This window comes from Stutzerimonas stutzeri (assembly GCF_024448985.1).
GTDB classification, from domain to species: Bacteria; Pseudomonadota; Gammaproteobacteria; order Pseudomonadales; family Pseudomonadaceae; genus Stutzerimonas; species Stutzerimonas stutzeri_AP.
Window position 1 is genome coordinate 1 of the sequence record NZ_JAMOII010000010.1, and the last position, 115,343, is coordinate 115,343.

At 57.9% G+C, this 115,343-nt stretch carries 99 protein-coding genes and 4 pseudogenes (1 of these 103 running past the window's edge); 39 read left to right on the plus strand and 64 right to left on the minus strand.

Annotation, left to right across the window (positions count from 1 at the left end; all coding sequences use genetic code 11):
• The first annotated feature begins 149 nt into the window (after window positions 1-149).
• The gene (locus tag NA647_RS12445) at window positions 150-479 is read left to right on the plus strand and encodes a four-helix bundle copper-binding protein (RefSeq protein WP_100550038.1); all 330 of its coding nucleotides are present in this window, start codon (window positions 150-152) and stop codon (window positions 477-479) included.
• Between the two features lie 394 nt (window positions 480-873).
• On the opposite strand, the gene NA647_RS12450 is transcribed toward NA647_RS12445, so the two are convergent.
• The 17 genes from NA647_RS12450 to tnpA all read right to left on the minus strand — a co-directional run bounded on the left by NA647_RS12450 (window position 874) and on the right by tnpA (window position 18,917).
• Complete coding sequence (locus tag NA647_RS12450; protein WP_221103347.1) at window positions 874-1,449, minus strand: DUF6692 family protein; 576 nt, start codon at window positions 1,447-1,449, stop codon at window positions 874-876.
• On the minus strand, window positions 1,449-1,904 hold the full coding sequence (locus NA647_RS12455; RefSeq protein WP_100550036.1) for a DUF305 domain-containing protein: 456 nt from the start codon (window positions 1,902-1,904) through the stop codon (window positions 1,449-1,451). The genes NA647_RS12450 and NA647_RS12455 overlap by 1 nt, the downstream gene beginning before the upstream one ends.
• 14 nt (window positions 1,905-1,918) lie before the next feature.
• Window positions 1,919-2,407, minus strand: coding sequence for a c-type cytochrome (locus NA647_RS12460; RefSeq protein ID WP_226930360.1), 489 nt, complete (start codon window positions 2,405-2,407; stop codon window positions 1,919-1,921).
• A gap of 393 nt (window positions 2,408-2,800) precedes the next feature.
• Window positions 2,801-4,393, minus strand: a complete 1,593-nt coding sequence (locus NA647_RS12465; protein ID WP_256057980.1) for a hypothetical protein — start codon at window positions 4,391-4,393, stop codon at window positions 2,801-2,803.
• Window positions 4,394-4,597: 204 nt separating this feature from the next.
• Window positions 4,598-5,971 carry a heavy metal sensor histidine kinase gene (locus NA647_RS12470; protein WP_256057981.1) on the minus strand — a complete coding sequence of 458 codons (1,374 nt, stop codon included), beginning with the start codon at window positions 5,969-5,971 and terminating at the stop codon, window positions 4,598-4,600.
• Window positions 5,972-6,071: 100 nt separating this feature from the next.
• A complete protein-coding gene (locus tag NA647_RS12475; RefSeq protein ID WP_041015593.1) occupies window positions 6,072-6,302 on the minus strand; it encodes a hypothetical protein in 231 nt (76 codons plus the stop codon).
• 23 nt (window positions 6,303-6,325) lie between these two features.
• Window positions 6,326-6,583, minus strand: a complete 258-nt coding sequence (locus tag NA647_RS12480; protein ID WP_041015594.1) for a DUF2933 domain-containing protein — start codon at window positions 6,581-6,583, stop codon at window positions 6,326-6,328.
• A gap of 30 nt (window positions 6,584-6,613) precedes the next feature.
• Window positions 6,614-6,931 (minus strand): co-regulatory protein PtrA N-terminal domain-containing protein, encoded by a 318-nt coding sequence (locus NA647_RS12485; RefSeq protein WP_045423048.1) that lies wholly within the window; start codon window positions 6,929-6,931, stop codon window positions 6,614-6,616.
• 140 nt (window positions 6,932-7,071) lie between these two features.
• Window positions 7,072-7,482, minus strand: coding sequence for a copper-binding protein (locus NA647_RS12490; protein WP_100549735.1), 411 nt, complete (start codon window positions 7,480-7,482; stop codon window positions 7,072-7,074).
• Window positions 7,479-10,637, minus strand: a complete 3,159-nt coding sequence (locus NA647_RS12495) for an efflux RND transporter permease subunit (protein ID WP_100549736.1) — start codon at window positions 10,635-10,637, stop codon at window positions 7,479-7,481. Before NA647_RS12495 ends, NA647_RS12490 begins: the two co-directional genes overlap by 4 nt.
• Window positions 10,634-12,079, minus strand: a complete 1,446-nt coding sequence (locus tag NA647_RS12500) for an efflux RND transporter periplasmic adaptor subunit (protein ID WP_100549737.1) — start codon at window positions 12,077-12,079, stop codon at window positions 10,634-10,636. Before NA647_RS12500 ends, NA647_RS12495 begins: the two co-directional genes overlap by 4 nt.
• The gene (locus NA647_RS12505) at window positions 12,076-13,329 is read right to left on the minus strand and encodes a TolC family protein (RefSeq protein WP_100549738.1); all 1,254 of its coding nucleotides are present in this window, start codon (window positions 13,327-13,329) and stop codon (window positions 12,076-12,078) included. The genes NA647_RS12500 and NA647_RS12505 overlap by 4 nt, the downstream gene beginning before the upstream one ends.
• A 94-nt stretch (window positions 13,330-13,423) precedes the next feature.
• Window positions 13,424-13,801, minus strand: coding sequence for a hypothetical protein (locus NA647_RS12510; RefSeq protein ID WP_100549739.1), 378 nt, complete (start codon window positions 13,799-13,801; stop codon window positions 13,424-13,426).
• Window positions 13,802-13,883: 82 nt separating this feature from the next.
• Window positions 13,884-16,247 (minus strand): heavy metal translocating P-type ATPase, encoded by a 2,364-nt coding sequence (locus tag NA647_RS12515; protein ID WP_256057983.1) that lies wholly within the window; start codon window positions 16,245-16,247, stop codon window positions 13,884-13,886.
• 411 nt (window positions 16,248-16,658) lie between these two features.
• A complete protein-coding gene (gene tnpC, locus NA647_RS12520; RefSeq protein ID WP_256057984.1) occupies window positions 16,659-18,206 on the minus strand; it encodes an IS66 family transposase in 1,548 nt (515 codons plus the stop codon).
• 61 nt (window positions 18,207-18,267) lie between these two features.
• Window positions 18,268-18,603, minus strand: coding sequence for an IS66 family insertion sequence element accessory protein TnpB (gene tnpB / locus NA647_RS12525; RefSeq protein WP_010562499.1), 336 nt, complete (start codon window positions 18,601-18,603; stop codon window positions 18,268-18,270).
• On the minus strand, window positions 18,600-18,917 hold the full coding sequence (gene tnpA, locus NA647_RS19695) for an IS66-like element accessory protein TnpA (RefSeq protein ID WP_003284819.1): 318 nt from the start codon (window positions 18,915-18,917) through the stop codon (window positions 18,600-18,602). Before tnpA ends, tnpB begins: the two co-directional genes overlap by 4 nt.
• Window positions 18,918-19,087: 170 nt before the next feature.
• Here tnpA and NA647_RS12530 point away from each other — a divergent pair, with 170 nt between their 5' ends.
• Together NA647_RS12530 and NA647_RS12535 are read left to right on the plus strand one after the other, a co-directional pair.
• Window positions 19,088-19,585, plus strand: a complete 498-nt coding sequence (locus tag NA647_RS12530) for an HAD family hydrolase (protein WP_003298796.1) — start codon at window positions 19,088-19,090, stop codon at window positions 19,583-19,585.
• Window positions 19,586-19,619: 34 nt separating this feature from the next.
• Window positions 19,620-19,745 (plus strand): annotated as a pseudogene (locus tag NA647_RS12535) (arsenic resistance protein); the annotation flags it as partial.
• 193 nt (window positions 19,746-19,938) lie between these two features.
• Here NA647_RS12535 and NA647_RS12540 read toward each other — a convergent pair.
• Window positions 19,939-20,829: a cation transporter gene (locus NA647_RS12540; protein WP_021210268.1), complete on the minus strand. Its 891-nt coding sequence runs from the start codon at window positions 20,827-20,829 to the stop codon at window positions 19,939-19,941.
• A 92-nt stretch (window positions 20,830-20,921) separates the two neighbouring features.
• Between NA647_RS12540 and cadR the strand changes: the two genes are divergently transcribed.
• Entirely contained in the window at window positions 20,922-21,326 is a 405-nt protein-coding gene (gene cadR / locus NA647_RS12545; RefSeq protein ID WP_003292662.1) for a Cd(II)/Pb(II)-responsive transcriptional regulator, read from the plus strand.
• Window positions 21,327-21,448: 122 nt separating this feature from the next.
• Here cadR and NA647_RS12550 read toward each other — a convergent pair whose 3' ends face one another.
• The 3 genes from NA647_RS12550 to NA647_RS12560 form a co-directional block, all read right to left on the minus strand.
• Window positions 21,449-22,822, minus strand: a complete 1,374-nt coding sequence (locus NA647_RS12550; protein WP_003292663.1) for a heavy metal sensor histidine kinase — start codon at window positions 22,820-22,822, stop codon at window positions 21,449-21,451.
• Window positions 22,819-23,493: a heavy metal response regulator transcription factor gene (locus tag NA647_RS12555; RefSeq protein ID WP_008569962.1), complete on the minus strand. Its 675-nt coding sequence runs from the start codon at window positions 23,491-23,493 to the stop codon at window positions 22,819-22,821. Before NA647_RS12555 ends, NA647_RS12550 begins: the two co-directional genes overlap by 4 nt.
• Before the next feature lie 320 nt (window positions 23,494-23,813).
• Window positions 23,814-25,133, minus strand: a complete 1,320-nt coding sequence (locus NA647_RS12560) for an OprD family porin (protein WP_014822255.1) — start codon at window positions 25,131-25,133, stop codon at window positions 23,814-23,816.
• Window positions 25,134-25,972: 839 nt separating this feature from the next.
• Here NA647_RS12560 and NA647_RS12565 point away from each other — a divergent pair.
• From NA647_RS12565 to NA647_RS12580, 4 genes are all read left to right on the plus strand, one after another.
• Window positions 25,973-27,280: a TolC family protein gene (locus NA647_RS12565; RefSeq protein WP_008569960.1), complete on the plus strand. Its 1,308-nt coding sequence runs from the start codon at window positions 25,973-25,975 to the stop codon at window positions 27,278-27,280.
• 8 nt (window positions 27,281-27,288) lie between these two features.
• Window positions 27,289-28,635, plus strand: coding sequence for an efflux RND transporter periplasmic adaptor subunit (locus NA647_RS12570; RefSeq protein ID WP_015275575.1), 1,347 nt, complete (start codon window positions 27,289-27,291; stop codon window positions 28,633-28,635).
• A gap of 17 nt (window positions 28,636-28,652) precedes the next feature.
• Window positions 28,653-31,823 (plus strand): CusA/CzcA family heavy metal efflux RND transporter, encoded by a 3,171-nt coding sequence (locus NA647_RS12575; protein ID WP_015275576.1) that lies wholly within the window; start codon window positions 28,653-28,655, stop codon window positions 31,821-31,823.
• 233 nt (window positions 31,824-32,056) lie between these two features.
• Window positions 32,057-32,182: a hypothetical protein gene (locus NA647_RS12580; protein ID WP_023444716.1), complete on the plus strand. Its 126-nt coding sequence runs from the start codon at window positions 32,057-32,059 to the stop codon at window positions 32,180-32,182.
• A gap of 279 nt (window positions 32,183-32,461) precedes the next feature.
• On the opposite strand, the gene NA647_RS12585 is transcribed toward NA647_RS12580, so the two are convergent.
• Complete coding sequence (locus NA647_RS12585) at window positions 32,462-32,791, minus strand: hypothetical protein (RefSeq protein WP_023444715.1); 330 nt, start codon at window positions 32,789-32,791, stop codon at window positions 32,462-32,464.
• A gap of 377 nt (window positions 32,792-33,168) precedes the next feature.
• Here NA647_RS12585 and NA647_RS12590 point away from each other — a divergent pair, with 377 nt between their 5' ends.
• On the plus strand, window positions 33,169-34,089 hold the full coding sequence (locus tag NA647_RS12590) for a cation diffusion facilitator family transporter (RefSeq protein ID WP_008569956.1): 921 nt from the start codon (window positions 33,169-33,171) through the stop codon (window positions 34,087-34,089).
• A 214-nt stretch (window positions 34,090-34,303) separates the two neighbouring features.
• On the opposite strand, the gene NA647_RS12595 is transcribed toward NA647_RS12590, so the two are convergent.
• From NA647_RS12595 to NA647_RS12605, 3 genes are read right to left on the minus strand one after another with little or no spacing between them, the layout of a single operon-like run.
• Window positions 34,304-34,765 (minus strand): methyltransferase family protein, encoded by a 462-nt coding sequence (locus NA647_RS12595; RefSeq protein ID WP_017246351.1) that lies wholly within the window; start codon window positions 34,763-34,765, stop codon window positions 34,304-34,306.
• A gap of 4 nt (window positions 34,766-34,769) precedes the next feature.
• A complete protein-coding gene (locus tag NA647_RS12600) occupies window positions 34,770-35,450 on the minus strand; it encodes a DsbA family protein (protein ID WP_102853253.1) in 681 nt (226 codons plus the stop codon).
• Window positions 35,447-35,881 carry a disulfide bond formation protein B gene (locus tag NA647_RS12605; RefSeq protein ID WP_174824731.1) on the minus strand — a complete coding sequence of 145 codons (435 nt, stop codon included), beginning with the start codon at window positions 35,879-35,881 and terminating at the stop codon, window positions 35,447-35,449. Before NA647_RS12605 ends, NA647_RS12600 begins: the two co-directional genes overlap by 4 nt.
• 230 nt (window positions 35,882-36,111) lie before the next feature.
• Between NA647_RS12605 and NA647_RS12610 the strand changes: the two genes are divergently transcribed.
• Window positions 36,112-37,071 (plus strand): arsenic resistance protein, encoded by a 960-nt coding sequence (locus tag NA647_RS12610; protein WP_102845815.1) that lies wholly within the window; start codon window positions 36,112-36,114, stop codon window positions 37,069-37,071.
• Window positions 37,072-37,096: 25 nt separating this feature from the next.
• Here the strand turns inward: NA647_RS12610 and tnpC (NA647_RS12615) are convergent, their stop codons facing one another.
• Window positions 37,097-37,459 (minus strand): Tn3 family transposase post-transcriptional regulator TnpC, encoded by a 363-nt coding sequence (tnpC, locus tag NA647_RS12615; RefSeq protein ID WP_003298428.1) that lies wholly within the window; start codon window positions 37,457-37,459, stop codon window positions 37,097-37,099.
• Window positions 37,456-40,470, minus strand: coding sequence for a Tn3 family transposase (locus NA647_RS12620; RefSeq protein ID WP_256057985.1), 3,015 nt, complete (start codon window positions 40,468-40,470; stop codon window positions 37,456-37,458). Before NA647_RS12620 ends, tnpC (NA647_RS12615) begins: the two co-directional genes overlap by 4 nt.
• 1,263 nt (window positions 40,471-41,733) lie before the next feature.
• Between NA647_RS12620 and NA647_RS12625 the strand changes: the two genes are divergently transcribed.
• Together NA647_RS12625 and NA647_RS12630 are read left to right on the plus strand one after the other, a co-directional pair.
• On the plus strand, window positions 41,734-42,204 hold the full coding sequence (locus tag NA647_RS12625; RefSeq protein ID WP_042922181.1) for an antitoxin Xre/MbcA/ParS toxin-binding domain-containing protein: 471 nt from the start codon (window positions 41,734-41,736) through the stop codon (window positions 42,202-42,204).
• Window positions 42,201-42,389 (plus strand): annotated as a pseudogene (locus tag NA647_RS12630) (RES domain-containing protein); the annotation flags it as partial. The gene NA647_RS12625 and the pseudogene NA647_RS12630, both read left to right, overlap by 4 nt.
• 424 nt (window positions 42,390-42,813) lie before the next feature.
• Here NA647_RS12630 and NA647_RS12635 read toward each other — a convergent pair.
• The 3 genes from NA647_RS12635 to NA647_RS12645 form a co-directional block, all read right to left on the minus strand.
• Window positions 42,814-43,194 (minus strand): antitoxin Xre/MbcA/ParS toxin-binding domain-containing protein, encoded by a 381-nt coding sequence (locus NA647_RS12635; protein ID WP_256058049.1) that lies wholly within the window; start codon window positions 43,192-43,194, stop codon window positions 42,814-42,816.
• A gap of 305 nt (window positions 43,195-43,499) precedes the next feature.
• Window positions 43,500-44,453: an endonuclease gene (locus NA647_RS12640; protein WP_102853349.1), complete on the minus strand. Its 954-nt coding sequence runs from the start codon at window positions 44,451-44,453 to the stop codon at window positions 43,500-43,502.
• Window positions 44,454-44,555: 102 nt separating this feature from the next.
• On the minus strand, window positions 44,556-45,263 hold the full coding sequence (locus tag NA647_RS12645) for an SOS response-associated peptidase family protein (RefSeq protein WP_045423017.1): 708 nt from the start codon (window positions 45,261-45,263) through the stop codon (window positions 44,556-44,558).
• A gap of 89 nt (window positions 45,264-45,352) precedes the next feature.
• Here NA647_RS12645 and NA647_RS12650 point away from each other — a divergent pair, with 89 nt between their 5' ends.
• Both NA647_RS12650 and umuC (NA647_RS12655) read left to right on the plus strand, forming a co-directional pair.
• Entirely contained in the window at window positions 45,353-45,778 is a 426-nt protein-coding gene (locus tag NA647_RS12650; RefSeq protein WP_042939811.1) for a LexA family protein, read from the plus strand.
• A complete protein-coding gene (gene umuC, locus NA647_RS12655; RefSeq protein WP_256057986.1) occupies window positions 45,766-47,022 on the plus strand; it encodes a translesion error-prone DNA polymerase V subunit UmuC in 1,257 nt (418 codons plus the stop codon). The genes NA647_RS12650 and umuC (NA647_RS12655) overlap by 13 nt, the downstream gene beginning before the upstream one ends.
• A gap of 342 nt (window positions 47,023-47,364) precedes the next feature.
• On the opposite strand, the gene NA647_RS12660 is transcribed toward umuC (NA647_RS12655), so the two are convergent.
• The 9 genes from NA647_RS12660 to NA647_RS12695 all read right to left on the minus strand — a co-directional run bounded on the left by NA647_RS12660 (window position 47,365) and on the right by NA647_RS12695 (window position 56,638).
• Window positions 47,365-49,077, minus strand: a complete 1,713-nt coding sequence (locus tag NA647_RS12660; protein ID WP_256057987.1) for a UvrD-helicase domain-containing protein — start codon at window positions 49,075-49,077, stop codon at window positions 47,365-47,367.
• Complete coding sequence (locus tag NA647_RS19655; RefSeq protein WP_256057988.1) at window positions 49,074-50,945, minus strand: ATP-dependent nuclease; 1,872 nt, start codon at window positions 50,943-50,945, stop codon at window positions 49,074-49,076. The genes NA647_RS12660 and NA647_RS19655 overlap by 4 nt, the downstream gene beginning before the upstream one ends.
• A 463-nt stretch (window positions 50,946-51,408) precedes the next feature.
• Window positions 51,409-52,668, minus strand: coding sequence for a translesion error-prone DNA polymerase V subunit UmuC (gene umuC, locus NA647_RS12670; protein ID WP_256057989.1), 1,260 nt, complete (start codon window positions 52,666-52,668; stop codon window positions 51,409-51,411).
• A complete protein-coding gene (locus tag NA647_RS12675; protein WP_256057990.1) occupies window positions 52,668-52,925 on the minus strand; it encodes a LexA family protein in 258 nt (85 codons plus the stop codon). The genes umuC (NA647_RS12670) and NA647_RS12675 overlap by 1 nt, the downstream gene beginning before the upstream one ends.
• 331 nt (window positions 52,926-53,256) lie before the next feature.
• Window positions 53,257-53,859: a DUF6088 family protein gene (locus NA647_RS12680; protein WP_256057991.1), complete on the minus strand. Its 603-nt coding sequence runs from the start codon at window positions 53,857-53,859 to the stop codon at window positions 53,257-53,259.
• A gap of 14 nt (window positions 53,860-53,873) precedes the next feature.
• Window positions 53,874-54,137 (minus strand): BPSL0761 family protein, encoded by a 264-nt coding sequence (locus tag NA647_RS19660; protein ID WP_143498806.1) that lies wholly within the window; start codon window positions 54,135-54,137, stop codon window positions 53,874-53,876.
• Between the two features lie 120 nt (window positions 54,138-54,257).
• The gene (locus tag NA647_RS12685; RefSeq protein ID WP_256057992.1) at window positions 54,258-54,560 is read right to left on the minus strand and encodes a hypothetical protein; all 303 of its coding nucleotides are present in this window, start codon (window positions 54,558-54,560) and stop codon (window positions 54,258-54,260) included.
• 90 nt (window positions 54,561-54,650) lie between these two features.
• Window positions 54,651-56,051, minus strand: coding sequence for a DEAD/DEAH box helicase (locus NA647_RS12690; protein ID WP_256057993.1), 1,401 nt, complete (start codon window positions 56,049-56,051; stop codon window positions 54,651-54,653).
• Window positions 56,048-56,638, minus strand: a complete 591-nt coding sequence (locus NA647_RS12695) for a hypothetical protein (RefSeq protein ID WP_256058050.1) — start codon at window positions 56,636-56,638, stop codon at window positions 56,048-56,050. Before NA647_RS12695 ends, NA647_RS12690 begins: the two co-directional genes overlap by 4 nt.
• 101 nt (window positions 56,639-56,739) lie before the next feature.
• On the opposite strand from NA647_RS12695, the gene NA647_RS12700 reads away from it, so the two are divergent.
• Window positions 56,740-56,961, plus strand: coding sequence for a helix-turn-helix domain-containing protein (locus NA647_RS12700; RefSeq protein ID WP_011979093.1), 222 nt, complete (start codon window positions 56,740-56,742; stop codon window positions 56,959-56,961).
• Between the two features lie 184 nt (window positions 56,962-57,145).
• Here NA647_RS12700 and NA647_RS12705 read toward each other — a convergent pair whose 3' ends face one another.
• The 4 genes from NA647_RS12705 to NA647_RS12720 all read right to left on the minus strand — a co-directional run bounded on the left by NA647_RS12705 (window position 57,146) and on the right by NA647_RS12720 (window position 64,125).
• The gene (locus NA647_RS12705) at window positions 57,146-57,619 is read right to left on the minus strand and encodes a hypothetical protein (protein ID WP_256057994.1); all 474 of its coding nucleotides are present in this window, start codon (window positions 57,617-57,619) and stop codon (window positions 57,146-57,148) included.
• 26 nt (window positions 57,620-57,645) lie between these two features.
• Window positions 57,646-60,837 carry a type I restriction endonuclease subunit R gene (locus NA647_RS12710; RefSeq protein ID WP_256057996.1) on the minus strand — a complete coding sequence of 1,064 codons (3,192 nt, stop codon included), beginning with the start codon at window positions 60,835-60,837 and terminating at the stop codon, window positions 57,646-57,648.
• Window positions 60,837-61,943 (minus strand): restriction endonuclease subunit S, encoded by a 1,107-nt coding sequence (locus NA647_RS12715; RefSeq protein WP_423836471.1) that lies wholly within the window; start codon window positions 61,941-61,943, stop codon window positions 60,837-60,839. Before NA647_RS12715 ends, NA647_RS12710 begins: the two co-directional genes overlap by 1 nt.
• Before the next feature lie 199 nt (window positions 61,944-62,142).
• Entirely contained in the window at window positions 62,143-64,125 is a 1,983-nt protein-coding gene (locus tag NA647_RS12720) for a type I restriction-modification system subunit M (protein WP_256057997.1), read from the minus strand.
• Between the two features lie 824 nt (window positions 64,126-64,949).
• Between NA647_RS12720 and NA647_RS12725 the strand changes: the two are divergent.
• The 6 genes and pseudogenes from NA647_RS12725 to NA647_RS12750 all read left to right on the plus strand — a co-directional run.
• Window positions 64,950-67,754, plus strand: a pseudogene (locus NA647_RS12725) (EAL domain-containing protein); the annotation flags it as partial.
• Window positions 67,755-67,935: 181 nt separating this feature from the next.
• Window positions 67,936-69,189, plus strand: a complete 1,254-nt coding sequence (glyA, locus tag NA647_RS12730) for a serine hydroxymethyltransferase (protein WP_256057998.1) — start codon at window positions 67,936-67,938, stop codon at window positions 69,187-69,189.
• A 106-nt stretch (window positions 69,190-69,295) separates the two neighbouring features.
• On the plus strand, window positions 69,296-70,648 hold the full coding sequence (locus tag NA647_RS12735) for a cache domain-containing protein (RefSeq protein WP_256057999.1): 1,353 nt from the start codon (window positions 69,296-69,298) through the stop codon (window positions 70,646-70,648).
• Window positions 70,649-70,682: 34 nt separating this feature from the next.
• Entirely contained in the window at window positions 70,683-71,321 is a 639-nt protein-coding gene (locus NA647_RS12740; protein ID WP_256058000.1) for a response regulator, read from the plus strand.
• A gap of 85 nt (window positions 71,322-71,406) precedes the next feature.
• Window positions 71,407-71,867, plus strand: a pseudogene (locus NA647_RS12745) (methyltransferase family protein).
• A gap of 64 nt (window positions 71,868-71,931) precedes the next feature.
• Window positions 71,932-72,300, plus strand: a complete 369-nt coding sequence (locus NA647_RS12750; RefSeq protein WP_256058001.1) for a PilZ domain-containing protein — start codon at window positions 71,932-71,934, stop codon at window positions 72,298-72,300.
• A gap of 7 nt (window positions 72,301-72,307) precedes the next feature.
• Here the strand turns inward: NA647_RS12750 and radA are convergent, their stop codons facing one another.
• Window positions 72,308-73,669, minus strand: coding sequence for a DNA repair protein RadA (gene radA, locus NA647_RS12755; protein WP_256058002.1), 1,362 nt, complete (start codon window positions 73,667-73,669; stop codon window positions 72,308-72,310).
• 115 nt (window positions 73,670-73,784) lie between these two features.
• On the opposite strand from radA, the gene NA647_RS12760 reads away from it, so the two are divergent.
• On the plus strand, window positions 73,785-74,219 hold the full coding sequence (locus NA647_RS12760) for a CopD family protein (protein ID WP_256058003.1): 435 nt from the start codon (window positions 73,785-73,787) through the stop codon (window positions 74,217-74,219).
• Between the two features lie 315 nt (window positions 74,220-74,534).
• On the opposite strand, the gene NA647_RS12765 is transcribed toward NA647_RS12760, so the two are convergent.
• Window positions 74,535-74,792, minus strand: coding sequence for a YdcH family protein (locus NA647_RS12765; protein ID WP_256058004.1), 258 nt, complete (start codon window positions 74,790-74,792; stop codon window positions 74,535-74,537).
• Between the two features lie 213 nt (window positions 74,793-75,005).
• Between NA647_RS12765 and mscL the strand changes: the two genes are divergently transcribed.
• Window positions 75,006-75,416, plus strand: coding sequence for a large-conductance mechanosensitive channel protein MscL (mscL, locus tag NA647_RS12770; protein ID WP_197445928.1), 411 nt, complete (start codon window positions 75,006-75,008; stop codon window positions 75,414-75,416).
• 160 nt (window positions 75,417-75,576) lie between these two features.
• On the opposite strand, the gene NA647_RS12775 is transcribed toward mscL, so the two are convergent.
• Window positions 75,577-76,608, minus strand: a complete 1,032-nt coding sequence (locus NA647_RS12775) for a cytochrome-c peroxidase (protein ID WP_256058005.1) — start codon at window positions 76,606-76,608, stop codon at window positions 75,577-75,579.
• A gap of 315 nt (window positions 76,609-76,923) precedes the next feature.
• Between NA647_RS12775 and NA647_RS12780 the strand changes: the two genes are divergently transcribed.
• From NA647_RS12780 to NA647_RS12795, 4 genes are all read left to right on the plus strand, one after another.
• A complete protein-coding gene (locus NA647_RS12780; protein WP_256058006.1) occupies window positions 76,924-79,368 on the plus strand; it encodes a Lon protease family protein in 2,445 nt (814 codons plus the stop codon).
• 175 nt (window positions 79,369-79,543) lie between these two features.
• Window positions 79,544-79,879 (plus strand): hypothetical protein, encoded by a 336-nt coding sequence (locus NA647_RS12785; RefSeq protein ID WP_256058007.1) that lies wholly within the window; start codon window positions 79,544-79,546, stop codon window positions 79,877-79,879.
• A gap of 165 nt (window positions 79,880-80,044) precedes the next feature.
• Window positions 80,045-80,533: a TIGR00645 family protein gene (locus NA647_RS12790; protein WP_256058008.1), complete on the plus strand. Its 489-nt coding sequence runs from the start codon at window positions 80,045-80,047 to the stop codon at window positions 80,531-80,533.
• Window positions 80,534-80,645: 112 nt separating this feature from the next.
• On the plus strand, window positions 80,646-81,263 hold the full coding sequence (locus NA647_RS12795) for an FKBP-type peptidyl-prolyl cis-trans isomerase (protein ID WP_256058009.1): 618 nt from the start codon (window positions 80,646-80,648) through the stop codon (window positions 81,261-81,263).
• A 142-nt stretch (window positions 81,264-81,405) separates the two neighbouring features.
• Here the strand turns inward: NA647_RS12795 and NA647_RS12800 are convergent, their stop codons facing one another.
• Complete coding sequence (locus tag NA647_RS12800; RefSeq protein ID WP_131651881.1) at window positions 81,406-81,633, minus strand: hypothetical protein; 228 nt, start codon at window positions 81,631-81,633, stop codon at window positions 81,406-81,408.
• A gap of 159 nt (window positions 81,634-81,792) precedes the next feature.
• Window positions 81,793-82,761, minus strand: coding sequence for a polyprenyl synthetase family protein (locus NA647_RS12805; RefSeq protein ID WP_256058010.1), 969 nt, complete (start codon window positions 82,759-82,761; stop codon window positions 81,793-81,795).
• Between the two features lie 247 nt (window positions 82,762-83,008).
• Between NA647_RS12805 and rplU the strand changes: the two genes are divergently transcribed.
• From rplU to NA647_RS12830, 5 genes are all read left to right on the plus strand, one after another.
• Complete coding sequence (rplU, locus tag NA647_RS12810; RefSeq protein ID WP_019339712.1) at window positions 83,009-83,320, plus strand: 50S ribosomal protein L21; 312 nt, start codon at window positions 83,009-83,011, stop codon at window positions 83,318-83,320.
• A 35-nt stretch (window positions 83,321-83,355) separates the two neighbouring features.
• The gene (gene rpmA, locus NA647_RS12815; RefSeq protein WP_025240448.1) at window positions 83,356-83,613 is read left to right on the plus strand and encodes a 50S ribosomal protein L27; all 258 of its coding nucleotides are present in this window, start codon (window positions 83,356-83,358) and stop codon (window positions 83,611-83,613) included.
• 163 nt (window positions 83,614-83,776) lie between these two features.
• Entirely contained in the window at window positions 83,777-84,994 is a 1,218-nt protein-coding gene (cgtA, locus tag NA647_RS12820; RefSeq protein WP_256058011.1) for an Obg family GTPase CgtA, read from the plus strand.
• Window positions 84,995-85,100: 106 nt separating this feature from the next.
• Window positions 85,101-86,219, plus strand: a complete 1,119-nt coding sequence (gene proB / locus NA647_RS12825) for a glutamate 5-kinase (RefSeq protein ID WP_256058012.1) — start codon at window positions 85,101-85,103, stop codon at window positions 86,217-86,219.
• A gap of 8 nt (window positions 86,220-86,227) precedes the next feature.
• Window positions 86,228-86,689 carry a CreA family protein gene (locus tag NA647_RS12830; RefSeq protein ID WP_256058013.1) on the plus strand — a complete coding sequence of 154 codons (462 nt, stop codon included), beginning with the start codon at window positions 86,228-86,230 and terminating at the stop codon, window positions 86,687-86,689.
• A 319-nt stretch (window positions 86,690-87,008) separates the two neighbouring features.
• Here the strand turns inward: NA647_RS12830 and rpsT are convergent, their stop codons facing one another.
• Window positions 87,009-87,287: a 30S ribosomal protein S20 gene (gene rpsT, locus NA647_RS12835; RefSeq protein WP_014854146.1), complete on the minus strand. Its 279-nt coding sequence runs from the start codon at window positions 87,285-87,287 to the stop codon at window positions 87,009-87,011.
• Between the two features lie 215 nt (window positions 87,288-87,502).
• On the opposite strand from rpsT, the gene murJ reads away from it, so the two are divergent.
• From murJ to ispH, 6 genes are all read left to right on the plus strand, one after another.
• Window positions 87,503-89,050 carry a murein biosynthesis integral membrane protein MurJ gene (murJ, locus tag NA647_RS12840; RefSeq protein WP_256058014.1) on the plus strand — a complete coding sequence of 516 codons (1,548 nt, stop codon included), beginning with the start codon at window positions 87,503-87,505 and terminating at the stop codon, window positions 89,048-89,050.
• Between the two features lie 84 nt (window positions 89,051-89,134).
• A complete protein-coding gene (ribF, locus tag NA647_RS12845) occupies window positions 89,135-90,085 on the plus strand; it encodes a bifunctional riboflavin kinase/FAD synthetase (protein ID WP_256058015.1) in 951 nt (316 codons plus the stop codon).
• A gap of 1 nt (window position 90,086) precedes the next feature.
• Window positions 90,087-92,918, plus strand: coding sequence for an isoleucine--tRNA ligase (gene ileS, locus NA647_RS12850; RefSeq protein ID WP_256058016.1), 2,832 nt, complete (start codon window positions 90,087-90,089; stop codon window positions 92,916-92,918).
• Window positions 92,919-93,083: 165 nt separating this feature from the next.
• Window positions 93,084-93,587, plus strand: a complete 504-nt coding sequence (lspA, locus tag NA647_RS12855; RefSeq protein WP_256058017.1) for a signal peptidase II — start codon at window positions 93,084-93,086, stop codon at window positions 93,585-93,587.
• Window positions 93,580-94,017 (plus strand): FKBP-type peptidyl-prolyl cis-trans isomerase, encoded by a 438-nt coding sequence (gene fkpB, locus NA647_RS12860; protein WP_256058019.1) that lies wholly within the window; start codon window positions 93,580-93,582, stop codon window positions 94,015-94,017. The genes lspA and fkpB overlap by 8 nt, the downstream gene beginning before the upstream one ends.
• A gap of 152 nt (window positions 94,018-94,169) precedes the next feature.
• Complete coding sequence (ispH, locus tag NA647_RS12865; protein WP_256058021.1) at window positions 94,170-95,114, plus strand: 4-hydroxy-3-methylbut-2-enyl diphosphate reductase; 945 nt, start codon at window positions 94,170-94,172, stop codon at window positions 95,112-95,114.
• Between the two features lie 47 nt (window positions 95,115-95,161).
• Here the strand turns inward: ispH and NA647_RS12870 are convergent, their stop codons facing one another.
• From NA647_RS12870 to NA647_RS19705, 8 genes are all read right to left on the minus strand, one after another.
• The gene (locus tag NA647_RS12870) at window positions 95,162-95,614 is read right to left on the minus strand and encodes a type IV pilin protein (RefSeq protein ID WP_256058022.1); all 453 of its coding nucleotides are present in this window, start codon (window positions 95,612-95,614) and stop codon (window positions 95,162-95,164) included.
• Window positions 95,614-100,047: a PilC/PilY family type IV pilus protein gene (locus NA647_RS12875; RefSeq protein WP_256058023.1), complete on the minus strand. Its 4,434-nt coding sequence runs from the start codon at window positions 100,045-100,047 to the stop codon at window positions 95,614-95,616. Before NA647_RS12875 ends, NA647_RS12870 begins: the two co-directional genes overlap by 1 nt.
• Before the next feature lie 12 nt (window positions 100,048-100,059).
• A complete protein-coding gene (locus tag NA647_RS12880; protein WP_256058024.1) occupies window positions 100,060-100,386 on the minus strand; it encodes a hypothetical protein in 327 nt (108 codons plus the stop codon).
• A gap of 8 nt (window positions 100,387-100,394) precedes the next feature.
• Window positions 100,395-100,937 carry a pilus assembly PilX family protein gene (locus tag NA647_RS12885; RefSeq protein ID WP_256058025.1) on the minus strand — a complete coding sequence of 181 codons (543 nt, stop codon included), beginning with the start codon at window positions 100,935-100,937 and terminating at the stop codon, window positions 100,395-100,397.
• A gap of 1 nt (window position 100,938) precedes the next feature.
• The gene (locus NA647_RS12890) at window positions 100,939-101,766 is read right to left on the minus strand and encodes a PilW family protein (protein ID WP_256058026.1); all 828 of its coding nucleotides are present in this window, start codon (window positions 101,764-101,766) and stop codon (window positions 100,939-100,941) included.
• The gene (gene pilV / locus NA647_RS12895; RefSeq protein WP_256058027.1) at window positions 101,763-102,398 is read right to left on the minus strand and encodes a type IV pilus modification protein PilV; all 636 of its coding nucleotides are present in this window, start codon (window positions 102,396-102,398) and stop codon (window positions 101,763-101,765) included. Before pilV ends, NA647_RS12890 begins: the two co-directional genes overlap by 4 nt.
• 16 nt (window positions 102,399-102,414) lie before the next feature.
• Complete coding sequence (locus NA647_RS19700) at window positions 102,415-102,894, minus strand: GspH/FimT family pseudopilin (protein WP_423836474.1); 480 nt, start codon at window positions 102,892-102,894, stop codon at window positions 102,415-102,417.
• 138 nt (window positions 102,895-103,032) lie between these two features.
• On the minus strand, window positions 103,033-103,554 hold the full coding sequence (locus tag NA647_RS19705; protein WP_423836472.1) for a GspH/FimT family pseudopilin: 522 nt from the start codon (window positions 103,552-103,554) through the stop codon (window positions 103,033-103,035).
• A gap of 95 nt (window positions 103,555-103,649) precedes the next feature.
• Between NA647_RS19705 and thiO the strand changes: the two genes are divergently transcribed.
• Entirely contained in the window at window positions 103,650-104,741 is a 1,092-nt protein-coding gene (gene thiO, locus NA647_RS12905; protein WP_256058029.1) for a glycine oxidase ThiO, read from the plus strand.
• A 638-nt stretch (window positions 104,742-105,379) separates the two neighbouring features.
• Here thiO and NA647_RS12910 read toward each other — a convergent pair.
• The 7 genes in view from NA647_RS12910 to tssM are tightly spaced (at most 38 nt apart) and all read right to left on the minus strand, a layout consistent with a single transcriptional unit that may run on beyond the window.
• Window positions 105,380-105,781, minus strand: coding sequence for a lysozyme inhibitor LprI family protein (locus NA647_RS12910; protein ID WP_256058030.1), 402 nt, complete (start codon window positions 105,779-105,781; stop codon window positions 105,380-105,382).
• 10 nt (window positions 105,782-105,791) lie between these two features.
• Window positions 105,792-108,629 (minus strand): hypothetical protein, encoded by a 2,838-nt coding sequence (locus NA647_RS12915; RefSeq protein WP_256058031.1) that lies wholly within the window; start codon window positions 108,627-108,629, stop codon window positions 105,792-105,794.
• A gap of 38 nt (window positions 108,630-108,667) precedes the next feature.
• Complete coding sequence (locus NA647_RS12920; RefSeq protein WP_256058032.1) at window positions 108,668-109,147, minus strand: hypothetical protein; 480 nt, start codon at window positions 109,145-109,147, stop codon at window positions 108,668-108,670.
• An 8-nt stretch (window positions 109,148-109,155) separates the two neighbouring features.
• Complete coding sequence (tssI, locus tag NA647_RS12925) at window positions 109,156-111,234, minus strand: type VI secretion system tip protein TssI/VgrG (RefSeq protein ID WP_256058033.1); 2,079 nt, start codon at window positions 111,232-111,234, stop codon at window positions 109,156-109,158.
• A gap of 20 nt (window positions 111,235-111,254) precedes the next feature.
• The gene (locus NA647_RS12930) at window positions 111,255-112,241 is read right to left on the minus strand and encodes a serine/threonine-protein kinase (protein WP_256058034.1); all 987 of its coding nucleotides are present in this window, start codon (window positions 112,239-112,241) and stop codon (window positions 111,255-111,257) included.
• The gene (locus NA647_RS12935; RefSeq protein ID WP_256058035.1) at window positions 112,238-112,975 is read right to left on the minus strand and encodes a PP2C family protein-serine/threonine phosphatase; all 738 of its coding nucleotides are present in this window, start codon (window positions 112,973-112,975) and stop codon (window positions 112,238-112,240) included. Before NA647_RS12935 ends, NA647_RS12930 begins: the two co-directional genes overlap by 4 nt.
• A protein-coding gene (tssM, locus tag NA647_RS12940; RefSeq protein WP_256058036.1) for a type VI secretion system membrane subunit TssM crosses the window boundary here: on the minus strand, window positions 112,975-115,343 show its 3' portion. The gene runs 1,162 nt beyond the window's last position; the window shows 2,369 of its 3,531 coding nt (coding positions 1,163-3,531); the start codon falls outside the window, past its right edge — the gene reads right to left on this strand; the stop codon is at window positions 112,975-112,977. The genes NA647_RS12935 and tssM overlap by 1 nt, the downstream gene beginning before the upstream one ends.

Consider the following 115,343-nt stretch of genomic DNA (forward strand, 5'->3'; position numbering starts at 1 on the left):
TTGGACGAACCTTACAGCATTGTAATGAAGTTGGTCGAAACGGGTTAGATAGGAGCCTGTCGTATTTTTTGTGCCTGCTTAATACGCTTATGGGTGTATTCGGCTAGTAGGCACCGGCGACATACAACTTTCGAAACCTGGAGAACACAATGACAAACTCAATGTTCGCTTCCTGTATCCAAGCTTGTTCGAACTGTGCCCTAGTATGCGAAACGTGCGCCTCTGCTTGCCTGCGTGAGGATGACGTAAAAATGATGGCTCGCTGCATCGAGCTTGACCGCGATTGCGCGGACATTTGTAGGTTGGCCGCCACACTGATGAGTCGCGAAAGTGAGTACGCTAAAGAATTTTGTGCTCTTTGCGCCAAGATCTGCCGTGCATGCGGAGAGGAATGCGCAAAACATCAAGTGGATCACTGCCAAGAGTGTGCCAAAGCGTGTATGAAGTGCGCTGAAGAATGCGAGCGCATGGCTGCGTAACGCCTATCTACTCCTGCTCTGGCACAACCGAGATTGGTGTGCCAGAGCCGCTTGGGGAGAACAATAAGAAACTTCGCGCGCTTGATATCAGACGTACAAGGCTTATCAAAAAAGCGCATACGAAACTCGCAATAGCCAAGATCGAATCGATCTGTGTCCAGCAGCATTTCGTTTAGCAGATAGACTTGCTCACCCTCAAAGCGCAAGGCATTCCCCTTGAGGAGGATCGAGCCAGCTATGTCCTACAACCGCCGGTAGCGCAACGTCGCGTTTTTTTCAGCCTTGCTATGCCGCGATGGGTGGTCTTTGCTTCGGGTCTATGGGGATGAAACGGGCGTGGAGAGCCGGCTGCGCCTCCATGTGGAGCCCGTCGACCTGCGTGACGCGTTAGTACTTAACTCCGCGGCGGTTTCTCGCAGGCGTACCATCCGCGATAGCCAATCATCAGGCCCTGATCAAGCTCAAAATTCAGATCTGCGATAGATTTTTCGCCTGTAGGCTTTTGCACGGCCCCGTCTTTCCCCAACGCTACATTGACGTTGATGCTTTCGGCGGCGAGGGAGGCCCCGCCAAAGAGCGCAGAATAGCCTTGAGTTGGTTCGCTGGACAGCTGTACCAACTTGCCATGAATTTTTATAACCCCCTTGGCGCCCCCGCTTTCCCCATCATGCTTGATCGCGACTACGGGTGGGCTTTCCGCGGTATAAACGAAAGTGCAGTAAGGGCCTGAGCCGAGTACCTTGTCTACTTCCGCTTGATCAAGGGTTTGCGGGTCAATAGACGGAATGTCGGGACTTCCTATAGCGTCACGGGCGCTTACCACTTCAGGTAGGGGGGGCCGCATTGTTGGCTTATCCAGGCCTTCACCAGGAGCCGGGTCACCACAAGCAGTGAGTGCCAGAGCGAAGGTCGTCATGATGGTCTTGGGAAGAATGGCCCGGGCTATAGCGGGTGCTCGATACAGTTGCATCAGTTAGCCCTCTCTAGATCATGGATGAGAAACTTCATCTCAGCTATTTCTCGGCGCTGAGCCTCAATGATTTCGTCAGCCAGTTTGCGGACCCGAGGGTCTGAAATCTGAGCGCGCTCGCTTGTCATGATAGCTATGGAATGGTGGGGAACCATCGCCTTCATGTATTCCGTGTCGCCTACCGTTGCCTGGCTACGAACAAGCCACAGCGCAATAGCAAAGGCCGCTGCACTGCCTGCGAATATGGCAATATTAACCGATTTTCGTTTATACATATTAAGCATGAATGCGAGCATAACTACGGCCATCACCGCGCCCATCACTAACGCCATCCAAACGCGGGTCTCGCTCCATAGAACATGTTCAAATGCGTATGTATTTAAATACATAACGCCATACATGATGAGGGTCGAAGTTGCTATCATCGCTGCAAAGCGCCAGTAAGACATTTGCATGAACTAGTTCCTCTTTAATGGGGGGCTACGGCCGAATCGTTTTTTCCAAACTCAGCGTATTTTTGCGCAGTCATGCCTGGAAGCTGCATCACGAATGCTGTTATCGCCCAGATTTCGTCGTCGTTGTGGGTCGGGCCGAACGCGGGCATTGCGCTCATTCGAACGCCGTGCTTCACCAGCCAGAACACCTCATTGGCTTTCCATTCAGGAACTACGTCGGGAAGGTGTGGGGGCTGCGGCAGCATTCCCCGAGCCCACTCGCTTTTCTCAACACCGGGTGCCCCATGGCAATGCTGGCACATGGCTTGATAAGCACTGCCACCTTCAGAAACCGTTTTTGCACTGAATTGCGCGGGCGGTTTAATGGAAGATGCACCATCCGCAACCGACGATTTCATAGTCGTGTCCAAAGCCCAGCGCACTAATGGTTGATGGTCTTCCGTCGCTGCGACGTTATAGGCCCCCGTGTAAACAACGGTAATCCCGACAATAGCACCCAGCAACAGGGTTCCAGCGATCCCAGCGGCTACACCAGTAGCTATACATTTCTTGTTCGACCTCACTGTGTACCTCGCCCATTGGTTTGTTTGAGGAAGAGAAACCAGCCTGCGGTGTCACTTAAAAAGGACAAGTCGAGAGTTGTGAGGTTTCGATTTTTTTGGAAGCTTACAGAAATGTAATCATCACCCAGCTTAAGCGCCCATTAGGTAGCGCGGGTTTGATAAGTGGACTTGACGCGCTGACGCTATCGAAGAATGAACCAATAGGGCGTTAAATTAATTATAAGAAAGCAGACGAAACATGGGCATGGAGTCGAGTCTGACCGGCCTGAGCGGCATGAATCATTGGACGGTACAATTCTGATGGGCCTGCTCGCTGAGACGAGCGCCCTAGGCCTATCTCAGGGGCTTGCAAGACAGGCCATTATTCGCTTGAAACAACAATCTCTCGATTCGATCGTGCTCTTCCGGTGTCGGTAGTGCGGATGAGTCTATATTGCCTGCACTGTCTGACTTGCAGTTCGGCGAATCAGCTTCAGGGTGGTAACCACCAGCTTCGTCGAACGCTACCCAGCCGTACCATTCTCGGATGACTTTGGAAGGACGGCCATCTTCTATTGCCACATACCAGTCGGCCAATCGGAAACGTTTACCGGCAAGCGTTGAGGTAGCCTTTTCAGCTCGAACCAACGCCAGATATTGTGGGTGCGGCAGTTCATCTACGGCGCCGGTTTCGTCAAGCAAGAACGTGAACGAGGCGTGCGACCGCTGCTCTGTGGAACCGGTTCGCTCCTCTTCCTCACCTAAGGTAAACACAGGAGCAAAACCGCCCCCCTCTGTTCGGAAGTTGGTTGTCTGGCCTTGGTAGACCCTGGCAGCGTTCCACTGCACCTTGCCAGCATAAGCGTATGCGCGCAGGTCAAACTTCATTGGTCGTACCTGAGGGTCAGCGATAGTTCTACGCTCGCCAGGAGCCAAGAGGGACTGGGCCACGTAGTTTCCGCCAACGATTTCTTCCCACACACGCTTGGTGAGCTTGTCTCCTCGGTATGCCCCGCGACTACCAAAACCGCTAACAGGCTTGAAAAAGAGGCTGCGGCGTCTCTCCCAGAGTTGCTCCGCATTGCGATGCTCGACCGGGACAGTAAGCGGGACGTATTGGGCCAACACGGCTCGGACTTGCTGATCGACGCCAATCTCTTCCAAAAAAAGTGTGTTGGTTAGGTCAACCAGCCGGCGTTTGTCGGCGTAAAGGGCATAGGCCTGAGGGTGTGGCGTTACCGTCACGACATCAGCCAAATAAGCGCTGCGCAGCGCGCTGCAATTGTCGCGTTCCAGATAGAAATCGGTGAGTCGGTTGTAGACGAGATCCACAGGCTTTCCGTCGATCATGAGGCAATCGTTGTGAAAGGCTAGATCGGCTGGGTCTACGATTATGCAGTCGATTCCTGCTGACTCGAATAACCGCTGAAAAAGAAGAAACTCCGGGTACAGGTATTGGGCTTGTGGGCTTTCATCCAAAATCACCACGCGCTTGAGCGGTGCCTGCTCGCCGCTCGCAGACCATTCCTGGACGAACATATCCAGAATCGACTGCTCGAAGCCGTCGGCCCCTTCCTGACCTGGCGATAGTCCGACTACGCCGCTGCAACAACTGCGCTGAGCGCGGGCGAGCAATACGTTTAGCATTGCTCCGCCCGCATTTGTGTTTATTTCGATAAGCCCCAGCTTGTCCTCTTCCAGATGAAAATCGTAGCCAAAGAAGACGCCCCGCGCACCCCGAGGGTCGTGTCGCGCAATAGGAGGCGCAGAATCCAGAGCATGCTCTCGCCAACCCGGCAAGCTCACGGTCTGCTCGATGGCCTGAATAACCTCACTCACCTGGCTCAGCTGCAAGGATGAAACAAAGACCGGTCGTGCAGCAAATACATGGGGGCAACGTGACTTCAATAGCTCCGACAGCTCTGGATCCCCAAGCTGTTCAGTCAATGCGTCTGCGAGCGCAGCTTGATCTAGGCTTACGCAGAAGCACGCTTCGTTGAGCGCTGCGGCTGTCGTACCGCATTTTCTCGATGAGGACGCTTGCACGGGAACCTCCAGAACCAAACATACAGCTTCGAAAGTCTCGGCCTCTTTCGGTTCAGCCTGGCGTTTCTATGAGCGTAGGTCAGGGTCGTTGCTGGCACTCTGCCATTAACTAGACATAAGCTTTGGAAGCGTCATTGTGAAAGTCGTATGCCCCTCAGCTGATTCGCAAGCGATGCGCCCTTTGTGCGCTTCGACTATCGAACGAGTGATAGCCATGCCGAGGCCCGCATTCATGGTGGTTCCTTCGCGCCTTGCGGTGTCGACCCTATAGAATCGATCAAACACTCGGGCCTGAAGCTCGGCTGGAATCGTTGTGCCTCGGTTGGATATGGCTGTGCAAACCGAGCCACCGCTCTCGCTTATTTCAACGCTGATGGTGCTGCCTTCCTCTGCATATCGAACTGCGTTAGAGACTATGTTTGAGACGGCCCGTCTCAGCATCGATTTATCGCCATGTACCGATCCATCGCCTGAAAGCGCGATTTCTACCTTTTTGTCCTCGGCTGCAAGCTCGTAATATTCGATAACGCTCGCGGTAATCTCAGCCATGCTGGCATCTTCGGCATTGGGCGTAATCTTCCCGTTGTCCGCTTTGGCGAGAAACAGCATGTCATCGACCATCTTTGACATGCGCCTAAGTTCTTCGAGGGCGGAATACAAAATGTCTTTGTAGTCGGTATTCTCGCGGTCGCGCAAGAGCGCGACCTCCATTTGGGTAAGCATGCTGTTCAGCGGCGTTCTTAGCTCATGCGCGATATCCGCTGAGAAACCTGACAATCTGAGAAAAGAGTCGTCCAAGCGCGAAAGCATTTCGTTGAAGTTGTCTACGAGTTCATGCAGCTCGCCTGGCACCGACTCGGTTGGAATTCTGGTATCTAAGCAGTGGGCGGTTACCGTAGAAGAAGTCTTGGACAGTTCGTCTATTGGTTTTAAGCCTTTCCTGATCAGAACAACACCTAACGCGCCACTCAGAAGTGCACTAACGACAAGCGTATAAGCAAACCACTGCTGAATCATATCGAAGAAGTGGATTCGGTGCGTTACATCCAAAGCCAAATAGATAACAGTGTCCTGCCCTTCTACCCACCGATTTACTTTTCTGGTAATTCCGCTGTACTGGTGGCCACCGAAACTTACCGTCCAGCGTTCCTCTTGGATGTCTGTGACAAGAGGTAGCAAGCTCTCAGACAGATTGTGATGGGAGTAAACCGTCTTACCGTCTACTACAACCGCAGTCGCGAAGCCAAAGGAGTGCTCAATAACGGCATCGATCCTTGAAGCGGTCTCAGGCCCGAATTCTGAACTGCCGCGTAGCATACGCTCTACTGCAGCAGCCTTTTCATTCAGCACCTGTGCGTCTTTGCGTTCGAAATGGAGCTGGCAAAAATAATTGAAGCTGATTGCGGCGGCCAACAGCACAACCGTAACCACGAGCATGAAAGCTATCGCCATTCTGCTCGTCAGTGACACTTTTCCCATCAGTACGGTCCTGGTTAGGCCATCACGCACAAAAAAGCAGGTGGGCACCCAGAAAAGGTGCCCGACCTGCTTCGATCATAGTTGCTCGCACTCTCGTATCCTAGGCAGCGTCTGGGTTTTCCCCATTTTGCGAGTGGCCGGCTTTGGCCGCCTCCATCATTTCACGACACTCTTTCATCATTCCACGCATGTCGCCCATCATTTCCATATGCTTGTCGCCGCTCATCATGCCGGTTTCTGAATGGCTTTGGTCCGCTTTATCTGCCGCTGCGAAACTCAGTCCGCTCGCCAGGGTGATTGCAATTGCTGTTACTGTAATGGTGTTTCGCATGTTAAATCTCCAAGTTCAGTGGGTTATTCGCTCTTGCTTAACAAGGTGCTTTCGCCAACGTTGGGCTCCTTGGGCTTGTCGCACTTACCGCTAGACATATGCTTCATGCATACGACCATCATCAACAAGCAGGGCAAGAGAAAGAGCAGGCTTGGCAGCGTCGTTGCCAACGCCCCAGTGCTTTGGTTCAGGAGCATGTAGCCAACCACAGCTACGGTTAGACCGGTCACGATCGGATTGCGCTGCAGTACACTTTTCATTCTCGAAAACAGGCTGCTCATATCATTACCCTCGAATATTTAATTTGCAGGTTAGCCGTTGTTTACGCCTACCGGTGCGCTCAAAAATTCCACCGTATGAATCTCCCCGTCTGGGGTCTTTACCTTCATTTCATATGTCTGAACTTTTGCAGTAGTCCGATAGTTCTGAATCATTTCAGTCGTACCGGTCGCCCCTGCAGGTGCGATGCTCAGCACTTTGCCTTCTTTGACAAGCTCTTTAAGAGTGAGATTGGATCCTGCAGGATCATTTAGGCGATGCATTGTCCGATCGCTTCCGCCTTCGGCCATTGCAAGAGAAGACGCAACGGTCAGAATAAAAGGAACGATTACTTTGGTTATACGGTTCATGGTTTGCACCTCTTGGTTAGTTGATGCCTGTAGATTAAAGGCTTGCTACTTACAAGAAGCTGTTGCCAAGGTTACAAAGCTGTAATCGCTCATTTTTTTGTTGGTACGACCGCCGCGTCTGCGGCGGTCGCTTTCTGTGCTTACCGTTTTTCGATACGCGTAATGGTGGAATCCATGCCTTTCGAGGTGAACTCGAATTCGACCTGGTCTCCTTCTCTTAACTTTTGGAGCTGATCAGGCTTCGCTTTGAAACCCATCGTCATAGATGGCCAACCCAGCGCCTCGACCGGGCCGTGGGCAATAGTGACGGTTCCCTTTTCCGTATCTACCTTCTTGACCGTGCCGGTCGCAGTGGCCGTCTGTCCGGCTGGTTTCTGGCCCATCTGCATATCCATGTCTTTATGATCCATCGGCATGTTCATGCTTTTGTGATCCATCGGCATGTTCATGCTTTTGTGATCCATCGGCATACCCTGCATAGGCTCTTTGTCAGCAGCATAGGCGGCCGGTACCAGAAACAGTGTGGCGAGAGTGATGTGCTTGATATTCATGGATGTTCTCCAGTGGGTTTGGTTGCGTGCTGGGCCTGCAATTGTCGGCGGCGCATCAGCAGGTAGGCTGCCGGCAGAACGAACAGGGAGAGCAACGGCGCGGTGATCATCCCGCCCACCATGGGCGCGGCAATACGGCTCATGATTTCGCTGCCGGTCCCGCCGCCCCAAAGGATGGGCAGCAGGCCAGCGATGATCACGGCGACGGTCATGGCCTTGGGGCGCACTCGCTGGACAGCACCTTCACGAATGGCGTCGAGCAGGACGCCTTCGCCATGGGCTCCAGCGTTAACCCGATCCGTCCAGGCGTTCTTCAAATACAGCAGCATAATGACGCCGAACTCAGCAGAAACGCCTGCCAGTGCGATGAATCCGATTCCTGTCGCTACGGATAGGTTGTACCCGAGCAGATATAGGAACCAGACGCCCCCGGTCAGAGCGAATGGCAGCGTAGCCATGATGAGCAGCGCCTCGCCAAAGCGGGCAAACGTTAGGTAGAGCAATACAAAAATGATCAGCAAGGTAGCCGGAACGACGAGCTTCAGCTTCGCGTTAGCGCGCTCCATGAATTCGAATTGGCCGGAATAGCTGATGCTCATGCCGGATTCGAGCTGGACCCCTTTGCTGATCTTTTCCCTCAGATCGCCCACCACAGCCGCCATGTCGCGGCCACGAACATCGACGTAAACCCAGCCCGACAGCCTTGCGTTTTCGCTTTTAAGCATGGGCGGTCCGTCTGTCACCTGTACTTTGGCCACGGTCCCCAACGTGATCTGGCTGCCTTGCGGCGTGTAGATCGGTAGGTTGCGCAGATCGGATATCGAGTCGCGCCACTCGCGGCCATAGCGGAGGTTGATCGGATACCTGGCGAGCCCTTCCACGGTTTCACCAATGGTTTGACCACCGATGGCACCGGCCACGATCGATTGCACGTCCGCGATATTCAGGCCGTAGCGTGCGGCGGCGACACGATCGATATCCACATCGATATACCTGCCGCCGGTCAGTCTCTCAGCAAGCGCCGAACTGACCCCAGGCACCGTTTTGGCGATTTTTTCCACTGCCTGGGTGGCTTTGTCGATCTGTGCCAAGTCAGTGCCATACACTTTCACCCCGATCGGGCTCTTGATACCCGTCGCCAGCATATCGATACGGTTTCGAATCGGCGGGATCCACAGATTGGCTAATCCAGGTACCTGTACGGTGCGATCCAACTCCTCAACCAGCTTGTCAGGCGTCATCCCAGGGCGCCATTGATCCTTCGGCTTGAACTGAATGGTCGTCTCGAACATTTCCAGCGGGGCGGGATCTGTAGCGGTGTCGGCTCGACCAGCCTTACCGAACACGTGTGCAACTTCTGGAACCGTTTTTATGAGCCGGTCCGTCTGCTGCAGTAGCTCAGAAGCCTTCTGAGAGGAGAGGCCTGGAAGCGCAGTGGGCATATAAAGGAGGTCACCTTCATCCAGCGGGGGCAAGAACTCCCCACCAAGGCGAGAGGCCGGCCACAAGCCTGTCAGGAAGACCAGAACAGCCACCAGCAGAGTCATCTTGGGCCAGCGCAGTACCGCGTCCAGGGCCGGCTTGTAGATCCAGATGAGGCCACGGTTGAGTGGATTGCGGTGTTCATCCGGAATCCTGCCCCGTATCCAATACCCCATGAGCACCGGAACCAGTGTTACCGACAGACCCGCGGCCGCTGCCATTGCATAGGTTTTGGTGAACGCCAGTGGACCGAACAGCCGGCCTTCCTGCGCCTCCAGGGTGAACACTGGAATGAACGACAGCGTGATGATCAGCAGGCTGAAGAACAATGCCGGCCCCACTTCAACAGCCGCGTCAGTAATGACCTTCCAGTGCTCCTGGCCCTTCAAGGTGGAGTCAGGATGCCGCTTGTGCCAGGCCTCAATGTGCTTGTGGGCGTTTTCGATCATGACGATTGCTGCATCGACCATCGCTCCGATGGCGATCGCGATGCCACCCAACGACATGATGTTGGCGTTGATGCCTTGCCGCTGCATGATCACAAAAGCAATCAGGATGCCGATCGGCAACGACACGATGGCGACCAACGACGAGCGCAGATGCCACAGAAAAATCGCGCAAACCAACGCAACGACAATGAACTCCTCGATGAGCTTGTGCGTGAGGTTTTCAACGGCACTGTCGATCAGCTTGCTACGGTCGTACGTCGTGACGATTTCGACGCCTTCGGGAAGGCTCGCTTTGAGCTCATCGAGCTTGGTTTGAACGGCAGCGATGGTTTCCCGAGCGTTCTTGCCGCTACGCAGGATCACGACTCCACCGACTACCTCACCTTCGCCATCAAGCTCGGCAATACCCCGGCGCATTTCCGGGCCGAGCTGGATATGCGCAACGTCCCCTAGCGTCACAGGCACGCCGCCTTCGAGACGCAAAGGAATGGCTCGAAAGTCCTTGAGTGTCTTGAGATACCCGGTCGCACGGACCATGAACTCGGTTTCGGCGAGTTCCAGAACACTCCCGCCGGTTTCACGGTTGGCCTCATCGATCGCCTTTGCGATCTGCTGCTGCGTAACGCCTCTGCTGGCCATGCGTACGGGATCGAGTACCACCTGGTACTGCTTGACCATCCCGCCTATGGGCGCGACTTCCGCCACGTTGGGCAGTGTCTTGAGTTCATAGCGCAGGAACCAATCTTGCACAGAGCGCAGCTGCGAGAGGTCATGTTTGCCCGTTCGGTCTACCAAAGCATATTGGTAGATCCAACCGACACCCGTGGCGTCAGGTCCCAAGGCGGGTTTGGCGGCGGCGGGAAGCCGACTCTGCACCTGGCTCAGGTACTCCAGCACCCGCGAACGGGCCCAATAGAGGTCGGTGCCGTCCTCGAACAGGACGTACACGTAGCTATCCCCGAAGAAGGAGTAGCCGCGGACTGTCTTCGCGCCGGGGACAGACAGCATGGTCGTCGTCAGTGGGTAGGTGACCTGGTTTTCAACGATCTGAGGCGCCTGCCCCGGGTATGGCGTGCGGATGATGACCTGAACGTCGGAAAGGTCAGGCAACGCATCAACAGCGGTGTTCTTGACCGACCAGACACCCCAAGCCACCGCGAACACAGTAGCCAGTAGGATCAGAAAGCGGTTGGCCACTGACCAGCGGATTATGGCTGCGATCATTGTTGGCCCCCGAGCTTCTCGATGCGCTCGATGACCAGGCCTTCGTCGCTTTCACGCACGCCAACACGGACACGGTCGTCCACTTGCAAGCCTGACAGCAGAGATTGATCGGCAACCGGAAAGGACATGGTCATCCCAGGCATGTTCAGCGTCTTGAACGGCCCATGCGACAGGCCAACCAGGCCATCTTCCAGGCTGACGATCGTACCTTCAGCCTCGTGCAAAGCAGGTTTGACAGGCGGTGCCGTCTGCTCCAGACCCCGAGCGGTCAGCCCGCGTAGGCTCGCCTCTGAATCCAGGAGGAACTGACCGGACGCCACGACCTGCTGACCGGCTTCCAGCCCGTCGAGCACCTCTGTTTTGTCATCGAACTCTCGACCGATGCGGACCTCAACTGGGCGGTAACGGCCTTCATTCTCAGCCAGCATCACCAATGCGCGCCGGCCGGTGCGAATGACCGCCTCGGACGGGATGACCAAGGCATCTTCAACGTTGCGACTCAATGTCACCTCGGCCGTCATGCCGGGGCGAAGCCGCTGCTGCGGGTTGGGCAGTTCGACCCGGACACGCACAGTGCGGCTATCCAGGTTGGCTTGCGACAGTACCGCCTGGATCGTGCCTTCCAGCGTTTCACCCGCAAAAGCAGGGAGGCGGGCTGTCACCGACTGCCCCGGCGCTAAATTTGTGATCTGCGCTTCAGGCACCGCAACCTCTAGCCAAACCGAGTCCAGCCCATTGATGCGTGCGAGAGAGGCGCCGGCGGGGACGGTCATGCCCTCGCGGACATCGAGACTGTTCAACACGCCACCGATCGGGCTCGTTACGGTCCATACGGGGCGCGCCTTACCGGTGCGTTCCAGCTGAGCAATGACATCTGCCGGCATGCCGGCAAGGCGTAACCGCTGTCGGGCCGCCGCGAGCAGTTGGGGTTGGCCAATCCCTTTGAGCGCCAGGTACTCTTCCTGTGCAGCAGCCCATTCGGGAACCAAAAGATCGGCTAACGGCGCGCCTTTTTCAATGACGTCTTCCGGCGCTCGGTCGTAAACGCGCTCGACGAAGCCCCCGGAGCGCGCTTGCACGACAGCCACGTCTCGCTCGTCAAACATCAATGCGCCTGTCGCTTCGAGCGACTGGCTAATCGATTCGCGCGTTGCGGTCGCCAGGCGCATACCCAGGTTCTGCGTCACGCTCGGATCGATGCTCATCGACGCCCCGTCACCGCCTTCATCGGCATAGCGCGGAACCAGGTCCATATCCATAAAGGGGGATTTGCCTGGCTCATCGAATTTCTGTTGCGGATACATGGGGTCGTACCAATAAAGCACCTCCTTTTCGCCTTCCGCTTGCGCAAACACAGAGGTAGACAGACCGACAATGCCCACAGTAACGATAATCAGCGGAAGGCTTAGGACGACGGCCAGCCGCTTGAGTAGAAATGTCATGGTCGGGTATCTCCAAAGGCAAAATGCAGGCGGGCGTTGCTCAGCGATCGGTCGCGGGCTACGTCAATACGACGCAGGCGAGTCTCAACGAGCTGGCGGCGCGCATCGATCACTGCGGTCAGTTCGCCGGTCCCGGCGCGGTAGTCCGCCATGGCAAGGCGGACCTTTTCCTCGGCGAGTGGCAGTAGGGTTTCTTCAACACGTGCGAATGCGCGGTCAAGGCGCTGATATTCAGCCAGGTCGGCGGCCAGCTCCTGGTTATGCATACGCAACATCGCCTGACGCTGCGCCTCGATCTGTGTGAGGCGCGCTCGCTCAGCCGCGATCTTTGGATCCTGCCGAGAGCTGGTAAACAGCGGCAGGTCGAAACTGACGCTGAGGTTGACCATGTCGCCGTATTCTCTGCCGCGACGTAGATAATCGACTCCCCAACTCCAGTCCGGTGTTTTCTCAGCGATGGCCTGGCGAACTTTTGCCTCAGCTTCACGAGTCATCGGGTCGAAGGCGAGCAAAGCCGGATGGCGGTTCAGGTTGTGCTGATAGTGATCAACGTCGGTAAGCCATCGCGGCCAGTCGCCTGTAAGCGGCTGGTCTGCTGGCTCGCCTATCCAACGGCGGAGGTCGGCCCGCGCAACAACCTGGTTGCGCATCAGCTCATCCTCTTGATCAGCAAGCAATGCTGCCTCTTGCTTCGGAAGTACGCTGTCTGCGGTTTGCCCACCGCCGCCGGCAATGCGCGCCTGAACGGCCCGGGAAAACAGCTGATTCTCACTGTAGAGCTGTTTGAAAAGACTCAGTTTCTGCTCGACCGCGAAGCTAGCGATCCATGCCTCGGCAGTAGCCTGGCGCACGCTGAGACGTTCAATGGTTTGCTGAACGTCTGCGAGCGCAACACTAGCCTGCGCAGCCTCGACACGGGCGCGCCTTTTCGCTCGGTTTGGAACATCTTGCATGACCCCAACCATTTGCATGGTCATGGCCTCTTGGTCCAATTGCCAGCGTGAGTCACCTTCAATGGGTACGTTTTGCAGCCCAAGTCTAAGTTTGGGGTCAGGGAGCTCGCCGACAGGGATTGCAGCGTTGCGCGCGGCTTGGAGATTGGCGGCTTGCGCATCCAGCGAAGGCGCGTCTTGCTCGGCCAAGCTCAGGGCTTGTTCTAAGGTTAGAGCTGATGCGAGCTCGGAAAATGAGAGCGCGCCCATGATCAAGGCGGCCACGTAGGGAGGCGCCCAGCGGATACGGGGTTTCATTAAAAAAGAGTTCCTGATCTTCCATGCGAGCCAAAGGCGCGCGGTAGCCGGCCCGAATCTTCACATCCGGGCGGTTCCTAGAATTTGATCGGGATCAGACGCGGGGTGGATGCCAGACTACGTCCAGAAGACGAGAAGGGATTTGGTCGTTATAGGGCGTGGTCACGGGTCTAGCAGCAGGGACCAGCTGCGCCTTCGCAGCAACGATCTGAAGGAGGCTGAGGGTTTTGCATTCTTGCCCCGTCTTGCAGACGGTCGTCTTCCCTTGCTCATGCCCTTCACAGCACTCGGGCTCAGCGCCGCTGACGCCAGACATCAACGCGTGGCTGGCTGCCATGGCCTCCATGCCTTCCATATCAAGCATTACATGATGCGCTGACGACCCAACCGGCATGAGCAATTGCGCCATCCCGTTGATCGGAAGCGCAAGCACTAGCAGCAGGATAAGGAAGGAGCGCATGTAGGACTTCATATTTTTTCAGCTTACGGGGCAATTCATGAGCAATCAATGAGGCAATCGATCGCTTCGCAACCGAAGCCTAAGCCGGCACGGTTCAAACTACACTCGCTTGACGGAGCCGGAGAGCGTTAAACACAACCGATGCTGAGCTAAGGCTCATGGCCAGGGCAGCAATCATCGGAGACAGCAACAGTCCAAAGAACGGATAGAGCAGCCCTGCAGCAATCGGGATGCTCAGACCGTTATACATAAAGGCAAACAGAAGGTTCTGACGCATATTGCGAACTGTTGCCACCGAAAGCGTACGGGCGCGAAGTATTCCCATCAGGTCACCTTTAACCAGCGTAACTTGGGCACTGTTCATCGCCACGTCAGTACCCGTACCCATCGCAATGCCTACGTCAGCCCTAGCGAGAGCGGGCGCATCATTTATTCCGTCGCCTGCCATGGCGACTACTTTACCGAGGGCTTGTAGCTTAACCACCAGCGCCTCCTTGTCCTGCGGCTTCACTTCGCCATGCACTTCATCGATCGATAGCTCACGAGCCACCGCGCGGGCAGTGGTAAGCCCGTCGCCGGTGGCCATGATGACTTGCACGCCCTCCGCTTGGAGCCGAGCTACAGCTTCCTTGGAAGTCGGTTTAATTGGGTCCGATACGGCCAGCAAGCCGGCAAGTGCCCCATCAACAGCCAGGTACACAATACTGGTACCGCTTTCGCGCATTTTTTCTGCTTGGTCTTTCAACGGCTCGACGCTAACACCCGCGTCTTCCATAAGAGCGGTGTTGCCTAGCTGTAGCTGCTTGCCTTCCACCAGACCACGGACCCCGATCCCTGACCCTGACTCGAAGGTTTCAGGCTTTACCAACTGAATACCCTCGCTTCTCGCATGGTCCACGATGGCGTGGGCTAGGGGATGCTCGCTACCTTGATCCAAGCTGGCAGACAAACGGATGACTTCCTGAGCATCGAACGGCGTGACGCCTACCGCCCGATCGAAAACAGGTCGGCCCTCGGTCAACGTTCCAGTTTTATCGACAATCAGCGTGTCTACCTTACGGACATTCTCGATGGCGCCTGCGTCTCTGAAAAGCACTCCGCTTCCAGCCGCTTTGCCTGTGGCAACCATGATCGACATAGGCGTCGCCAGGCCAAGTGCGCAAGGGCAAGCGATAATCAGAACCGCAACTGCATTGATCAGGCCGAATACCCAGCCCTGCTCGGGTCCGAACAGGCCCCATGCAAAGAAGGTCAACAGCGCAATCCCGATGACCGTCAGCACGAAATAACCAGCAACCGTGTCCGCCATCCGCTGCATGGGTGCTTTTGAGCGTTGTGCATTCGCAACCATCTGGACGATTTGTGAAAGCATGGTCCCGGAGCCAACTTTAGTGGCTCGCATGACAAGCGAGCCACTCGTGTTCATCGTCGCGCCGATGAGCGCATCGCCTGTCCGCTTCGTCACCGGGACGGGCTCGCCCGTTAGCATGGATTCGTCGACGGCGCTCTCGCCCTCCAATACTTCTCCATCCACCGGTACCTTTTCACCAGGACGAACGCGCAGATGGTCACCCTCGTGAACATGTGTAAGCGGAATGTCCTCCTCGGAACCATCCTTGGCGATACGGCGAGCTGTTTTGGGCGATAGGCCAAGCAAGGACTTGATTGCCGAGGACGTCTGGGAGCGGGCCTTCAATTCGAGCAACTGCCCTAAAAGCGTCAGGGAAATGATGACCGCGGCGGCTTCGTAATAAACGCCTATCCGGCCGCCCACTGTGAATGATTCTGGAAATATGCTCGGTAAGACGGTTGCTACGATGCTGTAAATATACGCAGCCCCTGTGCCAAGCCCGATCAACGTCCACATGTTTGGGCTGCGATGCTTAACAGATGCGAAACCGCGCACGAAAAATGGCCAGCCTGCCCACAAGACAACCGGGGTCGTAAGGGCTAGTTCAACCCAGTTCTGGCTAGCGCCGTGAAACAGCGGAAGTGCATGTCCCGCCATGGCCAACAGGGTCACTGCTACGGTCAGGGGCAGAGACCACCAGAATCGCTTCGAGAAGTCCTTGAGTTCGGGATTCTCCTCCTCGTCGAGTTCAGGGATCAGAGGTTCCAATGACATCCCGCAGATAGGGCAATCACCTGGACCCATTTGGCGGATCTCAGGGTGCATCGGGCAGGTGTACTCGGTCGTTGCATCACCGGCGGACGCCTTCTGTGCGGGCGGCGTGGATGCCTGAGGCGATGACCCATGAGCCTGCTGTGCAGTGAGATATCTAGCAGGATCAGAACGAAACTTGGTCTGGCAACCCTGGCTGCAGAAGCGGTAAGTGCTTCCCTGATAGTGCTCTTGATGCTCGCTGTCCTCTTTCACCTTCATCCCGCAGACGGGGTCTGTGAGTCCTGCAGAGCCTTTCGTTTGGTCAGGCTGATGATGGCAATGCGAGGAGGTCATGCGGGCTCCTTATGGATTGGTTAGCAACGAACAGCCTACTGCGGGGACGTTTGTGGTTTTTCCGATGCTTACAGCGTCCGACAACCAATATATGCAAAGCGTCCTGACCAAAGGCTGAAGTAACCATTACATTTCTGTCAGGTTCTCCGGTATGTCAGGTCGTACGAATGCTGAAGCGAGCTGCTGAAAAAAGTAGCTCGCGCGAATACCGCTTGCTGGCCTAGCCTATGCCTCCCTTATCCGAAGCCCGGCCGCTTTCTTTTAATGAATACCGAACCGTGCAAAGCCTAAGCGCAGGTGCTCTGTTTTGATAGAAGCCGTAATTTTTGATGTCTATGGCACACTCCTGCAAATCAGTGAACGACGGCGGCCATTTCGCAGTAAGCGTCTGCCGAACTCACCTTGCGTAATTCAGGCGGGTGCCCATTGATGCGGCAGTAGTTGGCCAATCTCGCTGGCCCGCTGTGTCGGCAGCCGCATCAGCACATCCTTCAGGTAGGCGTACGGATCATGCCCATTCATCCGCGCCGACTGGATCAGGCTCATGATCGCCGCCGCCCGTTTGCCGCTGCGCAGCGACCCGGCAAACAGCCAGTTCGAGCGTCCAAGGGCCCATGGTCGAATCTGGTTCTCGACCTGATTGTTGTCGATGGGCACAGAGCCATCTTCGACATAGCGAGTCAGAGCCAGCCAGCGTTTGAGGCTGTAATCCAAGGCTTTCGCCGTGGCTGATCCGTTGGGCACTCGATCACGCTGGGCCAGCATCCATTCATGCAGCGCATCGAGGATCGGTGAAGACTTGTCCTGGCGTATTCGCCAGCGTTCTTCATCGCTCATGTGCCGTGCTTGCCGCTCGATTTCATACAGCCCGGCAATGGAGTGCAGCGCCTGTTCGGCTAACTGGCTTTTGTTCGCTGCGTGCAGATCGAAAAATTTGCGGCGGGCGTGGGCCATGCAGCCAATTTCGATGATGCCCTGCTCGAAGCTGGCCTTGTAGCCGGCGAAGTCGTCGCAGACCAGCTTGCCACTCCACTGACCCAGAAAATTGCGCGCATGCTCACCAGCCCGGCTGGGGCTGAAGTCATACACCACGGCCTTCAGGTCGGCGAAGGGTGTGGTGCAGTATGCCCAGACGTAAGCCCGGTGGGTTTTCTTCTCGCCAGGGGCCAGCATTTGCACGGGGGTTTCGTCGGCGTGGATCACGCCTTGCGCCAGTACCGCCTCGCGCAGGGCGTCGACCAATGGTTGGAGCTGTACGCCGATTTGTCCGACCCACTGCGCCAGCGTCGAGCGGGCGATGGCCAGGCCTGCACGGCCAAAGATCTTCTCTTGCCGGTACAGCGGCAGGTGGTCGGCAAATTTGGCCACCATCACGTGAGCCAGCAGGCCGGCAGTGGGGATGCCCTTGTCGATCACCTGGGCTGGTACCGGCGCCTGGATCAGTGTTTCGCACTGACGGCAGGCCCATTTGCCACGCACGTGCTGTTCGACGGTGAACACGCCCGGCGTGTAATCCAGCTTTTCGCTGATGTCTTCGCCGATGCGTTGCAGCTGGCAGCCGCAGGCGCATTGAGTGTTCGGCGGCTCGTGACGGATCACAGTACGCGGAAACTGGGCTGGCAGCGGTGCGCGCTTGGGCTGTTGGCGGGGTTCAGCCGGAGCCGCCGGAGGATTGAGGGTTTTCAGTTCCGCCTCGATAGCGGCAATGTCCGTGTCGAGCAAATCATCCAGCAGGCTGCCCTGGTCAGGGCTTAGTTGCTCGCTACGCTTGGCGAACTTGTGTCGCTTGAACCAGGCGATTTCATGGGTGAGCTGCTCGATGACGGTTTGATCGCGGTCGATCTTCTTGCCCATCGTTTCAACCGTCTTACCCAACGTGTCGACTTGCGACAGCAACTGCGCAGCGAGTGCGCGCAGTTGCTCAGGTGTCAGTTGGTCGAGATTGGGCGAGGAAGTCATGCCGCTGATTGTGCCAGAGCAGGCGATCAGCGCAGATAAAGCGATGGGCTAATGGCCGGCGCTACAACACTGTGATCGCACCGGCTGCACCAACCCGCTGCCAAGGTAAACCGAGCACCAAAGCCTGAAGCTGCTCGGTGTCGAGTTCAACTTCCGAGCCGCGGTGGATGCCTGGCCAGTGAAACTTGCCCTGGTTCAATCGCCGCGCGGCCAGCCAGATCCCTACACCGTCATGCACCAACACTTTCATGCGGTTGGCGCGGCGGTTGGCGAACAGATAAGCACAGTGCGGCTTCGCCGCACCGAATACCTCCACTACACGGGCCAATGCGGTCTCGGTGCCGGCGCGCATGTCCATCGGCTCAGTGGCAAGCCAGATGCTATCGATGCGGATCACGGGGCAAGCCCCCGGACAAAGCGGGCGCAGCCGTCAGGATCGGACACTGGCCATTTCACTGTGACTGACTGCTCGCCAAGCGATAGCTCAATAATCACCGATGCTGCAGTCGGCCGTTTGGGCGTAGCCCTCAATGGAACGAACGCCGGCAACACCGCGGGTAGCTGATCTCGGTAAAGCGGTAGCCATTTTCGAATGACGTTGGCGTTGATGCCATGGCGGATGGCAACGCTGGAGACGGTCGCACCCGGTTGTAGGCATTCCTGAACGACCTGGACCTTGAACGGTTTGGGGTAAGAGCTTCGTTGGCGCATGGAAATCCTAACGTTAAGGACGAACGCGTCCGCTTAAAAATACGCGGACACCATCGCCCTTAATGCTGGAGTTCGGAAGGTGACTTGGCTGGACGCTTACATTTCGCAAGCTCTTAAAACAGGTACGCAGCCAAGGTCGTCAACCTAGGGCCGATGATGCCAGGACATTGATGACACGAAACTTGGGGCTGGCCGGCGCCGCCGACCTGTTTGGTACACAACTAGGTAACGATGAGCTTGCTATTTTGGAGCTTGATCTCTACGCGGAACTGGCCAGCGTGCGTCCCTATGATGATGCCCTGCGGGCACTGGAAAGCCTTAAGAGAGCGGGGCTGAAAGTGGCGCTGTGCTCCAACTTGGCTACCCCCTATGCCATACCTGCCAAGTTGCTACTGCCTGAGTTTGACGCCTATGCCTGGAGCTTCGAGGTGGGCGCGATCAAACCGGAGCCAGCGATCTACGAACATCTGCTAAAGCGGTTGGGTTGCAAAGCGTCTTCCATTGCAATGATCGGCGATACATTGGAGGCCGATGTGTTCGGTCCCGAAAGGCTGGGAATGCATGGCTTCCACCTCCAGCGCGATGCCATCCGTGGTCCTGACCGATTAGCTAGCCTGATCGAATTTGCAGACCACATTTTGGGCACGGGGACTGTCACTAGAACGTAGCACTAGCGCACATCGAGGTCGCCTCCAGCTATCGGCCTTCAGTTCAAGCACTCACAACTCGCTTGTAGTGCTTTTCCTGACGATGGCGCTCCCAAAGTCCGTTCGCGCATTGGCCGCAGCGGTTGTGATCACTCAGGCATTCGTAGAGCTGATTGGTTAAGCGGGGCTACCACCAACAGCGTGAAGGAAAGCCGATCAGTGCGGCTTCGTCTCGCTGATGGACTTTGCAGCCCACGTTCTACAATACCCACCATCCGCTAACGGCTAAAGCTGCGTCGCCAGTTTTAGCTGACGCCGCTAGACCCGGATGGCTTAGAGGCATGACGACGCCTTTTTCTGTAACGGGAGCTTCTTTAGCTCTTGAGCGCCAGAATACGCCGAGCGCCGTTTAGAACGATGAATCCCACAACGGTACCGATAATCAGGTCTGGGTAGTTTGACCCAGTCCAAGCGACGAGCGCTCCGGCGACTATAACCCCCATGTTGATGACCACATCATTGGCGGAGAATATCCAGCTCGCTTTCATGTGAGCACCACCTTCCCGGTGTTTGGAAATCAGCAGCAAACAACCCGTGTTGGCGAGCAATGCCAGGAACGCGACGGCCATCATTATCAGCGACTCGGGCTCGCTGCCGAATATAAAGCGTCTGACCACCTCTACGAGCACGCCGAGGGCCAAAATCAGCTGGAGCACACCAGCAAGGTGTGCAGCACGCACCTGCAGATTGACGCTGCGCCCAACCGCATAAAGGGCCAGGCCGTACACTGCCGCGTCAGCGAACATGTCGAGCGAATCGGCAATCAGACCTGCGGACCTGGCGATCAGGCCAGCAGTCATCTCTACCACGAACATGAAGGCGTTGATGCCTAGCAGTAAACGTAGGGAGCGGGATTCCTGTGTAGAGTTCGCCGGATTTTCGGCGGCTTTGATCATCTCTGGGTCTGCCGCGACAGTTTTCTGAAGAGTGGCGCCTAGCCCTAACGTCGCCAGCTTTTTGGTTATGGGCTCAACGGCACTGTCATGCATGACATCTAACCGACGGTCCGACAGATCAAAAGTCAGCTTCCGAACTCCGTCCAAACCATTCAGCGCCAAGCGGATCATTCGCTCTTCTGATGGACAATCCATCTTGGGCACGGCGTAAACACTGACCCATTGCCCCGTCGTATCGGAAGGGTTTTGCACATCGGCATCAGCGGCTGGCGTCGCATCGCAGCCGCAGGGACCATCGGACTTGCTCATGATACGGCTCCACTTGAAATCGAAGATGGGATCATTAAAAGCCTTATAGCTACTATAAGGTCAATAACGCAGAGCCGATGAGGATTCACACGATGCGCATTGGTCAGTTAGCAAGGCTAATAGGGATTGATACACAGACGATCCGCTTCTATGAGCAGCAGGGCTTGTTGCCACCGCCTGATCGCCAGGCGAACGGCTATCGTGTCTACACCGAGAAGCATGGCGAGCGGCTAGCTTTCATCCGGCGCTGCCGAATCTTGAATCTGTCACTTCCAGAGATTCACGCACTCCAAAGCTACCAGGATGACCCTCGCCAGCCTTGTACGGCCGTCAATGCCTTACTCGATGATCACATTTCTCAAGTCAGATCCCAGATAACCGCTCTGCAATCACTCGAACGACAACTCGTTTCACTGCGGGCTAATTGCAACGATGGGCGGGAAGTTGAGGCTTGCGGCATTCTCGCCGGAATTAGCGAGGACGCATGCATTAAATGAACGGCGTTGGGGCTTGCGGGCCTGGTTACCCGGCCAACGCGCATGCCCTCGAAATGGTTGTTTGTCCCTGTGGTTTTTGCCCCTTCGTAGTGATGGCTGTCTCCGTGCGGTATCACTTTGAGTCAGGCCTGCCGAGGAAACGTGAGTTCAAACGTGGTCCGACCGTCTTTGCTGGCGACGGCCACGTGGCCTTTGTGGAGGTTCATCACTGAGCGGACAATCGCTAGCCCCAATCCTGCCCCGCGAGGTTGTATGCCGTTAACGCGGTAAAAGCGGTCGAACAGATGTGGGAGATGATCCGATTCGATAGTCGCGCCATGATTGGTGACAGCCAGCGAGACGATGTCTACGTCCTCCTCAAGGATCTTAAGTTCGACCGTACTGCCAGTATTTGAATGCCGCAGCGCGTTGGATAGCAGGTTGGAAATGGCCCGCTGGACCATAAGTCGATTTCCCAAAATCATGGCATCGCCCGTTACTGTCGTAGCGACTCCCGCTTCTTCGGCAAGGACTTCGAAGTATTCACATACGCGCCTCGCCTCGCTTCCTAAAGATAATTGTTCGAGCTTCAGTGCTGGGCTGGCGTGGCTGGCCTGGGCGAGAAACAGCATGTCTGACACGATTCGATCCATGCGTTCGAGTTCTTCAACCGACGACTCGATCACCTCCCGATAATGCTCCTTGCTTCGCTCACGCACCAAAGTCACCTGCGCCTTGCCTATCAGGTTGTTCAGCGGAGTTTTTAACTCATGAGCCACATCGTCCGAGAATTGTGACAGTTGCTGAACGCCGTCATCGAGTCGATGAAGCATTACGTTGAGGCTGTGCGCCAATGCCTGGAGCTCTTGCGGAAGCCGATCGGTGCGGATTCGAGGTGATAGATCCTGTGTAGATACCTTAGTCGCCAAGGCCCGGAACTTGCGAAGCGGCCGCAAGCCATTTTGGGCGATTAGCCATCCAGCCAATCCGATCAATATCAGTAGCATCGGCACGGTCACTAAGGCCGAGCGCAGGAATGCAGCCACCAGCCGTTGATCGGCACTGCGATCTTGCGAAAGTAAAAGCGTCATTGGAGCCAGTCCCGGGACTTGGATTTGCTTGCGCCCGGTTAGCATCTGCACGCCATCTTTCGTTGTCCAGCCAAGATAGTCGCCGTCCCTGCTCACGAGATCCAGCTGCTGCGGCGCATTGGCGAATCGGCCGATACTGAAAATGGGTGATTTCGCTGTATCGCCGATGACCGTAATCGAAAGGTTGTCATGGCCGAGTACGGTATCGCTCAATGCGTGTTGCCAGGAGCGGCCCATACGGGCTTTGGTGTCTTCGAGGAGTCCATGATCGATCTGAGAGAGCTTGGCCGTCACTTCCTCCTGGGCGCGCAGTTCCAGTTGGCGCACCAGTACCCAGTAGCTCAGTGCAATCAGCAGCGCGACCAAAGCGGCGCCGGTCAGTGTGATTTGAAGCGCGAGACGCGATGCGAGGCTGAGTGGCTTCAAGGCCGCGCCTCCAGCACGTAGCCCACACCCCGGATGGTGTGTATCAGGCGATCGCCGAAGGGTTCGTCCACTTTCATCCGCAGGCGACGAATCGCAACATCCACCACATTGGTATCGCAGTCGAAATTGATGTCCCACACCATGGCAGTTATTTCCGTACGCGTGAGGACTTCGCCAGTCCGGCGCATGAGCAGATGCAATAACGCAAATTCTTTGCTGGTGAGGTCGATACGCTGACCGCTCCGGTAAGCCCTATGCCGGGCCGGGTCCAGTTCGAGGTCGGCTACACGCAGGTTGCTCGGAAGTGTGACTGCCTCGCCTCGCCGCAACAGTGTCCGGATACGGGCAAGCAGCTCGGGGAACTGGAACGGCTTGACCAGATAGTCGTCGGCGCCCGATTCCAAGCCGCGGACTTTTTGCTCTAAGCGGCCATTGGCAGTCAGCATGATGACGCGTGTCTGCTTACGCCGCCTGATGAGTTCGAGAACCTCCCACCCATCCATGGTTGGCAGATTCACATCTAGCAGCACGATGTCATAGTCGTTCTGCAGTGCCAGGTGAAACCCATCGAGGCCATCACTTACGCAATCGACCAAGTAACCACATTCGATAAGACCCTGCTGCAAGTATTCCGCAGCTTTGATCTCGTCTTCGACAACCAGGATGCGCATGTTTTGAGGTAACTCGGCAAGGAGGTGCGCGGTAAGCGGAACCAAAAAAATCCATGTAGTAACTAGGTCAAGACGAAAGCGGCTTGGCTCTAGCGTGAAAGGCAGAGGCGAAAAGATCTGCCCAGGGAAGCGGGAAGCACTTTAACGCGGTAAAAGCCCTGTGAGGGCTATCTTGCGAATTTGTAATCTACCGGTCATTTGGTTGACCCGCAGCGCGAGCGGGTGCACCAAACGAAAAAAGGCGCCCTGATGGGCGCCTGAAACACATCTTCAAACCAAGGGAGCAAAACTAAAGAAGATGTGGTGTTGCTCATGGTGTTTCACAAGATCGAGAGAGGGTACTCGGCGATGAATCGGACCTCATCGAGGTCGGACTCGAAAGCAGTCGCCCGCGTGGTAGCCTGGCGCACCCGCAGAGACAAATCCTTGAGAGAGCCAGTCTGTACAACGTAGCGGGCTTCGACGTCGCGTTCCCAGCGGTTCTGTCCCGTCAGCGGCGCACCGTTATCGTCTTGGCGCATGTACACCTCGTTCGCGTTGCTGTAATCGGCGCCCCAACCGCGGGCGTAGCGGGTCATGAAAGTAAGCCCGGGTATGCCGTACTCCGCCATGTTCAGGTCGTAGCGCAGCATCCAGGACTGCTCTTTAGGTGAGTTGAAATCACTGTACTGAATGGAGTTGTTCAGGTAGATCGAGTCCGCCTGGCGCAAGTAGTCAAAGTCGTTGTTACCGTTGTTTCGCTGATACGACGCCGTGACGGTGTGCGCGCCGAAGGCGACACCCAGGCTGGAGCTCCAGATGTTGTTGTTGAACTCGCCCAGCAACTCACGGCCTTCGTCGGTTGCCTTGTAATAGTTGAAGCTGGCCAGCAGCGCGACGATATCGGAGAGCGGATAGGTGGCCGACGCACCGAAGTAATGCTGGTTCCAGGCATCTTTGAGGCGGCTGGTGTACAGGCTAAGACTGATATTTTCATTCACGCTGTAGTCACCGCCTGCGTAGCCGAGCCAAGGCGCGTCTACGCCCCCGCCGTAGAAGGTGACGAAGTCTTCGTTCATGTTACTGGTGTTGGGCTGGCTCATCGCGTGCAAGCGGCCTCCCTGAAGGGTGAGGTCGTCCAGCGAGTTGTTCACAACGGTGACACCCTTGAAAGACTCCGGCAGCAGCCGAGAGTCGCCGAAGTGCACGACAGGTGTAGTGGGAAATACATCGCCGGCCTTGATCTCGGTGTCCAGCAAGCGTGCTTTCACCGCGCCCCCCACCCGTGTGAAGTCATCCTCAGGATCGCCAGCGCTGTCGTGGGGAAGCAGGTCGATGCTGCCGCCCACACCGGAGCGCCCCGAACCGGAGTCGAGCTTGAGGCCGAGCATGGCGAAAGCGTCGAAGCCAATCCCTACCGAGCCTTGGGTATATCCGGACTCGAAGAAGGCCATCAATCCGTGGGCCCATTCCTCGGAGTAGCCATTGCCGGCGGCACTCTCACCGTCGCGAAAATCCCGATTGAAATAGAAGTTGCGATTTATCAGCGATAGCGTGCTGCCTTCGATGAAGCCCTCGGCTGTTTCCGATTGGGCAAAGACCGGGGCGCTGCCCAATGCCAGTGAAAGGGCTGTCAGCGAAAAAACGGCCTTTTTGCTCATGATGATGCTCCTTATGTACGGCAGGTCAGTGCTCGAATGACGCCTTTCGCCTTTTTGTTTTTAGCGCTTGGCCATGTTCTTCCCCTAGAGATGACGGCAGGATTAGCGGCAAATGACTATTTTGTAATCTGAGGAAGCCCAATCGCGCACTCCTTCGATTACAGATTTGTAATGTTGCGGTCACCAGGTCGTTATCCACACTTATTTAAAGTCACCACCCCATAGCCATCAGCTATCTCGCCGGCTTGGCAAGGCTGATAAAAACGCTTTCGTGTATTTGTCTACTAAATTCAGGGCGAATCACTATCGCAGTAGAGGCGCATGTGTTTCGCGTCTTGGCGGGGGTAGTTCTTATGATTGGATTCGACATCTAAACCAGGAAGTCATCGTTTTGCCTTGGATGAGAAAAATAGTTTTGCTGATGTTGCTAGCCTTGTTCCCATTGCAATCATCATGGGCAGTTGTTAGCACGAGCTGCAGTCATGAGGATGGTTCGGCAGCAAATCATCTTGGACATCACGAACATCCGCACGAGTCTCTGGGTACTGACGAGGAAGGATCGTCAAAAGCCGCAAAAAAAATCAGTCTGGATGGAGACTGTGTCTTTCATGGCGACCATATCAAGCCGCTTATAACGAAAGGGATCTGTCCTGGTTCGGTATTATCAATGAGCTTGAAACCGTTTCCTTCTGCTAGCTACGCATCGGCTGAAGCGGGGCGTCCTGAGAAACCTAATTGGCGCATCGGTGCAAAACCGGTGGGACGCCAAAGTAACCAGTAAGCGCCATTTATCTGTATCTGACGTCTCACCGAACCTTCCCTTTTTTTAGGAGATTTCGGTGCGAAAAGCTCTTTTCTCGCTGGGGTTGACGACGTTGTCGTGCAATCTCGCCTTTGCGCAACCCTTAGAGTTGCCGACCTTCACACAGACCTTACCTGTCGGTGTGTCAAATACATTCCCCGTTGAGTCTGTCGAATCCATAAGCTTTCTACGCGCCTTGGAACTCGCTAGCTCTGCAAGCCCTGAACTGGCTGTTGCAAGACGTGAGCTGGCTGCTTCTCGCGCATTAATTAGCCAAGCCGGAGCACGTCCGAATCCAATATTGTCCGCTAGCCAGGAGGGAATCCGGGGCGATGCCCCGGAGACCACGCTTGAACTGAGCCAAGAAATAGAGCTGGGTGGTAAACGTTCGGCTCGTATTGAGGCGGCGCAACGAGCCTTGGACGTAGCAGCTGCTGACCTACAGGACGCCCAAGCTCGACTGAGGGGGGCAGTGATGGGCGCGTACTACGATGTGCTTACTGCTCAAGAACGGCTGGACCTCGCTCAGGCTGCTTCAAAGCTTGCGAAGCAAGCAGTGAACGTGGCCAATCGACGTGTGAGGGCCGGCATGGTTTCTCCCGTAGAGGAAACCCGGGCGCGGGTTGCGGCTACTGGAGTGCAAGTAGAGCTTGCCCAGGCCACAGCTGAACTCGAAGCTGCGCGCACTCGGCTGGCGGCCAACTGGGGAAATCCACAGCCACGCTTTGAGCGAGTAAAAGAGCCGGCAGAGGCAGTGCCTCCTCTTCCCGAGCTAGCTGAGCTTTATAGCCGTTTGAACGATTCCGCCCAACTAACCCGCGCGCGTCGGGAGGCTGAAAGACGTCGGGCTGCGTTAAAGCTGGAAAGGACGAATCGCTTTTCTAACGTGACGGTTAGCGTAGGTGCCCAACGCTCAGATGAATATAACGGCACGCTGGGATTGGTGAGTATCTCGATGCCCCTGCCGTTGTTTGATCGAAACCAAGGCAACATCGGAGCAGCGCAGGAACGGGCCTACCAGGCGCAGGACGAGCTCAACGCCGTCCATATACGCCTGAAAAGCGAACTTTCCCAAGCGCACATGCGGCTGCGCACTGCTCGCCAGCAGTTTGAACTGTTGCGCAACGATATGCTCCCCAGTGCCCAAAGCGCTTATGAAGCTGCCAGCAAGGGGTTCGAACTTGGAAAATTCACGTTCCTTGACGTACTGGATGCTCAACGCACGCTTTTCCAAGCCCGATCTCAGTATCTGTCTGCGCTATCACAAGCTAACCAGGCGGCGGCAGAAATCTCGCGAATTGTCGGAGATGGGTCGGCCGTTATCACCTCGGCCACTCAGCCATAGGAATCCATATGAAAAGTAAATCGAATACATCTTCCTTGGCTGGTCACAAGAAGCAGATTTTTTGGATCGTCGTCATATTAAGCGTGGCACTTATGCTTGGCGGATTGCTTCTTCGCAGTAGTCCAGCTGTGCCCGATGCGGGCGACGCACATAGCGAGCATGGTGACGAATCGGAGCATGAGGATGAAGGGCATTCGGATGAGGATGCAGAAGCCGAAGGAGATCATGGCCATGATGAAGGAGGCGCCGATAGCGATCACGAGGTCGGTGCGGCAGAGAAAGATGAGCATGAAGATGAGCCCGAGGGAGCGGAGCATACTGAAACAGCAGAGGTAGAACTCTCAGAGACACAAATCCTAGCCGCCGGCATCTCACTGGCAACTGCTCAGCCCGCAAAGATAAAAAGCGCAATTGAGCTGCCTGGCGAAATTACATTCAACCAAGACCGCACAGCGCAAGTTGTGCCTCGTCTCTCAGGTGTCGTTGAAGCGGTCAAAGTCGATTTGGGCGAACAGGTGAAACAGGGGCAAGTACTTGCTGTGATCGCGAGTACAGACCTGTCGGAACGTAGAAGCGAGTTCTACGCGGCGCAAAAACGTCTTGCATTGGCTCAAAAAACCTATCGACGCGAAAAGGAGCTATGGGAAGAGCGTATTTCTGCGGAACAGGATTATTTACAGGCACAACAGGCTTTACGGGAAGCAGAGCTGACTGTTGCGAATGCAAACGCACAGCTACAAGCGCTTGGCAGTGATGCTGGCAAGCCAGACGCATTGAGCCGCTACGAACTCAGGGCGCCGTTCGATGGGATGATCGTTGAGAAGGACATCACGCTCGGTGAGTCAGTCAATACCGATGACCAGATATTCATCATTTCCGATCTCTCCACCGTGTGGGCAGATATCAGCGTTCCTGCCAATGCACTCAGCGCGGTACGAGTAGGCAGCAATGCCGTTATCGAGGCCACAGCATTCGAGTCCAGTGCCAATGGAACCGTTTCTTATGTCGGCTCACTTGTTGGTCAGCAAAGCCGCGCCGCTACCGCCCGGGTCACACTTCCCAACCCTGAAGGGGTTTGGCGCCCCGGCCTGTTCGTCAAAGTGCAGGTAGGCGCTGGCGAAGCATCCGTGCCAGTCGCAGTAAGTCCTGATGCGATCCACACATTGGAAGAAAAGCCGGTGGTGTTTGTACGGACCGACCATGGCTTTGCTGCTCAGCCAATCGTGAGTGGCCGCAGCGATAGTGACGCGGTCGAAATCAAGGAAGGCCTCCAGCCCGGAGCGCGCTATGCCTTGGATAACAGCTTCATCATCAAGTCCGAGCTTGGCAAAGCCAGCGCCTCGCATGCTCACTGATACGGAGTTATAGAATCGTGTTCGAACGTATCATTCGTTTTTCTATCGAGCATCGCTGGTTGGTTATGCTAGCCGTGCTTGGCATGGCAGCGTTAGGAGCTTACAGCTACCAAAAGCTGCCTATCGATGCTGTCCCGGATATCACCAACGTACAGGTGCAAATCAACACTGCGGCGCCAGGTTATTCCCCGCTGGAAGTGGAGCAGCGTATTACCTACCCGCTCGAGACGGTAATGGCTGGGCTGCCCAAGCTCGAGCAGACACGATCCTTGTCTCGATATGGACTTTCTCAGATCACAGTTATTTTTGAGGAAGGCACTGACATCTATTTTGCCCGCCAACTTGTGAACGAGCGCCTGGGAGGGGCCAAAGATCAGCTCCCAGATGGCGTCACTCCAACACTTGGCCCTATTTCCACTGGGCTTGGCGAAATCTATTTTTGGACGGTTGAAGCTGAGGAAGGTGCCACCAAATCGGACGGTACGCCGTATACCCCTGCTGACTTGCGTGAGATTCAAGATTGGATCATCAAACCGCAAGTCCGAAATGTACCTGGTGTTACTGAGATCAATACGATCGGAGGATATGCAAAGGAATATCAGATCGCCCCCAACCCAGACACTTTGCGGTCGTTTGGACTAACACTACAAGATTTGATCGAGGCGGTTGAGCAAAACAATAACAATCTAGGTGCCGGATATATTGAAAAGCGCGGCGAGCAGTATCTTGTTCGCGCTCCAGGACAAATGCAGTCTGTGGAGGACATCCGCGATACCCTTATTAGCAACGTTGACGGTACCCCAGTGCGTATCCGCGACGTTGCGACGGTCGAGGTTGGAAAGGAGCTCCGCACTGGCGCAGCCACCGAGAATGGCCGCGAAGTGGTACTAGGTACGGCCTTCATGCTTATCGGTGAAAATAGCCGAGTAGTTTCAAGGGCTGTCGACGACAAGATGAAAGAGATAAACCTTTCGCTTCCGGAAGGCGTAAAGGCAATTACTGTCTACGATCGAACTGTACTCGTAGACAAAGCTATATCCACCGTTAAGAAGAACCTCACTGAGGGTGCCATTCTTGTTGTGGTTATACTTTTTCTCTTCTTAGGCAATATCCGGGCGGCGATCCTAACCGCGCTTGTGATACCGCTTTCTATGCTCTTCACGTTCACCGGCATGGTAGCCAATCAGGTCAGCGCCAACCTGATGAGCCTAGGCGCATTGGATTTCGGCATCATTATCGATGGAGCCGTGGTGATTGTTGAGAACTGCGTGCGTCGACTTGCACACGCTCAGTCCCATCACGGACGGGCATTAACACTGTCCGAACGGCTTCATGAAGTATTCGCTGCGGCAAAGGAAGTGCGTCGGCCTCTATTGTATGGGCAGCTGATCATTATGATCGTGTATCTGCCGATATTCGCCCTTACAGGGGTAGAAGGTAAGATGTTCACGCCCATGGCGTTTACCGTAGTGACAGCGCTATTCGGGGCGATAATCCTTTCGGTGACGTTCGTCCCGGCGGCCGTTGCGCTCTTTATCGGTAAGCGGGTTACGGAAAAGGAAAACTTTCTAATCCGCAATGCTAAACGGGCCTACGCACCTGCGCTCGATGCGGTAATGGCCAACAAGCCAGCAGTGCTCACCTTTGCGGTAGTTGTAGTCATACTTTCTGGCCTCGTAGGGTCACGTATGGGCAGTGAATTCGTGCCTAGCCTCAACGAGGGAGACTTCGCTATCCAAGCCCTTCGTGTACCAGCTACCAGTCTTAGTCAGTCTGTAGAGATGCAGCAGCAGCTGGAGCGAAAGCTTATGGATGAGTTTCCGGAGATTGAACGCATATTTGCGCGAACTGGCACTGCGGAAGTGGCATCGGATGCTATGCCTCCAAATATCTCTGACGGGTACGTCATGCTGAAGCCACAAGAACAGTGGCCGGATCCAGGCAAGTCGCGTAATCAGCTCTTAAGCGAGGTGCAAGCATCCGCCGCTGAGTTGCCGGGCAATAACTACGAGTTTTCCCAGCCGATTCAGCTGCGTTTCAACGAGCTGATTTCCGGAGTTCGTGCCGCGGTAGCCGTGAAAATCTATGGTGATGACATGGACGTTCTTAACAGCACGGCGGCGGAAGTATCCGAGGTGCTAGGACAAGTACCAGGCGCTTCAGAGGTTACGGTCGAGCAGACGACTGGCCTTCCCATGCTCACGATTGATATCGATCGCGATCAGATCGCACGATACGGCCTGAGTCTAGATACCGTCCAGCAAGCGGTTGCAGTAGCTATCGGTGGCCGAGAGGCAGGCACCTTGTTTCAAGGAGATCGGCGTTTCGATATCGTGGTTCGTTTACCGGACGAGATACGCAGCGATCTCGCCGCAATTGAGCGGCTTCCAATTGCCCTTCCAAGGGAATTAAACAGCACCATAAGTTATATCCCCCTCGGCGAGGTGGCCACCCTGGATTTGGCCCCCGGTCCGAATCAGATCAGTAGAGAAGAAGGGAAACGGCGAATTGTCGTCAGTGCAAACGTCCGTGGTCGTGACATTGGATCATTCGTATCTGAGGCAGAACAGAAAATCCAGGCCCAGGTAGATATCCCGGCAGGTTATTGGATCGACTGGGGCGGTACCTTTGAGCAGCTTGAATCGGCAACGAAGCGGCTGCAGATTGTCGTCCCCGTGGCGCTGCTCCTGGTCTTCATTCTGCTTTTCATGATGTTCAACAATGTCAAAGACGGTTTGTTGGTCTTTACAGGGATTCCATTTGCGCTCACCGGAGGCATTGTTGCGCTGTGGCTCAGAGATATCCCATTGTCCATTTCAGCAGGTGTTGGCTTTATTGCTCTGTCAGGCGTCGCCGTTCTAAATGGCCTGGTAATGATCTCCTTCATCCGTAGCCTACGGGAGCAAGGTTTACCTCTGGACACTGCGATCCGCGAAGGTGCCCTTACCCGGCTACGACCGGTATTGATGACAGCCTTAGTGGCTTCACTCGGGTTCGTTCCAATGGCCTTGAATGTGGGTACCGGTGCAGAGGTACAACGTCCCCTTGCGACGGTGGTGATCGGGGGGATTCTCTCCTCAACGGTGCTAACGCTATTAGTTTTGCCGTTGCTCTACCAGATGGCTCATCGACGCGAAGACGAATTGGAGGAGCAAGAAATCGCGTTGGCCGCTGACAGAACAAGCTAGAGATTGGATGGCGGCACACAACGCCCCGTTCTTGCTAGCTAGCGAGAACGGGGCGCGTTAATTATCGGAGCGCAGTTTCATTAGCGGCGCAGCGGACAGCACAGCCTTTGTGGCGCAGTCTGATGCATCTAAGCGGTAAATAAAAAATTGCTCAGCGCTTAGTGCGTATGACTTTCGCTACATACGCGTCCTTGACCTGATGGCTTTCACCCACGGTGAGCTGACGAAGGATTATGCAAACAGCGACTGACCTGCCCCGGTCGGCAGCAAAGGGCGATAGCTACGACAAAGCCCTGGCTGGAACGATCAGCGGGCTGTGCAAGGCCGAGCTGACACCGTCAATCATGGGCGAACCGTGAGGCCTTTGAGATAGCGACCCAGACATGGGTGCGCTGTACGCCACAGCGTCTGTTCAGCTCACTCGGACATGATCCTTGCGAAGGCTAATAACAACAGATCAGGCAATGGCGGCCTGACTTAAACGAAACGGCTTATATAAATTCCGGGCGATTCGCTGGTAGCGATGTTGCGGGCAAGTTATGGAAACAAAAAAGCGCCCCGAAGGGCGCTTAGAGTGCAACTGCTTCCAAAGGAGATTGGAAGCTGCCGGAGGCGAATATCGTTCAGATATGAAGCGGTTAGTCAGCTTTGGTTTCTTTCTTGCTTTCCGTATTGTTCTGATCTTGGCGGGTATCCTTAATCTGTAATTCGTCTATTTTTCGTTTGGCGGATTCGGTTCCGTGAATTCGTTTTTGATCTGCTCGGAATTTTTCATTAAATTTAATTGAGCGGTCGTAACCATCTTCTGCATAAGACAATGCGGAGCCGCAGATTACCAAACCAACAACAATAGCTTTCAACAGATTCATAGGGCAGTCCTCGCTAAATTCAAAGGTGGCTTGCTGAGCTTTCTCGCTGAGCCCTGCAGGTTCGAATGAATTTTGCGTGATTGAAGTTAACAGCAGCATGAGCCAAGCATTACATTATTGAAATGTAATGCTTCCATTGCGCGGTGACATGAGCGCCTTGCTTCGTCATGTCAGCACCGAGGCGCACCAATCTGCAAGGGCCTATCCTACGAAAAGAATGATTGGAAGATTACAATTTTGTCATCTTCGGATTGACGCCGCATCATCTATCATTAGCGAGCAACGTCGTTTAACGTTTGAGAGGGATCGGCCAGTTATCGGCAAGTTTCAGACGATAATGCACGAACTCGCTTGAGAGTGGTCGCATTTCTGTCAGTGTGGTTTGGAAGGCCAGATGGTATTGGTGCTAGTATTATCTATTACTTTTTTGGGCTCCCTATCCTTGTCTTATGTTATTTAAGGACGGTTAAAAACCAATGGCTCACGAACATAACCATAACACCGAAGCCATAGGCGATAAGCGTTTAATCGCTGCCATTGGCGTTAATACTGTGCTAACTCTGGCACAAGTTGTTGGAGGAATACTTTCTGGCAGTTTATCGCTCATAGCTGACGCGCTACATAACTTGAGCGATGCCGCATCACTGGTTATTGCGCTCATCGCACGTAAAATCGGTCGCAAACCGCCAGATGCTTTTAAAACCTTCGGCTACCGACGCAGTGAAACCATAGCGGCTTTGATTAACTTGGTCACGCTGATTATCGTTGGTCTCTACCTCATCTACGAAGCTATAGGTCGGTTTTTTGCCCCACAGCCCATTGAAGGATGGACAGTGGTCGTGGTGGCGGGAATAGCCTTGATTGTAGATGTCGTCACGGCCTTGCTCACCTACACAATGTCTAAGAATAGCATGAATATAAAGGCGGCATTCTTGCACAATGTGTCGGATGCGCTGGCCTCCGTCGGTGTTATTATTGCCGGAACATTAATCCTTCTGTATGACTGGTATTGGACAGATACTGTACTGACGCTGATGATTGCTGGTTACGTGCTATGGCAGGGCTTTAGCATGCTACCTAAAACCATTCACTTGTTAATGGAGGGCGCACCAGAAGGAGTTTCCATCACTGATATAATCAATGTCATGGAGCAAGTGGACGACGTTGTGAGTGTTCACCACGTACATGTCTGGGAAATTGCCGAACATTCAACTGCATTGGAAGCTCACGTTGTCATCAAGAAGGCTAGCCTGCCCGAAATTGAACGAGTGAAGACTGATTTAAAACGTGTACTTCATGAGCGATTCAAAGTCAGCCACTCGACACTTGAAATGGAGCTAGACGGCAGTGTTTGTATCGACACCAGGCAGGCCGACAGTCATCGCAGCGAAGCATAAGCCTGCTTTGCGCTCACCGCTGTTGCTAGACAGTTATCTCGATATCAACGGAGTGAACTTGCGACATCACTCGTTGGCGCTATGTCTTCGACCAGAGACATGCTAGCGGCATGTGGCCAAAGCAGCTCGTCACGAGGAGATCAGGCTAGGTCGTGGCACCTTCGGCAGGCTGCCGCGACGAGCAAGCCCCGCCAGTCGCTACCGCCGCGGACGCTCAGAGCCAGCGGCGGACTCGTGCGCGGTAGCGAGCGAATGATTCGCCGAACAGCGCTTCCAGCGCCGACTCTTCGGGTTCGATTTGGAAACGATTCATGTAAAGCACGAAGGCAACCACGCCCAGCAGGGTAAAAGGCGAGGCCAGGGCCAGCGCGCAGGCCGTCAGGCTGATGGCGAAGCCCAAATACATGGGGTTGCGGCTGTACTGATAGATGCCAGCCTCCACCAACACCGAAGCCTGCTGCGGCTGCAATGGATTGACAGTAGTACGTGCGCGGCGAAACGACAGTACGCCGGCGAAACACACGCCGAGCCCCAGGAACAGTACCGGCAAAGCGAAGGTCAGCCGCGCGGTCCATGCCAGTTCGATGCTCGGTAATCTGGGCCCCGACAAACCCATCAGCAGAGCGATCAGGCCAGCTACGAGCAGCGGTGGCACGCGGTTCTCCAGCGCGCTCATAGTGTCATTCCCGTGCCTTGGCCACTTCGCTGCTCACTAATCGGCGCAGCGGCTCCGGGCCGAACTCGCTGAGCGCTCGACCATTGACAAAAAAGGTCGGGGTGCCACGAATCCCAACGGCCTTGACGTCCTGCATGTCCGTTTCAAGCACGGCGTTGACGCTAGGCGTATGCATGTCCTGGCGAGCCTGCTCCAAGTTCAAACCGACGCGCTCGGCAGCAGCCCATGCCTGCGTTACCTTGGGGTCGTCGTGCCAACCGGGCTGGGTCTCCAGCACAGCCTCCAGCACTTGTTCATGGAGATTTTGCTTGCGCGCCGCCTCAAGCATCCGCGCCACTTCTTCCGAACCTTGATGAAACAGTACATAGCGCAGCACCAGACGTACATCTTCCGGGTTCTCGGCGAGGATCTGCTTCACAAAGGGATGGAAGGCGCGGCATGCCTCGCATGAAGGATCGAAGAACTCGACAATGGTTACTGGCGCTTGCGCCGGGCCGAACACCGGCGAGTGGAAGCGAACCAGTTGGCCTCCGTTCTGTTTGGGTTGTGTCGCGGTCTCTTGGGCTGTCGAACTGGGAGCCTGGGCCTGTTGAGGCGACTGCGAGGGGGAATAGAAGAATGCGGCGGCGGCAAAAACGGCCAGGATCACGGCACTGATGATCAGGACCACGGAACGGCGATTCATGGAGTTGTTCTCCGACGGATGAGAATGAGCAGGATGGCGATCAGGATAAAGGCGAACAAGGCGAGTGCCGGCAGGGGCACCACGCCGAAGAGGGTCATTCCGGCGCCTGAGCAGGATGGACCGGTGGCCGTGCAGGGCTGGATCGGCTGTGGAATCAGCCCTGCATAGAGCAGCGTGTGAACAAATGCCAGAGCCGCACCGATAGCGGTCAGCGGTAGGGCGTAACGCCAGACTGTGAAATCCGAGCGGTAGCAGGCGATGGCCAGGATCACCGCCAGCGGAAACATAAAGGCGCGCTGGAACCAGCACAAAACACAGGGTGCCTGGCCCATCACCTCGCCAATGTACAGCGCGGATAGGGTCGATACCAGTGCGACCAGCCAGGTTAGCAGCAGCAGGTTCCAGGTCATGCCTGAACGTTGAGGATTCATTGCGGTTAGCTCCTGGCGGTGACGAACACTTGCGTCAGACCCGCCATCCGGTTATTTCGAAACACCATGCTTCCTCTTGTCGGCAAGACTTGTTGGAGCGTTGTAAACCTTCGCCCACCGGCACAAGCGAAAAGCAACCAGGCAGCCCGCTGCGCAACCAGCCTCAACGCTGGGTTAAATCCGATGCCAGTGCGAGAATGTCGCCCTTGCGCAGCAAGAGAAGATATCAGATGTCGCGGGACTGGCTGGAAGAACATCAGATAGCATTTTATTTCGCGGCGGTGGTGGCCGCTGCCATTGCAGGTTTGAGCTCTGCGCAATTCACCGGACTGACGGCCATGGCCATCACACCGGCGATTGCCGTGCTGATGTATGCCATGTTTCTGCAGATTCCTTTTCTGGAACTGCGAGCAGCTTTTGCCAACCGCCGCTTCGTCGGTGCCCTGTTACTGGCCAACTTCCTGTTAATGCCATTGATGGTGTGGCTAGTGACGTGGCCGCTCTCATCGAACAAGGCCTTGTTGGTCGGCGCGCTACTTGTCCTGCTGACGCCTTGTATCGATTACGTGGTGGTCTTCACCCACCTGGGCAAAGGGGACTCTCGTCTGGTGCTCGCGGCGACGCCATTGCTGCTGTTGCTTCAGCTTTTGCTGCTGCCCCTCTACTTGCAGCTAATCCTTGGTTCCGAAGCTGGCACAGTGATCAAGCTGTGGCCCTTCGCAGAAGCTTTCCTGTTACTGATCGTCCTACCCTTGGTAGCGGCTGTGCTCACCGAATTTGGCGGGCGCCGATCTCTGCTGGTTCGTGCATGGAGCGCAGGCTGGGCTTGGCTGCCAGTACCTGCAATGGCCCTGGTTCTAATCGTGGTGGTAGGTTCGCAGATCGCGGCCGTCGTGTACCAACTCGACATCCTGGCGCCGTTGCTTCCGGTATACGGAGCGTTTCTATTACTCGCTCCCGCCCTCGGCGTACTCAGCTCCCGGCTATTTGGTTTGGAGGTATCTGCCGCACGGGCAGTGGCATTTAGCTCAGGCACTCGCAACTCGCTTGTAGTGCTTCCCCTGGCCCTAGCGCTCCCGGAGTCCATTCGCGGGCTGGCTGCGGCGGCTGTGATCACTCAGACACTCGTAGAATTGATTGGTGAGTTGATCTACTTAAGGGCGATTCCAGCCATGATCAAAAACCGCTGAGCCTGGTCGAAATCGGCGAGAGCGCTCATGCCTCGTGCTGTGGAGCAAGATTGATCAGCGGCGCAATGATGAGCTGAGCAGTGCGAGCCCAGGAAACCAGCGCCTCAAGATCCGTCTGCAGAGATTCGGCTTCTGCCCAGATACAAGCACTCTCGGCAGGCACCGTAAGGGCGATGCCCTCAATTATCGTCAGAGCCATCGCATGCAATCTCAGCAGCTCGTCGCGAATGGCGGTGGTTCCGCCCAGTTGCAGCAAGCAGGCGTCCAATCGATCAACCAGCCGGAGCAGTTGAGAGGCGTCGAAGCCGTCGCGTAGGTTTTCCAACGCCACCGCATCGACTTCGCCGTACGGTGTAACGCGAAAGGCTGCGGGAGGAACATTGATCATGTCGTTTTCTCGGTATCTAGCTGGCGAGGTGTGATCACCCGCAGCGAGCCGGCAGCTTGTTGGAACACCGAGTCCTTAATCCAGGGCTCCGGTGGCCGGTTGAGCTTTAGGTTGAATTCGCCGAAGCGTTTGACGTTGCTGGTCAGGTAGGGGCTGAGGAAGGACACATCCTCGTCGGTGAACTGCCAACCCTCTCGGGCCAATTTCTGCAGGATGCGCATCATATCTACAGTGTTCTGCAGGATCACCGATGAGGCCACCATGTCGTTGTAGCGCAGACGTTTTTGCTGTTCGTCCGGATCGTTCTCGGCAATCACGTCGCCACCGAACGAAAGCCACTTCGAGAAACCATTGTAGGACTCGATTTTGTTGGTGTTGGCGGTAACTTCCTGGCGCAGCTCGCGGCTGCCGATCCAGTTGAGCAGGAAGATCGTGCGGATCACGCTGCCCAGTGCCTGGGCCGCATGGTAGAGCTTGTTGCGCCGACTATAGGAGCCGAGTTTTCGCAGCAGCATAGGCGAGGAGATTTTGCCGGCCTGGATGGACAGCGCGACCTGCATCAGATCTTGCCAGTGAGTTTCGATCAAGTGCCAGTCGGCAGTGTCGGTGAACAGGCGGTTGATATGCTTGTACGACGCGCCGCGATCCGGCCGGCACATCACCAGGTCACGCCAGTTGCGGATACGTGGCATCAAGTTGATGCCCAGCAGATGGGTGAAGGCAAAGACTGTCGCCGATTGCCCCTGAGTATCTGAATACACAGTGTCTGCCTCGACACTGAGATCAGCCTTAAGCAGCCCCTCAATTACGTAAATCGCCTCCCAGATGCCTGGTGGGATGAAGTGCTGGAACACAGCGATGTAGTTGTTGGCCACGTGCCGATAGGCCACGGCACCCATCTTGCGGTAGCGGAAATGATAGCCGGCCAGCAGGTTGTCATCATAGAAGTCGAACTGCGTGCCGTCCGCTGCCACCGCCTTGCCATCGCCCCAGAGCTTAGGCAGATCAAGCTGCAAATAGAGTTCCACCAGCTCGCGGTTAGCCTTGTCCAGCTTCTCCAGTGAAAGGTGGCGGCGATTCGTATAGGACAGCATGTGTGGCGTGACATTACCGGCCAGATGCCGCGCAGCCTGGTTGGGACCGAGATTGCAGCCCATGGCGAAGATGGTCATCAGATAGCGCTCGGCAGGCTCTTTGAGCTTCGGCTCGTTACCGGACATGGGACCGAAATGCCGCGTGAACTGAATCCAATGCTCTATGTTGGCCATGATGTCGAGCACGTGCCTGGCCGGCATGCGCTGCATAAGCGCCGTCTGTAGTGAGATGGCCGAAGGTGGAATGTCCCGCGCCGTTACTCGGCGCAACACCGGTTCTCCGGCTTCGTTAATCGATACGTCCCCTCGGCAAGATGGGAATTTGTCGTCCAGTTGTTGCGCGGTTTCCTCCAGCTGAGTCTTGAGGGAGGCAACAAACTCCTTGGCCGTGCCTGGCAGCCCGACCTTTTCGCAGTAGGCCGGTAGTCGCTGGAGACATTCCTCCCAGGGCAGCAACTGCTTGCGGTAGTCGGCGAAGGATTCCGACCCCTGTACACACATGTCACCCGATCGCAGCTCGCGGGCCAGGTAGGAGAATACACAAACTTCTAGATAGCGCCGGTTGGTCGGTGGCCCCTCACTGGCAGGACGGCGAACGACCTTGACCCAGCGCTCCGACGCAAACGACAAGTCGACGTGCTCGTCGATCCACTCGCGGTGTAGATTCTCGCTGTCCTGGATCAGTTGAAGAGCCTGAACCAGCGATCGATCCTGAGTCGTGGGCTCCAGTTGAAGAAGGTGGCTTAGACGGAACAATAACGAGCGATGGGACTTGAAGTGCTTCCAGATCAGCGGCAGGTAGTTATTACCGCCGGTAGCCTGTACTTCGGCGCAAGTCTCACGCAACCGATCCAGATTGCCACCGGGGGAGAGGTATTCCCGAATTAGACTGCCAGCCTCCTGGTCATCCGGTTCTTGAACCAGAATCTGCACCACGCCATCCAGGGTCGCCGCCAACTGCTCTAGCTTCTGGCGTTGCCGCGCCTGGATTTGCTCCAACTCCTCCTTGGCGCGTTTATGGATCGTCGAAATCCGTCGGATGAACATCTCGGCCAAGTGATCCCGGGTCCGCACGCGCATGCGGTAGATTAAGGCCAGCATCAGCGTGTAGCGCTTCGGCAGTAAGCAGTCCTTCAACTCGGCTACGTCCGACGCCGCGGCTTGGGCAGCGAAGTGACGGATCTTGGTGTCGACTATTCCTTCAAAAATGGCACCCAGATCCCCGAAGCTCTCTAGCCATGCCAGATGATCGATCAGTACCTCCAAGTGCTTGCGAGATGGTTTCTTGGGCGCCTGCTTCAGCGCATTGAAGTCGCTCTGGCGTCGGCCGAAGTCAGTATCGAGCAGATCCTTTAGCTTGTGGATCACCTCGACTGGCGTTCTGGTTACTACAAGGTTGAATATTGCCTCTTGGGATTCGGCATGAATTCGCTCAGCAAGATCATTCAGGGTCGAGTACGCAGGGAGCTCATAATCCTGGCGGATCAGCTCTTCAATTACGGAGTTGATGATGTCGGCGCGCTGGTCAAGCACAAACGACATTGCTTTGGCATGCCGCTCGGCGAGCTCCATGGCATCAGAGCCGTAGAATGCCGTCACACCGAGGCGAGCTCGGATCGCGTTCATGTGGCGATATTGCTGGAACCACTTGTATTCCGCGAGTTTCACCTTGCTACGCTGACCCAACTCTCCGCGAATGAAGTCCACTAGTTGATTAGGTACGTCGGTGATATCAGGAAAATATCGGAGCACCTGAAAGGTCTTGAGGAGAACGGCGAGATTGAGGTGAAAGGGGGCCTTGGACTTGCTTCGTATCCACTTAATCTCATCCTCTGAGAATGAAAAATCACGCTGCAGCTCAGCTTTTGAATACGCCTTTGGCAGAGTGGGATACGCCGTACGCTCTAATGAAGCCATAGGAACTCCTTTTCTGAGGAGTCAGAAAAGATAGTCCACGATCAGAGGCTGTGCGGTCTATTTGGTAAACTCTCTTGGCATCAACACGTTACGAGCGAAGTGAGTGAATTTTCCCTTTATCTCGGCATGACCCGGATTCCACCCGCCGATTTATCCGATGAAGCAGATAATCCGCGCCGACGCTGAGTGCGCCGGCAAGCCCTATTCCAAAGAGTCGAAGTGAACGGCAGCTAATGGCCGAGGCTGTGTAAAAACGTTTTCGAGCGCGACAGGTACTCAAAACCGGACTGGAAATCGCGCATCTGGGCGAAATCCACATCTGCTGAGGTGCCGAAAAATTTCAGATTTCACGTAGACGCGCGCACTTCAATTTTGACGAAGCGTTTTTACACACTCTGGGCCGTTAGCTGCCTCTTACCGGCGACAGCGGGGCGAAGACCGTGGCCAGGTGAAACAGCCGTTTCCCGTCGCGATTAGCGTTCAGAGTCAACAGATATTAGCTGCTGGTCTATCAGAAATTTGAGGGCTTCGATTGGATCAGATGGCGGCAGTGGATGGTGTTGACGTTCGTATTCCACGATCAGTTTCGCCAATAGTTCCAGCTCGCTGCCCTCTGAGCAGTCGGATTCTGCACCCCAAAGTTGCGTCAAGCGCGCTAAGGCGGTGGCTAGCTCCTCATCGGAGCGAATCGGCTTTTTGTTAATAGCGCTGTCTCCTTCATAGATCTGGTTGTAACGCTACCTGCGCTGGCTTTTGCAAGCCACTGCTATCATCGCGGCCCTCGATAATTCAGCGCGCCGTGCTCTCGTTCTATCGAAGGAGACGCAACGAATCGCTGCAGAATGATGTGGCTCGATAAATCCTGGGCTCAATAACTGAGTTCAGCATATTATCCGCCGAAGCGCTTGAGGCCATCGACAGCTATTGGCTGGTTACTGTATTTCGTGACAACAGCTGTAAGTCGATAACGACCCGCCCAACGGCGTCCGGCTCCCGTACAGCTCCCTCAGATTGGCAGGCCTGGACAAGGCGTGGCTATCTCGCCCGGCGCGCAGCCCTTATCGCAGTTTGGTGGCTGGCAGTTTCAGGACTGGCGCCGGGCAGCTCAACTGCGCAGTGCGAAATGAGCATCCCGAATGGGCGTCAGGTGATGCGCATAATTGATTCAGACGATGAACAGAGCGATGTGATATCAAGCACCTACTGCCTATGGTGCCGAACAGCGCTACATTCATGTCATTTTTCGCATCTGGAGGTGACGCTATGGATTCCGCGTTTGCTCGTACTCGCAGGGCAGCGGCCGCCCCCCGCAAGCCAACGGAATACCTTCTCCAAAAAAGTGCTGACCAGCTCAGTCCTGTCATCGTCTACAGGCTCACGGTCAAAGGCTTTGATCTGAAAGACGTTAAAGACATGCTTGCGATATCTGATCTGTATTCAACCAAGAAGATCATGAGTCGCATTGTTGGTAAGTCCATCAGGACAATTCAGCGCCAGGGCAGCAGGCAGCCAGCACACCTGAACTCTCAACAGAGCGCCGTTGCTTTCCAGTACGCGAAGGTGCTGGAGCACGCGATGAATGTGTTCGGCACCCAGAAGCTGGCTGAAGAATGGCTAGGGCGCCCTTGCAAGCACCTGGATGGCGACGTGCCGCTGGACGTTATCGACAATCCGTTCGGCTTTCAGGCGGTCGAGGATTATCTGGAACGTATCGAATACGGGGTCTATCAGTGAATTTAATTCACTGGTCTAGCTCTTGGTACGCATGGCGCCTCGACCGCGAGCTCTACCAGGACACCTGGGACTGTGGAATGGGTGCGTACAAGATGTGGGGCCGTTGGAATCCTCCGGGACGAAACGTCGTGTATGCCTCCGTGGACCCCTCAACCGACATTTTGGAGGCAGCCCAAGTTGGCGGAATGACGGGAGGCAAAAATGGGGCGTAATCGTGTCGAGCGCTCTGAGTCGTAGAAAGGCCTGGACGAGAGTCAGCGGCTGGTTAGAGCAAATCGTCGCTTTCCGCAAGCTGATGCGTGGCTTCTATCACGGCGCTTCATCGCAGCGGCAACTGTCGTACCATGCCATCGGAGCAAACGTGAGCACGCGAGGTTTCGATGAAAAAGCGGAAACGTACATCTGAGGCTGAAATGATAGCTCGATTCCGAGAAGAAGCGCGCTTGGTGTTGGCTAAACGCCATGGTGCTCAAGGGCGCTTGTTAGCTATTGCCGCTGCCGCGGGTCGAGATATGGAGCCGGTCGGCCGCTTGGCCGGTTCTACCCTTAAAATAAAGGATATCTAGGGCGGAAACTAGTTAGAGGTGCTCATGATTCGTAGTTGCGCCGCTACAAGTTCCGTATCGAAGCTAGGTAGCGGTGCACCTCCGCCAGTTCAGCAGTGCGCCCTGACAGCATGAACTGCAGAGCGCTTTGGCCGTTGAAGAGGGGTGTTTTATTGGGTTTTCTAACCCAATGGTAGCCGTAGTCGGCATGATTGCTGAAGATCACCCTCAAGGATCTGTGGATCCCCATCAGGTAGGAAATCCTCTCCATGAGATCGTGGCACAGGCATACCTCTGGCAGACACTTGTACTTGTGATACGCGGCGTCGCCTATTATTCCCAGCAGAACTTTCTGCTCAGCTTCAGAGCAGTCCCATTTTTCCATAAGGTTAAAGAAATACGTCAACGCGACCTTGCCTGCAAGTGGACTATTAGGGGCTGCCATTTGATCTTCATCATTTAAAGTCACGTTAATAGACCTCAGTTTACAGCCGCAAAACGCGGGCCTTGGCTACGGGAATCATCCTTTCCACTATAACCAGCGTGGCGCGCGCTACGGACAGACCTGCGGATCTCGCCGCACGGCCTCGATGGGGGCCAAGCTGCGTCTACTCAATTTCCATAGCGCCCCATGAATGCGGTCGGGACTGTGCGATGGCAACGTGCCGCATTCCCGCACGCACTGTTGTGGGCGCCCGCTGCCCGCAAGAGCCGAAATGAAAGCCGATCTGCGAAGCCTGTCAGAATAAGCTAGCGACAGTTCCCCGCCATCCTGTAGCCCGCGGCAATGGCTGAGGACTCATTGGCAAAATGCTCCTGATTCTTGGGGGCCACTTTGGTGTAACTCGGGCAGCCCTTCGGCAGGTGGTACACCCGGCTGTTCCTGTTTCCGATGATCACATCACTGGGCACGGCTTTAGCGGAAGGAGGGGGCGTGACGCTGGTGAGGACCTGGCTCACGATACCCTCGCGCGATGGCTTGTGCCCCTGCGTCCAAGCGCGTTCGCCGGTGATGAAGGGGTTGTGATGTCCCATGACTCTTGCCGTGCGGCTGCCCCACTCCCGCTCCCAGGTCGAAACCGGATGCTGGCGATCCCAAGCCATCAGCAGCAGCTGTTGTTGCCGCGACATCGATAAACCGTAGCGGTCATACATGTAGAATGTCGATCTGGCAACCAGACCCTTCACCTCATCACGCGGCTCGGCGGCGCGTCCCTTGAAGTCCACTCTGGTGCCGCATGCCCCGTACTGTGCAGGGGCGCCGGCCACACGCCCGTACTGGTAGTTACTGCGGTCGCCGTTCACCTCGCCCACGGATGGGTAAAGGTTAAAAAGGTCAGCCTCCATAGCCCGGAACACCGGGTCATCCGCCACGCAGTTTTTACGCCCGCCATCCTGCCAGCACTGCCGCTGATGGCCGAAGATCCAGGCCGGCACGATGTGCTCCCATTCGATCCGCTCCGCGCGTGTCTGCTGTGCGCGCGTTTCGTAGCCGCACGAGGCGGAGTCGATTCGCCCGCCTGACTTGCCCACCCATTCCCATGCGCAGCCGCAGTAAAGGTCGCCGAGCCCGGCAGATGCCTGGTCAAAAAACACCTTATCCTTGGCGACGGCTTTTGCAGCGGTGAAGGTCGATGGTGCACTGGCGAGCGCGACGGAGGTGATGAATAGGGTGGCGAGGCTCGCCACTATCACGTGCTTCATGGGATCTACCCAGGCAAAAGGAAGCGGCATTGTACGGTTTCCGCAGGCGGCGCCCACCGCCTCGAGACCTTTTGAAACGGCCTATGCACCACCTTGCTGTGCCTATAGCGAGGGGTCGTCGATTTGCTCGATTAGTTGCGCACCTTCGCTCTTCACATTCCCAACCGCTCGGTCCACCGGATACCATTCGAATGCCTCCACCGGCAGCGCCAGGTCCCGCACGAGTTCCTCGGCGCGCTCGAGCGATATGCCCGGCTCCATCCACTCCCGGGCCAGATCCGGTGGTAGCACGACCGGCCGGCGGTCATGGATGTCGACCATCCCTTGGTCGCTGTCCCCCGTTATGATCACGAACCCGTCGCCTTCCTGCTCCTCGGTCCTGTCCTCTCGCCTGAACTGCCCCAGCGCCGCGAACCACATCGGTTCGCCTGATTTCAATCGGATGTAATACGGCTGCTTCTTTTTTGGATCGACCGGGTCCTTCATCCACTCGTACCAGCCGTCAGCGCCGACCAGCGTGCGGCCGGTGCGCCAGACGTCCCGAAAGAATTTGCTGGTGGCAGCCGTCTCTACACGCGCATTGATCGCCGGCTGACGTTTGCCCTTCGCCCACCAGGGCTGGTAACCCCACGGGAGCTTGGCCATACGCAGGCCGGAAGCGGTCTCAAAGAAGACGAGCACCCGGGAGCGGGGCGGTACGTTGTAGCGGCCGATGGGCTCTGGGTCGATGCCGCTCTCGATGGGCTTGTCGTAGCGCAGCGCCTCGAGGTATTCGATCGCTGTCCGGTACTGGGTGAATCGTCCGCACATGAACCCTCCGATCATCGCCGTTGAATTGACCCGCGCGATGCGGCTCTGGTATCTGTATATATATACAGTTATCGCAGAGCAGTACGACAATGCGTGTCAATATTTTGGGGCGCCTCAGCCCCGCCAAAACTTTCTCTCAGTACGTGGACATCCGTGTGCCGGCGGGTTTCCCATCACCTGCTGCCGACTATGAGGAGGTCACCCTGTCGATCGACGATTTGGTCGACCTGCGGGCACCCAACGTCTATCTGGTACGGGTGAGCGGGCCAAGCATGATCGGCGCCGGGATCTATGACGGGGACGTGTTGGTGGTCAACCGCGCCCTGGAGGCGCGGTCGGGCAACGTCGTTGTCGCGTACGTGGATGGCGGGATGACGGTCAAGCGACTGCAAATCTCCGCCGCGGGAGTGTGGCTGCAGCCCGAGAACCCTGATTACAGGGCGGTGGCCGTGACCGAATCATTGCACGTGTGGGGCGTGGCCACGCATAACCTGCACAGCCTATGTTCGCGCTGATCGACTGCAACAGCTTTTACGCCAGCTGTGAGCGCGTCTACCGCCCCTGGCTCGAGGGCGTGCCGGTCGTAGTGCTGAGTAACAATGATGGCTGCGTGATCGCTCGCACCCGCGAGGCCAAGCGATTGGGCATCCCGATGGGCGCACCATACTTCCAGTGGCGAGACCAGATGCGGGAGTGGGGTGTGGTCTGCTTCTCCAGCAACTACGAGCTTTACGGTCAGATGAGCGCGCGCGTGATGGTCACGCTGGAGGGAATGTTTCCGAGGGTGGAGGTGTACAGCATCGACGAGGCGTTTGCCGACCTGACCGGCATGCGGGGTGATATGGTCCAGCTGGGGCGCGAGGCGAGGGCGCGGATCCTGCTGTGGACCGGCATCCCGGTTGGCGTTGGCATCGGGCCCACAAAGACGCTCGCAAAATTGGCCAATTGGGCGGCCAAGACTTGGCGTAAATCGGAAGGGGTGATTGACCTTCGCGACCCGTCTAGGCGCGATCGACTGCTGCAGATGACCGAGGTAAGCGAAGTGTGGGGCGTCGGTCGCCGGCTGACCGCGCGGCTTAAGCCGCTGGGCATTAAGACGGCCTGGGACCTAGCGCAGTACGACCCGGCGTCACTACGCCAGCAGTTCAGTGTGGTGTTGGAAAAAACGGCCCGCGAGTTGCGCGGGATCTCGTGTCTGCACCTTGCGGAGGTAGAGCCGCCACGGCAGATGATCTGTAGTAGCAAGATGTTTGGTGCTCGGGTGCGCGAACTGCCGCCGATCCGCGAGGCGGTTGCCGCCTACGTGTCTAAGGCGGCGGAAAAGTTGCGCGCCCAAGGTAGTCTCGCCGGCACCTTGCAGGTGGCAATCCGCACAGGTATGCACAACCCCAACCAGCCGCGCTACGCCAGCGCCATCAACTGCCCGCTGCCGTACCCCACCGACGACACCCGTGTGCTTGCCGCCGCGGCGGTTCGCGGCCTGGATGCGATTTACCGCCCCGGCTACGCCTACAGCAAAGCCGAGGTGCTGCTGATGGACCTGTGCCAACGCGGGGAGTTTACGGTCGACATGTTCGCTGCTACACCTCGCCCGGGTGCCGATCGGCTGATGGCCGTAGTCGACCGGATCAACGCCCAAGAGGGCCGGGGTACAGTGCGGCTCGGCCGTATCCCCGCAGCCCCTAAGTGGGCCATGCGGCGCGAGATGCTGTCGCAGCGGTACACAACGCGGTGGGATGAGTTAATGGTGGTGAGATGAGCTTTGCTTCGGGATTGCTGAGCGGCAGCTATCGGCCCAGAGTGTGTAAAAACGCTTCGTCAAAATTGAAGTGCGCGCGTCTACGTGAAATCTGAAATTTTTCGGCACCTCAGCAGATGTGGATTTCGCCCAGATGCGCGATTTCCAGTCCGGTTTTGAGTACCTGTCGCGCTCGAAAACGTTTTTACACAGCCTCGGCCAAAAGCGGACTTAACGTGAACCATTCTGTGCTAGCAATTATGAGACTGAGAAGCTCTTTACCTCTTCAGATAGGCGCGTCTACGACCGCTTTCAGCTGCGGCCGGATCAGCAGGGAGAGGTGTAAGCAGGGGACGTCTTGATTCACAGGAAAGGGCAGGTATCGCGCTTCGGAGTCAGAATGGTGGTTCGACGTATCGCCCGAGTCACTCCCACCCGTAGCACTAAAAGATCCTGAGCGCAGATTTTTGGATCCTGCGGGGCTTTGGCAATGCGCTGGAATAGGCCGTCGTAGATGATGACCTCGTCGAACTCCTTCCCTTTGGACTTATGTATCGTCATTAGGTGGATGCCGCGCCAGTCCTTTTGAGCTGCAGCGAAATGCTCCTGCATCAAGGCACTGCGGACTGCTTCCTCAGCCCCCTTGTACTCTCCCTGGGCACGCCACAGCGCACCCAGGTTAGCCCGCAGTACCGAGCCACGATGAAGAAGTCGAAGGTAGCGAGCATCTGTTGCTACTTGCTTCAAGGCTACCGCAGCGGACGATTGCAACAGGCCGCGCAGCTGCAACCAGTCCTCCGCAGGGTCGCCCGTTAATTGCAGTTGCTGCCGCAACTCTGCGATACGCTGAACTTCGCTGACAATCAGCTGGCGTTTGGCACCGCGGATCTTTCCCGAGGAGAGGAATCCGCTAAGAGCACCTGCCAGGTCCAGCTCGGACTGGGGGGTAGGCTTGCCTCCGCGGCGTCCACGAATGTGCGAGTGAAGTGCACCAAGCATGCGGCTCGCCACATCGCCAGCCGTCCCCCCCTCCAGTAACGTGGCGATAACGCCAGCGGCGAGAGCCGGCGGTTCAGCATCCATTGCAACGTCGTGATGTAGCTCTGGCAGACCATCAGCTGCAGAAGAAAGGTAATCAGAAAGCTCGAGCATCAGCCGCTTGGATGGCACCAGGATCGCGATCGATTTGTCCGGTATTGCCTTGAGGCGATCCAACGCCGAGAGCACTGCGGCCTTGGCATTGAAGTGCAGGCCCTTTCCATACATGAAGCCGTAACGCGTGATTTTTACCTGCTGATAGACCTTGCCCTTGTTTGCGCCAGTGAGCAGGTCATTCCCATAGGTCGTGATATCGGTACCGCTGCTGCGGTGGTTTTCACCTGCGAAATCAAAGTGGACGGCGCCGAAGATCTCCAGAAAGTCGCCAACCCGCCTAGGATCAGCGCCTCGAAACTCATAGATCCGCTGTTCAGGGTCGGCCAGAGCAATGAGGCGACTACGCTTTCCAAGCTGCTGGATCAGCGCCCATTCATCACAGTTTGTGTCCTGAAACTCGTCGAGGATGATAATGGGATAGGCGTCGGAGAAGATGGCGCTTAGCCGGTTACTACGGCTCAGCAGTTCGCTGACCAAACTTGCGAACAAGTCGAAATGCAGGCGGCCCTCGTGCTCGAATAGGCGTCGCTTCTCATTTTCGTGCTGGGCCTTATCGATATCTGCCAAATGCGCTGCTGCCTCGGGTGGTGGCAGAAGCTGCAAGCTCGGCCTGCCATTCAACAGATAGGCGTGGCTTCGGAGAATGCTCCAAGCAAAACCGTGGTACGTGCTGACCTCAAGTTGCTTCAGGTCCTCGCGAGAAATCAGCTCAGAAGCCTTTTCGATGATGCGCGCTACGGTAGGCCTGGCGAAGCTCAAGAAGAGGATCTTCTGGCCTGGCTTGAGTACGCCTGAGCGAATCTCATCACGAGCTTTGACCAGCGCGACGTGTGTTTTGCCTGCACCAGGACCACCTAGCGCCAAGGTGTGCCCAGCGCACGCCAGGAAGCCGCGCTTCTGATCGCTCCACACTTCCGTCATGCCAGAGGCTGGGGCGGGGACGGTTGGAACTTCCCATAGGCTGCTGCCAATGGCGGTGGCTTGGCTGCAGCCTCTGGGAGAGGGGGCACGCCGGCTAGCTGGGGAGGTAATGGAAGCGGCTGAGGTGGCTCAATGACGTTCTTGATGGCTGCCAGCGTGGTTCTCACGTATTCGGGCATGTCATTGGCAGTTGGACAGGAGGCGAGCAAGTCGCCGGCGTCGCCACCGCCTTTGGCCCAGCCAAAATAGTGCGACAGAGCTACCTGCAGATTGGCCAGCGGTGTTGCGGGTGTTGGTGTGTATGCCGCGAGATGCTGCGGCCAATCAGCGCCAACAACCACAACAGCAGCATAGCTGCGGAGTGCCACCTCAGACGCGCCATACAAGACAAGGTTTTCAAAGCCCTTAGTCGCAGACTCATAGGCATGATCGACCGAGGCAGTGATGGTTGCGAGCGCCTCCGGCGTTTGCTTGTCAAATACGGCGAACACGACCTTTCCGAGTGAGCGGAAGAATGCACCCAGTGGCGCGACATTGGTCTCGCCGCGGGCGTCGACGATCGCCACACCTAGGTTTTCGAGCGATTTGAATCGCGTGGGATCCAGCTCGGCGAGCCGTCGGGCAGCGGCAGGCAATGCGTCGAACTCCGTACGGCCCTCAAGTACAAGTACGTAGCGTGCCAGCAGGGCTTCGCAGAACCGTGCTTTGAATTCTGTGCGATAGGCTTTGGGCTTGACTGCTGGCGGATATGTTGCAGGAACCCCGGTCATAACACCGGCCGTGCGCTTGAGAACCACTACCTGGGCAGGCTCGAACTCCTCCAGCACGTAGGGTGAGTGGGAGGTGAAGATGGCCTGTGCCGACTTCTGGCGCAGCGAATTGATGATTCGCTTCTGGGTGTGCGGCGGAAGCGCGATCTCTGGCTCTTCCATCGCGAAGATCACGCTTTGCTTGAGTTCGGCGATGATCGAAAGCAGAGCCAATACCAGCGTGTTAATCGTGCCAGTGCCTTGGTGCTGATATGGGGCGGAATAGACTGAGCCGTCCGGCCTTTTCGCTCCAGTACCCATGAAGACAGTCAGGGTTCGACGGAGCATGTCGCGAGTGAGGTCCGAAACCCGCATGTGGGGTTGCTCTGCCCAGTCGGATGGTACGTAGTGCCGTACTGCATCTTGGACTGCAACAAGCAACTCGCCGATGTCCTCGGTCTCTCCAACTGGCAGTGCCCTCAGCTGGTCGAGCAAATCCTCCCACATAGTCAGTCGTGTTTCCTTCAGCCGAAGGATCACGTCCAACAAAGAGCCCCGTTCCAGGCTGAGTGCGCGAGCTCCGGTCCGCAGCGTGCGCAGATAAAGAAAACCGCATTTTCGTTTGTCGGGCGCAGAGAACCGGGGGTAGGAGCCATCCGGCATTTCGGGAGTGGCGTAATAGGTGTCCCCGGCGAAGTCGTCCTCATCTACGTCATACCAACCGTTGAAGAAGACGCGTATTGCCGCTCCGACATGGGGCGCGTCTGTTCCCTCCGGGGGCGCCCCTACGAGCAATGACTTGGTCTGTGTGTCCCACCACTCGATATGGTCCCGAAAATGCCGCAGTTGCTCATCAGAGAGTCCTGCGACAATAACTTCGACCTGGATCGGGACGACCTCGTTCTTGGCCGGGTCTACGTACGTACCGGCATAGAAATCGTGCTCATCGATTACAGGGCGACGACTCAGGCGCTCCGGGCCAAGTACCAAGTCCACCGCTTCCAGCAATGTGGACTTGCCGGCGTTGTTGTCACCGATAAAAGCAGTGTGTCCATTGATGTGGACCTCACCGAATGCGATGCCTCTGAAGTTCCGGACGCGAACACGCACAAGATGCACTTCGACCCTCCTTGTCTAGTGGAAACCAAGCTACTGATTCTAGTGCGTCATGGTAGGTGCTATTCGACTGTATCGCTACTTGAGGGCTCCTTCGGGCCGAGTCGCGTACCGCGCGCCCGCAGCCAAGGGCCGCTATTGGCCGAGGCTGTGTAAAAACGTTTTCGAGCGCGACAGGTACTCAAAACCGGACTGGAAATCGCGCATCTGGGCGAAATCCACATCTGCTGAGGTGCCGAAAAATTTCAGATTTCACGTAGACGCGCGCACTTCAATTTTGACGAAGCGTTTTTACACACTCTGGGCCGGTTGTTGCCTACCGCGACCGATAGCTGTGGTTCGACTTCAGTCTGTCGCGACCGGCAGCAGCTGACTTAATGGTAGTGGGTCTTTCACACCCTCCTTTATCTTTGGAACGCCTGGTAGGTCGCTGTCAGCAACGGCGCCTCCCTCACCTGTTCATGATCTAACGTACCCTTGGCAGCTCGTCCCAGCGGCAGGTGTACCCCGGAGAACGCAGCTCCTGCTTCATCGACCAGCCGCCCAGGGCCGGCACGCGCGCCAGGCGCACGGTGCCGCGGCCCATGTTGGTGTTGATCCTGTCCACGGTTGCCATCAGCGCCGCGCTGCGCGGCCGCGGCGCCGGGGCGAACAGGTCGGCCTGTACCTGCCCGGGGCTGGCCAGGTTCATCAGCATCACCCCGGCTTTCTGGTACCGGTAGCCGGGCCGGTAGATACCCTCCAGCCCGGCCAGCGCCGCCTGCACCAGGTCGCGCGAGTCGTTGCTCGGCGTGTGCAGCGCCACGCTGGCGGTGCGCGCGTAGCGCGGCTCGTCCGGGTTGAACACCCCGGTGCGGATATACACCTGCAGCAGCTGCCACACATCGCCTTGCGCGCGCAGCTTCTCCGCTGCGCGGCAGGCGTAGCTGGCCACCGCCTCGCGCAGCGGCGCCAGCTCCGTCACTCGGAGCGAGAAGCTGCGGCTGCAGGTGATCATCTGCTTCGGCTCCGGCCCCTCGTCCAGGGCGAAGCACGGCTCGCCACGCAGCTCACGAATGGTCTTCTCCAGCACCACCGAGAACTGCTTGCGCATCGTCCAGGCGTCCTGCTGCGCCAGATCCCAGGCGGTTTTAACACCCAGCGCGCCCAGGTGCGCCTGCAGCTTGCGCCCCACGCCCCACACCTCGCCCAGCGGCGCGTCCTTGAGCAACGCCGCCTGCTGCTCGGGCCGGGTGGCCACCACCCCCCCGCTCTGGCTACGCCGCTTGGCGGCCCAGTTGGCCAACTTGGCCAAGGTCTTCGTGGTGCTGATGCCCACCCCCACCGGCATGCCCGTCAGCCGTTGCACCTCCGCGCGAATGTGCCGGCCGTAACCGGCCAGCGGCCGGCCGAGGCCCGCCAGGTCGAGAAAGCTCTCGTCGATCGAATAAACCTCCAGACGCGGTGCCAGCCCGCGCAGCACCCGTACCACCCGTGCGGAAACGTCGCCGTACAGCGCATAGTTGCTGCTGAACGCCAGCACGCCATGCGCCTGCACCAGGTCGCGGATCTTGAAGAACGGCTCGCCCATGCCAATGCCCAGCGCCTTGGCCTCGTTGCTGCGGCTCACCACACAGCCGTCGTTGTTGCTCAGTACCACCATCGGCACCGTGCGCAGGTCGGGGCGGAACAGCCGCTCGCAACTCACGTAGAAGTTGTTGCAGTCCACCAGGGCATAGGTCGGCATCAGCACCCCGGCAGCTTGTGAATGCAGCGCGTCACCACGCCGAACACCTCCAGGTCCTCGCCGTCGCGCAGGCGAATGTCCGGGTAGGCCTTGTTCGCCGCGCGTAGCACCGGCGTGCCGTATTCATAGGCCAGCTGCTTGCAGGTGAACTCCCCGTTCACCACCGCCACCACCACCATGCCCGCGCGCGGCGTGATTGTCGTCAGGCCCCGCCACGGAACGGGCAGCAGGAACCGGTAATAAACGTCCGGATACACTTTTGTGTAGTGAGTTCAGTCAGAACAGAGTGCTGGTTTGAGAAAGCTACGAGCGGCGACAGTCGCCCCAAACCAGCCAAGCGTGACAGGCAACAAGCGGCCCAGGCTGTGTAAAAACTTCAGCTGAAATTCAACGTGCGCGTTACTAGGCGAAATCCCTGGAGCTTGGCCGGGCTGGAGTGCTCAGAATTCGTTAGGAGACGCCGATGTTGATCATCAAATGATCAGTGCTCGGTGCTCGGTGCTCGGTGCTCAAAATATCTGTCGCCAGCCGCTTATGATCATTGGTTCTTACAGCCCCTACCCTGCAGTTCGCAATGCAGCGATTTCGCTATTGCGCTTCCAATACCGTTCGCATCCATTTCGGCAGTTTGCAGGCCAGCAATTTGACTAAGTCTTCAGGTCGGAGCCCTTTCTTGATCGCCGCAATACATTCAGGAGTTGAGCCGCCTTTACCGAGATAAAACAATGCACTGATAGCGGCACCCACCTCAGTTCCGGCATGTTGCATGACCATCGGTGCCGCGTGTATCAGCCGAATTTCAGCTTTCCCTATGAATACTGAACGGCTGGCTCCGCTGGTGTAATAGATTGGAATGAGTGGCATCTGGGTGCTGAGCCCAAACCTTCTGACGGCATTGGCGCCGTGGATCTGCAGAGACAAGCGTTTCTGCTTGGTAATCAGGCTAATCAATTTCCAGGGATTGGGGCGAGCCCTGGCAACGTAGCGTCCGGGTTTCGGGCGCATATAGATCCCGCGATACACCCGTTCGAGCTCGCCTCGGTTGACCAGTCGAGCTATTGCTTTGGATACGGCGTTTTTCGTTCCAAACCCTGTGAAACGGCTAATGCTGAACGGCTGCCCTTTAGGTAGGCGCTTGACTCGTTGCGCAATCCGGGCGGATACCGACTGGGCTTGATCAGTGCTGAGCATCGTGGCGTTCACGCCTATAGCGTGAAGTCTAACGACGAACTGAAAAGCGGCTGATGGAACGCAATCACCCTTCGCCGATATTCATCATCTTGAGCGTCGTTTACCAGGCACTCTTCGAGGCGCCCCAGCGAGAAAACTTGAACGGCGGACGGGTAGTGTCTGAGCAGGCTTTTCGCATAGCTGCGAATGTCATCAGGTAGTTCGGTGTTACGAGAGAGGTCGCGGAGAAAAGCTTCGGTCTTGACGACACTCCGGGTTCTTTCATGCGGAAGGGTCAAAGCGGCTACCTCCTTATTCAGTTATTCCAATCTACGAGACCAGAACGGGCAAGCCGCGCGCTTACCCCTAATTTGTCCGCGATTCGACGTGGTGCGGCTGATGGATTTTCAACCCTACAATCAGTTCTTTCCCCAGTAGTTGTCTTTGCTGACCAGACCAAAATCTTCGGAAGCAAATGGCTGATCATCATCGAACATACCATTGACCATGCGCTCCCGACGCAACCCACTCAGCACCCTGAAAAAGCAGGGCTCACAGAGATGCACCCGGTAGTGCTCCCCATCATGCTGGGAGCCATATCCCCATTGGGCTTCAAGCTTGCCGTATTGGGGACCATAGCCGGGAATACGCGTGCCAGAGCGGCACACGTCGCAGATCACATCCTCAACGACATCGACCAATGCCTGCGACTTAATCTCCATGCACACCTCACGATTACGTTCCACACGACGCCGGCCGGTTATGGATTCATGAACACCAACATCATTGGATCAGCCTCGACTGGCTGAGCATCAAAAACAAGCCAGTAGCTGCTGCCGATAATGCTGGGAAAAGCTGACCTGGTAAGCGGGCTCAATTGCAAAGCCACCCAGCGAAATGATGTTCGTAGGCTGCGATCCAATACCCGGTTCTGCACCACCTAACCCCGCACCGTCGAAACCTTCGACATGACCCAAAGTGCCCATCGGCTCAGGCCTGGAGCCTGGAGTAAAACCAGGCATCTGCACATCGCTCAAAACTGCCAGGTCATCAGGCAAGTCATCCGAAATTCGCTCCGCAAAGCCCTGAAGCGTTGGCTCCGCCAACATGAATAGCCATGCCTGGTCGTCGGACTCACCTGTGCGCCGCAGCACTCGCCCCAGCACTTGCCGGTAATGCAGTTCGGTACGGATACGGCTGAGATAGCAGCACACTTGCAGGCGGGGAATGTCGGTGCCTTCGCTGATCATTCCGACGGCCACAATCCAGCGGCAGGCGCTGCTCCGGAATACATTGATTACCTGCTGCGCATCCGGGGTTTTGTTGGTCACGATGCGGCACTCTTCACCCATTGCTTCCAGAGCCAGTACAACTTGCTGGGCGTGTTCGATGTCGGTGGCCACCACCAAACCAGCGGCATCAGATTTGATCTGGCGTAGCTCGTTCAGCTTGCTGCAGCCAAGATCGAGGATTGGATTGACCACCTCGTCATGACGCAGAAGTTCCTCATAGGTGACAGGTGACTCCCCCAAAAGCTTGGCGATGCTGGGAAACAGCCTTACGGAGCTATCCGCGCCAAGCTCTTCCGTAAGTTTCACCTTCTGATTGTCGAGTAACACAATGCGAGGTGATCGGCACACGCCGTCGGCAATGGAATCTTTCAAGCCATAACGGTAATCACAGATCAAATGCCCCTCGGGCGAAGAGTAGCGAGCCAATGCGATGGCCTTGTCGTCCGAACGCCAGGGCGTGCCAGACAGGGCCAACGTGAAGGCAGCCCGATCCTGTATTCGATTCAGTATCTGCTGCCCCCAGGCATTGCTGAGCAGCGGATCGTGGCCGGCGCAATGGTGGATTTCATCGAAGACCACAAGCACCCGGTAATCATCAAGCAGCTGCCAGAATCCCTCATCACGGTATTCCATGGCCTGATAGGTATATGCCGCCCCAACGGCACCTATTTGCCCATCGAGACGTCTGCCCAGGACTTCCGCAAAGGTCGAACGAAAACCCTCCACGACCTGGCAGGACGGCGCAAAGCAAAGCACCAGATCAATTCTGTCCTGCTCAAGCAGTCGGCTGGCTAGCTCTGCGGCCATGCGCGTCTTACCAGCCCCCGGCGTTGCCTGGCAAAAGAAGTGCGGCGTGACGGTGAAGTGCTCCAACGCCCTGGTGATGCAGCTGTTCTGCCAGCTGCGTAGCAGTCTGCTCATTGTGGCGCAGCAAGCGTTTTGAGGGTCTTTTCGATGGCGCGTAGATGGCCCAGAAGGCGAGAGCTGCGATCCCTGGCCTCCAGATACTCGCCTTCAACCTTGCCCCGCAAATGTGGCATCTCATCCAGAAGCAGCTTGAATCGTTCCGCCTCGCCCATAGAGGACAGGAAGTCCAAGCGGATTTCCTTGTGGAGCGCTTCGAGCTGCTGATTCGTATTTGCTGGAGATTGAAGCGGTAGCGCCTCCACTTCGAACGCAGCCGGTGCCTGCTGGGGTTCCCCGGCAATCTTGAGGCTGCTCTCAAAGCCGTTGTCGATCAATTCCAGTTGCAGATGTGCCGGAATCGGCTGCAGATGGTAGACCTGCCCTCGAACACGACGATCCTCATCCAGCACAACCCAGCCCGCGCGCAGCAACCGGCGAATCTGCTCATACACATAGCGGCGCACATCGGCGATACGGAAATGTGTGCCGTTTAGGCGAGCGGCATAGGCATCGCGCAGTTCACGGGTCGTAAACGTTGTACGCCCTGGCTCCTGAAGCAGCTCATACAGACGCCTGTCGAAGATAAACGAGGCCGATTTCATTGAGGCACCAGAAGGGTTAGCGCAAAAATGCGGATTATAATCCGTGGCCTGTGCGTCCGCAAACGCACGATAGTGCCGCCTCAAGTTGAATTGAGACGGTCATGGATAAGTTGGCGAAAGCGTTAGGGGAACGCATCCGAATGCAGAGGAAGGCCTGCCGGATTTCCCAGGACGCATTGGCGCTGGCGTGCAGTCTCGACCGCAGCTACGTAGGTCGCATCGAGCGTGGCGAGGTCAACATCACCGTCGAGAAGCTCTACCGCATCGCAGGCGAGCTAGCCTGCGATCCTTCAAGCCTTCTGCCAAAGCCATCTGAAATCTGATCGAGCACCTAATGCTGTTAAACAGCAACGCTCTCGCTACGTTGCCCCAAACCGACAGCAGCCTTAAGCATCTTGAAAATCACCAACGCAAATGTCCGTTTCTTGGTCTCGTTATCCAGCGCTTCCCGTAAAAGCTTGTTATGGGCTGGTGGAGGCTAGGCTGTGGTCACATACAAGGCTAGAGTCATGTGCAGGCACCATCGTCTTCATCATACTCAGGATCATCCTCTCCCCATTTAAAGCGGTAGAGGGTAGGGCTTTCATAATCCGCAGCGGCCGAAAACACATCACTCGCCAGCATGCTCACAATGTCACCCGTATTAAGGGGCACGCTTGCACTACCGTCCGAATCCGCGTGGTGATCGTAGATATAATCCCACCCCGCGTCCGTGACCGCCCACAGCGCCAGTTGAGCATCTCTGTCCATGCCTTCCAGGCAGGCATGCAGCAAGCTTTCGATAACGTCTTCGTAGGCCGCCCAATCAGAAGATTCCTCTCCCTGGATCTGGGCGCAGATCTCCTCCCAGACGTTCGCTAGCCCAGAATCCCCTGACAGCTCTGCAGCCATACTTTCCAGCTTTTCGATCACTTCTTTGACGGTCGATGCAGCTAACCTGCTAGCCCACGCCCTAACGATGTGTTGCTCTATACGACTCATGCGCTCTCCATGCTCATAACCTGCGGTTAGTTAATGCTTGGTGAAAGCCCAGCCTGCTGGGTCAGCATCTTCAAAATCACCAACGCAAACGCCCGGCTCTTGGTTTCGTTATCCAGCACTTCCAGCGAAAGTTTCTCGTGGTCGGTCATGGCGTCCAGCACGGTGTCGAGTACGCGCTTGGGGAACAGGCCGTGCATCACTTGCTCCACCGAGTGGTTGTTCACCTGAGCCATCACATCTTCCTGGCGGCTGATGCGGTTGGCGATGCCAGTGAGGAATTGCAGCTGGTCTTCATCGCTCACTTCGGCACCGAAGATATCGTTCAGCGCCTCGATGATTTCCGATAGCCGTTTCTTCTCCGGGTCGTGGGGCTTGCCGCTGCCCAGTCCCGTGGCCGGTTCGAGGCCGTAGTCGCCTTGCTCCTCGCTCAGGCGCAGCTGATGCTCGGCGCGCTTGGTCAGGCGGTAGTGGGTCAGTTGCAGCTCACCCACATCCACGTCTTCCTGATCGAGGCGATCCACGCGCAGCAGCGGGTGCAGGTGCTTGGCGTACACGCACAGCTGCTCCAGCTCGCGATCCTCGTAGGGGATGATCTGCGAAAGGAACTCGTACAGGCGCACAAAGCTCTGCAGGTTTTTCTTGAACAGGTCGAGCTGATCGACTTGCTCACCGGCTTCCTTGAGGGCTGCTTCGGCCTTTTTCAGGCCGTCGCCGTCGCCGTTCTTCTCGGCGGTACGCTTGAAGTCCAGCGCGTGCTGGCGTGATTCCTGGGCCAGCTTGTAGCGCTTGGCAAAACGCTCCTTGGCCGGCGCGCAGTAGTAACTGAGCTTACTGGCGGCGGCCTTGGGGTCGAAGAAGGCCAGCGCAAACGCCGCCACCTCTTCCCAGTGGTAAATACCCTCGGCATCCAGCTTCTTCTGCAGGTCATAGATGAGCTGTGGGTCGGTCACGTCGGTCAGCTCGGCCTTGGTGTAGTACGGCAGGAAGGCGTCGAGAATGTCCTGAGCGTCGTTGAAGAAGTCGAGGATGAAGGTCGGCTTGCTGTCGCCAAAGGTACGGTTCAGGCGCGACAGGGTTTGCACGCAGTCCACGCCCTGCAGCTTCTTGTCCACGTACATGGCGCACAGCTTGGGCTGATCGAAGCCGGTCTGGTACTTGTTGGCGGCGATCATCACGTTGAAGTCCTGGGTGTCGAAGGCTTCCGCCAGGTCGCGCCCGTTCAGGCCGGGGTTGAGCAGGCTGCTGCTTTCCGTCACCTCTTCGGGAATCACTCCGTCCGGCAACACACTGCCGGAGAAGGCCACCAGCGGATGCACATCGGTGTAGCCCATCTGCTTCACATAAGCCTGCACCGCCAGCTGATAGCGCACCGCCTCCTGCCGGCTGCTGGTGACCACCATGGCCTTGGCCTGGCCGCCCAGCAGGTGGCGGATATTGGCGCGGAAGTGCTCGACGATCACCTCCACCTTCTGGCTGATGTTGTACGGATGCAGGCGCACCCAGCGCGCCAGTTTCATGCGCGCCTTCTTCGAGTCCACTTCCTCGTCGTCGCCGTCCGGGTGGGCGATCTTCCAGGCGGTGCTGTAGGTGGTGTAGTTCTGCAGCACATCGAGGATGAAGCCTTCCTCGATGGCCTGGCGCATGGAGTACAGGTGGAACGCCTCGGGTTTGTTGTCGGCGCTCGCCGGCAATGCCGGATTGGCCGGGCGACCGAACAGCTCCAGGGTCTTGGCCTTGGGCGTGGCAGTGAAGGCGTAGTAGCTGATGCGCTCGTTGGGCGCGCGGGCGGCCACGGCGGCGTCCAGCAGCTCTTCGGCGCTGATCTCTTCCGCGTCCCCTTCGTTTCCAACAACAGCATCGCTGCCGAGAATCTGCTTGAGCTTGCTGGCCGATGAGCCGGTCTGCGAGGAATGCGCCTCGTCGGCGATCACCGCATAGCGCCCGCTGGCAAGCCTCGGGTACTTGTCCAGCGCATCGAACAGCGCCGGGAAGGTCTGGATGGTGACGATGATGATGCGCGTCTGCTCGGCCAGCGCCTCGGCCAACTGCTCGGACTTGCTCTGGCTGCCGATATCGCGGGTGATGCACTTGACCACGCCCTGGGCGTGCTCGAACTGGTAGATGGTGTCCTGCAGTTGCTTATCCAGCACGGTGCGGTCGGTAATCACGATCACCGAATTGAACAGCCGCTGGCCCTCGGCATCGTAGAGCGAGGCCAGTTGATGCGCCGTCCAGGCAATCGAGTTGGACTTGCCTGAGCCGGCGCTGTGCTGGATCAGGTAACGCTTGCCCGGCCCTTCAGCGCGGGTGGTCTCGATCAGTGTGTTGACCACTTCCCACTGGTGATAGCGCGGGAAGATCAGGGTTTCTTTGGTGAGACGCTTGCCATCGGCATCTTCCTTCACGCTCTTTTGCAGGTGCAGGAAGCGGCCCAGCACCTTGAGCCAGGCATCCGGCTGGAACAGGCGCTGCCACAGGTAGCCGGTGGCGTACTGGCTATCGTCTGGCGCAGGCGGGTTGCCGGCGCCGCCGTCGAGGCTGCCGAGGTTGAACGGCAGGAAGAAGGTCTCCTTGCCGGCCAGCTGGGTGGTCATCGCCACCTCATCCTGACTCACGGCAAAGTGCACCAGCGCACCGCGTTTGAAGGTCAGCAGCGGCTCGGGCTTGCGCGTCAGCGGGTCTTTTACCGGGCGGTCGTAGCGGTACTGGCGCTTGGCGTTTTCCACGCTTTGCTTGAACTCGCTTTTCAGCTCCAGCGTGGCGACAGGGATGCCGTTGACGAACAAAACCAGATCCAGACGCGGGTTGTACTCCCCCTCGCGATAGTGCGGGGAATACGACACCTCCGGCACCACGCGCAGACGGTTGCACTGGTAGCGCTTGAGCGTATCCGGGTTCATGCCGTGGTCGGGCTTGAAGCTGCACGCCTCAATCTTCACCCCCGGCAGCTTGAAGCCATGACGCAGCACATCCAGGGTGCCGTCCTGCTCCAGTTCGCGAACAAGTTTCTGCACCAGCACGGCGTCCGGATTGTTCGGGTTGGCCTTGGCGAACTTGTCCCAACGCTCTGGCCAGGCGTCCTTGAAGTAACCGAGAAAGTCCTCGGTATACAGCGCCGTGTGCCGGTCATAGCCGCTGGCCGGGCCGGTGAGCCAGCCTTGGGCGGTCATGGCGCTGATGATGTCCTGCTGGAACTGGGCTTCCTTGCTGTCTGCCATTACACGGCCTCTGCTACTGCTGGTTCGGTGGCTGGAGTGCTGACCGGTGGCTGCCAGCCGCGTACGTCGATTTTGCCGGTGACGGCGGCGGAGATTAGGGCTGAGCGGCGTTCTTGGAGCAGCCGGACACCACAAGCTGCCTCAGTCAACAACGCACCCAGCTCTGCATCAATCTCCAGAATGAAAGCCTGGATAGCTGCACGCTCAGAACCCGTCGGTGGAACCGCAATTTTTATTGAGCCAAGAGCTTCCGCAGTTAACTTTGGCTGAGCAGATCCGGTCACGTAGTTCGTCAAATCCTGCTGCTCAATAACCTCCACCCAGTAAGTAAGACTGTCATCCTGAGGTCGAATTATATGAGCATGGTTGTTAACCCAGTATTTACCTTGTGCCACAAATGCAATCGGGGTTGATCTCATAAGCAAGTTCGCCCCATCCTCGGACACTAAGACCAAGTCCTCTTCGAAGATAAAATCATTTACATAATCAATAATCCCAGATGCACCATAGTAGGGATAATCCCCCTGCATTGCTCCCCGGTCTTCCGCCTTGATCGGAATACGTTGCCCATCAAGAAACTCAAAGAAAAACTTAATTGGGGCGACTGTCCAATGCGCCGGCACCTCGCCCAGCCACTCCACGCCAGAGTCTTTCATCGGCACCGTCGGGTTAAGGCCTTTGGTGACGGCGTGGGAGATCACGGCCTGGCGCTTTTCCTTGAGCAGTTCGATCAGGCGCTGCTGCTCTTCGATCAGCGCGTCGATGCGGGCGGTTTCGTGGTCGAGGAATTCACCAATCGTTCTCTGCTCGTTAAGCGAAGGAAAAGGAAGGGATAACTGAACAAAGTTGTTATATCTGAGAGCCTGTCCGTCACGGACAAGATTGCTCGTATTTTGAAGCGCAGATATGAAAGAGACGGATTTGAAAAGATGTTTAAAAAATCTATTGTCGATTCCTCTATTGGCATAGAGCGGCACATATGCAGAACTTACAGCGCCACTATAGGAGCAAAACTCCAGCCCGCCTTGGAAGCTCCGCATACTGATGAAAAAGTCATTAACTTCAGCTTTCTTTAAAATATCTCGACCCAAGATAACCTGCATCACCTTCTGGCCTTCAAGCTCTGAAAATAACCTCTGCGGAATGACGCCATACTTTTGCGAAGCTGTCAGCTGTTCGTCACTCTCAAGGGCCTTAATATTTCTCTCCGAGAAAATGTTTTTGCTCCGATAGACATGCCAGTGACTCGGATCTCACCAACCCATTCATGACCGGAATTCTTGTATTCCGGATAGCTAGAAAACGTCATGCCGACAGCCCCTCGATCATCTGCTTGATGCGATCGGTGCAGGCTTTCAGGTCGCGGTCGATCTCGGCCAGAGGGCGCGGCGGCTGGAACACATAGAAGTGGCGGTTAAAGGGAATCTCGAAACCGACCACGCCGACTTCGCCGTCCTGCGCATCCGTCTTGCTCTCGTCGATCCAGGCATCCGGCACATGGGGTTTTACTTCGCGCTCGAAGTAGTCGTATACCGACTCGCCCAGCGGCACGTTCTCGTTGTCGCGCAGGCCGGCGTCGGCTTCCGGCTGGCCCTTGACCATGCAGATATCGGCTTCCGGGTCACGCTCACTCAGGGCGTTGAGGATGGCCTTCAGCTCCGGCGTACTGGGGAATACGTCGTGGGCGTTGAGTGCCTTTTTCAGCAGCTTGCTGAATTGCTCGCGGTTGCGGTGCAGCACGCTGGCGTCCATGGCTTGCAGCGCCTCGACCAGACGCTGACGGGCCGGGGCTTCCAGCTTCTCGATGGCTTTTTCTTTCAGCACTTTTTCGATGCGCTCGGCGCTGGCCTGGAAGTTCAGGCGCAGCGGGCGTTCCACGGTGATGCGCCGGTAGCCGAAAGCTTCGACGGGGAAGATCTTGCTCTGCGGCGTTTCCTCGAAGCGGCCATACAGGCGCACCAGCGCGTCGATCTGCTCCTCGGTGAGGTACTGGCGCTTGCTGCCCAGCGATTTGCGCATCTTGGCAAAGTGCTGGCTGCCGTCAATCAACTGCACCTTGCCCTGGCGTACGGCGGCCTTGTGGTTGCTCAGCACCCACACATAGGTGGCGATGCCGGTGTTGTAGAACATGTCGGTGGGCAGGGCGATGATGGCTTCGACCAGATCGTTCTGCAGCAGGTAGCGGCGGATCTCCGACTCACCCGAACCGGCGCCACCAGTAAACAGCGGCGAGCCGTTGAGGATGATGCCGATGCGCGAGCCACCTTCACGCGGGTCACGCATCTTGCTGACCAGGTGCAGGAGGAACAGCAGCGAGCCATCGGACACACGCGGCAGGCCGGGGCCGAAGCGGCCGTTGAAGCCCTTCTCGGTGTGCTCGTCGGTAATCTGCTTCTGTACCTTCTTCCACTCCACGCCAAACGGCGGGTTGCTGAGCATAAAGTCGAAGTGGTGCTCGGGGCCGGCCAGTTGGTCGTTGGACAGGGTGTTGCCCAGCTTGATGTTGGTGACGTCCTGGCCCTTGATCAGCATGTCCGCCTTGCAGATGGCGTAGGACTCTGGGTTCAGCTCCTGGCCGTGCAGCGACACGGTGACTTGCTGGCTGATGGATTGGATGTACTCGTCTCCCTCGGAGAGGAAGCCGCCGGTGCCGGCAGTCGGGTCATAGATGGTGACGATGCTGTTGGGCTTGAGCTTGTCGTCCTGCCCGGTGATCACCAGCGAGGTGGTCAGGTGCACGATATCGCGCGGGGTGAAGTGCTCCCCGGCGGTTTCGTTGGAGCTTTCCGCGAACTTGCGGATCAGCTCTTCGAAGATGATGCCCATGCCGAAGTTGCTGATGCGCTCGGGGCTCAGGTCGGTGGCGGCGAAGCGCTGCACTACCTGATACAGCAGGTTGGCGGCGGCGAGTTGCTGCACGAAGTCTTCGAAGTGGAAGTGCTCGAAAATCTCGCGGGCATCCTTGCTGAAGGACTGTACATAGCTCATCAGATCGGCAGCGGTCTGGGTGTCGGACAGCGTGCCCAGGGTCAACTTGGAAGCATTGAAGAACTGCTGCCCGGCGGCGCGCAGCAACAGCCGCTCGCGCACCAGATCAGGCCGACCTTCCTGGGCGTAGGATTCACGAATCACCGCTTCCTTGGTCGGCTCCAGCACACATTCCATACGCCGCAGCAGGGTGAACGGCAGGATGATGCGGCCGTACTGAGATTGCTTGAAGTCACCGCGCAACAGATCGGCAATGGACCAAAGAAACGCGGCCGTCTGGGAATGGTTTTCCGTGTTCACGCTACTACTCCTTGGAATACGCGTAAAAACGCGAGTCTAACCTAGACGCCCGTCATCACCTCACCCGCACTGTTTGAGTTTTCTCGACAGCATCGCGGAAGCCCGACTTGTGGATGCCCTGAGAAGTAATGAGCCTTTTATATAAGAGGAACTTTATCTGCTGTTCTCACGAGAGGAAATCTGCTGGCGAAACCTGGCCGGAGCGATCACAGGAGCACTTCGAAAAAAGTTAGGTTTTGGAGCCTAAATTTGACCCAGAATCAGCGAAAGCTAACTAAAAGCTCTGCCATAACACAAGATCGAGAGGAAAAACCGTGCTGAATAGGCTGGAAAGCCAACGATCGCAAGGGATCGACTGAAGATCGCAAAACGTGACTAAAAGCTAATAGCGCAGATATGCATATTGAGCCATGGAAACGAATGCCCGTGACAAAGAAATAGAAGAAGGAAGACCCCGTCGCAGCGACGGGTCAGAACAGTTCGGCAAAGCTACCGGAATGCTCATGACAGGGCAAACCACCGGACATGCTGTCTGCGTGATGGCATTTTGCCGCTTAACGGGGCATCATTGCGTTCTTTCCGCGTTAGCTGTATGGCTTTTCTCGCCTTAACACATAGGTCCGATCCGCTTGGCCGATTCTGATCCCCTTCAGCCGCGCTCGTCCCGTCCCGAGTGGTTCACCAGGCTCAGCCAACTGGCGGGTCGGGTGTTTAGTCGCTGTATGTCGCCCCGACGTTCTGTTTCCCGTTGGCAAGCGTTGCGCTATTCGGACTCCATACTGGACGCCATCGAAGAACGTATCCTCATCAGCGACCTCACCGGTCGGCTGCAGTACCTCAACAGCCAGGCCGGGTCGATGTTCGGCCTGAACAATCGAGACGTGGGACGTTATCGATTGCAGGAGCTGCTGCCGACGCTCTGCCGCGACGCATTCGAGGCCGGCGATCCACGTGCCGATCTCGTCCTGGAGCCCGTGCGACGGCTGCAAGATGGGGAAACGCACATTTATTCCATGACCCGCCGAGCTCTGTGCCTGGGCGGCAATACGCAGCCTTCCGGTTTCGTCTGGGTGATGCGCGACATCACGCGTGAGCAGCAGGCGCAAACAGCGCTGGCGGAGCGGGAGCGTTTCTGGTCTGAGGTGCTGCGTGCGGTGCCCGACACGCTTTATGTGCAGGACTTGGCTGCGGGCAAGCTGCTGTTCAGTAATAACAACCTGGCCTCGCGCCTGGGTTACAGCGAAGAGGAGCGCGGCGAAGATGCCAATTTCTTCTGGCAGCGCATCAGTCACCCCGACGACCAGGAATACATCGCGCGGCTGCTCGCCCTGCGCGGCTCGATTACCGACGGTCAGAGCCAGGAATCTCTGCTGCGTTGGCGCCACCGTAACGGCAAGTGGCACTGGTTCAGCGTTTCCGAACAGGTGCTGGCGCGCAATGAGCAGGGGCGGGTGCAGCGGCTGATCGGCGTAGCCCGGGATGTCACCGCCAATATCGAGCACAGCCATTCCCTGCGTGTTAGTGAGCGTCGGTACCGCATGCTGGCCGACAGCCTGCGCGATCTGATCTTCACCACTGACAGCGCGGTACGCATCAATTACATCAGTCCGTCGGTGCAAACCATGCTGGGCTACAGCCCCGAATGGGTGGCCCGTCATGGTCTGGATCGGGTGGTGACCAAACCGCGTCAGGCCGCTGGGTTCTACGATTTGATGCGCCGAGTGCGCAAGGCTTCGGCTAATCCGGCGGCGATCGCCGAACTCGGAGAGAGCCTGCAAGGCGAAACGTTGTACTTCGATTGTGTCGCCGCCGACGGTCGAACGCTCGCGCTTGAGTTGCGAGTCATGTTGCTCTGGAACGAGAACAATCGTTTCGACGGCGCATTGTGCATCGCCCGTGACATAAGCGAGCAGCGCCAGGCGGAGAAGGCACTGCGCCGCGCCGCGACGGTATTCGACCATTCCACCGCCGCTATCGTGGTTACCGATCCGGCTGGCCAGATCGTCCAGGTCAACGCGGCGTTCCAGCGCATCACTGGTTATCGCACCGACGAAATACTGGGCAAGCTGCCGACGGCACTCAGCGCGGATCGACAGCAAGCCAACCAGATGACCTTCGTTCGCGACAAGATTCTTCAAGCCGGAACCTGGGAAGGCGAGTTCTGGCTCAAGCGCAAGACGGGCGAAACCTATCCGTGCTGGGTCGGCATTACCGCCGTGCGCGATGCTGAAAACGACTTGGTCAGCTACGTCTGCTTCTTTAGCGACATGAGCGAGCGCAAGGCCAGCGAGAAGCGCATCCATCGCCTGGCCTATTACGATGGCCTGACTCAATTACCCAACAGGACGTTATTTCAGGATCGCCTGCACAGCAGCCTGCAACTGGCCGCACGGCGGGGTGGCTGGGTGGCGCTGATGTTTCTCGATCTGGATCGGTTCAAGCCGATCAACGACTCGCTGGGCCACGCTGCGGGCGATCGGATGCTCAAGGACGTCGCCGCGCGTCTGGCTTCGTGCGTCGACGAGGACGATACCGTGGCGCGCATGGGTGGCGACGAGTTCACCTTTCTCCTGCGCCCCAGCGGCGATCGCGATGAGGCGTTGAGCCGTGCGATTCAGGTCGCCGAACGCATTCTGGCCAGCCTGACCGAGCCATTCGTGCTGTCGGGTCGGGAGTTCTTCGTCACCGCCAGCATCGGCATCGCCCTCAGCCCGCAGGATGGCAACGACCTCAGCCAGTTGATGAAGAACGCCGATACGGCGATGTACTACGCCAAGGAGCGCGGCAAGAACAATTTCCAGTTCTACCAGGCCGAAATGAATGCCCGCGCGCTGGAGCGTCTCGAACTGGAAAGCGATCTGCGCCATGCGCTCGAGCAGCGGCAGTTCGTGCTGCATTACCAGCCGCAATTCCTCGTCGATGGCCACACCCTGACCGGCGTCGAGGCGCTGTTGCGCTGGCAGCACCCACTGCGTGGCCTGGTATCGCCAGACGATTTCATCCCGGCGCTGGAAGAGCTTGGGCTGGTAGTCGAAGTCGGCGACTGGGTGCTCCGCGAAGCCTGCCGTCAGATCGTCGAATGGCAGGCGCAGGGGCTTGTCGTGCCGAAAGTCTCGGTGAACCTTTCCGCCAGGCAGTTCGCCGACGGCCGGCTCGGTCAGCGCATCGCTGCGATTCTGGCGTCCAGCGACATCCTGCCGGGCCGACTGGAGCTGGAGCTGACCGAAAGCATTCTGATGCAGGATGTAAATGGAGCGATGCGCATCCTTGATTCGCTCAAGCGTCTCGGACTCTCCATTGCGATCGACGATTTCGGTACCGGCTATTCCTCGCTGAATTATTTGAAGGCGTTCCCCATCGACGTGCTGAAGATCGACCGCAGCTTCGTCGACGGCGTGCCGGCGGGCGAGCAGGATACGCAGATCGCCCACGCGATCATCGCCATGGCACACAGCCTAAGGTTGTCTGTGATAGCCGAAGGCGTGGAAACACAAGCTCAGCTGGACTTCCTGCGCGAGCATGACTGCGACGAAGTGCAGGGCTTTTTCCTCGGCCGACCGATGCCGGCCAATGGGCTGTCGATCTATTTGGGTGAGGAGCGGACGATCGACACAACTGTCGCAGGCTAAGCGTGGTGCGCGGAACGCCGACCGTATTTTTTCGCAACGACCAGCTTTCCAGCCTCCAGCGCTTTTTTCCGTCTCAGCATTCATGTTGCCCATGACCACAGTTCATACCCGCGATCTGGTGGATGGGGTAGAATCCGCGCCTCTCTTTTATCCAACGCCAGCTGATTCTCAGGGGACCGCCATGTTCAGCCGTGATTTGACCCTCGCCAAATACGACGCCGATCTCTTCGCTGCCATGGAGCAGGAAGCCCAGCGTCAGGAAGACCACATCGAGCTGATCGCCTCGGAGAACTATACCAGCCCGGCGGTGATGGAAGCCCAGGGTTCGGTACTGACCAACAAGTACGCCGAAGGTTATCCGGGCAAGCGCTACTACGGTGGTTGCGAGTACGTCGACGTGGTCGAGCAACTGGCCATCGACCGCGCCAAGGAGCTGTTCGGCGCCGACTATGCCAACGTCCAGCCCCACGCTGGCTCCCAGGCCAACGCCGCGGTCTACCTGGCGCTGCTCAGCGCTGGTGACACCATCCTCGGCATGAGCCTGGCCCACGGCGGCCACCTGACCCACGGCGCTAGCGTTTCGTCCTCCGGCAAGCTGTACAACGCCGTGCAGTACGGCATCAACGACCAGGGCTTGATCGATTACGACGAAGTCGAGCGCCTGGCCGTCGAGCACAAGCCGAAGATGATCGTTGCCGGCTTCTCCGCCTATTCCCAAGTACTGGATTTCGCCCGCTTCCGCGAAATCGCCGACAAGGTTGGCGCCTACCTGTTCGTCGATATGGCTCACGTGGCTGGCCTGGTCGCCGCTGGCGTCTACCCGAACCCGGTGCCGTTCGCCGACGTGGTCACCACCACCACCCACAAGACCCTGCGCGGCCCACGCGGCGGCCTGATCCTCGCCAAGGCCAACGCTGAGATCGAGAAGAAGCTCAACTCCGCCGTATTCCCGGGTGCCCAAGGCGGCCCGCTGGAGCACGTGATCGCGGCCAAGGCGGTGTGCTTCAAGGAAGCGCTGCAGCCCGAGTTCAAGGTTTACCAGCAGCAAGTCGTGAAGAACGCTCAGGCCATGGCCGAAGTGTTCATCCAGCGCGGCTTCGATGTGGTTTCCGGCGGCACCCAGAACCACCTCTTCCTGCTCAGCCTGATCAAGCAGGACATCACCGGTAAGGACGCCGATGCGGCCCTGGGCAATGCCCACATCACCGTGAACAAGAACAGCGTGCCGAACGATCCGCGCTCGCCTTTCGTCACTTCAGGCCTGCGTATCGGTACTCCGGCGGTCACCACTCGTGGCTTCAAGGAAGCCGAGTGCCGCGATCTCGCCGGCTGGATCTGCGACATCCTCGACAACATGGGTGACGAGTCGGTGATCGAGGCGGTGCGCGGCAAGGTCGAAGCGATCTGCGCCAAGTTCCCGGTCTACGGTAAGTAATATTCAGCGCAGCATGGAGAAGCCCGGTTATTGCCGGGCTTTTTCGTTTTTACCAGATGACGATCTTGCAGCGTTCAGCAAGATTCGTGTTATCCGGAGACGCTCAATGCAGCTCAGACACAAGATCGCCGCACTCAGCATCCTGCCACTGCTGCTGGCCGTGGCGGTGGTCTGCGCGTTGGTGCTGTTCCAGAACCAGCGCCTCGGTGAGCAACAGGCGCAACTGATCGAAAGCAGTATCCTGGCGAGCAAGCAGGCCGAGTTGAAGAACTATGTCGAAATGGCCCTCAGCACCATCGCGCCGCTCTACGACGCTGGCCTCGACGATGAAGAAACCCAACGGAAGGTGCTCGCCGCGTTAGGACGCTTCAGTTTCGGCAGCGACGGTTACTTCTTCGTCTACGACCGTAACGGGCGCAACCTGATGCATCCGCGGCAGAGCGAGCTGGTCGGCAAGGACCTGTGGAATATGACCGACCCCAACGGCCTGCCGGTGATCCAGGCCTTGATGCACAGCGCCCAGACCGGCAAGGGTTTCCAGCGCTACATCTGGGAGAAGCCCTCGACCGGCCAGTTCGCGGCGAAACTGGCCTATGTGGTGATGCTCGAACGCTGGGGCTGGATGCTAGGGACCGGCATCTACCTCGAGGATGTGGATCAGGCGATTCTGCTAGTGCGTGAAGAGGTCGCCAGCGGCATCCACACCACCATGCTGGCGATTGCTGCCGTGGCGTTGGTGGCCGTATTGCTGGTGTTTGCCAGCGGGCTGACGCTGAACGTCAGTGAGCGACGGTTGGCCGACCGCAAGCAGCAGCTGCTGACTCAGCGCATCGTCAGCCTGCAGGAGGAAGAGCGCTCGCGCGTCTCCCGAGAGTTGCACGACGGCATCAGTCAGCTGCTGGTGTCGATCAAGTTCCAGTTCGAGCTGGCCAGCCATGAACTGGCCAGCGGCAACCAGAAGGCGCAGACGACGCTTGATATGGGTATCGAGCGACTGGCTGGCGCCATAGGCGAGGTGCGGCGAATCTCTCACGACCTGCATCCCTCACTGCTCGACACGCTGGGATTATCGGCGGCGATTGGCCAGCTCGTGGCAGAGTTCGAGCAGCGCAGTGGGCTGGAGATGCGATACAGCAACGCGCTTGGCGACGGAGATCCGGACGATTCGGTGGCCGTCGCGCTGTTCCGGGCCTTGCAGGAAGCGCTGACCAATATCGACCGGCACGCCGCGGCGCAGTCTGTTCATATCAGCCTGGACGGGGACGAAGCCTCTGTGCGCTTGCGCGTTCGAGACGACGGCATGGGCTTCGACCCGCGCCGGCTCGATAGCATCAAGGGCAGCGGTATCGGCCTGCGCAACATCCGTGAACGGGTGGAGCACTTCGGTGGACGTTTCAGTCTGCTATCGACCGCCGGCGGTACCGAGCTGGACGTGACCTTGCCGGCACGGGCCGGCTGACAAACATCGATCCAAATAATAAGAGGCTCGCTCAATGAACCCGAAAGCTCGCATAAAGGTGGTACTGATCGACGACCATGCCTTGGTTCGGGACGGCATCCGCGCGTTGCTGATGGCCGTGCCCGAACTGGATGTAGTCGGGGAGGCCGGCTGCGGTGCCGAGGCGATCGACCTGCTCGAACGTGTGTCAGCAGACGTGGTGCTGATGGACATCGGGCTGAAGGACGTCAACGGTCTCGAACTGACGCAATCGCTACGCGAGCGCTTTCCATGGATCCGCGTGCTGATTCTGAGCATGTACGACAACCAGGAATACGTAACCACCTCGGTTAAAGTCGGCGCCCACGGTTACGTGCTGAAGGATGCGCCATCGCGCGAAATCATCGTAGCGATCGAAGCGATTGCTGCCGGTAATACCTACTACAGCGCGGGAATTGCGGAGAAACTGGCCAGCCGCGGCGGCGAAGAGCGCGAACTGACGCCACGCGAGCGCGAGGTTTTGCTCATGCTCGCCCAGGGGCATAACAACAAGACCATGGCGCGTGCGCTGCAAATCAGCGTGCGGACGGTGGAAACCCATCGGCTGAGCATCCGCCGCAAGCTCGATATCGATCGGCCTGCGGACCTGATGAAGCATGCGATGGTGCATGGCTGGTTGCCGGGACAGCACTAACGGCAGTTGTCACGCTCAAACGCAGGCGGTGTGGTCTACCGCGGTGCTGCCACATCGAATGCAACCAACAGTCTCCGGAATCTGCATGTCTGACAAATCACTCGGAGTGAGACCTCCGCCTCCATTGGTCTACCTGATCTTCATCGGCTGTGCCTGGGGTTTGGCGAGCGGGGTGCCGCTCGACCTGCCGGGACATGAGCTGGCGTCCTGCGCCGGCTGGGCCTCGATTGTGCTGGGCGTCCTGCTGATGGTCTGGGCGGCATGGGAGATGTTTCGTCATCGCACCACCATCAATCCCTATGGCAAGCCGAGCAGCCTGTTGCAGAGCGGGCCGTTCAGCTTTTCGCGCAACCCGATCTACCTAGCCGATACGATGATCTATTGTGGCCTTGCGCTGCTGCTCGCCAGTCTCTGGCCCTGGCTGCTGCTACCCTTGCTGTTTCTCTGCATGCAGCGCACCGTGATCGTTCACGAAGAGCATTTGCTGACGAGGCTGTTTGGCGACGAATACGCGCCTACCGGCGGCGAGTGCGCCGTTGGCTCTGAGCGCCGCTTTGGTTGGGGCGGGCTCGTCTTGTCAGTTCACAGAAGTTTACCGGGAGCCGAAATCATGACCGAAAACACCCACGACCGTCGGCGCTTCCAGCGTATCGACTTCGACGCCGTAACGGAGCTCGTCCAGGGCCAGAACCGCTGGCCGGTCGAGCTGCACGACCTGTCATTGAAAGGATTGCTGGTCCATCGCCCGTCGAGCTGGGATGCCGACCCCGCGCAACCGTTCCACGCGCGGATTCGTCTATCTGACGATGCGGAAGTGCGCATGGAGGTCGAAATGGCGCATGCCGAAGGCGAACTGATCGGCCTGGTTTGTCGCCATATCGATGTCGAATCGATTAGCCATTTGCGACGTCTGGTCGAACTCAATTTGGGCGATGAAACGCTACTCGATCGTGAGTTGACGGCGCTGGGCGAGCCCTGATCACACGCTACTCGAACAGCGCATCCAGCGCCTGTTCCAGACGCGTCACGCCAATGATCTGCAAACCGGCGGGCGCCTCCTTCGGTGCGTTGCCCTTGGGCACGATGGCGCGCTTGAAGCCATGTTTGGCCGCTTCCTTCAGTCGTTCCTGGCCGCTGGGCACCGGCCGGATCTCACCGGACAGGCCCACCTCGCCGAATACCAGCAGATCGGTATCCAGCGGGCGGTTGCGCAGGCTGGAAATCACCGCGGCCATCAGCGCCAAATCCGACGCTGTTTCCAGCACTTTCACGCCACCCACCACGTTAATGAACACGTCCTGATCATAGGTGGGAATGCCGCCGTGGCGATGCAGCACCGCCAGCAGCATAGCCAGGCGGTTCTGGTCTAGGCCGAGGGTGACGCGTCGCGGATTGGCCATATGACTGGTGTCGACCAACGCCTGCACCTCCACCAGCATCGGCCGGGTGCCTTCCCAAGTGGCCATGACCACGCTGCCAGGCACCGCTTCCTGTGCACGGGTGAGGAAGATCGCCGAAGGGTTGGTGACTTCCTTTAGCCCCTTGTCGGTCATGCCGAACACGCCGAGTTCATTGACCGCGCCGAAGCGATTCTTTACAGCGCGCAGCAGCCGCAGACGGCCGTCGGATTCGCCCTCGAAATACAGCACGGTGTCGACCATGTGCTCCAGCACGCGCGGCCCGGCCAAGGCGCCTTCCTTGGTTACGTGGCCGACGAGGAAGATCGCCGTGCCGCTCTGCTTGGCAAAACGCACCAGCAACGCCGCGCTTTCGCGCACCTGGGCGACGCCGCCTGGGGCCGATTGCAGCTGCTCGGTGAAGATGGTCTGGATCGAGTCGATCACCATCACCTTGGGCTTTTCCAGCCGTGCGGTGGCGATGATGGATTCGATACAGGTCTCGGTCATCATCTTCAATTTGTCCTGCGGCAGGTCCAGCCGCCGTGCGCGCATGGCCACCTGTTGCTGGGATTCCTCGCCGGTGACGTACAGCGCCGGGAAACGCTGGGCGATGGCGCACAGCGTCTGCAGCAGAATGGTGGATTTGCCGATGCCGGGGTCGCCGCCGATCAGCACCACCGAACCATCCACCAGACCGCCGCCGAGCACACGGTCCAGTTCACCGGATGCGGTGGAAAAGCGCGGCACTTCCTCGACGCTGACTTCGGCCAGGGTTTTGATATTGGCCTGTTCACCCGCCCAGCCGGCACGCCCGGACGGCGGTGCGGCGCCGTCGATGATCGTTTCGACAAGGGTGTTCCAGGCGCCGCAATCACCGCACTGGCCGGCCCACTTGGGAAAGGTCGAGCCGCACTCGGTGCAGCCGTACATGCGCTTGGCCTTGGCCATGGGGAACTCCGCGTCGGGAAAATGGAGTCGCATGATAACGGCTGGCTTGATCGGCATCAGCCACAAAGGGCGCAAGATGCGCCAGACTGCATGAAACCGTCCCGGAGTGAGACCTATGCGCCATCTGCTGTTCCTTCACCTGCTCGGTGCTAGCGTCTGGGTCGGCGGCCATCTGGTGCTGTTGTTCAGCGTCTTGCCTAGTGCGTTGCGCGGTCGTGACGTGCAGCCGGTGCGTCATTTCGAGCAGCTTTACGAACGGGTCGGCATTCCTGCCTTGCTGCTGCAGATCATCACCGGGGTCTGGCTGGCCGGGCGCTGGTTGCCGCATTCGCAGTGGTTCGGCGACTCACCCGTCGCACACCTGGTTCAGGCCAAGCTGATCCTGTTGGGCTTTACCGCCTTGCTTGGTGTGCACGCGCGGCTGGCGCTGATACCGAAGCTGAACGCGCAACGCCTGCCGCAGTTGGGCGTGCATATTGTGTTGATCACCCTGACGGCGGTGGCGTTCGTCTGGGTGGGATCGGGATTCCGTTTCGGTGGGTTGTTCTAGCAGGCCGTCAAAACCCACCGCCAACGGCCTCGCCTAGCAGGCATGTGCGAGCACGCGGCTGGTCGTACGCTAGGGGCCGATCTTGTTCGGCCTTTGTGAACCGGCGGCCGGATGAGTCCGGCCCTGCAGGTCCAGGCCGTTGAGTGAGTTTGTCCGTCGGGTTACGCCTTCGGCTCACCCGACCTGCAACTGATACGTGGCTGGTCGTAGGGCCGAACTTGTTCGGCCTTTGTGAATCGGTGGCCGAATGAATTCGGCCCTACGGTTAGCAGGCCGTTGAACCCGTCGTGGCGGCGGGCTTGGTTCTTGGACGGCTTAGCCGCAGCAGCCGCCACAGCAACTGCCGGAGGCACGCTTGAGGTCTCGGGCGATATCGCCCTTCAAAGTCTCACGCTCCTGCTTGAGCGCCTCGAGCGACGCGTCGTCCAGGTTTGCGGCGCTGCTGATGCGCTTGTCCAGCGCTTCGTATTCCTCAGTCTTACGGGCGAAGACTGGGTTTTCCATGCGCAGTTTTTGCAGTTGTTCGCGCTTTTCTGGGAAATCCTTGATCAATGGGTGATGTTCGACGTGCATGGAGCTGCTCCGGGATGTACAGGGGAGCCGCTACCTTAGCGTTGCGGCCGATTAACCCGGTTGACGGCGATCAAGCGATCGATATCCTCGCGCTCCAGCCGTCGGAGTGCGGCCCGCTCTGGTATGCGATCCGAAGGGTGCCTATGCTCTACAACGGTTGTTACGCCGTATTACGGCATTCCGATGCAAGCCAATTACCGTAAGGATTTCGATATGAGTCTGATCAGCGAATTCAAGGCGTTTGCCGTCAGGGGCAATGTGATCGACATGGCCGTGGGCATTATCGTCGGTGCAGCCTTCACCAAAATCGTTTCGTCCTTCGTTGCGGACGTGGTCACTCCGCCGCTGGGACTGTTGATCGGCGGGGTGGACTTCTCGGACCTGGCCATCGTACTCAAGCAGGCTGTGGGTGATACGCCGGCAGTCACCCTGAGCTACGGACGCTTCGTCCAAACGGTATTCGACTTCGCCATTGTGGCGTTCGCCATCTTCCTGGCGGTCAAGGCCATCAATCACCTCAAACGCAAGGAAGCCGAAGCACCATCGGCCCCGCCAGCGCCCTCCAAGGAAGAGGTGTTGTTGACCGAAATTCGCGATGCATTGCGCGCGCAGAACCGGTCCTGAGATCGCTTCCCTAGTGCTCGAACAGCCGCTGCCCCCTGCGGGCCAGGTCGGTGGTGGAGAGGAGCCGTTCAAGGCGGCGAGCTGAGCGGTTCGCTCATTGGGGTGGCATAGGGATACTGGAAAAGAGCTCCCGGCGCGGGGCGCCGGGAAGCGGAGTGGCTTATTCCGGCTTCGGCGTGGTCGCGGTGCTAGCCGGTAGTAGCGGATAGGCCACCTGCGGTTGCTCACCGGTCAGGCTGTGCAGGAAGGCGGTAATGGCCTTGACCTCGTCATCCTTGAGCTGACGACCGAGCTGGCTGTCACCCATGATGGCGACGGCCTGCTCCAGGTCCCACACCTCTCCGCTGTGGAAGTAGGGTGGAGTCAGCGCGATGTTGCGCAGCGGCGCTGCGCGGAACACGTACTCGTCGGCGGCGGTGTTGGTCACGGCGAAGCGACCCTTGTCATCTTCCGGCAGGATGTCGGCGCCCGGCTTCTTGATCACGCCGAAGGGAAAGTAGCTCTGGCCGCCGACGTTGATGCCGTTGTGGCAGGCGATGCAGCCGGCATCCATGAACAGCGCCAGACCTTCCTTCTGCTGCGCATCCAGCGCCTTGTCGTCGCCCTTGAGGAAGCGGTCGAACGACGAGTTGGGCGTGGTCAAGCTAACTTCGAAGGCTTCCAGGGCATAGGCCATGTTGTCGAAGCTGACCGGGTCCTTGTCCTTGGGGAACGCCTTGGCGAACTCGGCAACGTATTCGGGAATGCTCTTTAGCGTCGCTTCCACACGTTCCGGCGTGCTGTTCATCTCGACGCTGGCCTGCACAGGGCCCTTGGCCTGTTCCTGCAGATCCTTGGCGCGGCCATCCCAGAACTGCGCGGCGTTGAATACAGCGTTGAGCACGGTCGGCGAGTTGCGCGGACCCTTCTGCCAGCCATGGCCAATGGAGGTGGTGACGTTGTCGCTGCCGCCGATGCTGAGGTTGTGGCAGCTGTTGCAACTGATCACGTGGCTGCTGGAAAGGCGCGGATCGAACCACAGCTTGTGCCCAAGTATGGCCTGGTCTTCGCTGACAGTCTGGCCACGGACTTCGGTGACCTTGTCCGGGATCGGCTGGAAAATGGCGTTGGCACGGTCGCGCAGTTCGTCGGCATGGGCGGTGCCGGCGATCAACAGAAAACCGCTGAGCAAAAGAGGAAGTGGGGCGCTCATCAGGGGGCTCCTTATAGATATTGGCAGGTTCTAGGAGGCCTGTTTCCGTCGAGCGAAGGCTTGATTCAAGTCAAGCGGGAGCGAACTTCCGATGCTCGCTATCAATTAGCTCGCTACTAATTGTTTCGACGCTAGTTGAATAGAAGCCTTCGTCACTCGGTCGGAAAAATGCCCGCTTAGTCTGCCGGGCTCTGAATTGCGCGCTTGTTGTTCGTCGTCTCGGGCGCACGCCTGCCAGCCTTGCAGCAGGACAGTGGCAACGCCAGAATGGCGGCATCAATCGTGGCCACGAGGCCGCTCCAGCAAGGATTTCCGATGCCCCAAACTGACGCTGCCGGCCTGCGCCTGGCGCCCGATGCGCTGACCCGCCCCTTCGAACCCAGCCAGTTCGACTTCAAGACTACCGACGAACTGGAACCTTTCCTGGGCGTGCTCGGCCAGGAGCGAGCCGTTGAGGCCCTGCAATTCGGCGTGGCGATGCCGCGTCCCGGTTACAACGTCTTCGTGATGGGCGAGCCGGGTACGGGGCGTTTCTCCTTCGTGCGGCGTTACCTCAAGGCTGAAGGCAAGCGTCTGGATACGCCGTCGGATTGGGTGTACGTGAATAACTTTGACGAGCCCCGTGAGCCGCGCGTAGTGGAACTGCCCCAGGGCGGCGCGGGGGAATTCATCGCCGACATCGGTCAACTGATCGACAACCTCATGGCGACCTTCCCGGCGGTGTTCGAACACCCGAGCTTCCAGCAGAAGAAGAGCGCCATCGACCGCGCCTTCAATCAGCGCTACGACAAGGCGCTGGATGTGATCGAGAAGCTCGCGCTGGAGAAGGAAATCGCGCTTTACCGCGACAGCAGCAATATCGCCTTCACGCCGATGAAAGACGGCAAGTCGATGGACGAAGCAGAGTTCGCGCAGCTGCCAGAGGCGGAGCGCGAGCGCTACCACGAAGATATTTCCGCGCTGGAAGTGCAGCTGAACGAGGGACTCGCCAGCCTGCCGCAGTGGAAGCGCGAATCGAGCAACCAGTTGCGTCAGCTCAACGATGAAACCATCAGCCAGGCATTGCAGCCGCTGCTGGCGCCGCTGTCGGAAAAATACGGTGAAAACGCGAGCATCGAAGCATATTTGCAGGCCGTGCAGGTCAACCTGCTGAAGACCGTGGTGGAGCAACTGGTCGACGAGAATCGCCCGGACGCCCAGACCCGCCAGCTGCTGGAAGAACAGTACAGCCCAAGCCTGGTGGTCGGGCACCCGCTGGACGGCGGCGCACCGGTGGTGTTCGAACCGCACCCGACCTACGACAATCTGTTCGGCCGCATCGAGTACAGCACCGATCAGGGCGCGCTTTACACCAGTTATCGGCAGCTGCGTCCGGGTGCGTTGCACCGCGCCAATGGCGGCTTCCTGATGCTCGAAGCGGAAAAGATGCTCGGCGAGCCTTTCGTATGGGAAGCGCTCAAGCGTGCGTTGCAGTCGCGCAAGCTGAAAATGGAATCGCCGCTGGCCGAGCTGGGGCGTCTGGCCACCGTCACCCTGACGCCGGAAGTCATCCCGCTCAACGTCAAGGTGGTGATCATCGGCTCTCGGCAGCTGTACTACACCCTGCAAGACCTGGATCCGGATTTCCAGGAGATGTTCCGCGTACTGGTGGACTTCGACGAGGAGATTCCGCTGGCCGAGGACAGCCTCGAACAGTTTGCCCAATTGATGAAGACGCGCACCTCGGAAGAGGGCATGGCGCCGCTGACCGCAGCGGCAGTGGCGCGTCTGGCGACCTACAGCGCGCGCCTGGCCGAGCATCAGGGGCGCTTGTCGGCGCGTATCGGCGATCTGTTCCAACTGGTCAGTGAAGCGGATTTCATTCGCCAGTTGGCCAAAGACGAGGTGACCGATGTCGGCCACATCGAGCGAGCGCTGAAAGCCAAGGCGACCCGGACCGGTCGTGTCTCGGCACGAATTCTCGAGGACATTCTCGCCGGGGTTATCCTCATCGACAGCGAAGGCGCGGCCATCGGCAAGTGCAACGGACTCACCGTTCTGGAAGTCGGCGACTCAGCGTTCGGCATGCCGGCGCGCATCTCCGCCACCGTCTATCCAGGTGGCTCGGGGATCGTCGATATCGAGCGCGAGGTCAACCTCGGCCAGCCGATTCACTCCAAGGGCGTGATGATCCTGACTGGCTTTCTCGGCAGCCGCTACGCACAGGAATTTCCGCTTGAGATATCCGCCAGCATCGCGCTGGAGCAGTCCTACGGTTACGTCGACGGCGACAGCGCCTCGCTCGGCGAATGTTGCGCGCTGATCTCAGCCATTTCGCGCACGCCGTTGAAGCAGTGCTTCGCCATTACCGGCTCGATCAACCAGTTCGGTGAAGTGCAGGCGGTTGGAGGGGTGAACGAGAAGATCGAAGGATTCTTCCGCCTCTGCGAAGCGCGCGGCCTTACCGGCGAGCAAGGCGCGATCATTCCTTTCGCCAATGTGACCACTTTGATGCTCGACGAGCGTGTGCTGGAAGCCGTACGTCAGGGGCGCTTCCACGTGTATGCGGTACGCCATGTGGATGAGGCGCTTTCGCTGCTGGTGGGCGAGCCGGTAGGTGCGGCGGACAAGGACGGAAACTTTCCCCGGGGAAGCGTTAACGGCCGGGTGGTGGAGCGCTTGCGCGATATCGCCGAGATCGAACCCGAGGACGACGGCAAGAGCGATGCGGCTTCTCCAGAGGAGGTGCTGGCACAAGCGAAGGGGGGCGAGCAGAACTGACCGGTTCTGCATTGAGCAAAAACCGGACGGAACGATACGGCCGGCGGCGGGTCTGCAGTGGACGAGAATTCCCACTCTCTGTCCACATGGTTATCCACAACTTCTGGGGATAAACAGGTTGGCCCGCCCATTCGTCCTGGATGACGGTGCGCAACCGAGCGCGAGGATCGCCGTCATGTCTCAAACACTCTGTCTGAACCGTCAATGCCTGGGCCTGGTTACCCGTATCGAATGCACTATTCGCCCACTAAACGGCGGCCAAGGCTTGTGGACCTTGCTTTGTGCGGCCGGTATCGACGCCGGACAACCCACCGCAATTAAGGCCCAGGGCCCATTTCACGGGCCTCGCGCGGCCGAGTCGGTGCTGCAGGCAATCGCCAGCAATCTTCACGGGCAGGGTTATTGCGAGTCCGACTCGCCATCGATCTGGCAGCTGCATATGCATGCAGAGCTGCGCAAGATCAACGCCAATCAGGCGCGTTATCTGAGCGGTTGGGAATCCAGAACCTGAGTCCTGGCGACGCTTGGCGCTAGGACCAGCAGAGCTGATTCTGCGAATCGAGCCGGCGCTCAAGATTCTTATCCACACAAAAACCTGCTGTCATAAAGGCGTTCTTGAAGGCGCTGTGGCGCTGCGTATACTCGCTGCCGATATCAGCTCCTCAAGTGAGAACAGATGGAACGCTTCATCGAGAACACCATGTATGCGGCCCGCTGGCTGCTTGCCCCTATCTATTTCGGCCTCGCGTTTGCCCTGCTGGCATTAGCGATCAAGTTCTTTCAGGAAATTTGGCACATCCTCCCGGCCGTGCTTTCGCTGAGCGAAGGCGATCTGATCCTTAAACTGCTTTCGCTGATCGACATGGCGCTGGTCGGTGGCCTGCTGGTCATGGTGATGCTCTCTGGCTACGAGAATTTCGTGTCGCAGCTAAACGTCGATGAGGGCAAGGAAAAGCTCGACTGGCTAGGAAAGATCGATTCCGGCTCGTTGAAAATGAAGGTCGCGGCATCGATCGTGGCGATCTCGTCCATTCATCTATTGCGCATGTTCATGGACGCTCAGCAGCTCGAGAGCGAGCAATTGATGTGGTACGTGATCATTCATTTGACGTTCGTCTTCTCCGCCTTCGCCATGGGTTATCTGGACAAGATCACCAAGCACTGAGGCAAACCTTCCAGCTACAAGCCGCACGTTTAGGCCACGAGGTGCGTGGGCGGGCAGGCCGGGCCGCAAGCTGTGCTAGGCTAGCCGCCCTTTTTTCCAGCGGAGCCCAGGCATGACCGACCTCAACCTAACCACCGACGAAACGCGCGTGAGCTATGGCATCGGCCGGCAGCTGGGCGATCAGCTGCGCGAGAATCCTCCGCCCGGCATCAGTCTGGATGCGGTCATCGCTGGGATCCGCGATGCCTTTGGCGGTGTGGCCAGCCAGGTCAGCCCGGAAGACCTCAACGCCAGCTTCGCCGTGATCCGCGAGCGCATGCAGGCCGAAGCCCAGAAGAAGGCAGAAGCCGCTGCCGGCGAGGGTAAGGCGTTCCTCGCCGAAAATGCCAAGCGCGAAGGCGTCACTACCCTGGCCTCTGGGCTGCAGTACGAAGTTCTGACAGCCGGCGAGGGCGCCAAACCAGGCCGCGAGGATCAGGTTCGTACCCATTACCACGGCACCTTGATCGACGGCACCGTCTTCGACAGCTCCTACCAGCGCGGCCAGCCTGCCGAATTTCCTGTGGGCGGTGTAATCGCCGGCTGGACCGAAGCGCTGCAATTGATGGGCGTCGGCAGCAAGTGGCGTCTCTATGTGCCGAGTGAACTTGCCTACGGCGCCCAGGGTGTCGGCAGCATTCCTCCGCACAGTGTGCTGGTGTTCGACGTCGAGCTGCTGGCCGTTCTGTAAGCCCTCAGAACCTGTTGCCCAAAACATCCGTAAGGGCCGAATTCATTCGGCCTGCAGGTGCAAAGGCCGAACAAGTTCGGCCCTACAGGCTCGGAGAGGTATGCCTTCCCCGTTTCGAGCGAGACGCCTGGCTTCTTCGGCCTCAGGGGCGCAACGCCCGGGCATAGGAAAACAGGAACAGGTTGCGCACCTGCTCCTTGAGCACGCAGGGTTCACTGGTGCTCAGCTCCTGCAGATCCAGGTCGCCCTGGTCACGAAGCTCGTTCAGGGCGTCTCCCTCCAACGAAATGCACACCGCACCGGTATCGCGATCGAGTATGCGCAGGTAGGGTTGTGGGCGGTCCAGCCATGCATCAATCAGATAAGTCATGTTCGGCTCCAGTTGATTTCCTTAATGAGAATAATTGCTATTTGCAAAGATGCAAGCGCAAAAACGCTCATCGGGATCGATGGCCGAGCGGAGTGTCGAGGAGGGGCGAGGCGGGCGGCAAGAAACTGAAGGGTGCCAGTTGCACCCTGTTTTGCTGGATCAGTGCGTGCGAGCGACGGCGAAGCGGCTGAGTTCTACGAGTGCATCGCGGTAAGCGTTGGCCGGAATCAATTCAAGGCAGGCGATTGCTCGATCGGCATAGTCGCGTGCCAGGCGTGCGGTGTATTCCAGCGCGCCGCAGGCCTGTACGGCGCTGCGGATGCTTTCGAGGTCTTCGATACCGCCTTTCTGGATGGCCTTGCGCACCAGTGCGGCCTGCTCATCGGTGCCTTCGCGCATGGTGTAGATCAGCGGCAGGGTCGGCTTGCCTTCAGCCAGGTCGTCACCGACGTTCTTGCCCAGGGTTTCGGCATCTCCCTGGTAATCGAGCAGGTCATCGACTAGCTGGAAGGCAATGCCAAGATAGTCGCCAAAGGTGCGCAGCGCTTCGCGTTGTTCCTCATTGGCCCCAGCCAGGGTGGCGGCGCTGTGGGTGGAGGCTTCGAACAGCATGGCCGTCTTGCCGCGAATGACCTCCATATAGATTTCTTCGGTGGTGCTGGCGTCGCGGACTTTGGACAGCTGCAGCACCTCACCTTCGGCAATCACGCGCGTGGCCTGGGAAATGATGCGCATGACTGGCATCGAGCCCAATTCGACCATCATTTCGAACGAACGTGCATAAAGGAAGTCGCCGACCAGTACGCTTGGGGCGTTGCCCCACAGCGCATTTGCGGTAGAGCGGCCGCGGCGCATGCCGGACATGTCCACGACATCGTCATGCAGCAGGGTTGAGGTATGCAGGAATTCGATGATGGCGGCCAGTAGACGCAGCTGCTCGCCTTTCAGGCCGAGCGCGTTGCCGCTGAGCAAGACCAGTAGCGGACGTAGGCGCTTGCCGCCAGCTGAAGTGATGTAATCCCCGATCTTTTCAACCAGTGGTACACGAGACGTCAGCTGGTTGCGGATAATGCCGTCGACTGCGGCAAAATCGTCAGCCACAACTTGGTAAAAGGCCTGGGGTTGCATCGGAAGCCGGTACTCCTCGGAGGTTGCGCGGCATGCTATGGGGCGGGTCTGGTACTGTCAAGGCGAGGCCAGGCGGCTATTGCGCCGGGTCTGGCGGATGCGTACAATCGCGGACCCTGAACATTCCCCCTGGGCATTTCCCTGCCTTACGCAATTGCAAGAGTGTCCCTCCGGACCTTGAGCAGCCATGCCAGCCACCAACTATTTCACTTAAGCGCTGGGTGAGCAGGATCAACGGAGATACAAGATGTACGCAGTTATCGTTACTGGCGGCAAGCAATATAAGGTCGCCGAAGGCGAATACCTCAAGATTGAAAAACTCGAAGTTGCCACTGGCGAAGCAGTCACCTTTGACCGCGTTCTGCTGGTTGGCAACGGCGATGATGTCAAAATCGGCGCTCCGGTGGTCGATGGTGCCAAGGTCACTGCTGAAGTGATTGCTCAGGGCCGTCACGACAAGGTCACCATCATCAAATTCCGCCGTCGTAAGCACCACATGAAGCGTCAGGGCCACCGTCAGTGGTTCACTGAGGTCAAAATCACCGGTATTCAGGGCTAATCGGGCCTGAATCCCCTTATAGGAGTATTGAACTCATGGCACACAAAAAAGCTGGCGGTTCTACCCGCAACGGTCGCGATTCAGAAGCCAAACGACTTGGCGTGAAGATGTACGGCGGCCAGGTCATCAAGGCCGGTAACATCATCGTGCGTCAGCGCGGCACCCAGTTCCACGCGGGTTACGGCGTTGGCATGGGCAAGGATCACACCCTGTTCGCGAAAGTCGAAGGCGTGATCAAGTTCGAAGTGAAGGGCGCTTTTGGCCGTCGCTACGTGAGCGTCGTCGCAGCCTAACTGCGGCGTTGCTGGAAAAGCCCTGTCATGCGACGGGGCTTTTTTGTTTCTGTATCCTCTATAGGGCTCTTGCAAAACACTGCTTTGCTCTAGTTTTCGCTGGGTTCTGCAAGACCCTTATATTCCTGTTTTCTAGCCCGTCCTTGCGGCGGGAGGCGTTCCCATGAAATTCGTCGATGAAGTATCGATTTTTGTAAAGGCCGGTGACGGTGGTAATGGCATGATGAGCTTCCGTCGCGAGAAGTTCATCGAGAAAGGCGGCCCCAACGGCGGCGATGGTGGTGACGGCGGCTCTATTTATCTGATGGCCGACGAAAACCTCAACACGCTGGTCGACTACCGCTACACCCGTCGCTTCAATGCGCCGAATGGCCAGAAAGGTGGCAGCACCGAATGTACTGGTGCCAAGGGTGAGGATTTGATTCTGCCGGTGCCGGTCGGCACGACCGTGATCGATGCGGCGACTCAGGATGTGATCGGCGACCTGACCAAGGCTGGTCAGCGCCTGCTGGTCGCGCAGGGTGGCTGGCATGGTCTGGGTAACACGCGCTTCAAATCCAGCACCAACCGGGCGCCTCGGCAGACCACGCCGGGCAAGCCGGGCGACGCGCGCGATTTGAAGCTTGAGTTGAAGGTTCTGGCTGATGTCGGCCTGTTGGGTTTGCCCAATGCTGGCAAGAGCACTTTCATTCGCTCCGTATCGGCGGCCAAGCCGAAAGTGGCTGATTACCCCTTCACGACGTTGATTCCGAATCTGGGAGTTGTCAGTGTCGGGCGCTACAAGAGCTTTGTTGTTGCTGATATTCCTGGTTTGATCGAAGGCGCTTCGGAAGGCGCGGGTCTGGGTATTCGTTTCCTCAAGCACCTGGCGCGTACCCGCTTGCTGCTGCATTTGGTGGACATGGCGCCGCTGGATGAGAGCGACCCGGCTGATGCCGCCGAAATCATCCTCAACGAGTTGGAAAAATTCAGTCCGGCGCTGTCTCAGCGCGACCGTTGGTTGGTGCTGAACAAGGCGGATCAGCTGCTCGACGAGGAGCGCGAGGCGCGCATGCGCCAGGTAGTGGATCGTCTCGAGTGGACTGGGCCGGTTTTCGTGATTTCCGCGTTGGAGCGGGAAGGCACGGAGGAGTTGAGTCAGGCGATTATGCGTTATCTGGATGAGCGAGCGCTGCGCATCAGTGAAGAGCCTGCTTATGCAGAGGCGCTTGCTGAATTGGATCAGCAGATCGAAGACGAGGCGCGTGCTCGTCTGCAGGAGCTCGACGATCAGCGGGCGTTGCGCCGTGCTGGCGTCAAGGCGGCAGATGAAGCGGATGACGACGACTTCGACGACGATGACGATGACGAAGGCGGCGCAGAAATCATTTACGTGCGTTAAGGCTTGCTCGGGTGGTTGCGGATCTATGTGCGGGTGCTCGGTGGGCTGGCTCGTCCGTTGCTCACCAGCATGGTTTTGGCCGGATATCGGATAGAAGGCGGGATCGATGCGGGACAAGGTGAGCGGCGCGCGGCGCTGGGTAGTGAAGATCGGCAGCGCTTTGCTGACGGCTGACGGTCGCGGTCTCGATCAGGCGGCCATGGCTGTCTGGGTCGATCAGATGGTGGAGCTGCGCCAGGCCGGAGTCGAACTGGTGCTGGTTTCTTCCGGTGCGGTCGCGGCCGGCATGAGTCGCCTTGGCTGGGCGGCACGGCCCAAGGCTGTTCATGAGCTGCAAGCGGCGGCTGCGGTGGGGCAGATGGGGCTTATTCGGGCTTGGGAAGCCAGTTTCGGTCGCTGCGAGCAGCAGACTGCCCAGGTGCTGGTGACCCATGACGACCTGTCTGACCGCAAGCGTTATCTCAATGCGCGCAGCACGCTACGTACGCTGATAGATCTTGGTGTGGTGCCGGTCATCAACGAGAACGATACCGTCGTCACCGATGAGATACGTTTCGGTGACAACGATACCCTTGGTGCGCTGGTGGCTAATCTGGTGGAGGCTGATCTGCTGGTCATTCTCACGGATCGCGACGGCATGTTCGATGCTGATCCGCGGACTAATCCCGACGCCAATCTGATCAGCCAGGCTCGCGCCGACGATCCGGCGCTGGACGCGGTAGCAGGTGCCACCGGTGGCGCGCTGGGTCGTGGCGGTATGCAGACCAAGCTGCGCGCGGCACGTTTGGCTGCGCGTTCGGGTGCTCATACGGTGATTGTCGGGGGGCGCATCGAGAGCGTGTTGACGAGGCTGAAGGCCGGAGAGCAGTTGGGTACCCTGCTGGCGCCGGAGTGCAGTCGTCATGCCGCACGCAAGCAATGGCTTGCGGGGCATTTGCAGACGCGAGGGTCGCTAATACTGGATGCTGGCGCGGTGCAGGCGCTCAAGCAGGGGAATCGCAGCTTGCTGCCGGTCGGCGTCAAGGCGGCGCAAGGCGGGTTTCGGCGGGGTGAGATGGTGGTCTGCGTGGGTCCGGAAGGGCAGGAGGTTGCTCGTGGTCTGGTCAACTACAACGCTGCTGAGGCTCAGCGGATCCTGGGGCATTCTTCCGACGAGATCGAGAAGCTGTTGGGTTATGTCGACGAGCCCGAGCTTATTCATCGCGACAACATGATTCTGGTATGAGGCGCTCGATGCGATTGGCAAAGGCTTTGATGGTGCTGCTGGCTTGTCCTGCAGTCGGCATGGCGCGCGAGGTAGGCGAAGTCGACACTGTGTTCAAATGGCTCGGGCCGAATCACAAGATCGTTGTGGAGGCGTTCGATGACCCTAAGGTCGAGGGCGTTACCTGCTATCTGTCGAGAGCGAAGACCGGTGGCATCAAGGGTGGGCTCGGCCTTGCTGAAGATCGCGCCGAGGCGTCGATTGCCTGTCGCCAGGTTGGGCCGATTCGCATGAGTGATGAGCTTGAAGATGGCGAGGTCGTGTTCAAGGAGCGGACCTCGCTGGTGTTCAAGACCATGCAGGTGGTGCGCTTCTTCGATGAGGCGCGTAACACGTTGGTCTATCTGGTTTACAGCGACCGGGTGATCGAAGGCAGCCCGCAGAATGCCGTAACGGCCATTCCTATACTCCCTTGGGTGCGCAATCCATAGCTGCGTAGACTCAAGCTTCGCGCCGAGGTCGGTACTTCATAACAATCTAATGATCGCGCCGCGTCTTTTGTAGGCGGCGTGCTGCGCGGCGAATGCAGGTGACAGCCAGCCATAAAGCCCAAAAGCTAGCGCCGGGTCGGTCCTTCCACAGAAAACAAAAGCCATACCGCGTGGCCTTGCAAGTGCGGCCCATGGCAAATGAAGGCCAGAGGCGCTGCCTGCAGTGCAAGGCGCTATACGAGCCTTCGCTGTGTGGCTTGCTCAAAAAGCAGGCACAAAAAAACCGGCGCTAGGCCGGTTTTTTTCAAGAACCTGCAGTTTAGGCTGCAGCAGCTTCGCCGAGGGCCTTGATGTGGCCGTTCAGGCGGCTCTTGTGACGAGCGGCTTTGTTCTTGTGGATGATGCCCTTGTCGGCCATGCGGTCGATTACAGGCACGGCTGCGGTGTAAGCAGTACGAGCTTTTTCCAGATCTTTTGCGTCAATGGCCTTGACCACATTCTTGATGTAGGTGCGGACCATGGAGCGCAGGCTGGCGTTGTGGCTGCGACGCTTCTCAGCCTGAATTGCGCGTTTTTTGGCGGAAGGGCTGTTGGCCACCGTCGAACTCCTCGAAAACGTGGGATTACAAAGCAAATAAGGCCGCGAATCATGCCGATGCGGCGCGGACTTGTCAAGCATGACTGAAGATTGATGACGCTGGCCGGACAGAAGGGCTGCCGCTAAACTCGCGGCCTCTTTATCTGTCGTAATTGCCCGTCGATTCCGGTGGCCAATGCTGGCCGGAACCTCTGTCGCAACCTCTGGGAAAACAAATGTCCGATACGTCCGGCAAAAGCGGATTACTGCGTTCTAGCGCGGTAGTCAGCGTGATGACGCTGCTGTCCAGGGTGCTGGGCATGGTACGCGATATGGTCGTGGCCAGCTACTTCGGGTCCGGTGCTGCGGCGGATGCATTTTTCATCGCCTTCAAGATTCCCAACTTTCTGCGGCGTCTGTTTGCCGAAGGCGCTTTCGCCCAAGCGTTCGTGCCCGTGCTGTCGGAATACCGAACCAAACGGACGCTGTTAGAAGTCAAGCTGCTGGTTGATCGTACGGCCGGCATGCTTGGCTTGATCCTGACTGGCATCACAGCCATCGGGGTGTTGGCCTCGCCTTATGTAGTGATGCTCTTTGCACCCGGATTTCATGATGAGCCGGCAAAAATGCAGTTGGCCGGCGAGTTACTGCGCATCACCTTTCCCTACTTGCTGTTGATTTCCCTGACGGCCTTCACGTCCGGCGTGCTCAACAGCTATGGACGCTTCGCTGTGCCGGGTTTCACCCCGGTGCTGCTCAACGTCTGCATGATCGCTTCGGCAGTGTTTCTTACGCCTTATTTCGATCAACCCATCATGGCGCTGGCCTGGGGCGTATTCATTGCTGGATTTGCTCAACTGGCCTTCCAGCTTCCTTATGTCGCTAAGTTGGGACTGTTGCCGCGGCCTCGGGTGAAGTTCGGTGACGAGGGCGTACGACGGATCATGCTGTTGATGGTCCCGGCGCTGTTCGGCGTGTCGGTCAGTCAGATCAATTTACTGCTCGACACGGTGCTTGCCTCGTTTCTGCAGACCGGCAGCGTGTCGTGGCTTTATTACGCGGATCGGCTTTCGGAGTTGCCGCTCGGCGCATTCGGCATTGCCATCGGCACGGTCATTCTTCCGAGTCTGTCGCGTCAGCACGCCGGCGAAGACCCCAAGGCCTTTTCCGACACACTCAACTGGGCCCTGCGAATGGTGTTGTTGGTGGGAATCCCGGCGGCGCTCGCGCTAGGTATTCTGGCCGAACCATTGATAGCCAGTCTGTTCTTCTATGGCGCGATGAGCGAGGAGGCTGTGGTGCAGTCGGCCCGTGCGCTCGAGGCTTACTCACTTGGGGTGCTGGCATTCATGCTGATCAAGGTGCTCGCGCCCGGCTTCTTCGCTCGCCAGGATTTGAAGACGCCGGTGCGGGTCGCGATCATCTGCATGGTCGCCAATATGGTGATGAACCTGATCCTGATCTGGCCGCTCAAGCATGTCGGGTTGGCGCTGGCGACCTCGCTGTCATCAATGCTCAACGCCGGACTGCTGTTTTGGGGCTTGTACAAAATCGGCGTGTTTCGAGTTGCGCCGGGCTGGAGCGTGTTTATTCTGCGATTGGCGGGCGGTTGTGCCGCCATGGTGGCGACGATCTGGTGGCTCAACGCGCCGTCGGTCGAATGGTTCGTCTGGGGGTGGCAACAGCGCGCGTTGCAGCTGGGGCTGCTGGTGGTGGCTGGGATCGGGGCGTTCGTTGCAGGGCTGCTAGTGCTCGGTTTGCGACCGCGTCATCTTCGTCACTGATTGGCCGGCCATGCTCACGGCAAGCCTGTCCGCGGCTGGCGCCTCATGCGTATAATCGACGACTTTTCAAGCAAGAAGTGCGGTATGCAGCTGGTTCGAGGTCTTCATAACCTGCGCCCCGGGCATCGGGGTTGCGTCGCCACCATCGGCAATTTCGACGGCGTTCACCGGGGGCATCAGGCCATTCTGGCCCGCCTGCGCGAGCGTGCTGCCGAGTTCGGCCTGCCCAGCTGCGTGGTGATTTTCGAACCCCAGCCGCGTGAGTACTTCTCGCCAGACAAGGCGCCCGCACGCTTGACCCGGCTGCGGGAAAAGCTGCAGTTGCTCGCTGAACAGGGCGTCGATCGGGTGTTATGCCTAGCGTTCAATCGTCGTTTGCGCGAGATGAGCGCCGCTGAGTTCGTCCACGCGACGTTGGTCGAAGGGCTTGGCGTTCAGCATCTCGAAGTCGGTGATGATTTCCGCTTCGGCTGTGATCGTGCCGGGGATTTCAATTTTCTATTGAAAGCGGGCGCTGCCGAAGGCTTCAGTGTCGAGGCGGCCACCACCATCGAGGCGGAGGGCGAACGTGTCAGCAGCACGCGGCTGCGCCAAGTGTTGGCCGATGGCGATCTGGCTCTGGCCGAGCGCCTGCTCGGTCGTCCGTTCAGTCTTGCCGGGCGGGTCATGCATGGGCAGGCACTAGGACGTCAGCTTGGCGCGCCGACGGCCAATATTCAGCTCAAGCGCAAGAGCACGCCGCTTAGCGGCGTGTTTGTGGTGAGCACGGAAGTCGACGGCATACAGCAGCCGGCGGTGGCTAACATTGGCATGCGTCCATCGGTCGAAAGTGACGGTAAGCCGCATCTCGAAGTGCATTTGCTCAATTACCAGGGCGACCTCTATGGTCGCCTGCTGCGCGTGACCTTTCACCGCAAGCTGCGTGACGAGCAGCGCTTTGCCTCGCTGGAGGCGCTCAAGACGGCGATCGAAGCCGATATCGCCGCGGCTCGCGAATACTGGCGAGCTTCACCCTTTACCACGAGTCAGGACTGAAATGACCGATTACAAAGCGACCCTCAATCTGCCGTCCACGGCATTTCCGATGAAGGCCGGTCTGCCACAGCGCGAGCCGGAGACCCTGCAGCGCTGGGACAGCATTGACCTCTACGGGAAGCTGCGGCAGATCGGCGAGGGTCGCCCGAAGTTCGTCCTGCATGACGGCCCGCCGTACGCCAACGGCAGCATTCACATCGGCCATGCGGTGAACAAGGTCATCAAAGATTTCATCGTCCGCTCCAAGACCCTAGCGGGTTTCGATGCCCCCTATGTGCCGGGCTGGGACTGTCATGGCCTGCCGATCGAGCACAAGGTCGAGATCACCTATGGCAAGAACCAGCCAGCCGACCTGACCCGAGAGCGCTGCCGCGCCTATGCCGCTGAGCAGATCGAGGGACAGAAGGCTGACTTCATCCGCCTTGGCGTGCTCGGTGAGTGGGACAATCCGTATCGCACCATGGATTTCGCCAACGAGGCCGGTGAAATCCGCGCGCTGGCGAAGATGGTCGAAGGTGGTTTCGTCTTCAAGGGTCTGAAGCCGGTGAATTGGTGTTTCGACTGCGGCTCGGCATTGGCCGAGGCAGAAGTCGAGTACCAAGATAAGAAGTCCGATGCTATCGATGTGGCTTTTCAGGTCGAGGACGCGGACAAGCTGGCAGCGGCTTTCGGCGTCGCGGCGTTGGCCAAACCGGCCAGTATCGTCATCTGGACCACCACGCCCTGGACCATTCCGGCCAACCAGGCGCTCAACGTGCATCCCGACTTCGTCTATGCCTTGGTCGATATCGGCGAGCGCCTGCTTGTGCTGGCCGAAGAACTTGTCGAATCCAGCCTGCAGCGTTATGGCCTGAGCGGTGAGATTGTTGCCCGTTGCGAAGGCAAGGCGCTGGAGCTCATCCGTTTCCGTCATCCTTTCTATGAGCGCTTCGCACCGGTCTATCTGGCAGACTACGTGGAAACCGGCGCCGGTACCGGCATCGTCCATTCGGCCCCCGCTTACGGTGAAGACGACTTCCGCTCCTGCAAGCACTACGGCATGGAGAACGACGACATCCTCAGTCCGGTGCAGAGCCATGGCGTCTACGTACCGGATCTGCCGTTCTTTGGCGGCCAGTTCATCTGGAAGGCCAACCCGGCGATCGTCGAGAAGCTGGCTGAAGTCGGTGCGCTGCTCAAGCATGAATCCATCCAGCACAGCTACATGCACTGCTGGCGCCACAAGACACCGCTGATTTACCGCGCCACTGCGCAATGGTTCGTCGGTATGGACAAGGTTGCTCACGACGGCAGTTCCTTGCGTCGCCGGGCGCTGGATGCCATTGAGCAGACCGAATTCGTCCCTGCCTGGGGCCAGGCGCGGCTGCACGGCATGATCGCTGGGCGCCCGGATTGGTGCATTTCCCGTCAACGTATCTGGGGCGTGCCGATCCCGTTCTTCCTGCATAAGGAAAGCGGCGAATTGCATCCGCGTACCGTCGAGTTGATGGAAGCTGTAGCGCAACGCGTGGAGCAGGGCGGAATCGAAGCTTGGTCGAAGCTGGATGCGGCCGAGCTGCTTGGCGAAGAAGCAGCGCAATACGAGAAGATCAGCGACACCCTGGACGTCTGGTTCGATTCCGGCACTACGCATTGGCACGTGATGCGCGGCTCGCACCCGATGGGGCATGACAACGGCCCACGAGCCGACCTGTATCTGGAAGGCTCCGATCAGCACCGTGGCTGGTTCCACTCGTCGCTGCTGACCGGTTCGGCCATCGACGGCCACGCGCCTTACAAGGGGCTGCTGACGCACGGCTTCGTGGTCGATGAAAACGGCCGCAAGATGTCCAAGTCGCTGGGCAACGTGGTTGCGCCGCAGGAAGTTACCGACAGCCTGGGCGCCGATATCCTGCGCCTGTGGGTCGCGTCCACCGATTATTCCGGTGAAATGGCGGTTTCCAAGGTCATTCTGCAGCGCAGCGCGGACTCCTATCGCCGCATTCGCAACACCGCGCGCTTCCTGCTTTCCAATCTCGACGGTTTCGACCCGGCGCAGCATCAGGTGCCGGTCGATCAGATGATCGCGCTTGACCGTTGGGCTGTCGATCGCGCCCTGTTGTTGCAGCGGGAAATCGAAGAAGCCTACGGCACCTACAAGTTCTGGAACGTCTACCAGAAAGTGCACAACTTCTGCGTACAGGAGCTGGGCGGTTTCTATCTCGACATCATCAAGGACCGTCAGTACACCACTGGCGCTGACAGCCTGCCGCGGCGCTCCTGCCAGACCGCGCTGTATCACATCGCCGAGGCACTGGTGCGCTGGATCGCGCCGATCCTATCGTTCACCGCCGATGAGATCTGGCAGTACCTGCCGGGCGAGCGTAACGAATCGGTGATGCTCAATACATGGTATGAAGGCTTAGCCGAACTGCCCGACGATGTCGAACTTGGCCGTGAGTTCTGGGACAAGGTCATGGCAGTCAAGGCTGCGGTGAACAAGGAACTGGAAACCCAGCGCGCGGCCAAGACCATCGGCGGCAACCTACAGGCCGAAGTAGTGCTCTACGCCGAAGACGCCCTGGTGGCGGATCTGGCCAAGCTGGGCAACGAGCTGCGCTTCGTGCTGATCACCTCGGCGGTGAAGATAGCGCCTCTAGCCAACGCACCTGCCGAAGCCGTCCAGAGCGAGCTGTCAGGTCTCAAGCTGCAGGTCAGCAAAACTGACTATGCCAAGTGCGGCCGCTGCTGGCACCACCTGCCCGACGTCGGCGGTCACGCGGCGCATCCAGAGATCTGCGGCCGCTGTGTTGAAAATATCGAAGGCGCTGGCGAGGTTCGCCACTATGCGTGATTGCGGCTCGATGCTCATGGTACGGGTAGGGTGGGCTTCAGCCCACCGTCGCTGTAGCTCGATTCTCGAAAAATCGCAGCGGGGCGGCGCCCATCCCATTCTGAGGCACTTGTCAGAGTTGCGCGTTGGCGGTGAAAGCCTTTTGGTGAACGTGAGGCTGATTGCATGAGTGCCCGTTTCGGTAAGCTCTCTTGGCTTTGGCTAAGTGTGCTAATCATCGCGCTGGATCAGGCGACCAAGCATTATTTCGAAGCCAACTTCAGCCTGTACCAGAAGGTCGATGTGATCCCCAATTACTTCGCCTGGACGCTGGCCTATAACACTGGTGCGGCATTCAGCTTTCTAGCCGATCATTCCGGCTGGCAGCGTTGGTTATTCGCGGCGATCGCCATCGGCGTCAGCGCCGTGCTGGTGGTCTGGATGAAGCGCTTGAAGCCGAACGAGACCTGGCTCGCGGTTGCCTTGGCGCTGGTGCTAGGGGGCGCGCTCGGTAACCTTTATGACCGTGTCGTACTGGGCCATGTCGTCGACTTCATCCTGGTGCATTGGCAGAACCGCTGGTATTTCCCGGCATTCAATATTGCCGACAGCGCCATCACCATCGGCGCAGTGATGCTGGCGCTGGACATGTTCCGTAGTAGTAAAACGGGAGAAGCGGTAAATGACTGAACAACGCATCGCGCAGGATATGCAGGTCACCCTGCATTTCGCGCTGAGTCTGGAAAATGGCGAGCAGGTCGATACGACTTTTGACAAGCAGCCGGCGACCTTCAAGGTCGGTGATGGAAGTTTGTTGCCGGGGTTCGAACAGCAGTTGTTCGGGCTCAAAGCCGGTGATAAACGCACCTTCCAGATCGCACCAGAGCAAGGCTTCGGTCAGCACAATCAACAAAATGTGCAGACCATGCCGCGCAGCCAGTTCGAAGGCATGGAGCTGTCCGAAGGCCTGCTAGTGATTTTCAACGATGCCGCCAAAACAGAGTTGCCAGGTATCGTCAAAGCCTTCGATGAGCGTCAGGTGACCGTGGATTTCAACCATCCGCTGGCTGGCAAGGCGTTGACGTTCGAGGTGGAGATATTCGAGGTCAAGCCGGTCTGAGTGGAGCTTCCGAAGTAGTCTGCTGTAGGGGCAGTTTGCTGGCGAACCAACGTTAGCCCATCAACACTACCGGTTTTGCTGATATCCGCTTCGCTTCATAGCTGCCATGCGTTACACCTAATAATCACCTGCTTCGCGTGCCGAGAATTCATATGCAAATCAAACTCGCCAATCCGCGTGGTTTCTGTGCCGGTGTCGACCGTGCCATCGAGATCGTCAACCGTGCCCTGGAAGTATTCGGGCCGCCGATCTATGTCCGCCATGAAGTGGTGCACAACAAGTTCGTGGTGGAGGACCTACGCGAGCGAGGCGCGATTTTCGTCGACGAGCTCGATCAGGTGCCAGATGATTTCATCGTCATCTTTAGCGCGCACGGCGTTTCCCAGGCGGTGAAAATGGAGGCTGACAAGCGCGGCCTGAAGGTTTTCGACGCGACCTGCCCGTTGGTGACCAAGGTTCACTTGGAAGTGACCAAATACAGTCGCGAGGGGCGAGAGTGCATCCTCATCGGCCACGAAGGCCATCCGGAAGTCGAAGGCACCATGGGTCAGTACGACACCGCGAATGGCGGCTCGATCTACCTGGTCGAGGACGAGGAAGACGTCGCCCAGCTACAGGTACGCAACCCCGAGTCATTGGCCTTCGTGACGCAGACCACGCTATCCATGGACGACACCAGCCGAGTAATCGACGCGTTGCGCACGCGCTTTCCCAGCATCGGTGGCCCCCGCAAGGACGACATCTGCTACGCCACCCAGAACCGCCAGGACGCGGTCAAGCAACTGGCCGGCGAGTGCGATGTGGTACTGGTGGTCGGCAGCCCCAACAGCTCCAATTCCAACCGCCTACGCGAACTGGCCGAGCGCATGGATACGCCGGCTTATTTGATCGATGGTGCCGAAGACCTCAAGCGCGAATGGTTCGCCGAAGACGCCCGCATCGGAATCACCGCCGGCGCCTCGGCACCTGAAGTGCTGGTGCGTGGTGTGATCGACCAGTTACGTGAGTGGGGCGCGAAAGGGATGGATGAGCTGGAAGGGCGGCCGGAGAATGTAACGTTTTCGATGCCGAAGGAGTTGAGGGTCAGGCAGGTTTAGAGAACAGGTTAATAGAGAAGGCCGGCGATTGCCGGCCTTCTCCGTTTTTACCAGCAGCTCTCGCGTGTCCCGGTGCCGGTTATGAGTTTTTCGCCCCGGCTGGTGAGGATGAGGTTGCCGCATTGGCCGTCGGCCACCTGCTGGTTGATGGCAGTGGCGACCAAGCGGACGCAGCGTGCCAGCGGTGTGCCGGCGGCGCATGCCTCGGCTGTGATGTTGTAGCGACCTTCGTCGCTGGGCATCGGCGCATTGGCTGCGACAGGGAGGTCCAGACCGCGGTTATTGGCGGCACTTGTTCCCAGGTTAGCGGTGTAAGTCTGGTTCTGTGAATAGAAACGCTCCTGCGCCTGCATCACCTGCGTCAGCTTCGCATGGCCATCGGAGCGACCTGCCTTGAGTTGATACTGCTGGTAGTTCGGGTAGACGATGGCGGCAAGAATGCCGATCACCGCCACTACAATCATCAGTTCGATCAGCGTAAATCCATTTTGCTGCCGCATCAGTTTTCTCTCCAGTAGGTTTTGCTGACTGGGCTTCTGTCCTTATCGCAGAAGCCGACGCCGCCGATGCACTCCGGCTCATCGTCATTGCCATCGCCCTTGGGTTGGTCGTTCAGCACCTCGGTGCCTACGATGACACGTGGTGGGCCGTCATCGCTGAATAGCGCAGTTGGAGCGGGCGGAATGCCAGAGCGGAGCAGGGCATAGCTGCGGATGGGCGCATCATTCACGGCCAGTATCGCGCTGGCGTCGCGAAGGTTCAGTGCATAGGAGCGCCCGCGCCCGACGTCGGGTCCGCAGGTGGTGATGGTTTCGCCGCGCGGGCTGAAGGTGGTGAAGAACAGCGCGCCACGGAAGATCAGCGGGGACGACAGCACCTTCTCACCCTTGGGCAGGCGCATATACCAGCCCTGACTTTCTGCCAGAAGCGTCTGATTAGGCATGTAGCTATTGCCAGGAACCAGCTGGCCATAGAGCTGGTTGATGTCCTTACGCAGTGCCGGTATGCCGTCCTCGTTATCCAGCGCGGCCAGCAGCGCCTGGTCAAGCAGGAACTGGTAGGCTTCGAATATCGTCAGGTCGTTGCCGTAGAGCACCTTGGCTGCTGCCAGTTGCTCGGCGTTCAGCAGGCCCGAGGAGGCTTCGTAGGGGATAGCAGCAATAGCGTTGGCTTGAGCCTGAGCCGTTGAAGCTTCGCCGGCTCGCAACTGGCGTTGCGCTTCCCAGTCTGTGACGGTTGCGACGTTACCTTTGAGGTTGTGGGCTTTGTTTGCCAGCTCGGTGTTCTTTGCTGCTTCGTAACGTGCGATCAACTCGGCTTCATCCAGCGCCGGGCCGGAAAGTGGAGGGATCAGGGCCTGCAATGATGCCAAGGCGTTGCTGATCGCCGTGATATCTCGCCCCGCAATGTTGCTCCTGAGCTGCGTCAGCGCGCCCAGCAAGGCTGGACTTCCCGAGCCGTTATCAGCATTGAGCCGGGCGCGCTCAGCAATGGCGTACTCATTGTCGTAATAATTTTGACTCAGCCCATCCAGCCCGTTTTGCAGGTTGGTGATTTTTTCGTCATCTGCCGAGTCAGCCTTGGCAGTCAGGAGCGCTTGTTCCTGATCCAGGATTGCCTGGTACAGCGAGTCCTGTGCCGTTTGAAGGTTGATCAGGCTGCTGTAGCTTTCAGCTAGGTCGCGGCTTTGGTTGGTAACTGTCGTGTAGTTGCTTTCTGCGTCGGCTTTGGCCGTTGCAGCAAGCGTGTAGGCAGTTTCAGCCTCCGTGAGGGCTTGCTGATTCTGAGGTGTTTCGTCTGCCAAGAATACTGCTTGGGCTGCATCACGAGTAGCTTGCGCGGTGTCGTATGCCTCATTCTTTTCTTGCCACTCGGCTTCGGCATCGGCGACCAGATCCTGCATCGCCTTCAGCGCATTCTGGCTTTCCAGCAGCCCCTTTTGCAGCTTGCTCTGCTCGCTGCTTTCGGCAGCATGGACGGTTAGGAAGGGATCCGCGGCCAGGATCGCATCGATATCCGCCTGCAGGGCATTGGCGAGGCTGTTGGCCTGTAGCATGGCGTTGTATTTTGCGGTGAAGCCCGATGAATCCTTGTAACCATTGAGGGCATCGCGTGTGGCGGTCACAGCCTGGTTCAGCGCGGCGATTGCGGCTTCCGCTTCGGCGATTTGTTCCTGAATCCCTTCGGCTTCAGCATCAGAGAGGTCCACGCTGGAAACGTCCAGCAGGTCATCTTCGGTGAGAGTGGTGTAGGAGACGTTACCCTGAGCATCTTTCGGCTTGCCGAACAAAGGTCCGTCCTGCAGGACATAGAAACGGTCGATGGTGTCTTCGTTGAGCGGATGGGCGCGGTAGCCGGAGCCGATGGCGATGGCAAAGTAGCTTTTGCCGCCACGCTCCCTGACCATAGCTACGTCTGGCATGCTGAAGAAGCGGCGGTTGTCAAGGGGCGTATCTCCACCTAACTCGGCGATGCGCCCGCCGGTTGCAAGTGCGCTGGCTGAGGTGTTGGCGTTATCAATGTCGAAACGGAATACCTGAGCGCGGGCATCAACGGCGTAAATGATGTCCGCCAGGCCGTCGCCATTGGCATCGATGATCACCGGATCGGCCGGCATGCTGTGAGTCAGCTCGGCTAGCTTCAGGTTAGCACCCGTTTCCGAGCTGTGCCCGGCTCGCCAGATCAACTGGCCGGTATCGGCATTGACGATATACAGCGCATTGCCCTGGGCATCGCCGGCAAGGGGTGTGTTGGGGCTGTCGTTATCCTGCTGCGGGTCATAGCCGCCAGTGAATACCAGTACCTTGGTTTGAGTGCCGTTGAGCTTGATGTTGGCCAGCTTGGGCGTGGACCAGGTTTGTCCCAGTTTTTCGAAGCCGGGTGTTGCGCCGCCCTTGATCACCCATTTGAGCTTTGGCTGGTCGATATTTGTCACATCGAGCGCGTAGTAGTTCTTGCCGCCCCGGCGCATGCCGGCGTAGAGGTAGCTTTTGCTGATGCTGCGGGTCTTGGCGTTGGCGTCCAAATTGCCGTACTCAACCCAGAGGTTGAACTGGCCATCCATACCGTAGCGCTTCTGCTCCGAGCCCTTGGGATCTTGGTAGTAGGCGTTCAGGTTGGGTAGCAGTTCCTTTGGAATGAAGGCGAACTTTTCCGCTCCATCTTTGGGGTCCACCGCATGGATAAAGCCCTCGTTGGTGCCGAAGAACATATAGAGCTGCTCAGGTGAGGCTGTGGTGCCGGCCCGCTGCAGGTCTTCATCGGTCTTGTAGGCCACCAGACGAGGCTCGTTGTGCAGCACGTCCGCCAGTTGCAGGCGGGCCTGGCTTGGGTTGTCAGGATTCTGGCCGCGGCCCCACTGGATGGCTTTGGTTCTGGCGTCATTGCTGCTGACGCCGAGTAGCACCTGAGTGAGGGCATTGTTATCGGTGCTCAACTGGCTCGACAGGGCGACGCCACTCGTACTGGCGCTGGGGCTGCGATCAACTGCTGTCCAAGTATAGATTTTTCGTGTGCCTGGGTTGCTGAGCGTGCCGGCGACCCCGCCTTTTTCTACGTCGCGGCCATCGGCGGCGGTTGACCAGTAGCTGGACGAGTTGTCCCTGAAGAAGCCTGTGGATTCGTCGATGGCAGGCTGACCGTTTTTGTCCACAATCTGGGTGATGTTGTTGCCATTGGCGTCCGTGGTGGTTTCCGCACGGTAGCGCTTGACGTTACCTACCCAGCGTGCGCCCTCAGCCGGACGAAACAGGGCATAATAAAGGTCGTTGCGATAGCCCAGGTTGTTATAGGCGCTCACCGCCACGCTGGGGGTGGCGAAGGTGGTGTTCTCGGCAAGAATCTCGACGAGGATCGATTTGAGAGCATCGACCAGACCGGAGGTGTTGTCTGTGGTGAAGTAGCGACCATTACCTGCATTAGCGGTATTTTGCAGCAGCGTCTGATTGGTAGCGAAACCGATGGTATAGGTATTTACAGTCTGCTTGCCGGGCTGGCTGCTGCTGACGTCTTGGTTGGCCAGATGCTCGGCGAGGTGGGGCATACACTCGCCGCTGTAGTTACTTGCGCTATTGCCAGGGGAACGGCAAGTGGCGGTAGTGTATTGAGTGTTTGCTGCTCCGGTAGCATTGATTAGCGCTCGAATATCATTGTTTGCAGCATTGTCCATGGTCGGCTCACCATCGGTGAGCAGAATAATGTTGCTTTTCTGGCAGGAATATTCGATGGGGCTTTTATAGCGATTTCCACTTTTACTGGCTGCAACGCTAGGCTTTTCGGTAATGGTATAAAACGGTGAAGTTGTACGCTCATAAGCGGCTTGTGTTTCATTGCCAAACTTTGGTTGCTGCCCTTTCATATACAGAGCAGCTTCGTAGTAAGCTTCGGAAAGTGGCGTGTTGGCACCGGCATATAGTTTGTTTATTTCGGCCTTAAAGTTTTCGCCATTGGTGCTGACCCGCGCTACAGGAATGGCAACCATGCCACCTTGCATATTGTATTGCCGATCCGCTATTCGATCACGATTAGCATCAAAGTGCATAAGGCCGACATTGACGTCATCGCTCAGTCTCAATTCATCTATAAGCGAGCCTGTAACGTCTTTCACTACTTGGAGGCGTGTTTTTCGATATTCGTAAGTGTCTTCATACCTAGAGCACCCAAACCAGCTTTGTTGTACGCAGGTGCGACCGGTGCGAACAGGTTCGCACCTGTTACGGATATTTCTTTCTGCTGCGGTGCATTCTGTCCCGGGGACGCCCGCATCCATGGATCCTGAGTTATCTATTACGAACATCAGATTGGGACGTATCTGTTGGTCTTCCGACAGTTTGCGGCTGACATAGATTTCAGTGTCGTCGGCCAGCGCTGTTTGCAGTGCAAGTCCGATATAGCAGAAGCTGCCCAGCAAGAGGCCGAATTGACGAAGGTTCATGTGCAAGTCCTTTTACTTAGCAACTATCTGGTCGATGGCATCGATTGGCTGGCTAGTGAGAAATACCGTGCCGACCAATTCCTGCCCGTCCTGCAACTCACGGGCCGACTTCTCTTTGCCTTGAAGATAAATTCGAGCATCTGGAGTGAAGGGCAGCAGGCGCAACGCACAGCCTCCGGGGCAGGGATAGAGCTGACCGTAGGGGTGGCCGCCCGTCATGCGAATGGTGACGGTGGTCATTTCCAGCGGTGAGTAACTGTTGGGATCTTCTGCGCCATGGCCGATAGCGGGGAAAGCGGCACTTGCCGTCAGGGCGAGGATTGCAAATAACTTGTTCATGGCGTCACCTAGCCTCTAACGTTTTCAAAAACAATGCCTTGTGATTGATCGGAGTAGGCGCCGTTGGGTAGTTCGGAACGAACCTGGATCTCGAACTTCGAGCACTCGATGATCTGCCCCGAAGCATTGTCCACGTCATAATCACAGAGTGTGGGGTTGTGGGTTTTGCGAATGACGGCGCTCCCCTGGTCCGGAAGTTCAGGGGCAACTACAGCTCTACCAGTGGTTGGGGGTAGGCCAAGCTGTGCGAGCTGAGCAAGCGTCAGTGTGATGGGGTAACTCCCGCTTCCATCGTTATAGCGCCCAGCATTCATGGCTTCTTGCAATTGCGCTCGACCGGCTGTTTCGGAGTTGAGAGCTGTCAGGTTTACTTGGATTGTGTTTTGAGCTGTTTGAAATACTTCATTGCGAGATTGTGAGTTGCCAGCCATACGCTCCTCGAGCGTGGAAAATTGCATGGCAGTGATACCAGCGATGGTGAGCACGACCAAGAATACCAAGGCGACAATCAGAGTGGCTCCGGCCTGACGAGAGCAAAGGGCTAGATTCATGTTATGGCTCCCCCGTATTGCGGAGTTTTATGGTGGTAGTAAAAACTTGGCGTGCCTTGCGGCGGTTGTCTTCGTCGGGATCGTTGTCGAAGTTTAAAGGTGGGGCGTCTAGCAGAACATATTGGCGGCCCGGTGGGGGAGGTGGATTAACCGGCTTAATAGAGTTGGCCAGCACAGCGATACGAATGGCCAGTACGTTATTCCAGTCATCCACGCGATCAGCCGATACGTACCGGGTGACGCTGCCGGTGGCGCCGATGCCGTATTGAATCTGAAGGGCGTCGATGCCTTCAACTAATACGTTATTGTCGCTTTCATTCTTGGGAGTGATTGTTGACGCACAACCTAAAGATGCGTTTCCTGTTCCTTCATAAACTATATAAAAGTGGCTAATGATTACGTCAGTATTGTCAATGGTGGTTCCATTACCACTCGTCTTGCCCAAGCAGTCTCGCCTGGCTCCATCCAACAGCCGGGGCTGGAAACTGAAAGCGACACTGTCCGAGGCGTCCGGATTGTCTTCTGTTCCCTGTCTGCTGCAAAGCGTTCCGGCGCAATCGTCATCATTTGGGGCTAGGACGGGCCTGGGGAGTGACTCAAGGGTATTGTTTGCCGCCTCGACATAGCCCGCATGTCGCGCGCTCTGTGAAATGAACTCCAGGGCAAAGCGCCCATTTTCTTGAAGCCGTGATGCCGCTTCGTTGCTGGCGTAGGTTTGTTTCGAAGCAAGAAAGACCTGAACGACGCCGGTCATCAGCAGCATGCTGATCACTAGGGCCACCAGCAGTTCAACGATGGAGAGGCCCGCCTGGGCCTTGCTGGAATTCATCGGACAATCCTCACGGTTGCGTTCTGCTCGGATGGGTTGGCAGCGGGGGTTGTAGATTCCTCGCCTTCGTCCTCCTCATCCTCTTCGCCGTCTTCATCGTCCTCTTCGGGTTCCTGGTAGAACGAAGGCTTGTTGCTAGCCGCCTTGCTGAACCAATTGATGCTCAGTTCGCCGTTGCCATTCAGGCCGAGGGCGTCACCCTCGGGGGCGATCAGAAAATCCCGGCTATTGAAACGGCTGTTGCCATTGGGGTTGAGGTTGGCGAGGGCGGCATAGCTGCATTGCGCTTCCCAGCGGTCGAACGCGGCCATTTGGGCGCTACTGCAGTTTGCGGCGTTCACCTTGGCGTTGGTCGCAGGGTTGTAGTAATCCGCGCAGACGGTGGCGGGCAGTTCGTCGCATTCGGGGGCCACACGGTAGTTGTCCAGTGTTCCGCCGGGGTTGGCACGCATGCGTTCGGCAAGGTCATTCATGAGCCAGGCGGCCTGCGAGCGCTGGCCGCTGTCGCTCGTGCTCTGCAATGCGTTGAGCTGCATGGCGGCCAGGCCCAGCAGGCCGACGGTGAAAATCAGCAGCGCGATCATGACCTCGATCAGTGAGGCACCGTGCTGCTTGCATGGTGATGGGCTCATATACATTCCTTGTCTGTCAGCAGGCGCCATCGCGCACTGCCTTTTCGCTTTCTGCACGACCGAGCGGGCTCAATCTGATGCAGCGTGCGCTTTCACTGGTGGCGTCGAGCATGGGGGAGGTGACTTTCAGCTCGGCATCAACGTTGCCTTCGCGTGTGCCGTCTCGTCTGAATACGAATCTTGGTGGGTTTGCAGTATTGAAGCTCGTTATGCGTGCGCCATTGGCCGCGCTGAAGACGCGTATCACGTCAGCGTGGTTGCAGTTGTTGCCAATACTGGCAGGGCCTACGCACCAGCCGTCACTCCAGCCATTGGCGGTACCAGTGCGTGGGATGACCCGGATATCCTCATTGCGCTTCACAGCCTCGCTTCTGGCAAAGGCCAGCGAGAGCATCATTTCATTCGCTTGCGAGCTGACGCGCTGCTTGATAGCAAAATCGCTAATGGCCGGCATCGCTATGCCGAGCACGACCGCGAGCACTGCCAAAGTTATCATCAACTCGATCAGGGTAAAGCCGGAGTTCTGCTTCAATTTGGAGCCCTTGATTATTCGTCACGCATCATTGCCAGCGATCCGCTGCGCTTCAAGCAAGGAAAGATGCCCGGCTCGTTTATCGGAACGAATGGTTGTTCACTATTGGCAGCGTGCCGAATTGTTGTTGAGCTGCACACGCCCCTGCCGGTTGATAACCATTGCACCAGCTTTGACGCTTTTATTCTGTGGACAGATGCTCATGGTGCCATTGCTCACAAACGTAACCCCTTGGGTGCTGAAATGTATTGAGTTCGCTGGCAGCATGCCTCGCCAGCGCAGGGTAATTTGGTCAGGGACGTACAGCGTCCCGACAATTTCCTCTCCCTGATCAAGGCGACGGTTACCATTGCCATCGATGAAGCTGCTCAAGCTTTGCGTCCATTGCTGATTGCAGGCGCCGAGTTCCGTAAGCGGACAGAGTGTGACCTTTGCCTGGCGTGTCATTGCGAGATAGCGGGCCAGATAGGTCATCTTTAGCAAGTCAGTCTGTACGCTGCGTACTTGGTGCTCCTGCTTGAACGTTGAGATAGCGGGTACGGCAATGCTTAGCAGGATCGCGATCACGGCCAAAGTGCAAAGCAATTCAAGCAGGCTTACGCCTTGCGCGCGGGTGGGCCTCATCCTGAGTCCTTTGTGGTTGTCCTTAACTGGGCCGATGTTAGCCGGTTAACGGGCTTTTGTTTTTTTGGCTAGGCTTATTTGAGGAGCGTGTCGCTTTGACTGAAACCATTACCGTGGGCGGCGGCGTTATAGGGCTGCTCTCATCGTATTTATTGGCTATGGAAGGACAATCCGTGACGGTACTGGAGTCCGGTGCTGTGGGTGCCGAAGCCTCCTGGGCCGGTGGCGGTATCGTTTCTCCGCTTTATCCATGGCGATACAGCCCTGCGATCACAGCTCTGGCTCATTGGTCGCAGGATTTTTATCCGCAGCTTGGCGAGAGTCTCTTCGAGCAAACCGGAATCGATCCGGAAGTGTACGAGACCGGGCTTTACTGGCTGGATCTGGATGACGAAGAGGAGGCGCTCAACTGGGCCGAGCGCCAGGGGCGCCCGTTGCATCGAGTATCGATGGATCAGGTTCGCGCTTCCGTTCCGTCCTTGGGAACGGGATTCTCACGCGCGGTATTCATGCCGAGCGTTGCCAACGTGCGCAACCCGCGTCTCTTGGACGCTTTGCGAGTGGCGCTTGCCAGATTGCCGAACGTGCAGGTGGTCGAGCATTGTCCGGTTACTCGTTTCATTCGTGATGGCGAGCGAATTCTAGGAGTCGAGACGGCGCACGGTGAAATGCGCGCTGATCGGGTTGTTGTCGCGACAGGGGCATGGAGTGGTGATTTGCTCGCCACGCTGGGGCTGGAGTTACCGGTCAAGCCGATGAAAGGACAGATGATCCTGTTCAAGTGCGCCGACGATTTTCTGCCGAGTATTGTCTTGGCCAAGCGGCGCTATGCTATCCCTCGTCGTGATGGACATATCCTGGTTGGCAGTACTCTTGAGGACGTCGGTTTTGACAAGACGCCCACCGGCGATGCCCTCGAAAGTCTTAGAGCGACGGCAATCGACCTACTTCCCGCCTTGGCTGATGCCGAAGTAATCAAACACTGGGCAGGGTTGCGTCCCGCCTCCCCTGAAGGCATTCCCTACATCGGGCCGGTGCCGGGACATGACGGGCTTTGGCTCAACTGCGGGCATTTCCGCAACGGTTTGGTGCTGGCGCCAGCTTCGTGCCAGTTGCTAACGGATCTGATGCTTGAGCGCACCCCTGCGATCAACCCAGAGCCGTATGCACCTGCCGGTCGGTTCTGATTTTGTAAATGGCGGTGCTAGTAGCGCTCTGGTGATAGCAATCCTGGCTCATATAAAAGCATCCTGATAAATAAGTCTGCTTTTATATAGTTTCATTGCGAATCAAGCTGGCACTGTTTTGTTTGATATCTAACGTAGAAGCGTTAATTCATCCCGTGGTTGTGTTTTTTTCTGTATAGAACTACTTTGTAGTAGAGTCTTGATGGTCTCGGAAGAAGTCTGCTAGCTCTACTTTGTACGCCCCGTACAAGATGTCGCGACAAATTCCATCATCTGTCCTGTTAAGGAGCCAGGCTTTTTCGTTATGATTGTGCTTCTAAGTGCTGGCCGCTTTGGCTGTAAGTTATTAGATGGGGCGCATTTTTCCCATTGCAAGAAACTAATTTTTGGATTGTCTTATCTGTGGTCACGCTTTTCTCGCATGGATAAGAATCGTGCATGCTTGTCGAGTAATATAGTGTCTCTTGCCAGCGAGCAGCGTCCCGGTATGTGCTGACAATCCGCCCTTTGCCAAAGTCTGGGTTGCTAATACGGCCGGTGCTAGAGCATTAATTTCTTGCCTGTCGGCGTCATGTGGCATCAGTGAGTATGTTTCGTTGACGTCTGATTTTCCATACGGTACGGCTACGTCGCGGTACTCATATATCAGGAGCGATGCGCTTCAAGTAACTTGCCCTATCGTCACTCATTCTAGAAGTGCAATTATCAATCGTTACCTGATACGCTTCTGCGGTTTCTTCTATTTCAAAAGCTTCAAGCTTGCAGTCGGCGTCTCGTAGTTTTATCCACTCTCGCTGCGCCCTTCTCAACAGAGAAATGTATTGATCCGCCAACGAGGGCGTTTTTTCGTATTGATGCCTGATTCGATCCAGGGTTGTTTTGTACGATACATTGAGGCGCTTATCCGATTGGTCTTTTTTATATTCTGCGCATTGTGCTATCTGCTGCGACGCGTCAATTCTCTCACATGGATTTACAGCAGTATCGCTAAATGCCGGAGAGGTAAGAAGTAGCAGCACAAATGGACTTATTTTTTTCATGTCGGACGCTCTAATCATTCCTGAGGTAGCTAGCCCTATTTCGACCTGGTTCGTATTGGCTGATAGCAGGCGTGTTTTCTATGTAGCGTATCAGTTCCTCCTTATCATTCCTCATCCCGGCTCTCATTGGATTTGGTCCCTTGGTGAAGCCTTGATATACAAAGTCTACCAGCACATCCCTGATCACCTGTTTAAGGGCGCTCCATTCTGTTCTATCAGGCTCGTTCGCGGTCCAATGATTGTAATTTTTAACAGCACGTTCTACGTAGTCTGGGTAGATCGTATTGAAGAGAATAACTTCCTGCTCGATGGTAATTCTGCCAATACCTGCTTTGTTGTCTCTTACAAATTGCTGCGCAGTTGAGCCTTTTTTTCCGTACGCCAGGGCAATCTTGGTTGCCTGATCGTGCTCGATTCCGGCATTTTTCATATGGTTATAAATTTCTGATTCGCTTCTGGACCCCATGTCATAGCCACGCCCCAACGTAACCCCTGAAAGGTCATTTCCTGGCCAGTGAATGACACGGCTGAAGAATGGTGAGGTGGGAATGTTATTTCCTTCAGCGTCGAATGTTATTTGCCCTTCTTTGATAATCGGGTCAGCCTTGGCCGCTGTACTGAATGCTCCGATAAGCGCTAGCGGTTGCAGGTGCCATGCTTTTCCATCCGCACCCATTCCATGCTTTCCGGCGACATCGCCCCACCAGCTCAGGGCCTTGATGCGGTTCTTCTCTTCGACCCAATCCTGATTGGGATCATCGGGACTGTGGCCCATCAGCTCGTCGAGCTCGTCCCAGCGCGACGCATCCCAGAACCACTCGCTTTCATGCCGCGTGACGAGCTGGGAGATGGATTGAGCATGCCAGGGCTTTTCCAGAGCCGCCTGGATCTCTTCCGAGGTCATCTTACCGTCGCGGTTGGTATCGATGATGTCGTAGAGACGGCTACGCACAGGGCCATTGTCGGACTGGTCGATCGCGCCCTGGTAGCTGGCCTTTTCATCGTCGGACAAGCGGCGAGCCGCGTTGAGGTAGTAGGCCAGTCCAGCGCTGGGGCTATCGGTATCCTCAAGAAAATAGAAGCCTTCCCATTCCCACGGGCTGTGACGGGTGGTGATGAGCTCCTGCTCTGCCAGCCAGCCGTTGATGGGTTGGCCATCCTTGTCGGCCAGCAGGCCATCGAGGCGCCACCAGTTGGTTCCGGGCGAGCAGCCGGTTGCCGTGTTGCTGGCGGGGATATTGATCTTGGCCTCGGTGGGTAACGCATCCAGCAGGCTCTGAGACAGGATCAGGTCAACGCCTATCTCGGCTCCGTTGTCGGTCAGTTTCGGCGGATTTCCGGCCTTGATGTCATCACAATGGGGGATCAGTTTGCTGGCGCCGGCGTGGACCTTGAGCAGGGTCTTTTCCTCCTCCGGCAAGTTCAGCGCCCAGGTACGGCTTTCGCTGATGAACGTCGGCACGTCTTCGCAGCTGAAGACCTCTAGGTGCAGCAAGTCCTGGGGCGAGCCGTCGCTCTGGTTCTGGTACTTCCCTACATGCCCGATCAGGTCGCCCGCCTTGATCGGCAGGGGCGGATCCAGCAGCACCACGGTGCCCATGGTCTTGGGTTGCGATTGAGCCGTCAGGAAGGACGAGGAAACATAGCCGGGAAGGCTCCCGTCGTCCCCGGGTGTCAACGCCGGTTCATTGTTGCCACTGATTACCTGCTCGAGCTTGAGGAACGCCCCTTCACCCGAGGCGCGGATCTGGGCGCCTTTGCTCAGTTTGCCCACGATCGAAGCATCGCTGTGAGCATCGGCGCGTACGTTGAGCTCGCTGCTGCGGGTGTTGACGGTATAGACACCGGATCCCCAGAACGCCGGGCGCTCCAGTTTTTCGTCCTGGCGGTAGTCTTTCCAGCACTTGAGGTGCATGTACAGGCTGTAGATCGTCAACGCGGGCGGCTTGGGTTTCGACTCGTCAGCGGTGGCAGGTGCCTTGGCCTGGAGCGTATGCCTGACCAGGACGAAACCGGTAGAAAACGGTGCCCGTATCTGAAACGGTGGTCTGCCTGCATAAGTGCTGACGGGGTATTCCTCATCAATCCGGTAAGCGACCACTTCGCCGTGGGTCATGCAGTTGATACGGCTCTGGTCGAAGGTTTCGGAGGTGCCCTTGTCCAGGTGAATGCCGCCATGCCACAGGCCGTTTCCACCGATGGGGTAGAACCCGGCCTTGGCCTTGCTCAGGGCGGTCAGGTGCTGAAGCGAGTGACCCGCAGACGGCGTGTACGGATAGCACCAGTCACCCTTGGCAGCGCTTTTACCGCTTTTGGCAACGTCTGGCTTTGCATCGTCCGGGTTCAGGGCGCCGCTCACCATGTCCGCTATGTATCGCTTGAAATCACCTTCCTCGAGTTCTGCGTGAACGTGGATGGCATAGCTCTGTACACCCGCCCGGTCCGTGCCGGCCTGGAGGCCGATGTGCTGGCCGTAGGTGATGGCGTCCCCGTCGTTGACCTTGAAGGTGGGGTGGAGGTGAAGGATCTGGCCGATCAGTTGGCCGTTGGTGGGGGCGTCATAAATCTTCAGTGTTCCGTAGGCGCGGCTGGTCTTGGCATAGCCTGCCAGCGGACTGGGGACCGGGATGGAGCGGTTGCTGCCGTCCACCAGCAGCACGAAATCCTTCTTGATGAGCCTGCGACCGCCGACATGGCGCACCTCCTCGAGCTCGCCACTGATGGTTTCGTAGTCCCGGTTGGGTTCACGGCCGGCTGAGGGGTGGTGCTTGGCCAGGTCCTCGTAGCGGTTTACGTCTTCGATGCGGCTGCCAACACTTTCAACGATTTTGAAGCGACGCCCTGTCATGACTTGTCCTGTGAAAAGGTTGTAATCGTATTCAACGCTCAGAGGCCGCAGGCCGCTCCGAAGGTCTTGTAGGTGTCCGTCTTGCCGGCTGATTCGAAGGTGAGGTCGACGTGGCGGTCATCCGACTCGTTGTACTCCGAATGATTGAACTGGCTGACCGTGGTGAGCGTGGCGCTCATCCCCTCGTAGGCGTAGGCCGTACGGGTCGCGTCGATGTCGGTCTGTTGCAGTTCATGGACGGTGCCGGCGATCTTGACGAAGAGCACTTCATCGAGTTCAACGGCGATCGGCTGGGCGTCATCCAAGGGCTGGTACTGCTCATCGGCCGGCACCAGTGCGCAGCGATAATTCTCGATGCCGCCGCCTTCCTGATATTGGGTGACGGCTTCCTGGTAGGTGATGGGCTCAAGTTCGGCGGCCGCGCAGCCAGTCAGATAGCCACAGGACAGGATGAATAAGAATGCCTGGCCGACGAGGTGACGGCCCATGGTTGCTTGCTTCTTTGTCATGACGTTCATGGTTCGACTCAGCCTGAAAAACTCATGGTTCTTTTGACTTTCTTTTTGGGGTTGATCAGACCAGCTAGCGCCTGCTCCAGCTGATTTCCCGCCTTGTCCTTGTCCGCTGTGCCCGGCAGCACCGGCAGCTTGACGCCGACTCCCGAACCCTTGCCCGGCGCTCCGCCTGCATTGATCTTGGTTATGGGGCCGCTGACTGTGATGCCGCCTGGATCGAGCTTGATGAAGCTGCCGCCGGCAGTGAGGGTCAGTTCGATGCCGGCTTCGATGACCATCTTCTGGCCAGCCTTGAGGTGAATTTCGCGGCCGGCCTTGGTCAGTTGGGCGGTGCCGAGTTCGATGTGCTGGGTTTGGCCCACGCTCAAGTGATCGTCCGGGCTGACTTCCACCTTGCGGTCGTCGGCGACGGTCAAGTGTTCTTCGGCTTTGAACTCGCTGTAGCTGTTGGCCTCGACGGTGTCGTGGCGTTCGTGCCCGACGCGGATCTTCTGATCGTGCTCGATGTTCTGGTCCCAGTTGCGCTGAGCATGCATGTAGATCTGCTCGGCGCCCTTGTGGTCCTCGATGCGCAGCTCGTTGTAACCGCCGCCGCCCGGTGAAGTCAGGGTCTTGAATACTGTGCGAGTCTTGTTCGCCGGCAGGTCATAGGGCACCTGGTGTTCTGCGTGGTAGAGGCAACCACTGACGAGAGGCTGATCGGGGTCGCCTTCGAGAAAGGTAATCAACACTTCCATGCCGACGCGCGGGATGGCGATGCCGCCGTAACGATCACCCGCCCAGCTGCTGGACACGCGCAGCCAGCAGCTGGTCTTGTCGTCGGCGGTACCGATGCGATCCCAGTGAAACTGGACCTTTACGCGACCGTGTTCGTCGCAGTGGATTTCTTCGCCGGTGGGGCCCGTGACGACGGCGGTCTGACTTCCGAGAACCCTTGGTTTGGGGTGATGCAATGCCGGGCGATAAGGGACGATCCAGGGAGTGGCGGTAAAGTGGTTGCGGTAGCCCTGGGTAAATGCGTTGTCTGCTTGATCCAGCCCCTCACCCCAACCCTCACCCCGGAGGGTGGAACTAGTGATCGACTCTTCCAGCACCTGTGGCTGCTTGCCTTCGTGGATCACCTCGGTGACCAGCCAGAGATCGTTCCATTCCTGGCGCGGGTGGTCGGAGATTTCCAGCAGATGACCGCTGACCAGCTTGTGCTGGTCGCTGTTGCCTTCGGCCAAGCGGTAATCGGCGCGGTGGCGCTCCAAGGCGCGCTGGGACAGATGCTTGCCGCGCGTGCGATCGGTGAAGCGGCCGGGATAGTCGTAGTCTTCCAGGTCCGGCTGCATCGCTTTCGGTTGTCCAGAGAGGCCTTTATGAGCGGCTTCCATCAACAGGCGCGGTTGTTCGAAATCATAGTCGCGCCGGCTGACGCGGTTGGTGCGGGTTTGTAGGCGTACGGAGAAGCCTTTGATCACTGGTTCGTCGGCGACCAGGCCGCTGTTCTGAAGATAGGCCGTGGGTTGGCCGAGTCTGGGAAAGCTGGTCTGGTCATCGCCGAACACCAGGAGGTGCCCGTCTGAGGTATGTTCGAAGTGGAAGTGAATGCCTTCTTCCTCGCACAGGCGCTGGATGAAGTGCAGGTCGGTTTCGTCGTACTGCGTGCAATAGTCGCGCTCGGGATAGACCGTCGGACCGAGCTGAAAGCGATAGGCGTTGGCCTGGATGCCGTGACCTTCGAGCACCTGGGCGACAATCTGCGGCACAGTCAGATGCTGGAAGATACGCTGATCGGTGCGGCGGGCCAGATAGGCGAGTTGCGGGACGATGGCCAGCCGGTAGCGGGTCAGGCGCTTGCCGGATTCGCCCTGGGCGACGCGGTGGATCAGTCCATGGATGCCGTTGCCCGATGGCGAGAGAGCGAGAAAAGCCGGCTTGTGAAGGAAGCTTTGCAAGTCCAGTTCAGGGTGCTCACTGACCAGCTCCAGGTCGAAGCGATAGGGTTGGCTGATGGCCTCGCGACCGGTGAACGCGAGCACTTTCAGATCGTGCTCGATGCCTTCGATGGTGATACTGAAATGGGTGTCATTAGCCGCGTTGAACATCGCGCTTCCTTGTCCTTGTGTCATCCATGGGTGCGCCCGAACCAGCGCTGCATCCGGCTGGGTGCGGGGCGGCGGAAGCTATCCAGTAGCTGGGTCACGCTACTCGTTCGCTCGTCTACATCGAAAGCGAGTGCCCTAAGCACCGAGCGCCAAACATGAGTAGGCAGCTTCGGCGGGCAGCGCAGCTCTTTTTCCAGCGCCATCGCTTTGGCCTGCTTGGCACTCAAGCGGCGGAACGGGTGTTTGCCGCTCGCTAACTCGAACAATAGGCAACCGAGCGCGTAGATATCGCTGACTTCAGATGGCTCGTCGCCGTCCAGCAGTTCAGGAGCTGCATAGCGCGTCGTCCACGCCTTGAAACGGTTGCGCGAGAGGCGCGGTAGATTATTGAGTACGCCCTCGAATGGCTGGCCGAGCCCGTAATCGAACAGGCGTAATCCGTCCTCTGCGAGTATCACATTGCTCGGTTTGAGGTCTCCGTGAATGACGCCGCGGCTATGTGAATACGCGAGCGCTTCGAGCAGCGGCAGGGCGATCTCGCGCAACTCATTCCAGGCAAGCCCTTCGGGATGCTCGCTGAGCAGCTGGTCGAGCGTCGGACCCTTGAGCAATTCGAGGGTGATGAAGGCACGCTGGCTGGCGGTGTCCACGTCGAAGCCGAACAGGCGCACGACGTGGCGATGACTCAGCCGGGCAGTCAGTGCGAATTCGGTATAAAGCAGCGCATGGGCGTCGGGGTATTCGGCGAAATCGTCGCTCAGGGTCTTCAGCGCGACGTGGGGCTCCGGATCGCCGAACTGTTCACGCAATAGATCCCGCGCTCGGTAGACCGCGCCCATGCCACCGACTCCAAGCAACCGTTCGATCCGGTAACGCCCGCCAAGCACCTGAGGCAGCTCTTTGGTTGTAACGGTTGCAGCCGTTGGTGCCTGCCCCGGCGCAGCAGTAGCGGCGAAAGCGAAATAAGTCAGATCCGAGGCCGGTTCGGCGCAAAAAGGTTCGTTCATCGACGCACCACCACGGCGCTGAGATTGTCCCGCGCCGGACCGTTCAAGGCCTGGTCGAACAGGCGCTGTAGCGCAAGTCCGGGCGACGGCGAGTTCAGCGCCGCGCTCAGGGCATCCGGCGACAGACTTTGGTAGAGCCCGTCGCTGCATAGAAGCAGAGTGTCGCCGGGGTGAACGTCGAACTCGAGGATATCCAGCTCCAGTTGCTCGCTGGCGCCAACGGCACGGGTGAGCGCGTGCGCTGCGGGGTGGCGCGCGGCCTCCTGCGGGCTGAGGTTCTGCTCGTCGATGAGTTGCCGCAGCAGCGAATGGTCGCGCGAAAGCTGATACAGACGGCTGCTGCGCCAGAGGTAGCAGCGGCTGTCCCCGGCCCAGACGCAAGCGGCGCGTTCGCCCTCCATCAGAAGGGCGACCACGGTACTGCCGATGACTGGGTCGGGACGTTCGGCGGTAACGGTCAGCTCCTGTCCTAGGCGGCGATTGAGTTCGTGCAGACAGCGGCGCAGGCTGACCAAACGCTCGGCCAGACTGCCTTCGGGCAGCTCGGCCAGCTGCTCGACGATCAGGCGGCTGGCCAGGGCGCCGTTCTGGTGGCCGCCCATTCCGTCCGCGACGACCCAGAGACCTTGCTCGGGGAGATCGAGAAAAGCGTCTTCGTTGCGTGCGCGGACCTTGCCCTTATCGGTCCGCGCCGCGCTTCGCCAGCTGTAGACCTGGCTCGGCGTCCCGGTCATCACAGGGTCGCCGGCAGCTTGAAGTCACGCAGCAGGGCGATGTCGAATGGGTTCGGCGAGCGCTGGCTATGCAACAGGTAGTTGGCGTGGCGCCCGCCGAGGTTGGCCTTGAGCATCAATACATCACGCCCGCTGTGGTAGTCGACCTGCATCAGATCCAGCAGGCGGAACAGCGACCAGGGGCCTGTGTTTTTCTCGATACCGACGCGGCGTCCACCGAGTTCCTCGACCACCAGGCTGGTGCGGCCATCGTCTGCGGTAGCCGGCCAGCTAAAACCGGTCTGCACGATCGGCCCATGGCGGTATTCCATCTGCTGATTGCCAAAGCGGAAGTCGGCGCGACCCAGGCTCGAGTCCAGCGAATAAGGCTCTAGCTTGAAGCGGATCTGTGGCTCGTTAGGGCTCTCCGCGAAAAAGCTGCGGCGGATAGTCTGTGCATGTCCCATCTGTGCCAGGAATTCGCGCGACAGCGGCAGGCCACGACCATCGACGCGGCGCAGCTGATACTGGCCGGCGCTGCCGCTGACGAAGGGTTTGAGGTAGCGATCGAAGAAGCCGTCGGCAACGCCTTGTACCTTGAAGAATTCACGGAAATCGGCGATCGCGACGTCGCTTTCACTGTGAGCGCTGAACGGATAGCGCTGACGCAGCGAGGTTTTGTAGAACGCATACAGCTCGCCCTGGTAGCGCCGGTTGAGGTAGTGATAAGCGTCGTTCAAGACTAATGTCCAGCTATCTTCGGCGAGCAGGCCGAGCCAGTTGCCGATGGGTTGCGGCAGACGGGCCGCGCTGGTGCGCAACTGGTTGATCGCGTCGCGCTGGCCGCCCATACGCGCCTTGGCCAGCTCGAATGCGGCCTGATCTGGGGCGCTGGCGTGGGCCAGGCTCGCCAGTTGTAGCTGCAACGCGTCGAGCGCCTGCAGCGTCGGGATCAGCTCGGCGCTGGCGCCCGCCTGTTCGTCGAGCAGGCGATGCAGCGGTTCGAATCGACGCTCTAGCATCTTGCGCGCGGTGTCCGGCAGATTCTTGGCCAATGCGGCCTGGGTTTGTTCCGCTGCGGCTGAGGCCAGTTTGGCGGCCTTGCCCAGTTTGCCATTGGCATCCTTGAGCGCATCTGCAGCATCACCTGTGGCGTCCGCTGCGCCGGCAAAGCGGGTGTTGTCGCGTACTTCGACCAGCAATTGCAGCAGCGGCGAGTTGGCGGCGCTCAGCCCGCTTAGTAGTACGGCACCCTGGCCGGCGCCAGCAATCGGCTCCAGCGACAGCTGTGCTACGGCTTCGCCCCAGTAGTTGGCGTAGTCGCGAAAGTAGAGCTGTTCCATTTCCACCATCAGGCGCCCAAGGTCCTTCAGGCTCAGACTGTCGCCCTCGCCGAGCACCCAGTTGTCGCGAAGGATCTCGCGCACCAGATCGCTGCCTTGAGCGACGTAGAACTTCTGGTAACCGTTGTGGGTGTAGAGGCCGGGGATGGCGTAATCGCCGCCGTTGAACAGCGCGCCTTGGGGGCCGAGGCGCTGGCTGAAGCGATAGTCGGGCAGACTGCGGGCCTGATCGCGCAACATGCGATAGACAACGTTGGCCAACGATTCGCTGCGTAGCACCTGCCGCGCCTCGGCGACAAGCTGATCGTTGAGCGCGTAAGGCGCGAAACCTTCTTCGAGCAGGCGCTGGAAATGTGTGTTCAGACCGTTTTGCGCCACGGTATTGCCGGCATAGCGCAGCGACCAGTCGGCTGCCAGCCACTCCTTGAGAAAGCCCTCGTCGCGTCGCTGCGCCAGGTTGAGCATGAGGTAGGCGCGTAGGCTGCCGAGCAAGCGTTCGCGATCGGTGAGGTTGGCACGAATCTGGGCTTCGAGCTGGCGGCCGACGCGCGGCAGCAGCAAGTTTTCCAGCTCGCGACGATAGGCCTGACGCAACGTCGGATCGACGTCCTCGCCCTGGTAGAGCCCGCCGCGCTGCAGGTAGGACACTTCGGCCTTGTCCGGAAATACCTGGGTGGCGGCATAGCTGGCGTCCAACGCCTTGAGCGTGCGTAGCGCGTCGTCCTGAGCGGCGATTCCCTGGTGCTCGTCTGCCAGCCGATCGGCCAGGCTGCGCAGCTGTTCGAGCCGCTCATGATTGCCGGAGAAACCATTGGCCCAGAGCGCGCCGAACAGCGCCAGGCAGGCGAAGCTCGCGGCATACAGGGCGCGCTGGCCCCAGTCGATACGGCGCACTTCCTTCTGGTCCAGTCCGGCCAGGTCGGCCTCGGGGAAAATCACTCGGCTGAGCAGGTGATTGATGAAGCGCGCTCGGCCACTGCGCAAAGTCGGTAGTGCATTGCTGGACAGCCCAAGATTACGGCCGATGCCGCTGGTCAGCGGATCGA

Coding starts and splice junctions, on each gene's coding strand:
- NA647_RS12710 (WP_256057996.1), bottom strand. CDS start 60,837: ATGGCAGACAGCAAGGAAGCCCAGTTCCAGCAGGACATCATCAGCGCC.
- glyA (WP_256057998.1), top strand. CDS start 67,936: ATGTTCAGCCGTGATTTGACCCTCGCCAAATACGACGCCGATCTCTTC.
- NA647_RS12650 (WP_042939811.1), top strand. CDS start 45,353: ATGCGTGTCAATATTTTGGGGCGCCTCAGCCCCGCCAAAACTTTCTCT.
- NA647_RS12660 (WP_256057987.1), bottom strand. CDS start 49,077: ATGACGGAAGTGTGGAGCGATCAGAAGCGCGGCTTCCTGGCGTGCGCT.
- NA647_RS12780 (WP_256058006.1), top strand. CDS start 76,924: ATGCCCCAAACTGACGCTGCCGGCCTGCGCCTGGCGCCCGATGCGCTG.
- NA647_RS12690 (WP_256057993.1), bottom strand. CDS start 56,051: ATGAGCAGACTGCTACGCAGCTGGCAGAACAGCTGCATCACCAGGGCG.
- lspA (WP_256058017.1), top strand. CDS start 93,084: ATGAGTGCCCGTTTCGGTAAGCTCTCTTGGCTTTGGCTAAGTGTGCTA.
- NA647_RS12885 (WP_256058025.1), bottom strand. CDS start 100,937: ATGAATCTAGCCCTTTGCTCTCGTCAGGCCGGAGCCACTCTGATTGTC.
- NA647_RS12935 (WP_256058035.1), bottom strand. CDS start 112,975: ATGACCGGGACGCCGAGCCAGGTCTACAGCTGGCGAAGCGCGGCGCGG.
- tnpC (WP_256057984.1), bottom strand. CDS start 18,206: ATGACTTCCTCGCCCAATCTCGACCAACTGACACCTGAGCAACTGCGC.
- NA647_RS12705 (WP_256057994.1), bottom strand. CDS start 57,619: ATGAGTCGTATAGAGCAACACATCGTTAGGGCGTGGGCTAGCAGGTTA.
- NA647_RS12610 (WP_102845815.1), top strand. CDS start 36,112: ATGTCGCGGGACTGGCTGGAAGAACATCAGATAGCATTTTATTTCGCG.
- NA647_RS12920 (WP_256058032.1), bottom strand. CDS start 109,147: ATGAACGTCATGACAAAGAAGCAAGCAACCATGGGCCGTCACCTCGTC.
- tnpA (WP_003284819.1), bottom strand. CDS start 18,917: ATGCGCCAACGAAGCTCTTACCCCAAACCGTTCAAGGTCCAGGTCGTT.
- NA647_RS12635 (WP_256058049.1), bottom strand. CDS start 43,194: ATGGCAGCCCCTAATAGTCCACTTGCAGGCAAGGTCGCGTTGACGTAT.
- NA647_RS12785 (WP_256058007.1), top strand. CDS start 79,544: ATGTCTCAAACACTCTGTCTGAACCGTCAATGCCTGGGCCTGGTTACC.
- NA647_RS12600 (WP_102853253.1), bottom strand. CDS start 35,450: ATGAATCGCCGTTCCGTGGTCCTGATCATCAGTGCCGTGATCCTGGCC.
- NA647_RS12870 (WP_256058022.1), bottom strand. CDS start 95,614: ATGCGGCAGCAAAATGGATTTACGCTGATCGAACTGATGATTGTAGTG.
- NA647_RS12620 (WP_256057985.1), bottom strand. CDS start 40,470: ATGGCTTCATTAGAGCGTACGGCGTATCCCACTCTGCCAAAGGCGTAT.
- NA647_RS12775 (WP_256058005.1), bottom strand. CDS start 76,608: ATGAGCGCCCCACTTCCTCTTTTGCTCAGCGGTTTTCTGTTGATCGCC.
- umuC (WP_256057989.1), bottom strand. CDS start 52,668: ATGCCGACCTATGCCCTGGTGGACTGCAACAACTTCTACGTGAGTTGC.
- NA647_RS12890 (WP_256058026.1), bottom strand. CDS start 101,766: ATGAATTCCAGCAAGGCCCAGGCGGGCCTCTCCATCGTTGAACTGCTG.
- fkpB (WP_256058019.1), top strand. CDS start 93,580: ATGACTGAACAACGCATCGCGCAGGATATGCAGGTCACCCTGCATTTC.
- NA647_RS12445 (WP_100550038.1), top strand. CDS start 150: ATGACAAACTCAATGTTCGCTTCCTGTATCCAAGCTTGTTCGAACTGT.
- NA647_RS12475 (WP_041015593.1), bottom strand. CDS start 6,302: ATGCGAAACACCATTACAGTAACAGCAATTGCAATCACCCTGGCGAGC.
- NA647_RS12595 (WP_017246351.1), bottom strand. CDS start 34,765: ATGAGCGCGCTGGAGAACCGCGTGCCACCGCTGCTCGTAGCTGGCCTG.
- pilV (WP_256058027.1), bottom strand. CDS start 102,398: ATGAGCCCATCACCATGCAAGCAGCACGGTGCCTCACTGATCGAGGTC.
- NA647_RS12510 (WP_100549739.1), bottom strand. CDS start 13,801: ATGAAGTCCTACATGCGCTCCTTCCTTATCCTGCTGCTAGTGCTTGCG.
- mscL (WP_197445928.1), top strand. CDS start 75,006: ATGAGTCTGATCAGCGAATTCAAGGCGTTTGCCGTCAGGGGCAATGTG.
- NA647_RS12735 (WP_256057999.1), top strand. CDS start 69,296: ATGCAGCTCAGACACAAGATCGCCGCACTCAGCATCCTGCCACTGCTG.
- NA647_RS12570 (WP_015275575.1), top strand. CDS start 27,289: ATGAAAAGTAAATCGAATACATCTTCCTTGGCTGGTCACAAGAAGCAG.
- NA647_RS12515 (WP_256057983.1), bottom strand. CDS start 16,247: ATGACCTCCTCGCATTGCCATCATCAGCCTGACCAAACGAAAGGCTCT.
- NA647_RS12645 (WP_045423017.1), bottom strand. CDS start 45,263: ATGTGCGGACGATTCACCCAGTACCGGACAGCGATCGAATACCTCGAG.
- NA647_RS12765 (WP_256058004.1), bottom strand. CDS start 74,792: ATGCACGTCGAACATCACCCATTGATCAAGGATTTCCCAGAAAAGCGC.
- NA647_RS12625 (WP_042922181.1), top strand. CDS start 41,734: ATGGATTCCGCGTTTGCTCGTACTCGCAGGGCAGCGGCCGCCCCCCGC.
- ispH (WP_256058021.1), top strand. CDS start 94,170: ATGCAAATCAAACTCGCCAATCCGCGTGGTTTCTGTGCCGGTGTCGAC.
- NA647_RS12830 (WP_256058013.1), top strand. CDS start 86,228: ATGCGATTGGCAAAGGCTTTGATGGTGCTGCTGGCTTGTCCTGCAGTC.
- murJ (WP_256058014.1), top strand. CDS start 87,503: ATGTCCGATACGTCCGGCAAAAGCGGATTACTGCGTTCTAGCGCGGTA.
- NA647_RS12700 (WP_011979093.1), top strand. CDS start 56,740: ATGGATAAGTTGGCGAAAGCGTTAGGGGAACGCATCCGAATGCAGAGG.
- NA647_RS12505 (WP_100549738.1), bottom strand. CDS start 13,329: ATGAAACCCCGTATCCGCTGGGCGCCTCCCTACGTGGCCGCCTTGATC.
- NA647_RS12455 (WP_100550036.1), bottom strand. CDS start 1,904: ATGCAAATGTCTTACTGGCGCTTTGCAGCGATGATAGCAACTTCGACC.
- ribF (WP_256058015.1), top strand. CDS start 89,135: ATGCAGCTGGTTCGAGGTCTTCATAACCTGCGCCCCGGGCATCGGGGT.
- NA647_RS12760 (WP_256058003.1), top strand. CDS start 73,785: ATGCGCCATCTGCTGTTCCTTCACCTGCTCGGTGCTAGCGTCTGGGTC.
- tssI (WP_256058033.1), bottom strand. CDS start 111,234: ATGTTCAACGCGGCTAATGACACCCATTTCAGTATCACCATCGAAGGC.
- NA647_RS12495 (WP_100549736.1), bottom strand. CDS start 10,637: ATGATCGCAGCCATAATCCGCTGGTCAGTGGCCAACCGCTTTCTGATC.
- NA647_RS12790 (WP_256058008.1), top strand. CDS start 80,045: ATGGAACGCTTCATCGAGAACACCATGTATGCGGCCCGCTGGCTGCTT.
- rpmA (WP_025240448.1), top strand. CDS start 83,356: ATGGCACACAAAAAAGCTGGCGGTTCTACCCGCAACGGTCGCGATTCA.
- NA647_RS12450 (WP_221103347.1), bottom strand. CDS start 1,449: ATGCAACTGTATCGAGCACCCGCTATAGCCCGGGCCATTCTTCCCAAG.
- NA647_RS12585 (WP_023444715.1), bottom strand. CDS start 32,791: ATGCTGCTGTTAACTTCAATCACGCAAAATTCATTCGAACCTGCAGGG.
- proB (WP_256058012.1), top strand. CDS start 85,101: ATGCGGGACAAGGTGAGCGGCGCGCGGCGCTGGGTAGTGAAGATCGGC.
- NA647_RS12605 (WP_174824731.1), bottom strand. CDS start 35,881: ATGAATCCTCAACGTTCAGGCATGACCTGGAACCTGCTGCTGCTAACC.
- NA647_RS12590 (WP_008569956.1), top strand. CDS start 33,169: ATGGCTCACGAACATAACCATAACACCGAAGCCATAGGCGATAAGCGT.
- rplU (WP_019339712.1), top strand. CDS start 83,009: ATGTACGCAGTTATCGTTACTGGCGGCAAGCAATATAAGGTCGCCGAA.
- ileS (WP_256058016.1), top strand. CDS start 90,087: ATGACCGATTACAAAGCGACCCTCAATCTGCCGTCCACGGCATTTCCG.
- umuC (WP_256057986.1), top strand. CDS start 45,766: ATGTTCGCGCTGATCGACTGCAACAGCTTTTACGCCAGCTGTGAGCGC.
- radA (WP_256058002.1), bottom strand. CDS start 73,669: ATGGCCAAGGCCAAGCGCATGTACGGCTGCACCGAGTGCGGCTCGACC.
- NA647_RS12805 (WP_256058010.1), bottom strand. CDS start 82,761: ATGCAACCCCAGGCCTTTTACCAAGTTGTGGCTGACGATTTTGCCGCA.
- NA647_RS12910 (WP_256058030.1), bottom strand. CDS start 105,781: ATGAAAAAAATAAGTCCATTTGTGCTGCTACTTCTTACCTCTCCGGCA.
- NA647_RS12880 (WP_256058024.1), bottom strand. CDS start 100,386: ATGAACAAGTTATTTGCAATCCTCGCCCTGACGGCAAGTGCCGCTTTC.
- NA647_RS12640 (WP_102853349.1), bottom strand. CDS start 44,453: ATGAAGCACGTGATAGTGGCGAGCCTCGCCACCCTATTCATCACCTCC.
- NA647_RS12875 (WP_256058023.1), bottom strand. CDS start 100,047: ATGAACCTTCGTCAATTCGGCCTCTTGCTGGGCAGCTTCTGCTATATC.
- NA647_RS12500 (WP_100549737.1), bottom strand. CDS start 12,079: ATGACATTTCTACTCAAGCGGCTGGCCGTCGTCCTAAGCCTTCCGCTG.
- NA647_RS12750 (WP_256058001.1), top strand. CDS start 71,932: ATGACCGAAAACACCCACGACCGTCGGCGCTTCCAGCGTATCGACTTC.
- NA647_RS12485 (WP_045423048.1), bottom strand. CDS start 6,931: ATGAACCGTATAACCAAAGTAATCGTTCCTTTTATTCTGACCGTTGCG.
- NA647_RS19705 (WP_423836472.1), bottom strand. CDS start 103,554: ATGAGGCCCACCCGCGCGCAAGGCGTAAGCCTGCTTGAATTGCTTTGC.
- NA647_RS12800 (WP_131651881.1), bottom strand. CDS start 81,633: ATGACTTATCTGATTGATGCATGGCTGGACCGCCCACAACCCTACCTG.
- NA647_RS12695 (WP_256058050.1), bottom strand. CDS start 56,638: ATGAAATCGGCCTCGTTTATCTTCGACAGGCGTCTGTATGAGCTGCTT.
- NA647_RS12795 (WP_256058009.1), top strand. CDS start 80,646: ATGACCGACCTCAACCTAACCACCGACGAAACGCGCGTGAGCTATGGC.
- tnpC (WP_003298428.1), bottom strand. CDS start 37,459: ATGATCAATGTTCCTCCCGCAGCCTTTCGCGTTACACCGTACGGCGAA.
- NA647_RS12470 (WP_256057981.1), bottom strand. CDS start 5,971: ATGGGAAAAGTGTCACTGACGAGCAGAATGGCGATAGCTTTCATGCTC.
- cgtA (WP_256058011.1), top strand. CDS start 83,777: ATGAAATTCGTCGATGAAGTATCGATTTTTGTAAAGGCCGGTGACGGT.
- NA647_RS12680 (WP_256057991.1), bottom strand. CDS start 53,859: ATGCTCAGCACTGATCAAGCCCAGTCGGTATCCGCCCGGATTGCGCAA.
- NA647_RS12915 (WP_256058031.1), bottom strand. CDS start 108,629: ATGACAGGGCGTCGCTTCAAAATCGTTGAAAGTGTTGGCAGCCGCATC.
- NA647_RS12930 (WP_256058034.1), bottom strand. CDS start 112,241: ATGAACGAACCTTTTTGCGCCGAACCGGCCTCGGATCTGACTTATTTC.
- NA647_RS19700 (WP_423836474.1), bottom strand. CDS start 102,894: ATGATAACTTTGGCAGTGCTCGCGGTCGTGCTCGGCATAGCGATGCCG.
- NA647_RS12740 (WP_256058000.1), top strand. CDS start 70,683: ATGAACCCGAAAGCTCGCATAAAGGTGGTACTGATCGACGACCATGCC.
- NA647_RS12555 (WP_008569962.1), bottom strand. CDS start 23,493: ATGCGCATCCTGGTTGTCGAAGACGAGATCAAAGCTGCGGAATACTTG.
- NA647_RS12685 (WP_256057992.1), bottom strand. CDS start 54,560: ATGGAGATTAAGTCGCAGGCATTGGTCGATGTCGTTGAGGATGTGATC.
- cadR (WP_003292662.1), top strand. CDS start 20,922: ATGCGCATTGGTCAGTTAGCAAGGCTAATAGGGATTGATACACAGACG.
- NA647_RS12560 (WP_014822255.1), bottom strand. CDS start 25,133: ATGAGCAAAAAGGCCGTTTTTTCGCTGACAGCCCTTTCACTGGCATTG.
- NA647_RS12480 (WP_041015594.1), bottom strand. CDS start 6,583: ATGAGCAGCCTGTTTTCGAGAATGAAAAGTGTACTGCAGCGCAATCCG.
- NA647_RS12540 (WP_021210268.1), bottom strand. CDS start 20,829: ATGAGCAAGTCCGATGGTCCCTGCGGCTGCGATGCGACGCCAGCCGCT.
- NA647_RS12530 (WP_003298796.1), top strand. CDS start 19,088: ATGACACGAAACTTGGGGCTGGCCGGCGCCGCCGACCTGTTTGGTACA.
- NA647_RS12490 (WP_100549735.1), bottom strand. CDS start 7,482: ATGAATATCAAGCACATCACTCTCGCCACACTGTTTCTGGTACCGGCC.
- NA647_RS12580 (WP_023444716.1), top strand. CDS start 32,057: ATGCAAACAGCGACTGACCTGCCCCGGTCGGCAGCAAAGGGCGATAGC.